Annotated in this window: 105 protein-coding genes, 2 pseudogenes and 1 riboswitch (2 of these 108 cut by a window edge); of the genes and pseudogenes, 50 read left to right on the top strand and 57 right to left on the bottom strand. The window is 75.1% G+C overall.

The features are described from left to right. The 3 genes and pseudogenes from O7600_RS04895 to O7600_RS04885 all read right to left on the bottom strand — a co-directional run. Positions 1-669: pseudogene (locus O7600_RS04895) on the bottom strand (methyltransferase domain-containing protein); its annotated part reaches 19 nt to the left of the window's first position; the annotation flags it as partial. A gap of 16 nt (positions 670-685) precedes the next feature. Continuing rightward, the gene (locus tag O7600_RS04890) at positions 686-1,372 is read right to left on the bottom strand and encodes a DUF2064 domain-containing protein (RefSeq protein WP_281592497.1); all 687 of its coding nucleotides are present in this window, start codon (positions 1,370-1,372) and stop codon (positions 686-688) included. Next, complete coding sequence (locus O7600_RS04885; RefSeq protein WP_281592496.1) at positions 1,369-2,043, bottom strand: glycosyltransferase family 2 protein; 675 nt, start codon at positions 2,041-2,043, stop codon at positions 1,369-1,371. The genes O7600_RS04890 and O7600_RS04885 overlap by 4 nt, the downstream gene beginning before the upstream one ends. Positions 2,044-2,188: 145 nt before the next feature. Between O7600_RS04885 and O7600_RS04880 the strand changes: the two genes are divergently transcribed. After that, positions 2,189-3,664 carry a hypothetical protein gene (locus tag O7600_RS04880; RefSeq protein WP_281592495.1) on the top strand — a complete coding sequence of 492 codons (1,476 nt, stop codon included), beginning with the start codon at positions 2,189-2,191 and terminating at the stop codon, positions 3,662-3,664. 26 nt (positions 3,665-3,690) lie between these two features. Here O7600_RS04880 and O7600_RS04875 read toward each other — a convergent pair whose 3' ends face one another. Then, complete coding sequence (locus O7600_RS04875) at positions 3,691-4,755, bottom strand: NAD-dependent epimerase/dehydratase family protein (protein WP_281592494.1); 1,065 nt, start codon at positions 4,753-4,755, stop codon at positions 3,691-3,693. A gap of 187 nt (positions 4,756-4,942) precedes the next feature. Here O7600_RS04875 and O7600_RS04870 point away from each other — a divergent pair, with 187 nt between their 5' ends. Both O7600_RS04870 and O7600_RS04865 read left to right on the top strand, forming a co-directional pair. Beyond that, positions 4,943-6,292 carry a molybdopterin-dependent oxidoreductase gene (locus O7600_RS04870; RefSeq protein WP_281592493.1) on the top strand — a complete coding sequence of 450 codons (1,350 nt, stop codon included), beginning with the start codon at positions 4,943-4,945 and terminating at the stop codon, positions 6,290-6,292. Next, complete coding sequence (locus O7600_RS04865) at positions 6,285-6,731, top strand: hypothetical protein (protein WP_281592492.1); 447 nt, start codon at positions 6,285-6,287, stop codon at positions 6,729-6,731. Before O7600_RS04870 ends, O7600_RS04865 begins: the two co-directional genes overlap by 8 nt. A gap of 953 nt (positions 6,732-7,684) precedes the next feature. On the opposite strand, the gene O7600_RS04860 is transcribed toward O7600_RS04865, so the two are convergent. After that, positions 7,685-8,914 carry an SLC13 family permease gene (locus O7600_RS04860; RefSeq protein ID WP_281592491.1) on the bottom strand — a complete coding sequence of 410 codons (1,230 nt, stop codon included), beginning with the start codon at positions 8,912-8,914 and terminating at the stop codon, positions 7,685-7,687. Positions 8,915-9,022: 108 nt separating this feature from the next. Between O7600_RS04860 and O7600_RS04855 the strand changes: the two genes are divergently transcribed. Continuing rightward, positions 9,023-14,803 (top strand): TIR domain-containing protein, encoded by a 5,781-nt coding sequence (locus tag O7600_RS04855; protein ID WP_281592490.1) that lies wholly within the window; start codon positions 9,023-9,025, stop codon positions 14,801-14,803. Positions 14,804-14,879: 76 nt separating this feature from the next. Here the strand turns inward: O7600_RS04855 and O7600_RS04850 are convergent, their stop codons facing one another. Genes O7600_RS04850 through O7600_RS04840 form a run of 3 tightly spaced genes read right to left on the bottom strand, consistent with a single transcriptional unit; the run spans position 14,880 to position 16,431 of the window. Further along, on the bottom strand, positions 14,880-15,476 hold the full coding sequence (locus O7600_RS04850; protein WP_281592489.1) for a GNAT family N-acetyltransferase: 597 nt from the start codon (positions 15,474-15,476) through the stop codon (positions 14,880-14,882). A 5-nt stretch (positions 15,477-15,481) separates the two neighbouring features. Beyond that, positions 15,482-15,673, bottom strand: a complete 192-nt coding sequence (locus tag O7600_RS04845) for a DUF397 domain-containing protein (RefSeq protein ID WP_281592488.1) — start codon at positions 15,671-15,673, stop codon at positions 15,482-15,484. Beyond that, a complete protein-coding gene (locus tag O7600_RS04840) occupies positions 15,664-16,431 on the bottom strand; it encodes a Scr1 family TA system antitoxin-like transcriptional regulator (protein ID WP_281592487.1) in 768 nt (255 codons plus the stop codon). Before O7600_RS04840 ends, O7600_RS04845 begins: the two co-directional genes overlap by 10 nt. A gap of 123 nt (positions 16,432-16,554) precedes the next feature. On the opposite strand from O7600_RS04840, the gene O7600_RS04835 reads away from it, so the two are divergent. Together O7600_RS04835 and O7600_RS04830 are read left to right on the top strand one after the other, a co-directional pair. Further along, entirely contained in the window at positions 16,555-16,884 is a 330-nt protein-coding gene (locus O7600_RS04835; protein ID WP_253866398.1) for a hypothetical protein, read from the top strand. A gap of 74 nt (positions 16,885-16,958) precedes the next feature. Continuing rightward, positions 16,959-17,138, top strand: a complete 180-nt coding sequence (locus O7600_RS04830) for a hypothetical protein (RefSeq protein ID WP_281592486.1) — start codon at positions 16,959-16,961, stop codon at positions 17,136-17,138. 28 nt (positions 17,139-17,166) lie between these two features. On the opposite strand, the gene O7600_RS04825 is transcribed toward O7600_RS04830, so the two are convergent. The 7 genes from O7600_RS04825 to O7600_RS04795 form a co-directional block, all read right to left on the bottom strand. After that, positions 17,167-18,402 carry a family 16 glycosylhydrolase gene (locus O7600_RS04825; RefSeq protein WP_281592485.1) on the bottom strand — a complete coding sequence of 412 codons (1,236 nt, stop codon included), beginning with the start codon at positions 18,400-18,402 and terminating at the stop codon, positions 17,167-17,169. 154 nt (positions 18,403-18,556) lie between these two features. Then, positions 18,557-19,819: an MFS transporter gene (locus O7600_RS04820; RefSeq protein WP_281592484.1), complete on the bottom strand. Its 1,263-nt coding sequence runs from the start codon at positions 19,817-19,819 to the stop codon at positions 18,557-18,559. Continuing rightward, a complete protein-coding gene (locus O7600_RS04815) occupies positions 19,816-20,391 on the bottom strand; it encodes a winged helix-turn-helix domain-containing protein (protein WP_281592483.1) in 576 nt (191 codons plus the stop codon). Before O7600_RS04815 ends, O7600_RS04820 begins: the two co-directional genes overlap by 4 nt. Positions 20,392-20,451: 60 nt before the next feature. Beyond that, positions 20,452-20,889, bottom strand: a complete 438-nt coding sequence (locus tag O7600_RS04810) for a VOC family protein (RefSeq protein ID WP_281592482.1) — start codon at positions 20,887-20,889, stop codon at positions 20,452-20,454. A 113-nt stretch (positions 20,890-21,002) separates the two neighbouring features. Next, entirely contained in the window at positions 21,003-21,494 is a 492-nt protein-coding gene (smpB, locus tag O7600_RS04805) for an SsrA-binding protein SmpB (protein WP_091574251.1), read from the bottom strand. Positions 21,495-21,555: 61 nt separating this feature from the next. Continuing rightward, positions 21,556-22,113 (bottom strand): hypothetical protein, encoded by a 558-nt coding sequence (locus O7600_RS04800; protein ID WP_281592481.1) that lies wholly within the window; start codon positions 22,111-22,113, stop codon positions 21,556-21,558. A gap of 50 nt (positions 22,114-22,163) precedes the next feature. Then, positions 22,164-23,867: a S8 family serine peptidase gene (locus tag O7600_RS04795; protein ID WP_281592480.1), complete on the bottom strand. Its 1,704-nt coding sequence runs from the start codon at positions 23,865-23,867 to the stop codon at positions 22,164-22,166. A gap of 203 nt (positions 23,868-24,070) precedes the next feature. On the opposite strand from O7600_RS04795, the gene O7600_RS04790 reads away from it, so the two are divergent. Further along, entirely contained in the window at positions 24,071-24,958 is an 888-nt protein-coding gene (locus tag O7600_RS04790) for an NAD(P)-dependent oxidoreductase (RefSeq protein ID WP_281592479.1), read from the top strand. A 96-nt stretch (positions 24,959-25,054) separates the two neighbouring features. Further along, entirely contained in the window at positions 25,055-26,119 is a 1,065-nt protein-coding gene (locus O7600_RS04785) for a PKD domain-containing protein (RefSeq protein ID WP_281592478.1), read from the top strand. Positions 26,120-26,168: 49 nt separating this feature from the next. Here O7600_RS04785 and O7600_RS04780 read toward each other — a convergent pair whose 3' ends face one another. The 3 genes from O7600_RS04780 to O7600_RS04770 are packed head-to-tail and all read right to left on the bottom strand — an operon-like array spanning position 26,169 to position 28,359. Continuing rightward, positions 26,169-26,810 carry a lysoplasmalogenase gene (locus O7600_RS04780; RefSeq protein ID WP_281592477.1) on the bottom strand — a complete coding sequence of 214 codons (642 nt, stop codon included), beginning with the start codon at positions 26,808-26,810 and terminating at the stop codon, positions 26,169-26,171. Then, a complete protein-coding gene (locus O7600_RS04775) occupies positions 26,807-27,634 on the bottom strand; it encodes a sterol desaturase family protein (RefSeq protein WP_098744685.1) in 828 nt (275 codons plus the stop codon). The genes O7600_RS04780 and O7600_RS04775 overlap by 4 nt, the downstream gene beginning before the upstream one ends. Next, positions 27,631-28,359, bottom strand: a complete 729-nt coding sequence (locus O7600_RS04770; protein WP_281592476.1) for a GntR family transcriptional regulator — start codon at positions 28,357-28,359, stop codon at positions 27,631-27,633. The genes O7600_RS04775 and O7600_RS04770 overlap by 4 nt, the downstream gene beginning before the upstream one ends. Before the next feature lie 143 nt (positions 28,360-28,502). Here O7600_RS04770 and htpG point away from each other — a divergent pair, with 143 nt between their 5' ends. Next, the gene (htpG, locus tag O7600_RS04765; RefSeq protein ID WP_281592475.1) at positions 28,503-30,395 is read left to right on the top strand and encodes a molecular chaperone HtpG; all 1,893 of its coding nucleotides are present in this window, start codon (positions 28,503-28,505) and stop codon (positions 30,393-30,395) included. Between the two features lie 66 nt (positions 30,396-30,461). Here the strand turns inward: htpG and O7600_RS04760 are convergent, their stop codons facing one another. The 3 genes from O7600_RS04760 to O7600_RS04750 form a co-directional block, all read right to left on the bottom strand. Further along, positions 30,462-31,160 carry an SDR family oxidoreductase gene (locus O7600_RS04760; RefSeq protein ID WP_281592474.1) on the bottom strand — a complete coding sequence of 233 codons (699 nt, stop codon included), beginning with the start codon at positions 31,158-31,160 and terminating at the stop codon, positions 30,462-30,464. Between the two features lie 32 nt (positions 31,161-31,192). Then, positions 31,193-31,669, bottom strand: coding sequence for a helix-turn-helix domain-containing protein (locus tag O7600_RS04755; RefSeq protein WP_281592473.1), 477 nt, complete (start codon positions 31,667-31,669; stop codon positions 31,193-31,195). A 76-nt stretch (positions 31,670-31,745) separates the two neighbouring features. Further along, positions 31,746-33,308, bottom strand: a complete 1,563-nt coding sequence (locus tag O7600_RS04750; RefSeq protein WP_281592472.1) for an LLM class flavin-dependent oxidoreductase — start codon at positions 33,306-33,308, stop codon at positions 31,746-31,748. Between the two features lie 216 nt (positions 33,309-33,524). Then, a riboswitch (cyclic di-AMP (ydaO/yuaA leader) is annotated at positions 33,525-33,690 on the top strand. Positions 33,691-33,693: 3 nt separating this feature from the next. Here O7600_RS04750 and O7600_RS04745 point away from each other — a divergent pair. Together O7600_RS04745 and O7600_RS04740 are read left to right on the top strand one after the other, a co-directional pair. Next, entirely contained in the window at positions 33,694-34,314 is a 621-nt protein-coding gene (locus O7600_RS04745; RefSeq protein WP_281592471.1) for a transglycosylase family protein, read from the top strand. Positions 34,315-34,485: 171 nt separating this feature from the next. Continuing rightward, positions 34,486-34,932 carry a YbaB/EbfC family nucleoid-associated protein gene (locus tag O7600_RS04740; RefSeq protein WP_281592470.1) on the top strand — a complete coding sequence of 149 codons (447 nt, stop codon included), beginning with the start codon at positions 34,486-34,488 and terminating at the stop codon, positions 34,930-34,932. Between the two features lie 66 nt (positions 34,933-34,998). On the opposite strand, the gene O7600_RS04735 is transcribed toward O7600_RS04740, so the two are convergent. Together O7600_RS04735 and O7600_RS04730 are read right to left on the bottom strand one after the other, a co-directional pair. Next, positions 34,999-37,062 carry a M4 family metallopeptidase gene (locus tag O7600_RS04735; protein ID WP_281592469.1) on the bottom strand — a complete coding sequence of 688 codons (2,064 nt, stop codon included), beginning with the start codon at positions 37,060-37,062 and terminating at the stop codon, positions 34,999-35,001. A 375-nt stretch (positions 37,063-37,437) separates the two neighbouring features. Next, entirely contained in the window at positions 37,438-39,678 is a 2,241-nt protein-coding gene (locus O7600_RS04730; RefSeq protein WP_281592468.1) for a transglycosylase domain-containing protein, read from the bottom strand. 229 nt (positions 39,679-39,907) lie between these two features. On the opposite strand from O7600_RS04730, the gene O7600_RS04725 reads away from it, so the two are divergent. The 8 genes from O7600_RS04725 to O7600_RS04690 all read left to right on the top strand — a co-directional run bounded on the left by O7600_RS04725 (position 39,908) and on the right by O7600_RS04690 (position 48,283). After that, positions 39,908-40,843 carry a diacylglycerol kinase family protein gene (locus O7600_RS04725; RefSeq protein ID WP_281592467.1) on the top strand — a complete coding sequence of 312 codons (936 nt, stop codon included), beginning with the start codon at positions 39,908-39,910 and terminating at the stop codon, positions 40,841-40,843. A gap of 42 nt (positions 40,844-40,885) precedes the next feature. Continuing rightward, positions 40,886-41,656: a nucleotidyltransferase domain-containing protein gene (locus O7600_RS04720; RefSeq protein WP_281592466.1), complete on the top strand. Its 771-nt coding sequence runs from the start codon at positions 40,886-40,888 to the stop codon at positions 41,654-41,656. Between the two features lie 65 nt (positions 41,657-41,721). Then, positions 41,722-44,511, top strand: coding sequence for an FAD-binding and (Fe-S)-binding domain-containing protein (locus tag O7600_RS04715; protein WP_281594069.1), 2,790 nt, complete (start codon positions 41,722-41,724; stop codon positions 44,509-44,511). Beyond that, the gene (locus O7600_RS04710; RefSeq protein WP_281592465.1) at positions 44,511-44,933 is read left to right on the top strand and encodes a glutaredoxin domain-containing protein; all 423 of its coding nucleotides are present in this window, start codon (positions 44,511-44,513) and stop codon (positions 44,931-44,933) included. Before O7600_RS04715 ends, O7600_RS04710 begins: the two co-directional genes overlap by 1 nt. Positions 44,934-45,069: 136 nt before the next feature. Continuing rightward, entirely contained in the window at positions 45,070-45,651 is a 582-nt protein-coding gene (locus tag O7600_RS04705; RefSeq protein WP_281592464.1) for a TetR/AcrR family transcriptional regulator, read from the top strand. Positions 45,652-45,730: 79 nt separating this feature from the next. Beyond that, a complete protein-coding gene (locus tag O7600_RS04700; protein WP_281592463.1) occupies positions 45,731-46,615 on the top strand; it encodes a zinc-binding dehydrogenase in 885 nt (294 codons plus the stop codon). A 416-nt stretch (positions 46,616-47,031) separates the two neighbouring features. Next, positions 47,032-47,745 (top strand): zinc-binding dehydrogenase, encoded by a 714-nt coding sequence (locus tag O7600_RS04695; RefSeq protein WP_281592462.1) that lies wholly within the window; start codon positions 47,032-47,034, stop codon positions 47,743-47,745. A 157-nt stretch (positions 47,746-47,902) separates the two neighbouring features. Next, complete coding sequence (locus O7600_RS04690; protein ID WP_281592461.1) at positions 47,903-48,283, top strand: VOC family protein; 381 nt, start codon at positions 47,903-47,905, stop codon at positions 48,281-48,283. Positions 48,284-48,325: 42 nt separating this feature from the next. On the opposite strand, the gene O7600_RS04685 is transcribed toward O7600_RS04690, so the two are convergent. After that, positions 48,326-51,835 carry a glycosyl hydrolase gene (locus O7600_RS04685; RefSeq protein ID WP_281592460.1) on the bottom strand — a complete coding sequence of 1,170 codons (3,510 nt, stop codon included), beginning with the start codon at positions 51,833-51,835 and terminating at the stop codon, positions 48,326-48,328. A gap of 267 nt (positions 51,836-52,102) precedes the next feature. Further along, on the bottom strand, positions 52,103-52,414 hold the full coding sequence (locus O7600_RS04680; RefSeq protein ID WP_281592459.1) for a hypothetical protein: 312 nt from the start codon (positions 52,412-52,414) through the stop codon (positions 52,103-52,105). Positions 52,415-52,509: 95 nt separating this feature from the next. On the opposite strand from O7600_RS04680, the gene O7600_RS04675 reads away from it, so the two are divergent. Together O7600_RS04675 and O7600_RS04670 are read left to right on the top strand one after the other, a co-directional pair. After that, positions 52,510-53,130, top strand: coding sequence for an L-threonylcarbamoyladenylate synthase (locus O7600_RS04675; RefSeq protein ID WP_281592458.1), 621 nt, complete (start codon positions 52,510-52,512; stop codon positions 53,128-53,130). 76 nt (positions 53,131-53,206) lie between these two features. Continuing rightward, complete coding sequence (locus tag O7600_RS04670) at positions 53,207-54,781, top strand: Na+/H+ antiporter (protein ID WP_281592457.1); 1,575 nt, start codon at positions 53,207-53,209, stop codon at positions 54,779-54,781. Between the two features lie 39 nt (positions 54,782-54,820). Here the strand turns inward: O7600_RS04670 and O7600_RS04665 are convergent, their stop codons facing one another. After that, positions 54,821-55,753 carry a superoxide dismutase gene (locus O7600_RS04665; protein ID WP_281592456.1) on the bottom strand — a complete coding sequence of 311 codons (933 nt, stop codon included), beginning with the start codon at positions 55,751-55,753 and terminating at the stop codon, positions 54,821-54,823. A 131-nt stretch (positions 55,754-55,884) separates the two neighbouring features. Here O7600_RS04665 and O7600_RS04660 point away from each other — a divergent pair, with 131 nt between their 5' ends. Beyond that, entirely contained in the window at positions 55,885-56,727 is an 843-nt protein-coding gene (locus O7600_RS04660; protein WP_281592455.1) for a S1 family peptidase, read from the top strand. A gap of 10 nt (positions 56,728-56,737) precedes the next feature. Here O7600_RS04660 and O7600_RS04655 read toward each other — a convergent pair whose 3' ends face one another. Together O7600_RS04655 and O7600_RS04650 are read right to left on the bottom strand one after the other, a co-directional pair. Then, the gene (locus tag O7600_RS04655; RefSeq protein ID WP_281592454.1) at positions 56,738-57,070 is read right to left on the bottom strand and encodes a putative quinol monooxygenase; all 333 of its coding nucleotides are present in this window, start codon (positions 57,068-57,070) and stop codon (positions 56,738-56,740) included. Positions 57,071-57,108: 38 nt separating this feature from the next. Further along, on the bottom strand, positions 57,109-58,077 hold the full coding sequence (locus O7600_RS04650) for a hypothetical protein (RefSeq protein ID WP_281592453.1): 969 nt from the start codon (positions 58,075-58,077) through the stop codon (positions 57,109-57,111). A 175-nt stretch (positions 58,078-58,252) separates the two neighbouring features. Between O7600_RS04650 and O7600_RS04645 the strand changes: the two genes are divergently transcribed. Further along, positions 58,253-58,558 (top strand): DUF1330 domain-containing protein, encoded by a 306-nt coding sequence (locus O7600_RS04645; RefSeq protein ID WP_098744709.1) that lies wholly within the window; start codon positions 58,253-58,255, stop codon positions 58,556-58,558. A gap of 21 nt (positions 58,559-58,579) precedes the next feature. Here O7600_RS04645 and O7600_RS04640 read toward each other — a convergent pair whose 3' ends face one another. Further along, the gene (locus tag O7600_RS04640; RefSeq protein WP_281592452.1) at positions 58,580-59,323 is read right to left on the bottom strand and encodes an N-acetyltransferase; all 744 of its coding nucleotides are present in this window, start codon (positions 59,321-59,323) and stop codon (positions 58,580-58,582) included. 242 nt (positions 59,324-59,565) lie between these two features. Between O7600_RS04640 and O7600_RS04635 the strand changes: the two genes are divergently transcribed. The 5 genes from O7600_RS04635 (at position 59,566) to O7600_RS04615 (ending at position 64,208) form a co-directional block, all read left to right on the top strand. After that, a complete protein-coding gene (locus O7600_RS04635; RefSeq protein WP_281592451.1) occupies positions 59,566-61,206 on the top strand; it encodes an ABC-F family ATP-binding cassette domain-containing protein in 1,641 nt (546 codons plus the stop codon). Between the two features lie 10 nt (positions 61,207-61,216). Next, entirely contained in the window at positions 61,217-61,639 is a 423-nt protein-coding gene (locus O7600_RS04630; RefSeq protein WP_281592450.1) for a thioesterase family protein, read from the top strand. Positions 61,640-61,791: 152 nt separating this feature from the next. Next, positions 61,792-62,079, top strand: coding sequence for a DUF1905 domain-containing protein (locus O7600_RS04625; protein ID WP_099160846.1), 288 nt, complete (start codon positions 61,792-61,794; stop codon positions 62,077-62,079). Next, positions 62,076-62,849: an NAD-dependent protein deacylase gene (locus O7600_RS04620; RefSeq protein ID WP_281592449.1), complete on the top strand. Its 774-nt coding sequence runs from the start codon at positions 62,076-62,078 to the stop codon at positions 62,847-62,849. Before O7600_RS04625 ends, O7600_RS04620 begins: the two co-directional genes overlap by 4 nt. 150 nt (positions 62,850-62,999) lie before the next feature. Next, the gene (locus O7600_RS04615) at positions 63,000-64,208 is read left to right on the top strand and encodes a low temperature requirement protein A (RefSeq protein WP_281592448.1); all 1,209 of its coding nucleotides are present in this window, start codon (positions 63,000-63,002) and stop codon (positions 64,206-64,208) included. A 3-nt stretch (positions 64,209-64,211) separates the two neighbouring features. On the opposite strand, the gene O7600_RS04610 is transcribed toward O7600_RS04615, so the two are convergent. Beyond that, a complete protein-coding gene (locus O7600_RS04610) occupies positions 64,212-64,757 on the bottom strand; it encodes a hypothetical protein (RefSeq protein ID WP_091574291.1) in 546 nt (181 codons plus the stop codon). 72 nt (positions 64,758-64,829) lie between these two features. Between O7600_RS04610 and O7600_RS04605 the strand changes: the two genes are divergently transcribed. Next, positions 64,830-65,417 carry a TetR family transcriptional regulator C-terminal domain-containing protein gene (locus tag O7600_RS04605; protein WP_281592447.1) on the top strand — a complete coding sequence of 196 codons (588 nt, stop codon included), beginning with the start codon at positions 64,830-64,832 and terminating at the stop codon, positions 65,415-65,417. 52 nt (positions 65,418-65,469) lie between these two features. Beyond that, positions 65,470-66,399, top strand: a complete 930-nt coding sequence (locus O7600_RS04600) for a YegS/Rv2252/BmrU family lipid kinase (protein ID WP_281592446.1) — start codon at positions 65,470-65,472, stop codon at positions 66,397-66,399. Between the two features lie 4 nt (positions 66,400-66,403). Here O7600_RS04600 and O7600_RS04595 read toward each other — a convergent pair whose 3' ends face one another. Both O7600_RS04595 and O7600_RS04590 read right to left on the bottom strand, forming a co-directional pair. Continuing rightward, positions 66,404-66,664 carry a hypothetical protein gene (locus tag O7600_RS04595; RefSeq protein ID WP_091574294.1) on the bottom strand — a complete coding sequence of 87 codons (261 nt, stop codon included), beginning with the start codon at positions 66,662-66,664 and terminating at the stop codon, positions 66,404-66,406. Positions 66,665-66,674: 10 nt separating this feature from the next. Continuing rightward, a complete protein-coding gene (locus O7600_RS04590) occupies positions 66,675-67,073 on the bottom strand; it encodes a DUF2267 domain-containing protein (protein ID WP_281592445.1) in 399 nt (132 codons plus the stop codon). Positions 67,074-67,277: 204 nt separating this feature from the next. Between O7600_RS04590 and O7600_RS04585 the strand changes: the two genes are divergently transcribed. The 4 genes from O7600_RS04585 to O7600_RS04570 all read left to right on the top strand — a co-directional run bounded on the left by O7600_RS04585 (position 67,278) and on the right by O7600_RS04570 (position 70,822). Next, positions 67,278-68,030, top strand: coding sequence for a dienelactone hydrolase family protein (locus O7600_RS04585; RefSeq protein WP_281592444.1), 753 nt, complete (start codon positions 67,278-67,280; stop codon positions 68,028-68,030). Between the two features lie 5 nt (positions 68,031-68,035). Then, complete coding sequence (locus O7600_RS04580; protein WP_281592443.1) at positions 68,036-68,680, top strand: maleylpyruvate isomerase family mycothiol-dependent enzyme; 645 nt, start codon at positions 68,036-68,038, stop codon at positions 68,678-68,680. Positions 68,681-68,737: 57 nt separating this feature from the next. Further along, entirely contained in the window at positions 68,738-70,027 is a 1,290-nt protein-coding gene (locus O7600_RS04575) for an FUSC family protein (RefSeq protein ID WP_281592442.1), read from the top strand. A gap of 81 nt (positions 70,028-70,108) precedes the next feature. Further along, entirely contained in the window at positions 70,109-70,822 is a 714-nt protein-coding gene (locus tag O7600_RS04570; RefSeq protein WP_281592441.1) for an RraA family protein, read from the top strand. A gap of 6 nt (positions 70,823-70,828) precedes the next feature. Here the strand turns inward: O7600_RS04570 and O7600_RS04565 are convergent, their stop codons facing one another. From O7600_RS04565 to O7600_RS04535, 7 genes are all read right to left on the bottom strand, one after another. Next, positions 70,829-71,455 carry a response regulator transcription factor gene (locus tag O7600_RS04565; RefSeq protein ID WP_098744727.1) on the bottom strand — a complete coding sequence of 209 codons (627 nt, stop codon included), beginning with the start codon at positions 71,453-71,455 and terminating at the stop codon, positions 70,829-70,831. Beyond that, complete coding sequence (locus O7600_RS04560; protein WP_281592440.1) at positions 71,452-72,678, bottom strand: histidine kinase; 1,227 nt, start codon at positions 72,676-72,678, stop codon at positions 71,452-71,454. Before O7600_RS04560 ends, O7600_RS04565 begins: the two co-directional genes overlap by 4 nt. 9 nt (positions 72,679-72,687) lie before the next feature. After that, on the bottom strand, positions 72,688-73,140 hold the full coding sequence (locus O7600_RS04555) for an ABA4-like family protein (RefSeq protein ID WP_281592439.1): 453 nt from the start codon (positions 73,138-73,140) through the stop codon (positions 72,688-72,690). After that, entirely contained in the window at positions 73,137-74,069 is a 933-nt protein-coding gene (locus O7600_RS04550) for a hypothetical protein (protein ID WP_281592438.1), read from the bottom strand. The genes O7600_RS04555 and O7600_RS04550 overlap by 4 nt, the downstream gene beginning before the upstream one ends. 101 nt (positions 74,070-74,170) lie before the next feature. After that, positions 74,171-75,358, bottom strand: a complete 1,188-nt coding sequence (gene dinB / locus O7600_RS04545) for a DNA polymerase IV (protein WP_281592437.1) — start codon at positions 75,356-75,358, stop codon at positions 74,171-74,173. A 90-nt stretch (positions 75,359-75,448) separates the two neighbouring features. After that, entirely contained in the window at positions 75,449-78,634 is a 3,186-nt protein-coding gene (locus O7600_RS04540; RefSeq protein ID WP_281592436.1) for a penicillin acylase family protein, read from the bottom strand. Positions 78,635-78,904: 270 nt separating this feature from the next. Further along, a complete protein-coding gene (locus O7600_RS04535) occupies positions 78,905-80,038 on the bottom strand; it encodes an N-acetylmuramoyl-L-alanine amidase (protein WP_281592435.1) in 1,134 nt (377 codons plus the stop codon). A 481-nt stretch (positions 80,039-80,519) separates the two neighbouring features. Here O7600_RS04535 and O7600_RS04530 point away from each other — a divergent pair, with 481 nt between their 5' ends. The 7 genes and pseudogenes from O7600_RS04530 (at position 80,520) to O7600_RS04500 (ending at position 90,143) form a co-directional block, all read left to right on the top strand. Then, positions 80,520-82,304, top strand: a complete 1,785-nt coding sequence (locus tag O7600_RS04530; protein WP_281592434.1) for a hypothetical protein — start codon at positions 80,520-80,522, stop codon at positions 82,302-82,304. Between the two features lie 228 nt (positions 82,305-82,532). Then, entirely contained in the window at positions 82,533-84,194 is a 1,662-nt protein-coding gene (locus tag O7600_RS04525) for a serine/threonine protein kinase (protein WP_281592433.1), read from the top strand. 53 nt (positions 84,195-84,247) lie between these two features. Continuing rightward, positions 84,248-85,183, top strand: a complete 936-nt coding sequence (locus O7600_RS04520; RefSeq protein WP_281592432.1) for a hypothetical protein — start codon at positions 84,248-84,250, stop codon at positions 85,181-85,183. A 54-nt stretch (positions 85,184-85,237) separates the two neighbouring features. Next, positions 85,238-85,978: pseudogene (locus O7600_RS04515) on the top strand (hypothetical protein); the annotation flags it as partial. A gap of 506 nt (positions 85,979-86,484) precedes the next feature. Further along, positions 86,485-87,756, top strand: a complete 1,272-nt coding sequence (locus tag O7600_RS04510) for an MFS transporter (RefSeq protein WP_281592431.1) — start codon at positions 86,485-86,487, stop codon at positions 87,754-87,756. Positions 87,757-87,835: 79 nt separating this feature from the next. Beyond that, a complete protein-coding gene (locus O7600_RS04505; RefSeq protein ID WP_281592430.1) occupies positions 87,836-89,698 on the top strand; it encodes a transketolase in 1,863 nt (620 codons plus the stop codon). Between the two features lie 58 nt (positions 89,699-89,756). Beyond that, positions 89,757-90,143 (top strand): DUF2267 domain-containing protein, encoded by a 387-nt coding sequence (locus O7600_RS04500; protein ID WP_281592429.1) that lies wholly within the window; start codon positions 89,757-89,759, stop codon positions 90,141-90,143. A gap of 66 nt (positions 90,144-90,209) precedes the next feature. Here the strand turns inward: O7600_RS04500 and O7600_RS04495 are convergent, their stop codons facing one another. From O7600_RS04495 to O7600_RS04485, 3 genes are all read right to left on the bottom strand, one after another. Continuing rightward, a complete protein-coding gene (locus O7600_RS04495) occupies positions 90,210-90,599 on the bottom strand; it encodes a VOC family protein (protein ID WP_281592427.1) in 390 nt (129 codons plus the stop codon). Continuing rightward, positions 90,596-91,294 carry a hypothetical protein gene (locus O7600_RS04490; RefSeq protein ID WP_281592426.1) on the bottom strand — a complete coding sequence of 233 codons (699 nt, stop codon included), beginning with the start codon at positions 91,292-91,294 and terminating at the stop codon, positions 90,596-90,598. Before O7600_RS04490 ends, O7600_RS04495 begins: the two co-directional genes overlap by 4 nt. Before the next feature lie 214 nt (positions 91,295-91,508). Then, the gene (locus tag O7600_RS04485) at positions 91,509-91,898 is read right to left on the bottom strand and encodes a YchJ family protein (protein WP_281592425.1); all 390 of its coding nucleotides are present in this window, start codon (positions 91,896-91,898) and stop codon (positions 91,509-91,511) included. A gap of 110 nt (positions 91,899-92,008) precedes the next feature. Between O7600_RS04485 and O7600_RS04480 the strand changes: the two genes are divergently transcribed. Beyond that, on the top strand, positions 92,009-93,070 hold the full coding sequence (locus O7600_RS04480; RefSeq protein ID WP_281592424.1) for an aminoglycoside phosphotransferase family protein: 1,062 nt from the start codon (positions 92,009-92,011) through the stop codon (positions 93,068-93,070). Here the strand turns inward: O7600_RS04480 and O7600_RS04475 are convergent. From O7600_RS04475 to O7600_RS04450, 6 genes are all read right to left on the bottom strand, one after another. Next, complete coding sequence (locus O7600_RS04475; RefSeq protein WP_281592423.1) at positions 93,012-94,109, bottom strand: magnesium and cobalt transport protein CorA; 1,098 nt, start codon at positions 94,107-94,109, stop codon at positions 93,012-93,014. The genes O7600_RS04480 and O7600_RS04475 overlap by 59 nt on opposite strands. A gap of 73 nt (positions 94,110-94,182) precedes the next feature. Then, entirely contained in the window at positions 94,183-94,833 is a 651-nt protein-coding gene (locus O7600_RS04470; RefSeq protein WP_281594068.1) for a class F sortase, read from the bottom strand. Positions 94,834-94,918: 85 nt separating this feature from the next. Further along, positions 94,919-95,404, bottom strand: coding sequence for a hypothetical protein (locus tag O7600_RS04465; RefSeq protein ID WP_091574324.1), 486 nt, complete (start codon positions 95,402-95,404; stop codon positions 94,919-94,921). 254 nt (positions 95,405-95,658) lie between these two features. Continuing rightward, positions 95,659-96,138, bottom strand: coding sequence for a hypothetical protein (locus tag O7600_RS04460; RefSeq protein ID WP_281592422.1), 480 nt, complete (start codon positions 96,136-96,138; stop codon positions 95,659-95,661). 29 nt (positions 96,139-96,167) lie between these two features. Further along, entirely contained in the window at positions 96,168-96,863 is a 696-nt protein-coding gene (locus O7600_RS04455) for a response regulator transcription factor (protein WP_281592421.1), read from the bottom strand. 232 nt (positions 96,864-97,095) lie between these two features. Further along, a complete protein-coding gene (locus tag O7600_RS04450; protein ID WP_281592420.1) occupies positions 97,096-98,202 on the bottom strand; it encodes a histidine kinase in 1,107 nt (368 codons plus the stop codon). Between the two features lie 175 nt (positions 98,203-98,377). Between O7600_RS04450 and O7600_RS04445 the strand changes: the two genes are divergently transcribed. Beyond that, the gene (locus tag O7600_RS04445) at positions 98,378-98,797 is read left to right on the top strand and encodes a DUF6069 family protein (protein ID WP_281592419.1); all 420 of its coding nucleotides are present in this window, start codon (positions 98,378-98,380) and stop codon (positions 98,795-98,797) included. Positions 98,798-98,857: 60 nt separating this feature from the next. Here the strand turns inward: O7600_RS04445 and O7600_RS04440 are convergent, their stop codons facing one another. Next, a complete protein-coding gene (locus O7600_RS04440; RefSeq protein WP_281592418.1) occupies positions 98,858-99,682 on the bottom strand; it encodes a metalloregulator ArsR/SmtB family transcription factor in 825 nt (274 codons plus the stop codon). Between the two features lie 221 nt (positions 99,683-99,903). On the opposite strand from O7600_RS04440, the gene O7600_RS04435 reads away from it, so the two are divergent. Genes O7600_RS04435 through O7600_RS04420 form a run of 4 tightly spaced genes read left to right on the top strand, consistent with a single transcriptional unit; the run spans position 99,904 to position 103,456 of the window. Continuing rightward, a complete protein-coding gene (locus O7600_RS04435) occupies positions 99,904-100,314 on the top strand; it encodes a YciI family protein (RefSeq protein WP_281592417.1) in 411 nt (136 codons plus the stop codon). Positions 100,315-100,322: 8 nt separating this feature from the next. Continuing rightward, a complete protein-coding gene (locus tag O7600_RS04430; protein WP_281594067.1) occupies positions 100,323-101,495 on the top strand; it encodes a DUF6596 domain-containing protein in 1,173 nt (390 codons plus the stop codon). After that, positions 101,492-102,163 carry a uridylate kinase gene (locus O7600_RS04425; RefSeq protein WP_281592416.1) on the top strand — a complete coding sequence of 224 codons (672 nt, stop codon included), beginning with the start codon at positions 101,492-101,494 and terminating at the stop codon, positions 102,161-102,163. The genes O7600_RS04430 and O7600_RS04425 overlap by 4 nt, the downstream gene beginning before the upstream one ends. A 42-nt stretch (positions 102,164-102,205) precedes the next feature. Further along, positions 102,206-103,456: an MFS transporter gene (locus O7600_RS04420; protein WP_281592415.1), complete on the top strand. Its 1,251-nt coding sequence runs from the start codon at positions 102,206-102,208 to the stop codon at positions 103,454-103,456. Positions 103,457-103,459: 3 nt separating this feature from the next. Here the strand turns inward: O7600_RS04420 and O7600_RS04415 are convergent, their stop codons facing one another. Then, positions 103,460-104,527: a Gfo/Idh/MocA family oxidoreductase gene (locus O7600_RS04415; RefSeq protein ID WP_281592414.1), complete on the bottom strand. Its 1,068-nt coding sequence runs from the start codon at positions 104,525-104,527 to the stop codon at positions 103,460-103,462. Positions 104,528-104,608: 81 nt separating this feature from the next. Here O7600_RS04415 and O7600_RS04410 point away from each other — a divergent pair, with 81 nt between their 5' ends. Continuing rightward, complete coding sequence (locus O7600_RS04410; RefSeq protein WP_281592413.1) at positions 104,609-105,796, top strand: lycopene cyclase family protein; 1,188 nt, start codon at positions 104,609-104,611, stop codon at positions 105,794-105,796. On the opposite strand, the gene O7600_RS04405 is transcribed toward O7600_RS04410, so the two are convergent. Further along, positions 105,793-106,908 (bottom strand): serine hydrolase domain-containing protein, encoded by a 1,116-nt coding sequence (locus O7600_RS04405; RefSeq protein WP_281592412.1) that lies wholly within the window; start codon positions 106,906-106,908, stop codon positions 105,793-105,795. The genes O7600_RS04410 and O7600_RS04405 overlap by 4 nt on opposite strands. A gap of 2 nt (positions 106,909-106,910) precedes the next feature. Beyond that, entirely contained in the window at positions 106,911-107,684 is a 774-nt protein-coding gene (locus O7600_RS04400) for a tyrosine-protein phosphatase (protein WP_281592411.1), read from the bottom strand. A gap of 70 nt (positions 107,685-107,754) precedes the next feature. On the opposite strand from O7600_RS04400, the gene rnhA reads away from it, so the two are divergent. Further along, on the top strand, positions 107,755-108,327 hold the full coding sequence (rnhA, locus tag O7600_RS04395) for a ribonuclease HI (protein ID WP_281592410.1): 573 nt from the start codon (positions 107,755-107,757) through the stop codon (positions 108,325-108,327). Here rnhA and O7600_RS04390 read toward each other — a convergent pair. The 5 genes from O7600_RS04390 to O7600_RS04370 all read right to left on the bottom strand — a co-directional run bounded on the left by O7600_RS04390 (position 108,246) and on the right by O7600_RS04370 (position 111,969). Continuing rightward, entirely contained in the window at positions 108,246-108,506 is a 261-nt protein-coding gene (locus O7600_RS04390) for a hypothetical protein (RefSeq protein ID WP_091574338.1), read from the bottom strand. The two genes, rnhA and O7600_RS04390, sit on opposite strands and share 82 nt — an antisense overlap. A 36-nt stretch (positions 108,507-108,542) precedes the next feature. Beyond that, the gene (locus tag O7600_RS04385; RefSeq protein WP_091574339.1) at positions 108,543-108,779 is read right to left on the bottom strand and encodes a preprotein translocase YidC; all 237 of its coding nucleotides are present in this window, start codon (positions 108,777-108,779) and stop codon (positions 108,543-108,545) included. 346 nt (positions 108,780-109,125) lie between these two features. Continuing rightward, positions 109,126-110,172 carry an IS30 family transposase gene (locus O7600_RS04380; RefSeq protein WP_281588100.1) on the bottom strand — a complete coding sequence of 349 codons (1,047 nt, stop codon included), beginning with the start codon at positions 110,170-110,172 and terminating at the stop codon, positions 109,126-109,128. 331 nt (positions 110,173-110,503) lie between these two features. Further along, complete coding sequence (locus tag O7600_RS04375; protein ID WP_281594066.1) at positions 110,504-111,376, bottom strand: pentapeptide repeat-containing protein; 873 nt, start codon at positions 111,374-111,376, stop codon at positions 110,504-110,506. A 182-nt stretch (positions 111,377-111,558) separates the two neighbouring features. Continuing rightward, the gene (locus tag O7600_RS04370) at positions 111,559-111,969 is read right to left on the bottom strand and encodes an SSI family serine proteinase inhibitor (RefSeq protein WP_281592409.1); all 411 of its coding nucleotides are present in this window, start codon (positions 111,967-111,969) and stop codon (positions 111,559-111,561) included. Between the two features lie 405 nt (positions 111,970-112,374). Between O7600_RS04370 and O7600_RS04365 the strand changes: the two genes are divergently transcribed. Next, positions 112,375-112,805: the 5' portion of an ABC transporter permease gene (locus tag O7600_RS04365; RefSeq protein ID WP_281592408.1), read on the top strand. It continues 601 nt past the right edge of the window; 431 of the gene's 1,032 nt are visible here — the first part of the coding sequence; it begins with the start codon at positions 112,375-112,377; its stop codon lies off the right edge, out of view.

The following is a 112,805-nucleotide window of genomic DNA, read 5'->3' as shown; positions in this document are numbered from 1 at the left end:
CCGCCGAAACCCTTTTCCGCGACGCCCGGCCCGGGGGCTCGTCCGGCGGCCAACTCCGCGAACCAGCGTCCGCCGGCCGGTCGCACGTCCCGCACGGCCAGGCCGGCCGCCGCGGCGGGAGCGTGCACCGCCCGGGTGTCCAGCCGCGCCCAGCCGAAGCTCGGCCCCCGGCGCCGACCGGAGAGCACGTACGCCTGCCCCTGCCAGGCACCGCTGCCCGGCGGCTCCAGCTCGACCAGGACCGTGCCGTCCGGGTGCAGCAGCTCCCGGCACCGGCGCAGCAGGCGGCCCGGATCGCCGCCGATGCCGATGTTGCCGTCCAGCAGCACCACGTGCCGCCACCGGCCCTCGGCGGGCAGCGGATCGAACAGGTCGGCCCGCACCGCGACCGCGCCCCGGGACCGGGCCAGCGCCACCGCCCGGGCGCACACGTCGACCCCGAGAGTGGTCACGCCGGAGCGCGTCAACGCCGCGGTGAGCCGGCCCGGCCCGCAGCCGAGGTCCAGCGTCGGCCCGTGGCAGCGGCCCACGACCGCGGCGATCGCCGGCTCCGCCCGGCCGTGCCACCGCTCCACCGGCAGCCGGCGCCGCACGCCGTCGGCCTGCACCAGCCAGTGCGCGCCGGCCCGTCGACGCAGCGCGGCCCCGAAGCCGTCCCGCGGCTCCACCGCGGTGCTGAGCCGGCTCACCGGTCGCCGCCGGGCACCAGGACCGGCCGCAGCGCGGCCACCTCGCGGGCGAACCGTCCGCCCGGCGCGGAGCGGGCCACCGCCCGCGCGTCGGCCCAGTCGTCCACGTCGCGCAGCGTCGGCAGCGCCGCGACCCGCAGGCCGTCGCCGACCAGCGCCACGTGGGTGAGCCGGCCGGTGTCGACGGTCGACATCGGCACGTCGCGTAACGCCGCCGCGCGCCTCGGGTCCCGCAGCCCCAGCGCCCACCAGCCGCCGTCCGCCGCCGGCCCGAGCACAGCGTCGGTCCCGGGCAGGGCCAACAGTCGTACGGCGGCGGCCAACCGCGCCGGGGTCAGCTGCGGGGTGTCCATGCCGATCTGGAGCACCGACCGGTCCGGGTACGCGTCGGCCACGTCGGCGTGCGCGTGCGCGAGCCGGTCGGCCAGGCCGTCACCGCGCTGCGGCAGCACCGGCCACCCGGCCACGGCGGCGGCCAGGTCCGCCCCGTCCTCGGCGTCGGCGAGACGCCCGGCCAGCGCCAGGACCGGCACGACACCCGGGGTGGCGGCCACCGCGTCCACCGTGTCGCGCAGCGCGGCGGCGGCGATCCGGGCCGCCCGCACCGGGGACGCCGGTGGGCAGAGGCGGGTCTTCACCGCGCCGGGCACCGGCGCCTTCGCCACCACCAGCAGGACGGTCACCGGCGGCCGTCCACGGTGCGCAGGACCGTCAGGAAGTCGCGGGTGGCCCGGACCGTGCCGCGTACCGAGCCGGACACCTTGGACCGGGTGCCGGCGGCGCGCGGGGCGTAGCGCACGTCGTGTTCGTGGATCCGCCAACCGGCCGCCGCCGCCCGGATCATCAGCTCCAGGGGGTAGCCGAACGCGCGATCGGTGACCCCGAGCGCGAGCAGCGCCTCCCGCCGCGCGACCCGGATCGGGCTGAGGTCGCGCAGCGGCACGCCCCGCTGCCGCAGCAGCGCGGCGACCACCGCGGTGCCGGCCCGGGCGTGCCACGGCCAGGCCGAGGTGGACACCGGCCGCCGACGGCCCACCGACAGGTCGGCCGCGCCGGCCGCCACCGGGGCGACCAGCGCCGGCAGTTCACCGGGATCGAACGAGCCGTCCGCGTCCAGCACGCAGACCAGCTCGGTCTCGGCGTGTTCCAGCCCGGTGTGCACGGCCGCGCCGTAACCGCGCCGGGGCTCGCGTACCACCCGGGCGCCGTGCCGGGCGGCCACCTCGGGGGAGCCGTCCCGGGAGCCGTTGTCCACCACGATCGCCCGGTAGCCGGGCGGCAGCGCGCCCAGCACCCCGGGCAGGGCGGCGGCCTCGTCCAGGCAGGGCAGCACCACGTCGATCAGTGTCCGCATGCCGCCGACGCTAGGCCGGGACCCGCCGCCCCGTACCCCGATCGGGCTTACGGAACCCTTACCGAGCAGGGATTTCTTACCATCCGGTGACACGCCTGCGGCGTGTGTCCCGCTCGGCGGCGGCGGGCCGTACCGTGCGGTCGTCATGAGATCCGCACCCACGCTGCGCCGCGCCCCCGCCGCGGACCGGACCGGAGCCCCGCACCGGGGCGACCTGGTCGTGGTCGCGGTCGAGGTGGCGCTGCTCGCCGCCGCCGTCGTGGTCGGCCTGGCGCTCAACCGGCGCGGCGTCGGGCTGCACGCCGACGCCGCGCCGCTCTACGCCACCTGGCGTCCGCACGTCGGCTGGGGTACGCCGCTGGCGGTCCTGGTCGCGCTGGGCGTGCTCGGGCCCGGGCTGCGCTGGGCGCGCACGGCACGCTGGGGCCCGCTGCTGGCCGCCGGCTGGCTGGCGGCGGTGGCCTGGACGCTGGCGCTGGCCCTCGTGGACGGCTGGTCGACCGGGTTGGCCCGGCGGCTCACCCCCCAGGCCGAGTATCTGCACGAGGTGCCCGGGGTGACCGACATTCCGGCGATGCTGGCCGGCTTCACCGACCGGATCCTGGACTTCCAACCCGACTCCTGGTCCACGCACACCGCCGGACACCCGCCGGGCGCGCTGCTGGTCTTCGTCTGGCTGGACCGGGTCGGCCTCGGCGGCGGCGCCGCCGCCGCGCTTTGCTGCGTGCTGGTCGGCGCGACCGTCGCGGTGTCCGTGCCGGTCACGCTGCGGGCGCTCGGCGCCGCCGACGCCGCCCGGGCGGTGCTGCCGTTCCTGGTGCTGCTGCCCGGGGCGGTGTGGCTCGGCGCCTCCGGCGACGCGGTGTTCACCGGCGTGGTCGCCGCCGGGCTGGCCCTGCTGGCGGTACGCGGACCGGCGGCCGCGCTGGCCGGCGGGCTGCTGCTCGGCTTCGCGCTGCACCTGTCGTACGGGTTCGTGCTGGTGGGCGCGCTGGCGGTGACCGTGCTGGCGCTGCGACCCGACCGGCGCCGGTCGGCGCTGCTCGCCGCGACCGCCGGTGTCGCCGCCGTCACCACGCTCTTCGTGCTGGCCGGCTTCCGCTGGTGGGAGGGGTACGACCGGGTGGTCGAACGCTACTACCAGGGCTGGGCGGCCGACCGCCCGTACGCGTACTGGGTGTGGGCGAACCTGGCGGCGTTGCTGATCTCCGCCGGGCCGGTGCTCGGGCCGGCCCTGCGTCGCGCCGCCGTGGCCGCCCGGGCCGGCTGGCGGACCGGCGTCGACCGTGTCGAGAGCACGCGGGCCACCGCTGTGGCGGACGCCGGCGGGACGGACCCGGGCGGCACCTCCTCGTCACCCGGTCGGTCGGCGGGTCGGCTCGTCCGGCGGGTCGTGGCGCCGGGGCCGACCGTGCTGCTGCCGGCCGCCGCCGCGCTGGTGGTGGCCGCCGCCGACCTGTCCGGGATGAGCAAGGCCGAGGTGGAGCGGATCTGGCTGCCGTTCGTGGTCTGGCTGCTGGTCGCCGTCGCGCACCTGCCGGCACCGACCCGCCGCCGATGGCTCGCCGCGCAGGCCCTGACCGCCCTCCTGGTCAACCACCTCCTCCTCACCGTCTCCTGACCCCCGCGCCGGCAGCGCGGGGGGAGTCAGGCGGGGGAGAGGGCGGCGGGGGCGCGGAGGGGATCGGTGGCGAAGGCGGTGACGCCCTCGACGAAGCCGACCCGCGCGGTGTAGCCGAGCAGCTCCCGGGCGCGGGCCGGATCGGCCACCACGTGCCGTACGTCGGCCGCCCGCGCCCCGCCGACCACCTCCGGCGCCGGGCCGTCCATCGCCCGGGCCAACGCCACCGCCAGGTCGCCGACCGTGTGCGGCTCGCCCGAGCAGACGTTCACCGCGACCAGACCGTCCGGCGGCGGCGCGGTCAGCGCCAGCAGGTTCGCCCGCGCCACGTCGGTCACGTGCACGAAGTCCCGCCGCTGGCGTCCGTCCTCCAGCACGACCGGCGCCCGCCCGGCGGCCAGCGCCGAGCGGAACAGCGAGGCCACCCCGGCGTACGGGGTGTCGCGGGGCATCCGCGGCCCGTACACGTTGTGGTAGCGCAGCGCCCACACGCCGCCGCCGGTCTGCCGGGCCCACGCCGCGGCGTAGTGCTCCTGGGCCAGCTTGCTGGCCGCGTACGTGCTGCGCGGCTCCAGCGGCGCGTCCTCGGGCACCAGGGCCGGGGTGAGCGTGTCGCCGCAGGCGGGGCAGGTCGGGTCGTAGCGGCCGGCGGCCAGGTCGGCGGTGCGGCGCGGGGCCGGACGGACCACGCCGTGCCGGGCGCAGGTGTAGCGCCCCTCGCCGTAGACCACCATGGAGCTGGCCAGCACCAGCCGCCGCACCCCGGCCCGGTGCATCGCGGCCAGCAGCACCGCCGTGCCGAGGTCGTTGTGCCCCGCGTAGTCGGGCGCGTCGGACGGGTCCAGCCCGTGGCCGACCATCGCCGCCTGGTGGCAGACCGCGTCCACGCCCGGCAACAGGCGGTCCAGCAGCGCGGCGTCGCGCACGTCGCCGACCACCGGGTCGTGCCGGCGCGCCCACTCCGGCAGCGTCCCGCCGTGCGCCTGCGGCAGCAGGGCGTCCAGGCAGACCGGCTGGTGGCCCTCGGCGGCCAGCAGGTCGGCGATCTGCGATCCGATGAAGCCGGCCGCGCCGGTGACCAGTACCCGCATACCGGCCCACGCTAGGGCACCCGGGAGCGGCCGGGGGCCGGTTCGCCGGGGACGTCAGCGGTCCGTAAGGACGGCGGCGGTAAGGCTTCGGTAATGCGGCAAATGCCGTCGTGACGCGGCGCCGGCGTCTAGCGTCCGAATCCGGGAGCGCCGGCCGTCCGGCCGGCGCCGTCGCCCGGGAGGTGCCGTGCCCACCGATGCTGCGACCGCGGGAGGCGGCGGGTCCGAGGCCCCGCCGCCGCCCGGACCCGGGTACGCCGCCCCGGCCCGGCTCTGGCGCGCGCTGGACCGGCGCCGTCCACCCGGCGTCGACGCGGTGGACCGGTCCTGGCGCAGTCCGGTACGCGGCCCGTGGCTGACCTCGGTGCTGGGTGCCGCGTTGCTGGTCACGCTACCGCTGGTGATCGTCACCGGGCTGCTCGACTGGATCGCCTACGGCCCCCGCCTCGATCAGGCCTTTCCCGGGGACGTGGGCTGGCTGCACCCGCCGGTGTTCGACTGGCCGACCCGCCCGGTGTGGCTGTTCCGCCTCACCCAGGGGCTGCACGTCACGCTCGGCATCGTGCTGGTGCCGGTGGTGCTGACCAAGCTCTGGTCGGTGGTGCCGAAGCTGTTCGCCTGGCCGCCGGCCCGCTCGCTCGCGCAGGTGCTGGAACGGCTGTCGCTGCTGCTGCTGGTCGGCGGCATCCTGTTCCAGAGCGTCACCGGCCTGCTCAACGTGCAGTACGCGTACCTGTTCGGCTTCGACTTCTACACCGCACACTGGTACGGCGCCTGGGTGTTCACCGTCGCGCTGGTGGTCCACGTGGCGATCAAGCTGCCCCGGCTGGTGACCGCGCTGCGCGGGCCGGGCTTCGCGCGTACCCCGGTGGCGCGGACCCGGGCGGAGCCGCCCGATCCGGACGGCCTGGTGGCCCGCCGCCCCGGCCCGGCGACGATGAGCCGCCGTGGCGTGCTGGCGCTGGCCGGCGGCGGCGCGCTGCTGCTCGCCGCACTGACCGTCGGGCAGAGCGTGGACGCGCTGCGGCGCACCGCGCTGCTGCTGCCCCGGAGCCGGCGGGTCGACGACGGGCCGACCGGGTTCCCGGTCAACCGCACCGCCGCCGCGGCCGGCGTCACCCCCGACCGCACCGGTCCGGGCTGGCGGCTGACGCTGCGCGCCGGCGACCGGACGCGGACGCTGGACCGGTCCGGGTTGCTCGCGCTGCCCCAGCACACCGCCACCCTGCCGATAGCCTGCGTGGAGGGCTGGTCCACCTCGCAGACCTGGACCGGGGTACGCCTGCGGGACCTGGCCGGGCTGGTCGACGCCGGCGCGCCCGCCGTGGCCCGGGTCCGGTCGTTGGAGCGCGGCGGGCAGTTCAACCGCGCCAGCCTGCACGGTGGTCAGGTCACCGACCCGGACGCGCTGCTCGCGCTGCGGGTCAACGGCGTCGACCTCAGCCTTGACCACGGTTTCCCGGCGCGGGTGGTGGTGCCCGCGCTGCCCGGCGTGCACTGCACCAAGTGGGTCGAGGAGATCGAGTTCGATGGCTGAGTTCCGGCGGGCGTACGGCGCCGCGCCCTGGCACCTGCTGCTCCTGGTCGGCTGCTTCGCGGTGACCGGGTGGATCGCGCTACGGCTGGCCGGCGAGCCGACCGCGGGCCGGATGCTGCTCTGGTTCCTCGGCGCGGTGGTCGCGCACGACCTGGTGCTCTTCCCGGTGTACGCCTCGGCCGACCGGCTGCTGGGGCGGGCCGGCCGGTCGCTGCGCAACCACGTCCGCGTGCCGGCGCTCGGGTCGGCGCTGCTGTTCCTGGTCTACCTGCCCGGGATCCTCGGGCTGGGCGACGGCACGTACACGGCGGCCACCGGCCTGGCGCCCCGGCCCCTGCTGGGCCGCTGGCTGGCGGTCACCGCCGTGCTCTTCGCCGCCAGCGCGCTGCTCTACGCGTTCCGCCGGGCCCGACACCGTCCGCCCGCACCACCGCCGTGACCCCGCCCTCCGGCGTGCGTGCGGTGGTCTGGCGTGCGACGTCTCGGCGGGTGGCGCTCGGGCCTCCGACGGCCTGCCGTGCGACGTTCCGGCGCGCGACGCACGGCCCATGCCCGCGGCGGGCCGCCCACGGCGCACGCCCACGCCCGCGGCGCGCGGCGCGCGGCCCACGCCCGCGGCGCGCGGCGCGCGGCCCACGCCCGCGGCGCGCGGCGCGCGGCCCACGCCCGCGGCGCGCGGCGCGCGGCCCACGCCCGCGGCGCGCGGCGCGCGGCCCACGCCCGTGGTGCGCGGCCCACGGCCCACGCCCGTGGCGGGTGGCCCACGGCGCGACCAGCGGGCAGATGCGTCGTCGTCCGCCGCCCCGGGGTGTGGCGGTGTTCGGCGGTTCCGACGGCCTCTCGTTGGTCCGCCCGTCGCCGCCAGGACGGTTGACCTCCTGAGCCCGATATACCGGATAGGCATAATTATGACTCTCCGGTATATCGGTAAAAGCGAGGGCCTTCCTGCCCCGAGTCACGCTCCGTGACCTCCTCGGGGAGGGTCGAAGTCGGAGGTCCGCAGCCCACCACCGGCCACGGCCACCGGGCACCGGCCACCGGCCACCGGCCACCGGCCACCGGCCACCGGCCACCGGCCACCGGCCATGTCCACCGCCACCGGCCATGGCCACCGGGCAGCGGCGCCGGCCACCGGCCATGGCCACCGGCCACGGCCACGGGTGCCGGCCACCGGCCACGGGCCACGACCACGGCCACGGGCCACGACCACGGCCACGGCCACGACCACGGCCACGAGCGCCGGCCACGGGCAGCGGGCGCCGGCCGCGGGCAGCGGGCGCCGGCCGCGGGCTGCCGGTGGTCCGGAGTTGCCGGCGACGGCTGGCGGGCCGGGCGGGGCAGGGGAGAGCGTCACGATGGAAACGGGACCGGGCCGGGCAGGAACGGGACCGGTCAGGCGCCGGGGCCGACCAGCAGGGCCGCGACCGTGGCCGCCGTGGCGAGCGCGGCCAACGCGGCGCTGGTCGCCACGAACCGGCCGAGCGGCACCGCCACGCCCGCGGCGCGGCAGCGTTCGTACCAGATCAGCGTGGCCAGCGACGCCCACGGCGTGGCCAGCGGACCCACATTGGTGCCGACCAGCAACGCCAGCAACTGGGTGTGGCTGTCGACGGCGATGACCGCCTCACCGGCCAGATAGGCCGGCAGGTTGTTGACCACGTTGCTGAACAGCGCCCCGACGGCGCCGGCCCGCAGCGCCCCCTCCGCCCCCGGGTCGGTGCCGATCAACGCGCCCATCACCGTGTCCAGGCCGTGCCGGCCGATGGTCTGCACCACCAGGAACAGCCCGGTCACGAAGACCAGCAGCCGCCACGGCACCAGCGCCGGCCGCAGCCGGTGTCGGGCCCGCACCGCGAAGCCGGCGACCAGGATCGCGGCGGCCACCCCGGAGGCGATCCCGATCTCGATCCCGGCCAGGACGGCGGCGACGAACAGCAGGCAGGCGGCGAGCGCGGTCCGGTAGAGCGTCCGGTCCGGCGGCACGTACGGCGGCGGCGGGACGAACGGATCAGCGCCGGCGCGGGCCGGTCGCCAGTACCACCACCAGAGCAGCAGCATGGTGATCGCGATGGCGACCAGCTGCGGCCACCACATCCGGGCCGCCCAGGGCAGCGGGTCCAGACCGATCCGGTCGCTGGCCAGGATGTTCGTCAGGTTGGACACCGGCAGCAGCAGGCTCGCCGTGTTGGCCAGCCACACCGTGGTCATCGCCAGCGGGGTCGGCGGCACGTTCAGGGTGCGGGCCAGCGCGATCATCACCGGGGTGAGCAGCACCGCCGTGGTGTCCAGGTTGAGCGCGATCGTGGTGAGCGAGGCGACCGCCACGCAGAGCCAGAACAGCGCCCGGAAGCTGCCCCGGGCGGTGATCGCCACCCGCGCGGCGAGCGCGTCGAAGACGCCGGCCACCGCGGTCAGCTCGGCCAGCACCACCACCGTGCCGAGGAAGATCAGGATGGGCACGATGCGCCGCACCGTGGCCTCGGCGTCGGTGCGGGGGAGCAGCCCGGTGAGCACGCAGCCCACACCCACCACGGCCAGCCCGATCGCGATCCAGTCCAGCGTGTGCAGACGCCGACGGGGCCGGTCCGGCGCGGCGGACGGCGGATCGCCGACGGTCTCCACGAGGGATGATCCTCGCACACCCGGCCGCGCCCGGTCCGACCCGACGCGATCACGACCCGGGCAGCCGAGGGTGTCGATCTGTTGACCGTCGGTGGCCATAATGACCACGTGGCTGTAGGCGCGCACCCGACCCGGTCCGACCGCCCCATCGACTTCTTCATCAGCTACTCGCCCGCCGACGAACGCTGGGCGACGTGGCTGGCCTGGGAGTTCGAGGCCGCCGGTTACCGCACCCTGCTCCAGGCGTGGGACTTCGTCGCCGGCACCAACTTCATCGACTTCATGGATCGCGGGGTCCGCGAGGCCGAGGTGGTGGTGGCGGTGCTGTCCGAACGCTACCTGCACTCGACGTACGGCAAGCTGGAGTGGCAGGCGGCGCTGCGCGCCGACCCGGACGGCACCGGCAACAAGCTGGTCACCGTGCGGGTGGAGGACTGCCCGATCGACGGCCTGCTCGCCACCATCACCTACGTCGACCTGGTCGGGGTGGACGACCCGGCGCAGGCGCGCGCCCGGGTGCTGGACCGGATCCGGGAGGCGCTCGACGGTCGGGCCAAGCCGATGCGGCAGCCGGCCTTCCCGCACCACCCCGACGACCCGCACGGCGTGCTCGCCGCCCCCGCCGGCGGCGCGCCCGCCCAGCGCCGCGCCCGGCGTACACCGATCAACCCGCCGCCGTTCCCGCCGGCCTCGGTCGCCCCGCCGACCGCCCGCGACACTGTCACCGTGCTCCAGGTCGCCGGCCCCCGCTTCGGCCGGGGGGTGATCTCCCCGGGTGACCCGGTCACCCCGGGGGAACGCCAGGAGCATCTGATGGGTGACCTGACGCTGCTGATGAACGACGGGGTGCCCCGGCCCGACCTGCTCGTGGTGGCCGGCAACCTGACCGAGTCCGGCAGCCCGCGGGAGTTCTCCGACGCGTTGAGCTTCCTCACCGGGCTGCGCGTGCTGCTCGGGCTGGAGCCGCACCGCCTCGTCGTGGTGCCCGGCCCACGGGACGTGACGATGGCCGCCTGCCGGGCCTACTTCGCCACCTGCGAGGCCGACGACGTCGACCCGCAGCCGCCGTACTGGCCCAAGTGGCGGCACTACGCGCGCCTCTTCGACGAGCTCTACCAGGGCCTCGACGACCGGATCTTCGACAGCGAACAGCCGTGGACGCTGTTCGGCGTGCCCGACCTGCGGGTGGTGGTGGCCGGGCTCAACTCCACCATCGCCATCACCCACCGCGAGGAGGACCGGTACGGCTTCCTCGGCGAGGCGCAGTCCAGCTGGTTCGCCCAGCGGCTGCGCCACTACCAGCAGTCGGGGTGGCTGCGGCTGGGCGCGATGGCGCACGCCCCGGGCCCGCGCAGCCCGTACGCCGACGAGGCCCCGCCGGACGGGGTGTCGCTGCGCGACCGGGGCTCGGTCAACCGGCTCGTCGGCCCGATGCTCAACCTGCTGCTCTCCGACGCCGCGCCGGCCGCCCGGGTCGACCCGGTGGTGCCCCTGGCCACCGCGCCCCGCGACGCCCGGGCGCAGGTGCTGCGGCTCGGCGCGGACGGGATGACCCGGTGGGTGCTCGGCCGCGACGATCGGCTGGAGGTCGGCGAGTCGACGGCGGTGAGCTGGCCGCGCGCCGACGCCACCTTCGGCGCGGCCGGGCCGGCCCAGGTGCCCGACCCGCGCCGGCCGGCCGCCGTGGAGGGGCCCACCCAGAGCGAGCCCGCCGCCCCGGTGGCGGCGCCGCGCTCGCCGGTGGACCGGCTGCTCGACCGCCTCGGTGAGGTCTGCGAGGCCCGCTACGACCGGGTGGTGGTGCGCCGGGTCGACGCCGACCCGCCACACCTGTACGTCAGCTACCGCTCCGACGGGGTGGTCCGGCAGCAGCGGGTCGGCGCGCACGTGGGCACCCCCGGGCCGGCCGACGTGGACCGGTTCGCCCGCCGGGTCCACGCCACCGACCCGGACCTCGGCTCCGAGCTGGTCTACGACGGCGACCGGGCGCCGCGCGGGCTGGCCGAGGAGGCGCAGCGGCGCGGCGTACGGCTGCTGCACCTGACCGAGTTCCAGGGTCTGCTCGACCTGCGCGACTACGTCGCCGCGCAGACCGCCCGGCTGCAGGCCGACCGGCTCTACCCGCCCGGGCAGTACGTGCCGCAGCGTTACCGCCACCTGGTCGGCGCCGACCAGCGGGTCCGCGACGACGTGGTGGACGAGCTGCTGGAGACCGTGTCCGCCCCGGACGGCCGGTTCGTGCTGGTGCTCGGCGACTTCGGGCGCGGGAAGACGTTCGCGTTGCGTGAGGTGGCCCGCCGGCTGCCCACCGCCGCGCCGGATCTGATCCCGATCCTGGTCGAGCTGCGCGCGCTGGACAAGGCGCACTCCGTCGACGGGCTGGTCGCCGCGCACCTGGCCAACCACGGCGAGCAGGTGATCGACCTCAAGGCGTTCCGCTACATGCTGCGGCAGGGCCGGATCGTGCTGCTCTTCGACGGGTTCGACGAGCTGGTGGCCCGGGTGACCTACGACCGGGCGGCCGACCACCTGGAGACGCTGCTCCAGGCGGCCGAGGGCAACGCGAAGATCGTGGTGAGCAGCCGTACCCAGCACTTCAAGACCAACTCGCAGGTGCTGACCGCGTTGGGCGAGCGGGTCGGCCTGCTGCCGCACCGCCGGGTGCTGGCCGTGGAGGACTTCACGCCCGGCCAGATCGAGGCGTTCCTGCGCAACCGCTACGGCGGCGACGAGCAGGCCGCCCGGGAGCGACTGAACCTGCTCGCCGGCGTGAAGGACCTGCTCGGCCTCTCCCGTAACCCTCGCATGCTCGGCTTCATCGCCAACCTCGACGAGGGCCGGCTGGCCGCCGTCGCGGGGGCCGGTGGCACGTTCAGCGCCGCCGCCCTCTACCGGGAGATCCTGGAGTCCTGGCTGGACTTCGAGGAACGGCGCACCCAGGGCATCCCGGGTGCGCCGGTGAACCTGCGCCGGCCCGAGCTGTGGCAGGCGGTGAGCCGGCTGGCGTTCCAGCTCTGGGAGAGCGGCGAGTCCTATCTGCGGCTGTCCGAGCTGACCGAGGCCACCTGCCAGCTCGCCGGGCGGGCCGAGTCCCGGCTGTCCGGGCCGCAGGCCGCGCACGCGGTCGGCGCCGGCAGCCTGCTGGTCCGCACCGACGACGGCCTGTTCGGGTTCATCCACACGTCGGTGATGGAGTGGCTGGTCGCCGAGGGCGTCGCCGAGCAGCTCAACCGGGGTGAGGAGCCGGCCGCGCTGGCGGTCCGGTCGTTGTCCGCGCTGGCCGTGGAGTTCCTCGGCGACCTCGCCGATCCGGCCCGGTGCACCGCGTGGACCGCCCGGGTGCTCGGCGACGAGACGGCCGGCGAAACGCTGCGTGCCAACGCGCTGCGGCTCAGCGCGCGGCTGCGCCTGCCCGACCGGGCCGACCTGCGCGGCGCGGTGCTGCGCGGCGAGGACCTGTCCCACCGGGAGCTGGCCGGGGCCGACCTGACCGGCGCCGACCTGACCGACACCCGGCTGGTCGCCACCAACCTGACCGAGGCGCGGCTGGAGCACGCCCGGCTGCGCGGCGCCCGCCTGGACCAGACCCGCCTCGCCGGGGCGGACCTGCGCGACGCGGAGCTGGCCGGCGCCCGCCTGTTCCGCGCCGACCTGCGCGGGGCCCGGATCGCCGGCAGCAGGTGGCACCGGACGGCGCTGATCGACGTCAGCGCGGACGCGACGCTGCTGCGGGCCCCGGAACTGCGGGGCGCCGTCGTCGCGCCGGGCCGTGCGGTGGCGCCGGGTCTGGCCCCGCCCGCGGTGGGCGTCGGGTACGGCTTCGAGGTGGGCCGGCTGCCGGTGCCGGTGGCGTACAGCCCGGACGGCGCGGTGCTCGCCGTGGGCAGCGACGACGGTGGTGTGCTGCTGTGCGACACGGCCACCGGGCTGCCGGTGCGCACGTTGCCGGGGCACCGGTCCCGGGTCTACGCGGTGCGCTACGACGCCGCCTCGCACCAGCTCGTCACCGGCGCGGCGGACCTCACCGTCCGGCTGTGGGACGCCGACCACGGCGACGTGCGGCACGTCATCGAGGACGTCTTCGCCGGCTGGGTGTGGCCGCTGCTCACCGACGGCCGCCGGGGCCGGCTGGTGGTCGGCGACGCGGCCGGCGTGGTCCGGCTCTTCGACACCCGTACCGCACGGATGCGCCACGAGTGGCCCGGGCACGCCGCGCCGATCTGGGGCACCTCGTTCAGCCCGGACGGCCGCCGGGTGGTGGTCGCCGACAGCGCCGGCGCGGTGCGCGGCTGGGACATCCACACCGGCAAGCTGGCGTTCGAGGTGCGCGAGCCGGAGGTGGTCTACCGGGTGGTGCACTCACCGGACGGCCGCCTGCTGGTCGCCGTGGGGCAGCACGGCCGGGTGTGGGTCCGGCGGGCCACCGACGGCGCGACGGTGCGCCAGCCGCGCGGCCACGAGGCCGACGTGTACGCCCTGGACGTCCACCCCGACGGCACGCTGATGGCCACCGGCGACACGCACGGCGCGCTGCGCCTGTGGGAGACCGAGACCGGCCGGCCGGTCCGGGTGCTCGGCCGGCAGCGCGGCGCGATCTACAGCGTCCGCTTCAACGGTGACGGCAGCCTGCTCGCCACCGCCGCCAGCGACGGCGCGATCCAGATCTGGGACACCGACGACGGTCAGGTGCGGCACGAGTTGACCCGGCACCGTGGCTCGGTCTGGCCGGTGGTCTGGCGGCCCGACCAGGCGCAGGTGGCGACCAGCAGCAACGACGGCACCACCCGGCTGTGGGACGTCCGCAGCGGGCAGCTCCAGCACACGTTGCGCGGGCACGGGCGGCGGGTCACCGCGCTGTCGTTCCGGGAGGACGGCGAGGTCCTGGCCGCCTGCGGCAACGACGGGGTGATCCGGCTCTGGGAGCCGCGGACCGGCCGGTTGCTGCGGCAGCTCGCCAGCCCGGCCGACCGCCTGCTGTCGGTGGTGTTCTGTCCGGAGGAGCCGCTGGTGGCGACGCCCAGCGGCGACGGCGGCGTGCACCTGTGGAACACCGACACCGGCGCGGACGAGCGGGAACTCAACGTCGACACCGACCACGTGTGGGCGGTCGCGTTCAGCCCCGACGGCGACGCCCTGGCCACCGCGAACGACGACGACACCGTCCGCCTCTGGTACCGCCGCACCGGCCGGCACTTCGCCACGCTCACCCCGCACCGGGGCCGCGTGCGCACCGTGGCGTTCAGCCCGGACGGCGAGACCATCGCCACCGGCTGCGACGACCAGACCGTACGCCTCTGGGACGCGGCCACCGCCACCTGCCGGATGACGCTGGAGCACCACACCGACCGGGTCTACTCGGTGGGCTTCAACAGCGAGGGCACGTTGCTGGCCAGCGCCGGCAACGACGGCACCGCGGTGGTGTGGGACGTGGCCACCGGGGAGGCGCGCACCGTGCTCACCGAGCACACCGGTCGGCTCTGGTCCTGCGCGTTCAGCCCGGACGGCAACCTGCTCGCCACCGCCGGCGACGACCTGGTGATCCGGCTGTGGGACCCGGGCACCGGGCGGCTGCACGGCACCCTCGCGGCGCACACCCGGCGGGTCTGGTCGGTGCACTTCAGTCCGGACAGCAGCCTCCTGGCCAGCGCCGGCGACGACGGCACGATCCGACTGTGGGACGTGGCCGACCCGGAGCACGCCCAGTTGCGGACCACGCTGATCGGCCTGCCGGACGGTTGGGCGGCGGTCAGCCCGGACGGCCGGTACAAGCTGGACGGCGACCCGGGCGGCCAGTTCTGGCACGTCATCGGCACCTGCCGGTTCGAGGTCGGCGAACTCGACCCCTACCTCACCCAGGTCCGCCGCCTGGCCGTCGACGCCCCCTTCTGACCTCCCGCGCCCGTCGGTGCGTTAATCAAGGAGTTTGTGTCCGGGATCGGCGTGGTTCTGGACGCGAACTCCTTGGTCACCGTCCGGCGGTGCCGACCCAGCGGACCTCGCCGTCGTGCCACACGTCGGTGGGGGCCAGGCCGCAGGCCGTGGCCACCGCCGCCGACGCGCGGTGGTCGGGGTGGATGTGGGCTACGAGGGTACGCACACCGCGCCGCCCCAGCCAGCCGGCCATCGCGCGGGCGGCCTCGGTGGCGATTCCGCGCCCCTGCCAGGGTGTGCCCACCACCCAGGCGATCTCCGCGACCGGCCCGGTCGCGGCCGGGTCCGCGTCGGTGAGGTGCCGGTGTCCGACCGCCCGCGCGCCGCCCGTCGCGCCGTCCGGCGCCGACCCGGGGGGCTCGGTGACGGTGGCCTGCACGGTGCCGGCGAGGTGGCCTGAGTCGCGTACCTGGATCACCCAGTTGCACCACGACTCGGCCGGGTCGGGCGAGCCGGCGACCAACCGCTCGTAGCGGGCCCGCAGCGCCGTCGCCGCGGCGGGCGCGCCGCCGATGAAGGTGTGCAGTGCCGGGTCGGCGAGCACGCCGGCCATCTTTTCGGCGTGGTCGGCGCGCAACGGCAGCAGGAGCAGGCGCGCGGTGTGGATCGTCCCGGGGGCGAACCCGCTCATCGGCGTCAGCGCCGGTGCGCGAGGTGGGCGACGAACGCCCGCCAGGCCGGCGGCGCGAAGACGAGGACCGGCCCGCCCGGATCCTTCGAGTCGCGCACGCCGACCACCCCGGCCACGCCGTCGGCCACCTCGACGCAGTCGCCGCCGTTGTTTCCGCTCTTCGTGCTCGTGCGCCACCGCGCACCGGTCAGGTCCATGAACGTGCCGCTTCCCTTATGACGTCGAGGGAGTGTGCTCTGGACAGAGCCTCGCCGCGCAGCCGCTCCCAGCGCCGCTCCAGGGTAGCAACGTCCTCGGCCTTGTCGATGATGTGCGCCTGGGCCTGACTGTCCACGTGCGCGACACGTCCGCCGTCGGGCAGCTCCGCCAGGGTGAAGGGTCCGCCGAGCCCCGGATACATGCCGGCCGACAGCGGCACGACGTAGACCTGGACCGCGGGCGGTGTGGCGCACTCGGCCAGGTGAGCGAGCTGCTCGGCCATCATCGCCCGATCGTCGCCGGCGGTGCGCCGGAGAACGGACTCGTCGATGACGGCGATCAGGAGCGGAGGGCGGTCACGGCGCAGGATCGCGTGCCGGGCGATGCGCGCGGCGGTCAGCCCGGCGATCTCGGCTTCGGACAGCGCCTCTCCCGCGAGGGTCGCCCGCGCGTAGGCCTCGGTCTGCAACAGACCGGGAATCCAGGCGAGCTGGAAGCTTCGCAGCGACATCGCTTCTCGTTCGATGTCGGCCCAGGGGCGGAACCAGGCCGGTTCCTTGCGCTTGAGCGCGTCCGGCCACAGCTCCGCCGCGTCCCGGCCGAGCAGTTCGGCGACCTGGGCCCGGTGCCTGGTCTGCGGGATGCGGCCCTGGCTGGCCCACCGGGCCGCGGTCTTCGGGTCGACGCCGACCCGCTCGGCGAGGCTCTCGGCGGTGTGGCCCGCCTCGGCCATCGCGGCCGCCACGGCGCGGTTCATCCTGACGTCCTCCTCGAACATCCCGGGCATCCCGCAGCCATCCTGCAACGCAGTGTGATTGTCCCGCAACGCTCGGCAGGGTTCTGGTCGACGGCATGTCGCCGCGACGAGAGGGGACGGTCGATGCCGGAGGAGCGGGCCCGCGTGGTGGGGCCGGACGTACCCGAGGGGGAGCGGGACGGATCGCCGGGCCGGCACCGGGCGACCGGCCCGGCCTGGGTGTGCGACGCCTGCGGCGCGGACTGGCCGTGTCCGGCGTGGACGGCGACGCCCACGGACGCGGCGCGGCGGGCGGAGCTGCTGCCGGAGTTCGTCCGGCTGGCCCGGCGGGCGATCCGTGACCTGCGCGGCCGTCCCGGTGGGCCGCAACCGCCGCAGATCGTGCGACGGTTCCTGTGGTTCCTGCCGTTGACCGACGAGGAGGCGCGCGCGGTCGCGCTGAGGCTGCGGTGAGCCGGGGCCGCCGGGAGCACGTCCCGTCGCGGCCGACGTGGCGGTGTCGGGCGTGCGGGATCGCCTGGCCGTGCTTGTCGGCGAAGCTGCGGCTGCTCGCGGCCTACCGGGAGGCCCGTCCCGCGCTGTTGGTCCACCTGGCCACGCTGTACGCGCAGGCCGAGGCGGATCTGCCCGCCCCGGCGCGGGGCGGGCAGGCGGTCGACCGCTACCGGCGTTTCGTCGGTTGGGTGGGACGCCGGGGCGGGCGGTGAGCGCCGCGCGTCCCGGCCCGGGAACCGGTCAGCGCCGCCACTTCTGGTTGGCGGTGCCGCCGCACTCCCAGATCTGCAGCCGGGTGCCGTCGGCCGAGCTGGGGCCGGTGGCGTCCAGGCACTTGTTGGCCTGCGGGTTGACGATGTCGCCGGCGGAGCTGAACACCCACTTCTGTGCTCCGGTGCCGTTGCAGTCCCACAGTTGCACCTTGGCGCCGTTGGCGGTCGACCCGGAGGCGACGTCGAGGCACTTGCCGAGCGCGCGCACCGAGCCGTCGGCGTTCCAGGTCCAGCGCTGGGCGGCGGTGCCGTTGCAGGTCCACAGTTGCACGGCGGTGCCGTTGGCGGTGTTGGCGCCGGCCACGTCGACGCACTTGTCGCCGTATCCGACGATCTGGCCGCCGGTGCCTCCGCCGCCGTTGTCCCAGGCCTGCACCCGGACGTAGTCGATCGTCATGGTCTGCGGGAACGTGGTGGAGCCGTCCGGCGAGCCGGGCCAGTTGCCGCCGACCGCCACATTCATGATCATGAAGAACGGGTGGTCGAAGACCCAGCGGTTGCCGCCCGCGTCGGCCGGGGTCTTGCGGGAGTACGCGACGCCGTCGAGATACCAGGTGATCGAGTCGGGCGCCCAGTCCACGGCGAACGTGTGGAACGCGTCGGCGAGGGCCTGGCCGCCGGGCAGCGAGGTGGACGCGCCGATGCCGTTGCCGCCGGAGTAGCCGGGGCCGTGCAGCGTGCCCCACACGGTGGACGGCGCGTAGCCGACGTTCTCCATGATGTCGATCTCGCCGCTGTTGGGCCACGGGTTGGTGCCGATGTCGTTGCCGAGCATCCAGAACGCCGGCCACAGGCCCTGCCCGCGCGGGACCTTGATGCGGGCCTCGAACCGCCCGTACGCCTGGGCGAACGTGCCGTTGGTGAGCAGGCGGGCCGAGGTGTACTGGCAGCTGCCGTACCAGCAGTTGTAGCCGGCCGGGTTCTCCTTGCGAGCGGTGATGACCAGGTTGCCGTTGCCGTCGAGCGCGGCGTTGCGGGTGCTGGTGGTGTAGTACTGCAACTCGTTGTTGCCCCACCCGCTCCCGCCGACGTCGTAGCGCCACTTGCTCGCGTCGGGTGCGGCGCCGGCCGGGCCGTTGAAGTCGTCGGACCAGGTGACCGCGCCGGGGGCGGCCACCGCGGGGGTGCTCGGAACGGTGGTGAGGGCGGCGGTGAGGCCGACCGCCGCCATCGCCAGTGCGGCGACGGTACGGATGCTGCGCACGGGGTGCCTCCTGCGGTGGTGGGGGTGGGTCGTTCCCGTGCCGGCGGCCGGGCCCGCCGAACGGTAAACAAACCATAAAGATAGGCTTCGATGAAGGTATGAACGAAGCCGTCCCCTGTCAAGAGAGCGCTCCCCGTCGATGGGCACCTCGCGGTCAGGCGGTGGCGGCCGGCTCCGGCTGCCGGGCCGGCGCGGCCGGCGGGCGGCGCATCCCCCGCCACGGCCCGCCGAGCAGCGGCGTGAGCACCACCAGCAGGTAACAGGCGCCGATGGTGACGAGCGTGGCCGCGGGGCCGAACCGGTCGGCGGCCAGGCCCGCGCCGAACGCGCCGACCGGCATGGCCGCCCACGCGCCGGCGCCGATCACCCCGAACACCCGCGCCCGCATGGCCGCCGGCACCCGCTCCACCTCCACCGCGCCCATGAGCGGATTGAGCGCGCCGGCGGCCAGCCCGGCCATCGCCACCACCGCGACCACCACCGGCAGCGGTGGCGCGGCGGCGAGCGCCCACATCGGCGGCGCGCCACACAGCGCGTACGCGGTGACGAACGTGGCCCGGCGGGGCAGCCGGTGGCCGATCGCGCTGAACACCAGCGAGCCGACCAGCGCGCCCCCGCCCATGGTGCCCACCAGCAGGCCGAACGCGGCCGGCCCGCCGAGTTCCCGGTCGGCGACCACCGGCAGCAGCACCTGGCTCTTGGCCGCGTCGAAGAGGTTGGTCACCAGCACCAGCAGGACCATGGCCCGCAGCAGCGGCTCGCGGACCAGGAACCGCAGACCGGCCGCGAACTCCGGCCAGTAGCCGCGTCGGTCGGGCTCCGGCTCCTCGGCGGCCGGGCGCAGGCCGCGCGGTACCAGCAGCGCCACGACCAGCGCTGACACGGCGAACGTCACCGCGTCGATGGCCAGCACCGGCACCGCGCCCAGCACGCCGACCAGCAGGCCGGCGACCGGCGCGCCGATCATGCGGGCGCCACGCGAGGTCGCCTCCTCCCAGCCGATCGCCCGCTCGATCGGCACCCCGGCCGCGGCCGCCGCCTCGGGCATCAGCGCGGTGCGGGCGGTCTGGCCCGGGGTGTCCAGCAGCCCGCTGACGAAGACCAGCGCCAGCAACGCCGGGAACGGCAGGCCGACGGTGGCGTGCAGCAGGGGTACGGCGGCGATCGTCACGCCGGAGACCACGTCGGCGAGCACGCTGGACCGGCGGTAGCCGATCCGGTCGACGAGCACGCCGCCGAACGCGCCGCCGAGCACCACCGGCGCGGTGGCGAACGCGCCGGCGAGCCCGGTCGCCGCCGGCGAGCCGGTCTCGGCCAGCACGTAGAGCGGCAGCGCGATCAACGTCAGCACGTTGCCGGTCAACGAGACGGCGTGCCCGATCAGCAGCCCGGCCAGCGGCCGGCGGTCGCGCGTCACCGCGGGCCCCGGTAGGCCTGCCAGATCAGCGTGACCGTCTCCGCGCCGGGCCGCCCGGGCGCGCCGCGCGCCCGCCACCGGGCGCCCAGCTCCGACAGCTCCCGGCGCAGCTCCACCAGCTCGTCCGGGGTCAGGTGCAGCGTCGTGTCGCTGCTGGTGGTGCCGCGCACCCAGGCCCGGTCGAGGTCGGCCTCGGAGTCCAGGTACGCCAGGTAGCGGTCCACGTAGCGCTGCATGGCGGCCCGGCGCAACAGGTCGGAGGCGAGCCGGCGCTCCGCGTCGTCGAGCAGGTCGACCGGTTCCCACTCGGTGCGGTCGTGCGCCGCCCGCCACCACCGCTCGCGGCGGTCGCGGGCCAGGTCGGGGGCCTCCGTCACGAAGCCGTGCTCGGCCAGCTTGCCCAGGTGGTAGCTGACCGAGCCGACCGCCTCGCCGGTGTGTTCGCTCAGCAGGCCGACGGTCTGCGGACCGCGCCGGCGCAGCTCGCCGAGCAGACGCAGCCGGGTGGGGTGGGCCAGCGCCCGCATGGCCCGCGCGTCGGTCAGGTGCACGGTGCTCGGATCGTCCGCCATGCCGTCACGCTAGACCAACAAGAAGTGATGTACAAGGAGTGTTGTATGTTGTCGCCTCGATCAGTCGAGGCAGAACTCGTTGCCCTCCGGGTCGGTCATGACGATGTGGCCGGCGGCCAGCGGGGGAGCGGGCTCGTGCCGGTCCCCGCGGGTCGCGCCGAGCGCGACCAGCCGCTCGGCCGCCGCCTCCAGCGCCGCCATCCGGGCCTCCCCGGTCAGGCCCGGCGCGGCCCGCACGTCCAGGTGCACCCGGTTCTTGGCCCGCTTCGGCTCCGGCACCCGCTGGAAGAACAGCCGCGGACCGGTGCCCTCGGGGTCGACCACCGCCGACGCGTCGTTGTGCCGCTCCGGCGGCACGCCCATCGCGGTCAGCGCCTGCTCCCACGAGTCGAAGCCCTCGGGCGGGCCCTGGACCCGGTAGCCGAGGGCCTCGGCCCAGAACGCCGCCAGCTTCGCCGGGTCGGCGCAGTCGAAGGTGATTTGCACGTCGCGGGCCATCTCAGCTCGCCTTCCGTCCGGTCCGCCGGCGGGGCGGCGGCGCGTGTGATCAGTCGCCGTCCAGCTTGCCGGAGCCAGCGGACAGGAACTGTCCGCAACACCTGGCGGATCGGTCAGGCGCGGCGGCCGACCGTACGGCCCTTGAGGCGGCGGCCCATCTCCCGGGCGATCTCCCGGTTGGCGTCGCGCTCGGCGAGCGCCTGGCGCTTGTCGTACGAGCGGCGGCCCCGGGCCAGCCCCAGCTCGACCTTGGCCCAGCCGTCCGCGAAGTACATCGACAGCGGCACCAGCGTGATCCCGCCGTCGCGCAGCCGCTCCAGGATCCGGGCGATCTCCACCCGGTGCAGCAGCAGCTTGCGGGTGCGTCGGGGCGCGTGGTTGGTCCAGGTGCCGAAACCGTACTCGGCGATGTGCAGGCCGTGCAGCATGATCTCGCCGTCGTGCTCCTGGGCGAACGCGTCGACCAGCGACACCCGACCCTCGCGCAACGACTTCACCTCGGTGCCGGCCAGTACGATGCCCGCCTCGTAGGTCTTGAGCACGTCGTAGTCGTGCCGCGCCTTCTTGTTCGAGGCGATCAGCTTGCGCCCGTTCTCCCTGGCCACGCCGGCAGGATACCCGCCGGCGCCGGCACGGAGCCGACGCCGGCGGGCGTGGTGGGGAAGATCAGAGGCGGCACTGCCAGGAGTACGGGTCGTCGAAGCGGACGAAGCGCTCCACGGTCGCGTACCCGAGGGTGGTCTCCCGGCAGGCGGCCAGCACGTCGATGTCGGAGTAGGTCACCCCGGCCCGGCTGTAGCGCACGCAGCGCCAGTCGTAGACCGTGCCGCCGCGCAGCTCCGCGGTGGAGTTGCCGGTGACCTGGCACCAGCGGGTCAGGTCCGGCGTCACCACGTCGGCGCGAACCCGCCAGCAGCGCACCGAGGTCGGATCGTAGAAGTCGCCGATCCGGTCCGTCGCCGCGTCGGTCCGGTACGTCCACCGGCACGCCGCCTCGAAGGTCAGGTCGCCGAGGCGGCCGTCGCCGGCCCGGCAGTGCCAGTCGTACGCGGTCTGACCGGTCAGCACCGCGTCGGCCGCGCCGAGCGACCGGCAGTACGCGCCGAGGTCGAGGCCGCCCAGCTCCTGCGGCTGCGGCGGGGAGGCGTGCGCCGCGGCGGGCCTGCCGAGCGCGGCGGCGAGCAGGGCCAGCGTGGTGAGCAGTGCGCGCACTGTGCGTCGCATGGTCGTCCTTCCGGTCACGGGGTGAGGCGGTGGTGGTGGCGGTGCGGGGGTCAGCGGTCGCAGGGCGGGACGCCCCGGAACCCGGTGGTGAGGTCGGCGACGACCTGGACGGTGCCGGGCGCTCCGGCGGTGATCGTCCGGTCGGCGACGTCGGCGCAGCCGGCGTCGCTGTCGGTCCAGGTCTGCTCCACGTGCGCCCAGTCGCCGAGCGTGTACTTGTAGGCCAGCTCGGTCCCGGCCGGCACGGTGAGCACCGTGCGGTACGGGCCGGTCCGGTCGACCGGGCGCAGCGGCACGCCGGACGGATCCCAGTCCGGCAGGCCGGTGCCGAGCCGGCTCAGCGTGCCGGCCAGGCGTACCCCGGCGTTCTCGACCGTCGGCTCGCCGGGGCGCAGCCCGGCCCGCACCAGCAGGCGGGTGGTCGCGCCGGGTCGGCCGGTGGCGGCGCGCAGCGCCAGGTCGACGTCGAGCACCCCGGCGCCGCAGCGGCACTCGTCGGGTCGGGCGCTGGGCCGGGCGGTCGCGGCGAGCAGCGCCGCCGCCTCGGCGGGACGCAGGTCGGGGCGGCGGTCGAGCAGCAGCGCCACGGCGGCGCTGACGTGCGGCGCGGCCATGCTCGTGCCGGCGTACGCCGCCCAGCCGTCGCCCTCGGGCACGGTGCGGCCGGTGTCGACGGTGGACCGCACGCCGTGCTCCCGGTCGCCGCCGGGGGCGGCCAGCTCGACCGCCGTACCCCGGTTGGAGTAGCCGGCCCGTTCGCCGTCGACGGTGCTGGCCGCGACCGTGAGCACCCCGGCGCAGCTCGCCGGCGTCTGCTGGGCGGCGTCTCCGCCGGCGTTGCCGGCGGACACCACCACTGTCGCGCCCCGCGCCACGGCGTCGTCGATCGCGGCCTGCGTGGCCGGGTCGCACGGGCCGGGCGCACCGAGGCTGAGATTGAGCACCCGGGCCGGGGTGGGGTTGTCCGGCACCCCCGGCACGCGTCCGCCGGCGGCCCAGACGATCGCGTCGACCAGGTCGGCGGTGGTGCCGCCGCACCGGCCCAGGACGCGCACCGGCTGGACCCGCGCACCGGGCGCGAGCCCGGCCACCCCACCCTCGTCGCGCGCCACGACGGTGCCCGCGACGTGGGTGCCGTGCCAGCTGCTGGGGCGGAACTCCGGGCCGCAGTCGCCCGGCTCGGCCCAGTCGCCCTGGTCGGTGGCGTCCGGGTCGCGTCCGTCGCCGTCGCGGGCGTCGTCCGGCGCGCTGACGAAGTCGTAGCCGGGGAGCAGCCGCCCGGCCAGGTCGTGGTGCCGGGTGACGCCGGTGTCGAGCACCGCGACCGTCACGCCGGCGCCGTCCGCGCCGGTGGCCCAGGCCGCGTCCGCGTACACGCCGCCGACCGGGTCGTGCAGGTCCCACGCGACGGGCGGGACCGGGTCGGTGTCGGCGCGCAGTCGGGTCTCCGGGCCGGCCCAGGCCACGTCGGCGCGGGCGCGCAGCCGCTGGAGCAGCGCCGCCCCGCGGGCGGGCAGGGCATGGTCGGCGCGCACCAGCAGGTCACCGGTGGCGAGCGTGCGCCGGACGGTCAGCCGGACGCCGTCGGCCTGCCCCACCGCGGCGAGGTCGTCGGTGAGCGCGGCCGGCCCGGCGGCCGGTCGCACCAGGAACGCGGGCGCAGGGGTCGGCGGGGGCCCGGCGACCGCCGGGGCGGGCGCGGGGACGGCGGCGAGGACGACCACCGCGAGCGGGAGGGCGAGGCGACGAAGCACGTCATCACGCTAGGAGTGCTTGGAAGTCCTTTCAAGACTTGCAAGCGGACAGTCTTGATAAGAAAGGATTTCCAGAAACGTGCGAAAGTGAACGGTGGCCCGGTGAGCTGCGGACCAACCCGTCGGTCCGATCCGGAGTGTGGGATGCCGCCGCCCGGTCCCGGACCTAGGCTGGCCCGGACGGGCGACGACGGGAGCGGTGGATGACGCGGGTGGCGGTGCTCGGCCTCGGCGGCATGGGGACGCCGATGGCGGCGAACCTGCTCGGCGCCGGCCTGGACACGGTGGTGTGGAACCGGCACCCGGAGCCGGCCCGCGCGCTCGCGGGCCGGGGCGCCGAGGTGGCCGCCGACCCGGCCGACGCGGTCCGGCGGGCGGACGTGGCGGTGACCATGGTGACCGACGCCGCCGCGGTCCGCGCGATCGCCGTCGACCAGGGCATGCTCGCCGCGCTGCCGGCCGGGGCGGTCTGGGCGCAGATGAGCACCATCGGGGTCACCGAGACCGGACGGCTGGCCGAGCTGGTCGCCGCCGAGCGCCCCGACGTCACGCTGGTCGACGCGCCGGTGGCCGGCAGCCGGGGCCCGGCCGAGCAGGGCAGGCTCGTGGTGCTCGCCTCCGGCCCGGACCAGGCTCGCGAGCGGGTCGCGCCGGTCTTCGACGCGGTCGGGCAGCGGACGCTGTGGCTCGGGCCGACCGGCGCCGGCTCGCGGCTCAAACTCGTCAACAACCTGCTGCTCGCGTTCGTCAACGAGGGCGTCGCCGCGGCGGTAGCCCTCGGCGACACGCTCGGCCTCGACCGCGACACCGTGCGGGAGGCGCTGGGCGGCAGCCCGCTGGTGTCGCCGTGGGCGGCCGAGAAGCTGGGCCGGATCGTCCGCGACGAGCACGACGCGCAGTACGCGCTCGCGCTGGCGCTCAAGGACGTCGAGCTGGCGCTGCGGGAGGCGCCGCCGGGCAGCTTCCCGGCCGGCGAGGCGCTGGCGGCCGAGTGGCGGCACGCGGTGGACCGGGGCCTCGGCGGCGATGACCTGACCGTGGTGACCCGGGTGCTCGGATCCGGTGCGACCGACCGGCCCGGACGGCCTTAACCTCGGCGAGAGCTTCTCTTAGCCCGGTCCTGGGACGCGGGCTCCTACGGTGGCCCGGTCGCATCCACAAGGGATACGGGGCCCTCAGGAGGAGAAGTGGTCAACCGACAGCTCGCCCGGATCGCCGTCGCGGTTCCGGGCGTGGTCGCCCTGCTGGCCGTCAACGCGGCGGGCGCGTCCGCCGCGGCCGACGCGCCGGCCAACGACAACCTGACCGGCGCGGTGCCGGTCGGCGCGCTGCCGTTCGCCGACGGCCAGGATCTCAGCGCCGCCACCGTGCAGGAGGGCGAGCCGTCGTCCTGCTTCGGGACCGACCGGACGGTCTGGTACTCGTACACCCCGGCGGTGACCGGGATGGTCACCGCCAACGCCGGGCCGGACTACCTCGGCGTGGCCGTCTACACCGGTGACTCACTGGACACCCTCGCCGAGGTCACCTGTCGCCCCACCTACAGCGGCACGCCGGTGACCTTCGAGGCGCGGGCCGGCACGACGTACCTTCTCCGGATCGGCGCCAACTACGCCGAGCAGACGACGTTCCGGCTGGACGTGGCGCCGCCGCCGGAGGTCGACTTCGACGTGGCCGACGTGGAGTGGAGCGTCTTCGACGAGGTCGCGTTCTGGCCCCGGCTGTACGACCCGGTCGGCCTGGGCATCGACCTGGGTTCACTGGTCTGGGACTTCGGCGACGGCACCACGTCGACCGAGCAGTACCCACGGCACCGCTTCGCGTCCGACGGCGACCACCGCGTGCGGCTGACCGCGCGCACTGTCGACGGGCGGACCGCCTCGGCCACCCACACGTCAGTGGTCCGCACCCACGACGTGGCGGTGGTCAAGGTGAACACCCCCTCGACCGCCCGTGCCGGGCAGCGCGTCGGCGTCACCGTCGAGGTGCGCAACAACCGCTACGACGAGCACGTGGAGGTCCGCCTCGAACGCAGCCATCCGTGGGGGTTCGAGCAGGTGGACGCCGCTGCCAAGCCGGTCCCGGCGACGAACGGGGGCGGACGTACCTCGTTCTCGTTCACGTACACGGTGACGCCGGAGGACGCGGCGGTGGGCAAGGTGACCTTCCGCGCGGTGGCCGCGGTGCGGGACCACCGGGACGCGCTCCCGGCGGACAACGAGCTGCTCTCCGCCCCGGTCCGGGTGCGCTGACCGCTCCCGTGGGCGGCGGCGCGACCTCGCGCCGCCGCCCACGTCGGGGTCAGGCCGGGACCGGCGCCGGGTCGCGGGCCGGGCCGGCGGCGGCGCGGTCGGCCGCCCAGCCGGTGGTGATCAGCAGCAGCGCGGCGCTGTAGGTGCCCATCACCAGCAGGCCGGCGCCGGGCAGGTCGGTGCCGGCCGCGCCGACGCCGATCAGCAGGTCGGAGACGAGGAACAACGCGCCGCCGGCTCCGGTCCGCGCGGACACCCCGGTCGCGGCGGCGGCCATCAGGCACAGCGCCAGGCTGTAGCCGAGCACGGGCAGCCGCAGCGGCCCCAACGCGCTCCACAGCAGGGCGTTGCCGGCCGCCCAGGCGAGCAGGTAGCCCACCCACGCCAGGGCCGGCGGGCGTCCGCGCCGCAGGAATCCGGTGAGGAACGCCAGCTGCGCCACCAGGAAGAACCCCATGCCGAGCAGGAACGCGGGCCGGCCCGGCACGAGCAGGGCCACGTCCCCGGCGGTGGCGGCGACCAGACCGACCACCACCGCGTCCACCCGCCGTCGCCGCTGCCACAGGTACGCCAGCAGCACCGGCGCCAGCAGCGGCTTGGCCAGCCACTGGAGCGCCGTCGAGTCGAGCGCGACGCCGACCAGCTCGACCGCGGCGACCAGCCCGAACAGGGTCAGCCAGGAGCGCCTCACCGGGCCGGCTGCCAGCCGGGTCGGCCGAACAGGTAACCGAGGCGGTGCCGCCAGCACGTGGCCCGGCGCACGTCGGACCAGATCGCGGCGAACTCGTGGGTGGCCACCCGCAGCGGGTTGTAGGTGCCGATGTTCTTCGTGAGCCCGTAGCGCGCGGTGGCCCGCTCCGGCTCGAAGGTGCCGAACAGCCGGTCCCAGATGATCAGAATGCCGCCGTAGTTGCGGTCCAGGTATTCGGTGTTCGAGCCGTGGTGCACCCGGTGGTGCGACGGGGTGTTGAAGATCCACTCGATCGGCCGGGGTAGTACGTTGATCCGCTCGGTGTGCAGGAAGAACTGGTAGAGCAGGCTGACCGACTGCTGGAGGAAGATCATCCACGGCGGGATGCCGAGCAGCGCCAGCGCCAGCCAGAACGGCAGCGAGGTCATCGGCGTCCAGCTCTGCCGCAGCGCGGTGGAGAGGTTGTAGTACACGCTGGAGTGGTGCACCACGTGGCTCGCCCACAGCACGCGTACCTCGTGGTGGGAGCGGTGGAACCAGTAGTAGGCCAGGTCGTCGGCGAAGAACAGGATCACCCAGGTCCACCAGTCGCCGGGGGAGAGGTGGACCGGCGCGACCGTCCACAGGGCCGCGAAGACACCGACCGTGAGCAGCTTCCACGGAAAGCCGATGATCTGACTGCCCAGCCCCATCGACAGGCTGGTGGTGGTGTCGCGCAGCTCGTAGCCGCGTTCCTCGTCGTCGGGCAGGAAGCGGTAGGAGACCGCCTCGATGATGATCAGGAGCAGGAACGCCGGTACGGCGTACAGCACGGCGGGGATCATGCGCGCGCTTCCCTTCCGGTGGTGGGGGTGGTGGGGGTGGTGACCGGGGCGGTCAGTAGGGCCCGGGCCTGCCGGGCGGCCGCCGCGCCCTGACCGGACGCGATCGCGGCGGCGAGGCGGCGGTGACCGGTGACGTCGAGCAGTTCGGCGGTACGGGTGTCCGGGGGGACGTCGCCGACCGCGAACGTGCCGGCCACCAGGCTGTTGAACGCGAGCTGGTAGGCGGTGTTGCCGCTGCCGCGGACGACCAGACGCCAGATCGCGATGTTCGCCTCGGCCATCCGGTCCAGGTCGGGGGCGAGCACGCCGTAGTCCTCGGCGGCGCGGACCAGGTCGGCGACGACCGCCGGGTCGCCGCGCTCGGCGCAGAGCCGGGCCGCGTCGATGCCGACGCAGGCGCGCATCTCCAACATGTCGCGCACCAGCGTCGCGACCGGGAGCACGTCGACGGAGCGGGCCAGCGACAGCGCCAGGTCGAGCCCGGCGTGCACCCGCCAGTCCAGCACCCGGGTCGCGCCGCCCTGGCTCACCCGGACCAGGCCGAGCTGCTGCAGCCGGCGCAACGCCTCCCGGACCGCGTGCCGGTTCACCGCGAACGCCGCGGCCAGCTCGCGCTCGCCCGGCAGGGTCTCGTCCGGGCGGTAGCGACCGGACACGATCGCGTCGCGGAGCTGACCGAAGACGTGGTCGGAGACCGAGGCGCGGGGGGCGGGGGCGAAGGCCATGGCCAGCAGTGTGGCCCCGCACACATCAACCCGTCAACTGGTTGGACCAGTCAGGTTTCGGCGCCGGTCCGGCCGGTGGGTGCCGTCCCGGTCACCCCTCGTATCCTTTCCGCCGTAGCCACGCAACCGGGAAGGGAGTCGGTGTGAGCGACCGGGTCGAGACGCTGGAGTTCCAGGCCGAGGCGCGTCAGCTGCTGCAGCTGATGGTGCACTCGATCTACTCGAACAAGGACGTCTTCCTGCGCGAACTGATCTCGAACGCGTCCGACGCGCTGGACAAGCTGCGGCTGGCGTCGCTGGTCGACAAGGACCTGTCGGTCGACGCGTCCGACCTGCACATCGAGATCGAGGTGGACAGGGACGCCCGCACGCTGACCGTGCGGGACAACGGCATCGGCATGTCCCGCGACGAAGTGGTCGGCCTGATCGGCACGATCGCCAAGTCCGGCACCGCCGAGCTGCTGCGCACGCTGCGCGAGTCCAAGGATGCCGCCGCCGACCAGGACCTGATCGGCCAGTTCGGGGTCGGCTTCTACGCCACCTTCATGGTCGCCGACCGGGTGACGCTGCTGACCCGGCGGGCCGGGGAGACCGGCGGCACCCGCTGGGAGTCCACCGGCGAGGGCACCTACTCGGTGGAGGCGGTCGACGAGGCGCCGCAGGGCACCTCGGTCACCCTGCACCTCAAGCCGGTCGACGCCGACGACAACCTGCACGACTACACCGCCGAGCGGACCATCCGCGAGATCGTCAAGCGCTACTCCGACTTCATCGCCTGGCCGATCCGGATGAGCGTGGACGCCCCCGGCGAGGACGGCGCCGCCACCCGCGAGGTGCAGACGCTCAACTCGATGAAGGCGCTCTGGGCGCGGTCGCGGGACGAGGTGGACGAGGCCGAGTACAAGGAGTTCTACCGGCACGTCGCGCACGACTGGGCCGACCCCCTCGAAACCATCCACATGCGCGGCGAGGGCACGTTCGAGTACGAGGCGCTGCTCTTCCTGCCCTCGCACGCCCCGCTCGACCTGTTCGCCCCGCAGGGCCGTCGTGGCGTGCAGCTCTACGTCAAGCGCGTGTTCATCATGGACGACTGCGAGGCGCTGATCCCCAACTACCTGCGCTTCGTCAAAGGCGTGGTGGACGCGCACGACCTGTCGCTGAACATCTCCCGGGAGATCCTGCAGCAGGACCGGCAGATCCGCGCGGTGCGCCGGCGGCTGGTCAAGAAGGTGCTCGGCACGCTCAAGGACATGTCGGCCGAGTCGTACCGCACGTTCTGGACCGAGTTCGGGCCGGTGGTCAAGGAGGGTCTGCTGGAGGACCCGGACAACACCGAGGCGCTGCTGGACCTGGTCCGCGCGGCCAGCACCCACGACCCGGCCGAGCCGACCACGCTGCGCGCGTACGTGGAGCGGATGAAGGACGGCCAGACCGAGATCTACTACGCCACCGGCGAGAACCGGGCCACCATCGAGAACTCGCCGCACCTGGAGGCGTTCCGGGCCAAGGGTTACGAGGTGCTGATCCTCACCGACCCGGTGGACGAGGTGTGGGTCGAGCGGGTCGGTGCGTACGACGGGAAGACGTTGCGCTCGGTGGCCAAGGGTCAGGTCGACCTGGAGACCGAGGAGGAGAAGGAGAAGGCCGAGGCCGAGCGGCAGGAGTACGCCGACCTGCTCACCTTCCTCGGCGACGCGCTCACCGACAGCGTCAAGGAGGTGCGGCTGTCCACCCGGCTGACCACCTCGCCGGCCTGCGTGGTGGGCGACGCGCACGACATGACGCCGACGCTGGAGAAGATGTACCGGGCGATGGGCCAGGAGGTGCCCCGGGTCAAGCGGATCCTGGAGTTGAACCCGACCCACCCGCTGGTCACCGGCCTGCGCAAGGCGCACGGGGAGGGTGGCGACACCGCCGCGCTGACCGAGACCGCCGAGCTGCTGTACGGCATGGCGCTGCTGGCCGAGGGCGGCGACCTCGCCGACCCGGCCCGCTTCACCCGGATCCTCGCCGACCGCCTCGCCCGCGGCCTCTAGATGTAAGGAAGGGCCCCTTCTTATCGCCTAGGCGATAAGAAGGGGCCCTTCCTTACCAGCGGACGTTCAGGGGAGGGCGGGGTAGAGGGCGGCCACGCCGCCGGACAGTCCGGCCTGGACCCGGCGGGCGACGTCGTCGGCCAGGATCTCGTAGCTGTCGGACTCGATGCCGTCGGCCGCGAGCCGGGCGACCTCCGCCGGGTCGGCCTTCGGCCCGGCGACCCCGGCGGCCATCTCGGTGTCCATGTAGCCGACGTGCAGGCCGGCGACCCGGACGCCCCGGCCGGCCAGCTCGACGCGCAGCGCGTTGGTCATCGACCACTCGGCGGCCTTCGCCGCCCCGTACGCGCCGACGCCGGGGAACGTGAACCAGGACAGGGCCGACAGGACGTTCAGGATCGTCCCGCCGCCGTTCGCCGCGATCCGGGGCGCGAACGCCCGCACCACCGACAGCGTGCCGAGGTAGTGCGTCTCCAGCTCCAGCCGGATCTGGTCGAGGTCGCCGTCGAGCAGGTCGGCGCCGGTGCTCACGCCGGCGTTGTTGACCAGCAGCGTCACGTCGCCGGCGCGCTGCGCGGCGGCGGCCACCGAGGCGGGGTCGGTGACGTCCAGGCGTAGCGGGGTGACGCCGGGCAGGTCGACGCTGTCCGGGTTGCGCGCGCCGGCCCAGACCGTGGCGCTCCGCGCCACGAGTTCCGCGGCCAGGCGCCGGCCGAAGCCGCGGTTCGCGCCGGTGACCAGGGCGGTGCTTCCAGCGATCTTCATGTCTCGCTCCGAGGGTGCTGAGGGTGGGTGGATCAGGAGGTCCGCAGGCCCGGACCGGGCAGCACGGCCAGCTCGTCGGCCGGCACGTCGTGCCCGGCGTCGCAGCGCAGCCGGGCGTGCACGTCCGCCCCACAGTCGTGGTGGGTGACCAGGACGGACGGGCCGACCTCGTCGGCGGCGTACGCGTCGCCCCACTGGCGGAGGGCGACGAGCACGGGCAGCAGGTCGCGGCCCCTGGCGGTGAGCACGTACTCGTCGCGGGTGCGCTGCCCGGGCTCCCGGTAGGGCCGCCGGTCGAGCAGGCCGTCGGCGACGAGCTGCTTGAGGCGGGCGGCGGCGACCGGCTCGCTCACGCCGACCCGGCGGGCGAAGTCGTCGAAGCGCCGGGTGCCGAACGACGCCTCGCGCAGCAGGAGCAGCGTGGTGCGGTTGCCGACCACCTCGAGCGCCCGGGCGATCGAGCAGTTGGCGGTGGACCAGGAGTCGCGCTGCGCGAGGAAGTCCGTCATGGGACCGACGCTACCGGGCTGACTTAGGGAACCAAAAGCCAGCTATCTCACGTCGCGGTCCGGGAATATCCGCCGGTCAGAGCTGGCCGGGGTAGAAGCCGTGCCGGGCCAGCGGCTCGACGATCTGGTGCTCCTCGTACGACAGGTGGGACAGCAGTGTGTCGGTGAGCAGGTCCACCGCCTCCTGGAGCCCGCTGAAGTCACCCGGCCGGCCGATCAGCTCCACCAGCGCCCGGTCGACGCTCTCCACCACGCCGTGGATCACCACGTGCTCCTCCTCCAGCCGGTCCAGCACCGCCGCCAGCCCGGCGTCGGCGCGGCGCAGGTGCGGGAAGACCGAGGCGTCCTCCAGGCCGTGGTGCTGGGTCACCACGGTGCAGTACGCCGCGCAGTACGCGCCCAGCGTCCAGTTGTTCTGCCGCAGGGTCATCTCGTTCAGCGCGGCCCGCGCGCCGCCCGGCGAGACCGCGCCCCGCGTGACCTGTTCCAGCAGGTCCCGCACCTGGGCCAGCTCCCGGCGCAGGTGGTCGTGCACGTCCACCAGATGTTGCCCCGCGGCCTGCGCGTGGGCCGGGTAGACGTGCCCGGCCGGCGCCGGCGGGGCGGTCGGACGGGTCGACTCGTCCCAGAGGCGGCGCGCGCTCAGGCGTACCCCCGGGTCGGGCGTGGGGGTGACCGCGAGGGTGGTCGGAACGCCGCCGGCGGCCTGCTCCCGCGCGACGGCGCGGGCGCCGCTGCCCGGCGTGGTGCGCTCGGCCGCGACCAGCTCCCGGACCGCCGGCGCCACCTCCTGGGCGAAGAGCTGGATGGCGCGCGGCTCGTCGCTGCCCAGGACGAAGGTGGTGATGCCGTGCTCCAGGGTGAGCCCGGCCAGGTCCTCCACCCACCGCTGCGGCGGCCCGGCCAGGAACCCCGTGGACGAGCGGGTGAAACTGCCGGTCACGTTGAGCATCCGGCGGATCTCGCCGGGGTCCCGCCCGGCGGCCCGCGCGCCCTCGTCGACCAGCGCGTTGAGCGCGGGCAGCTCGTCGGGCCCCTTCGGCAGGTAGGCCAGTGACGGCAGCCAGCCGTCCGCGGCGCGACCGACCAGGCGCAGCATGCGCGGCTTGTACGCGCCCACCCAGATGCCCACCGGATGGGCCGGCGCCGGTCCGCGCTTCGCGCCGACCACCCGGTAGTGCTCTCCGGCGACGCGGATCATCCCGCGTCGGTCGGCGCCCCAGACCTCCCGGATGACCTGGATCGCCTCGTCGAGCGCGTCGACCGCCGCGCCCGGGGAGAGCCGCCGCCCGCCGGCCGCCTCGATCGCGTCCCAGAACGCGCCCGCGCCCAGCCCCAGCTCGACCCGGCCGCCGGTGAGCAGGTCCAGGCTGGCCACGCTGCGGGCGAGCACCACCGGTTGGCGCAGCGGCAGGTTGAGCACGTTGCCGGCGAGTCCGATCCGGTCGGTGGCGGCGGCCACGTACGACATCAGCGTCCAGGTGTCCAGGAAACCCGGCTGGTAGGGGTGGTCCTGGAAGGTGACCAGGTCCAGCCCGACCTGTTCGCAGAGCGAGGCGAGGGCCACCACCTGGTCGGGCCGTCCGGCGGTGGGGGTGAGGAAGCCGCCGAAGGCCAGCTCGTCTCCGTACTCGGTCATCCGTGCCGCTCCTCGTGCGATCTTGCCGGTCCCGCCCACGGTAGCCCGGGGCCGGGGCGGCCGGGCGGGGCGTCCGGATCCGGCCCGGACGTCCCGCTACCACGTCGTCGTGTGCCGCGTGTGCGGTCGCCCGCCTGGGTGATGAACATCCCAAGAAGTGGGCGATCGTCCGAAATCGTCCCTAGCGTCGGTGGCGTCCGCAGTCGTGGACGCCACGGGCCGGTAACGCCTAATCCCGCCGCCGGCCCGGCGGTAACCGAACCTCGGCGGGAGCGGGGGACCCAACGTTCCTCGGTGCACGTCACCTCGGGGTGAAGCCGCCAGCGGCGGCCGGGCTCCTCGGCCCGAACCCGACAGCTCACCTCGTCGGCGTGGAGGAATCCCCATGGCAACTGCATACGCAGCCCGTCGTACCGCCGTCGGTGTGGTTCTGGCCGGCGCCGCGGTCCTGTTCGCTCCGGCCGTCCCGGCGAACGCCTCCGGCGTCAACTGGGACGCCGTCGCGCGGTGCGAGTCCGGCGGCAACTGGCACATCAACACCGGCAACGGCTACTACGGCGGGCTCCAGTTCTCGCGCGGCACCTGGAACGGCCACGGCGGGAAGAGGTACGCCGCCCGGGCGGACCTGGCCAGCCGGTCGGAGCAGATCGCCGTCGCCGAGCGGGTCCTGGACGGGCAGGGCATCGGCGCCTGGCCGGTCTGTGGCCGCAAGGGCGGATCCGGCTCGTCCCCGAAGAAGGCGGCCGACCGTCCCGCGCCGCGGAAGGCGGATCGTCCCGCGCCGCGCAAGGCCACCGACCGGCCCACGACGAGGTCCACCGTGGACCGAGCGGCCGGGCGGGGCGGCGCCGGCACCTACCGGGTGCGCTCCGGCGACACGCTCTCCGGCATCGCCGTCGCGGCGCACGTTGCCGGGGGTTGGCGGGCGCTGCACGAGCGCAACCGCGCCGTCGTCGGCGAGGATCCGGGCCTGATCTTCCCGGGTCAGCGACTGCGACTGCGCTGAACCGACGAACGCCCGGCCGGGGCTCCGGCCGGGCGTTCGCGGTCGCGCGACACGCCGGACGCGCGGCACCCGACCTGCTCGCTTGCGGGCGGGGCCGGCCGGTGACCGTGCTCCGTCGGTGCCGGTTGCTATGGTCACGATGCTCGGCTAAGACGTGAAGAAAGCGCGGATATGACCATCGACCCGTTCTCGGCCGCCGCGAGCCTCGACGAGCTCCTGAGCCGGACGCAGCAGGCGCTCGCGGCGATGCGGTCCCGGGCCGGCGTGCACCCCGACGGCGAGCCGGGCGAGTTGCTCCGGGCCGAGGGCGCCGCGGCCGACGGCCGCGTGCGGGCAGTCGCCGTCCAGGGTGGCCGACTGGACTCGGTCGCCGTCGACCCGGACCTGGCCGGCGAGCCGCTGGAGGTCCTCTGCGGACACGTCGTCGCCGCCGTCAACGCCGCGCTGGCCGAGCTGGACGCCCGGGTCAGCGACTCGGCCCGGGCCGACGCCGACGCCCTGGCGGCCCGACTCGGCGGCCTGCCCGACCAGGCGGAGCTGTTCAGCCGCGCGATGCACGAGGTGGCCGCGCGGATCCCGCGCGACCGCGGCGCGTCCCGGGCCGGCCGCCCGGCCTGACCGACCTGCCGACGCGACGAAGCGGCCGGCCGCCCGGAGGACGACGACCGGCCGCTCGCCCTACGGTCAGCTCAGGGTGACCGCGGTGTCGTCGACGACGAAGGACGTCTGCAGGGAGCTGTCCTCCACGCCGCTGAACGAGATGGTCGCCGTGGTGCCGGCCAGCGACGAGACGTCGAAGGACCGCTGCACGTAGCCGGTGGCCTTGTTCAGGTTCGAGTAGGTCGCCAGCGTGGTGCTGCCGGCCTTGACGGTGAGCTTGTCGTACGCGGTGGTCGTGGTCGACTCCGCGCTGTCGATGTGCAGCCAGAAGCTCAGCGTCGCGCGGCATCCGGCCGGGATCGTCACCGACTGGCTCAGGGTGTCGGTGTGCGACGAGCCGTAACCGTCGAGCCACGCCTTGTACGAGCCGCCGTGCGCGGCCTGGCCGCTGTCCGTGGTGATGACGCCGGCGGAGGCGGTCCAGTTCACGGCGCCCGACTCGAAGCCGGGGTTGGCCAGCTTGTTGCCGGAGCAGCCGCCCGACGGCGGGGTGGTCGTGGTGGTCGGCGTCGGCGTCGGGGTGCCGCCGGCGCACGTCGGGTCACCGGACTGGGCGGGCACGCTGACCGCGTTCCAGGCCGCCTTGACCGCGTCGAACTCGGCGCAGCTGCCCGGGTAGAGGTTCTTCGCCGCCTGCAGCGTCCAGGTGCGGTACTTCAGGTACGACGAGGACGAGGTCTTCAGCAGCATCGCGTTGTACATGATCTTGATGGCCTTCTGGATCCCCAGGCCGGTCACGCTGCTGCCGTTGCAGGTCGAGCTGGACGGCTGCCCGTTGGTCGGGCTGCTGCCGTTGGCCAGCAGGTAGAACCAGTGGTTGCCGGGGCCGGCGGAGGCGTGCACCTCGCCGCCCGGGACGCTGCTGGAGTAGCAGTTCGGGTCGCCGAGCGCGGACGGGTTGTACATGTTGCGGATCGGGCCGGAGCCGACCAGGTTGATCTTCTCGCCGACCAGGAAGTCCGGCGCGTCGTAGCTGGACGGCTCGTTGGCGAACCACTCGGTGGCCGCGCCGAACGTGTCCGCCACGAACTCCTGGGTGCCGCCGCCGGAGATGCCGCCCGGGGTGTGGTCGTCGATGCCGTGGCCGATCTCGTGCGCCACCACGTCGAGCGAGCCGATCCACTGCCCGGCGGTGTTCTTGCCGATCTGCACCTGGGTGCCGTCGTAGTAGGCGTTCTGGTCGTTCAGGCCCACCCGGATCGGCCAGTAGCCGCCGTTGCCGTCGGCGCCGTTGCGGCCCAGCCACTGGCTGAGCATCTTGTGCTCGGTCTGCGCGGCGAACAGCGCGTCGACGCAGCCGGTTTCCTTGTTGGTGGCGGTGCCGTTGCCCCAGGCGTCGTCGGAGCCGCTGAACGTGGTGTTGTTCGCCGCGTCCTGGCAGCTCAGATTCGTGACGGTCGGGTCCTTCATGGAGTACGTGGTGCCCGACTTGGTGGTGTTGAGCGAGAGCGGGCTCGGGCCGTTCCAGGCGCCGGTGCCGGTGCCGTGCACGATGTGCTCCTGCGTGCGCAGCACCGCCCCGGTGCGGGCGTCGACGTCGACGGTCAGTCGGCTCGGGCCCTCGGCGTCCGTGCCGCGCACGGTGGTCTCCCAGGCCAGCGTGGGGCTGGCGCCGAGCGTGTAGACGACAAGTGTGGTGCCCTCGACCGAGCTGACGGTCCGGAGCTGGGCGCGCGCCTTCTTCGCGCCCGCGGCCGGGGTCAGCGTGGGGGTGGTGGCGAGGGCGCCGATGGGCCGCTGCTGGGCGACGGAGGCGTACTTCAGGTTGCCGGCGGCGTCGGTGGCCAGCACGAAGTCGCCGCCGACCACCGGCAGGCCCTTGTAGGTGCGCTCGTAGGGCACGTACTGGGTGCCCTCGGAGGAGATGACTGGCTGCTGGACGAACGCGTCGTCGGAACCAGCCTGGAGGTAGGCGGGGCGGTTCGCGACCAGTGCGCGGGCCGAGTCGGCGGCGGCCGCGCGGGCCTGCGCCGGGTTGGGGGCGGCGGGGCCCGGTGGGGCGGCCTGCACGGCCGCGGCGGTGCCGGCGGCGATCACGCCGGCCGCGACCGCGCCGGAGAGCGCGGCGAGGCGAGGTGAGAGCTTCACGAGGGTTCGCTCCTGTTCTGAGGCGCGCAGCACGGAGCCCGGTGGGGACGGGCGGCGCGGTGATGCGAGGCGGGGTGACGGTCGGTCACCGGAGCTGCCGGCGTGGCTCCGGGTCGACAGATCGACCGTCCGGGTCGCCGGGGGTCGACGACTCGTGGGTGCACGATCACACGCCGCCGGAGCCGGGATCAATGGGTGACCGAGGCAACCGACTTCCGCCGGACATCCGGCCGTCGGCCGAAATTCAGGAAGCCATGATCTTCAATAGCCCCTGATCAGGTCGAATATCGTCCGCAGTGGATGGATGCGGAGACGTCATGCGGCTTTTGCCGTGGTGTGCGGATGGCGCACATAGGTTCGATCGTCCCCGGCGGGTCAGCGCGGCCCCCGGCTGCGCGTCGGCGATCCGGTCGGCGACGGGGGCGGCGACGGCGACGGCGTGGGACGCGCGGTCGGTCGGCCGGTCGGGCGCGGGCTCGGACTCGACATCGTCGGGCGGGGCGTCGCCGGCGCCGACGGGCTCGGCGCGGAGGTGGTCGGGGCCGGGCTCGACGGGGAGGGCTCCGGAGCGTCCCCCGGGAAGCTCGGCTCCCGGAACCGGTACCGGTCCGGGTCGAGCTTCATCGCCTCGGTGGCCCGGGACATGAACTGCCGCCAGATCGGCGCGGCCCCGGTCGAGCCGTACACCTCGTAGCTGCCGCCCCGGGTCCGCAACGGCTTGCCGTCGGTGGTGCCCAGCCAGACGGCCGAGGCCAACGCGCCGGTCCAGCCGACCATCCAGGTGTGCACGTTCTGCGTGGTGCTCTGCCCCGCCTGCCAGGTGCCGGTCTTGCCGGCGGAGTCCCACCCGTTGTCCAGCCGGGCCGCCCGGACCCGACGTAACGTCCAGTCGAGCTGGTCGATCGCCTCCCGGTCCAGGCCGAGGTCGGTCTGGCGCAGCTGTTCGGTCCACACCTCCTCGTCGCCCTTGGTCACCGAGCGGACGAAGTGGGCGTCGGCCCGCTTGCCGCCGGCGGCGAACGTGGCCATCCCGTTGGCGTGGTCCTGCACCGTGATGCCGTACTGGCCGATGCCGACCTCGGTGGAGAACCGCTTCGCCACCTGGTCGGCCGGGTCGCCGCGCAGGTCGACGCGCTGCGGCTGCGGGTTGCCGCGTACGGTCTCCCACATCGACTCGACGCCGGCCCGCCGGGCCATGTCGATCACCCGGGCGGTGCCGAGCTTCTCGGTCAGCTCGAAGTAGGTGACGTTCAGCGAGGCGACGGTGGCCTCCCAGAGCGCGCAGTCCGGCTGGCAGGGCGCGTGCTCGGCGTTGCGGATCGGCCCGGCCGCGCTGCCCCGGGTGCGACCCGAGGCGGGGAACTCCTTGGTGTCCGGCGAGTCGAACCGCTGCTTCACCGAGATGCCGTCCCGCACCGCGGCGGCCAGGTCGTAGACCTTGAACGAGGAACCCGGCGGGTGCTGCCCGAAGCCGCGCGCCTGGCCCTTCTCGTCGTAGTACCAGCCCGCGTAGTCGGCGCCGGAGCCCCGGTCGCCGCCGTAGTAGCCGAGCACCCGTCCGGTGCCCGGCTCCACCGCCACCAGCGCCGCCTGCCAGTTCTTCGGCTGCCCCCGCACCGCCTCCGGCGCGCTGTCCCGGCGGATGTCCGCCGCCGCCTCGGCCGCGTCCTGCACCCGCTTGTCCACGGTGGTGACGATCCGGTAGCCGCCGTCGCGGATCACCTCGTCCGGCTTGCCCCGGAACGGCTCCGTCCGCCGCAGCTCGGCCAGCACGTGGTTGACCACCAGGCCGGTCGGTCGGTCCAGGTCGGACCGGCCGGCGTCCGGGTCGACCGGGCGGACCGTGTCCGGGTACGCGAGATCCGCCGCCTGCCGCGGCGTGAGGTAGCCGAGCTTGACCATGCCGTCCCGGATGTAGTTCCACCGGTCGATCGAGTTCTGCTTCGCGGTCGCGTTGCGGGCCGGGTCGTAGCCCGGCGCGCCCTGCGGATCGGCCGGGTCCGCCTCCGGCTGCTTCACCATCGCGCACAACACCATCGCCTCGGCCTGGGTGAGCTGCTGCGCCGCTGGCGCGTCCCGGCGCACGGTCTTGCCGAAGAACGTCTGCGCGGCCGCCTCGATCCCGTACGCGCCCCGCCCGAACGGCACCGTGTTCAGGTAGAAGCCGAGGATCTCCTCCTTGCTGTAGGTGTCGTCGAGCTTCCAGGCGATCACCGCCTCGCGCAGCTTCCGCGAGTAGGTCACCCCCCGCAGGTCCGCGGCGACCCGCGCGTACTGCTGGGTGAGCGTGGACGCGCCCTGCCGCTGCCCGCCGGTGACGTTGGCCCAGGCCGCCCGGAGCACGCCCTTGACGTCGATGCCCTGGTTGGTCCAGAACGTGCGGTCCTCGGCCGCCACGATGGCCTGCTTGGCCGAGTCGTTCATCTCGTCGTACGGGACGATGGTGCGGTTCTGCGCACCGAGCTTCGCCATCGGCGTGCGGCCGTCGGCGTAGAAGACGGTGGTCGACTCCGGCAGCTTCAGGTCGGTGGGCGTGGGGACGCTGTCGAAGTAGTAACCGCCGGCGACCAGGCCGCATCCGGCCAGCAACGTGCAGATCGCCAGGAAGACCGCCACCCGCCGTCGTCGGCGTCTCGGCCGGGCCGGTGTGGCGCCGCCAGGTCCCCGGACCTCTCCGTTGTGCCGCACGCGACGCCTCCGAACTGATCGGCCGAATCGTGTCCCTGCCCGGCTCGCAGGCTAACCGAGCTGCGCCGACGGCACCGGCCGACGGGCGTCGACCGGTGTGGCGGCGGCCCCTCGCGGGTAGGCGTGGCGCGCGCGCCGTCCGGGTACCACCGTCGGCATGAGTACGAGCACGGCGGACCGCGCCGACACCGACACCGTGGCCGCCCCCACCGGCGTGGTGGCGGTCGTCGCCCACCGGAAGAAGACGTTCGGCGGCGGCCTCGACGAGCTGCGCGCCCGGCTGGCCACCGCCGGCGTCGGCCGGCTGATCTGGCACGAGGTGCCGAAGAGCCGCAAGGCCCCGAAGCGGGTCCGCGCGGCGCTCGACGAGGGCGCCGACCTGGTGCTGGTCTGGGGCGGGGACGGCATGGTGCAGCGGTGCGCCGACACGCTGGCCGGCACCGGTGTGCCGATGGGCATCCTGCCCGCCGGCACCGCCAACCTCTTCGCCGCCAACCTCGGCATCCCCGCCGACCTGCCGGAGGCGGTGCGCATCGCGCTGCACGGCCGGCGGCGCCGGCTGGACCTGGGCCGGCTCAACGGGGAGCACTTCGCGGTGATGGCCGGCGCCGGCTTCGACGGCGACCTGATCCGCGACGCCGACCGCAAGCTCAAGGGCCGGTTCGGCCGGGTCGCGTACGTCTGGACCGCGTTGCGGCACGTGCGCGGCGAGTGCGTCCGCACCCGGATCCGGGTCGACGGCGCGGACTGGTTCGACGGCGAGGCGAGCTGCGTGCTGTTCGGTAACGTCGGCACCATCACCGGCGGCATCCCGGCCTTCGACGACGCCCGGCCCGACGACGGGGTGCTCGAGGTCGGCGTCGCCACCGCCAGCGGCGCGGTGGACTGGGCGCGCACGTTGGGCCGGATGGCCACCGGCCGCTCCGACGACTCACCGTTCGTGCGGATCACCCGGGGCCGCAAGATACGGGTCCGGTTCGCCGCGCCGAAGACGTACGAGCTGGACGGCGGCGCGCGGGGCACGGCGAAACGGCTGAAGGTCACGGTGGTCCCGGGCGGGTTGACGGTCTGCTGCCCCGATCCGGCGGACTGACCCGGCCGGCGCCGGGCCGGACCCGCCGGGCAGGATGCGGGCATGCGCGACGACGTACGCGACTACCTGGCCGACCTGGTGCGGCGCTCCCGGGACGTGCTCGGCGACGACCTGGTCGGGGCGTACGCGGCCGGTTCGGTCGGGTTGGGCGCCTACCAGCCGGGCCGCAGCGACGTGGACGTGGCGCTGCTGGTCGCCGCGTCGCCGGCCGGGGCCGCCCGGCGGGCGCTGGTGGACCGGCTGCGGCACGAGGCGCTGCCCTGCCCGGCGCGCGGCCTGGAGCTGGTCGTCTACCGCCGCGACGTGGCCGCGTCCGGCACCCCGGAGCCCGGCTTCGAGGTGGAGCTGAACACCGGCGCCACCATGCCGTTCCGGGCCACCTACGACCCGGCCGACCGGCCCGCCGCCGATGGGCGGTTCTGGTACGCGCTCGACCGCAGCATCCTGCGCCAGTCCGGCCTGGCCCTGCTCGGCCCGCCCGCCGCCGAGGTGTTCGCCGACCCGGCGCCGGCCACGCTGCGGGCGCTGCTGGTGGACGCGCTGCGCTGGTGGCTGGCGCTGCCCACGCCGCCCGGGGACGCGCCCGCGCCGGGTGCCGAGGACGCGGTGCTCGGGGCCTGCCGCGCGCTGGTGCGTTGCCGCGACGGCGTCTGGCTGGGCAAGGTCGACGCCGGCCTGCGGGTGGCGGTCGACGACCCGGACGCGGCGCTGATCCGGGCCTGCGTCGCCGCCCGCCGGGGCGGCCCACCCCCGTCCGGCGCGGCGGCCCGCGCGTTCCAGCGGCGGGTGCTGGCGCGGCTCGACGCCGGCTGAGCCCGGCCGTCCGGACCGGGCTGACGCCACCGGTGACTAGGGTGGGCGGGGGAGGTGCGGTGATCATGGAGCTGAGCGCGCAGGTCCGGGCCGGGCTGGAGTCGGTGGTGCCCGGCGGCGTGGCGACGCGGGCGGCGGACCGGCTGCGGCTGGCCCACGACGCGTCGCACTACCTGCTGCACCCCGGCGCGGTGGTCACTCCGACCGACGCCGGCCAGGTCGCCGCGCTGCTCACGCAGAGCCGTCGCGGTGGCGTCCCGCTGACCTTCCGCTCCGGCGGCACCAGCCTCAGCGGCCAGGCGGTCACCGACCGGCTGCTGGTCGACGTCCGCCGGCACTTCCGCGACCTGACCGTGCTCGACGACGGGCGGCGGGTCCGGGTGCAGCCCGGCGTGGTGCTGCGGCAGGTCAACGCGCGCCTCGCGCCGTACGGCCGCAAGCTCGGCCCGGACCCGGCCAGCGAGTCCGCGTGCACCGTCGGCGGCGTGGTCGCCAACAACTCCAGCGGCATGACCTGCGGCACCGAGTTCAACACCTACCGGACGCTGGAGTCGCTGGTGCTGGTGCTGCCCAGCGGCACCGTGCTGGACTCCGGCGCCCCGGACGCCGACGCCCGGCTGCGCGCCGCCGAGCCGGACCTGCACGCCGGGCTGCTGCGGCTGCGCGACCGGGTGCGCGGCAACCCCGACTCGGTGCGCCGGGTCCGCGCCCAGTACGCCATGAAGAACACCATGGGGTACGGCGTGAACGCGTTCCTCGACCACGACGACCCGGTCGACCTGCTCACCCGGCTGGTGGTCGGCAGCGAGGGCACGCTCGCGTTCGTCGCGTCGGCCACGTTCCGCACCGTGCCGGTGCACCGGCACGCCGCGACCGGCCTGCTGGTCTTCGACTCCCTCGGCGCGGCGACGGCCGCCATGCCGGAGCTGGTGGCCGCCGGGCCGGCGGCGGTCGAGCTGCTCGACGCCGCCGCCCTGCGGGTCGCCCAGCGGGACCCGAAGGCGGACGCCGCGCTGCGCGGCCTGGCCGTGCGCGGGCACGCCGCGCTGCTGGTCGAGTGGCAGGAGTCCGACCCGGACGCGCTGGCCGGCCGGGTCGCCGCCGCCGAGCCGGTGCTGGCCGGCCTGCCGCTGACCGCACCGGCCCGGCTCAGCGGCGAGCCGGCCGCCCGCGCCGCGCTCTGGCACATCCGCAAGGGTCTCTACGCCGCGGTGGCCGGCGCCCGCCCGTCCGGCACCACCGCGCTGCTGGAGGACGTCGCCGTGCCGGTCGAGGCCCTCGCGGGCACCTGCGCCGCGTTGGCCGAGCTGTTCGACCGGCACCGCTACGCCGACAGCGTGATCTTCGGCCACGCCAAGGACGGCAACCTGCACTTCATGCTCAACGAGCGGTTCGCCGACGGCGCGGCGCCCACCCGCTACGCCGACTTCACCGAGGAGATGGTCGACCTGGTGCTCGGCCACGGCGGCACGCTGAAGGCCGAGCACGGCACCGGCCGGGTGATGGCCCCCTACGTGCGCCGCCAGTTCGGCGACGAGCTGTACGACGTGATGCGGCAGGTGAAGACGCTCTGCGACCCGGACGGCGTGCTCAACCCCGGCGTGCTGCTCAGCGACGACCCGGAGATCCACCTGCGGCACCTGAAGACCGTGCCGACGGTGGAGGAGGAGGTGGACCGGTGCGTCGAGTGCGGCTACTGCGAGCCGGTCTGCCCCAGCCGCGACCTCACCACCACGCCCCGGCAGCGGATCGTGCTGCGCCGCGAGATCGCCGCCGCCGAGGCCGCCGGCGACCGGGCGCTGGCCCGGGAGCTGACCGACGCCTACGACTACGACGCGGTGCAGACCTGCGCCGTGGACGGCATGTGCGCCACCGCCTGCCCGGTCCTGATCAACACCGGTGACCTGGTCAAGCGGCTGCGCGCCGAGGAACACGGGCGGGCCACGCGCGCCGGCTGGCGGGGCGCGGCCCGACGCTGGGACGCCACCACCCGGGGCATGGCCCGAGGGCTGGATCTGGCCGGCGCGCTACCGCCCGCGCTGCCCGAGGCGGCCACCCGGGCGGCCCGCGCCGTGCTCGGCACCGACCGGGTGCCGCAGTGGCGGCGGGACCTGCCGCGCGGCGGTGCGCCCCGCCAGGCCCACCCGGCGGACGACCCGGACGCCGTCTTCGTGCCGTCCTGCCTCGGCACGCTGTTCGCCCCCGCCGAGGGCGGCGTCGGCGTGGCCGCCGCGCTGCTCACGCTCGCCGAGCGGGCCGGCGTCCGCCTGCTCGTGCCGGACGGCATCGGCGACCTCTGCTGCGGCACCCCCTGGTCGTCCAAGGGCCTCACCGACGGCTACCGCGCGGTGCGCGACCGGGTCCCGCCGGTGCTGCGCGCGGCCAGCCGCGACGGGGAGCTGCCGGTGGTCAGCGACGCCGCCTCCTGCACCGAGGGCTTCGAGCGGCTGCTCGCCGACGCCGGGGACCTGCGGGTCGTCGACGCCGTCGCCTACACCGCCGCCGCGCTGCTGCCGCGACTGACCGTGCGCCGGCGGCTCGGCTCGCTCGCGCTGCACCCGACCTGCTCGTCCACCCGGCTCGGCCTGGACGACGCACTGCTCACGGTGGCCCGCGCGGTCGCCGACGAGGTGGTGGTCCCGGACGGCTGGCAGTGCTGCGGCTTCGCCGGCGACCGAGGGCTGCTGCACCCCGAGCTGACCGCGTCGGCCACCCGCGCCGAGGCCGCCGCCGTCACCGCGCGCCCCTTCGACGGGTACGCCTCGGTGAACCGCACCTGCGAGATCGGCCTGGCCCGGGCCACCGGGCAGCCGTACCGGCACCTGCTGGAGCTGCTGGCCGAGGTGACCGCCTGATGGGGCGCAGTTGGTGGCTCGCCGGGCTGATGCTCGTCGTCGGCGTGCTGGTGGGCGTCGCCCAGGACGGCGCGGTGCCGTCCGTGCTGGGCTTCGCGGGCTTCGCCCTCCTGGCGGTGCTCTTCTCGCCGCTGGCCTTCCCCCGGTCGCTGAGCGCGGCCGAGGCGCGCCGGCGCAGCGCGCGCGACGGCCGCCCGATCGTCTACTGGCGTCCCGGCTGCACCTACTGCCTCCGGTTGCGCCTGCGACTGGGCCGGCACGCCGGGCGGGCGCACTGGGTGGACATCTGGCGCGATCCGGAGGCAGCGGCGGCGGTCCGGGCGGTCACCGGCGGTGACGAGACCGTCCCGACGGTGGTGCTGCCGGACCAGGTCGTGGTGAACCCCGACCCGGCCTGGCTGCGCGCGCGGCTCCCGGCCTGACGGCTTCCCGGCCCGGGCCTCGACGGGCGGTTCAGAGCGGGCGGGCCAGGTCTGCGAGCAGCGCGGCTACCGCTGCCAAGGGTGGGCGGAGCCACAATTCTTTGGCGATCGTTCCAGTTACCCGTACGGTGGGTGCATGGCTCGTACCCGGGAGTTCGACTTTGACGCAGCGGTGGCTGCGGCCATGGAGGCGTTTCGGCGCAAGGGCTACGAGGGCACCTCGATCCGCGACCTGACCGAGGCGACCGGCTTGGGCAGCGGCTCGATCTATGCCGCCTTCGGTAGCAAGGAAGGGTTGTACCTGGCTGCGCTCGACCTCTACCGGCAGCGGTACGCGACGCCGCTGATCGCCATGCTGCGTTCCGGCAGCGACGCGCGGGAGGTGATCCGCGAGGTCTTCGTCGGCGCGGTGGATGAGATCTCCCGGGACGGGAAACACCTGGCATGCCTGATTGTCGGCGCTACGGTCGAGCCGATCCGCGACGACCCGCGGGTCGCCGAGCGGCTCGGGTCGACGACCCGGTCGTTGGAGGCCGCCCTCTTCGATGTGCTCGCCGAGGGACAGTTGCGCGGTCAGATCCCCACCGGCCGCAGCGCCTCCGACCTTGCCACCTTTCTGGTGACGAGCCTGCAGGGGTTGCGGGTGATGGGCGGGATCAACCCCGACCGGGCCGCGCTGATGCGGTCCGCCGAGGTCGCGCTGAGTTGCCTGGATTGAGCGGGCCCCGGGCTGTTCCGGGTCCTTTGTCGTCATCAATTCTGGAACAGACAACCAAGATAGCTCTTCGAGGATAGGGATGAAACCGACAGGCGTAGGGATTATTGGGCCGGGCGCGTGGGCGTCGATCTCGCATATTCCGGTGATCGCGGCGTCGCCGGCGTTCGAACTGCGTGCGGTCAGCACGTCCCGTCGCAGCTCGGCGGAGGCTGCGGCGGCCAGGTACGGAGTGCCCGGATACGACGACCACCGCCGGCTGCTCGCCGACCCGCAGGTCGATGTGGTGGTCGTCGCGGTGCAGGTCACCCAGCACTTCGAGCTGATCTCGGCAGCGCTTGAGGTCGTCCCGGCGCCGGCCGGGGCGAGTCACGCCGAGGCCGCCACGCTCCCGACGAACGGGCTGACCGCCTCGCACGCCCTCGACCAGCTACGCCTGAGTCCGGACAGCACCGTCGCCGTCACCGGCGCGGCCGGGGCGGTCGGCGGCTACGCCGTACAACTGGCAAAGGCGGCCGGACACCGAGTGCTGGCCGACGCCGCCCGGCAGGACGCCGACCTCGTCGCGTCGTTGGGCGCCGACCACATCGTCGACCGCGGGCCGGGGGTCGCCGATCGCTTCCGCGCGCTCACCGCCGACGGCGTCGACGCCGTCGTCGACGCCGCTGTCATCGGCGCCCCGTTGCTGTCGGCCATCCGCCGTGGCGGCACCCTGGCATACGTACGCGGCGGGCCGGACCAGGCGGCGTTCGAACGGGCGGCCGCGACGCGCGGCGTGACCCTCGTCTACGCCTACGTGCACGATTACGACGGGCGACTCGACAAGCTCGACCTGCTGCGCCGGCTCGCCGACGAAGGACGGCTCAGCCTCCGGGTCGCGGACACTTTCCCGCCTCAGCACGCGGCGCAGGCCCATCGGCTCCTGGCGGCCGGCGGCGTCCGGGGCCGGCTGGTCATCGAGTGGTGAGTTCGCCGGCAAGCTGGTCGGCACGGCGCCGGACCGGGATCGCACTCCGGTGGCAGACGTCCCGGGCAAGTCGGTGCTGGTCGTGCGTACCCGGCTCGGCCTGTCGGCGGAACCCCATCAGGGAGCAACTGAAGGAGAGGTGACAACATGCGCGCGGTAGTGCTCAAGGAGTTCGGCGCCCCGCTGGTCCTCATGGAGATCGAGAAGCCGGTACCGGTCCCGGACAGGTACTGGTCCGGGTCGCGGCGAGTGGTGTCAACCCGCTGGACACCAAGATCCGAGCGGGAAAGGCCGCCCACGCCCGGATACAGCCGCCGGCCGTACTCGGCCTGGACCTGGCCGGTGTCGTGGCGGGGGTCGGCCCGGGGGTCACCGGCTTCGACCCCGGCGACGAAGTGTACGGGCTGACCGGTGGCGTGGGTGATCTTCAAGGGTCGCTCGCCGAGTACGTCGCCGTGGACGCTCGGTTGCTCGCCCGAAAACCGGAGTCGCTGAGCTTGCGCGAGGCGGCGGCTCTGCCGCTGGCCGTCATCACCGCCTGGGAAGGGCTGGTGGACCGGGCGCGGGTGACGGCGGGCCAGCAGGTACTGGTGCACGGCGGCGCCGGCGGCGTCGGGCGGATCGCCGTCCAGCTCGCCCGCGCCCGCGGCGCTGAGGTCTTCGCCACCGGATCGCCCCGAAGCGTGGAGACCATCGCTCGGCTCGGGGCGACTCCGATCGACTACACGAGCACGGCGGTCGAGGACTATGTCACCGAGTACACCGGCGGCGAGGGCTTCGACGTGGTCCTCGACACCGTCGGCGGCGCTGGCCTGGACCAGTCCTTCACCGCGGTACGCACCTACACCGGCCATGTCGTCAGCGTTCTGGGGTGGGGTACGCACAGCCTCGCGCCGCTGTCGTTCCGTGGGGCCAGCTACTCCGGAGTCTTCGCCCTGCTTCCGATGCTGACCGGCCAGGGACGGGAGCACCACGGCGAGATTCTGCGCGACGCGGCCGTCCTGGTCGACCGGGGAGCGTTGCGGCCGCTCGTCGATCCACGGCGGTTCACCCTCGCCACGGTGACCGACGCCCATGCCATCGTGGAGAGCGGCACCGGTACCGGCAAAATCGTGATCGACGTCGAGTGACGAGACACCTTCGACCCTTTCCCGCGACCGGGATCGCGACCGCACGGGCGTTGGCCAGTGCGGGCGGCAGAGGTGGTGTCGGCCGTGCGCGGCGGCCGACACAGCCCGCTGATCCGCCGCGACACCCGAACGGCGGCTGCCGTACTAGTCTCGGGCGATGCATCGATCCCGGCTGTACGCCCTGATCATCGACGCGCCCCAGGAGTCCGCGGGGGAGGTCACCGCGTTCTGGTCCGCCGCGCTCGGCGCCGACGTCCGCACCGACCCGAGCGAGCCCGAGTTCACCGGCCTGGCCGACGTGGTGCCGGGTCTGGTCACCGCCGTGCAGGCGGTGGACGACGCGCCCCGCCACCACCTCGACATCGAGACCGACGACGTGCCGGCCGAGGTCGAGCGGTTGCGAGGGTTGGGCGCCGTCCCGGTCTCCCGGTGGCAGGACTGCCACGTGCTGCGGGCGCCGGGCGGTCACCTGGTCTGCGTGATCCCGGTGGCCAGCGACCCGGAGCTGTTCGCGGCGACCGCCACCCGCTGGCCGTGAGGCCGGCGCCCCGGCCGGTGAGGGCCGGGGCGCCGGAGCCGGTCAGGCGGTGTAGGGCAGGGTGACCGTCGAGCGGTCCCCGGTGCCGAGTGTGGTGGCGCCGGCGCCGATGGCGTTCCACACCTCCACGGTCACCGTGCCGCCGGCCAGGTCGCCGAGCGTCCCGACGCCGGAGTACAGCCCCCGCTCCTGGGTGTAGTGCTCCCACCCGGGCACCGGGTCGGTGGCGAAGTACTGGTACGTCTCCACCCGGTCGGCGGTGCCGTCGCCGGTCAGGTCGTAGGAGACCCGCACGTGGGTGCCGTTGCCGACCGTCGTGCCCGCGTCCAGCAGCAGGTCGAACCGGGTCGCCCCGCCGGTGTAGCGGGCGGTCAGACCGGAGGCGGTGAACCGCAGCGGTTCCCCGCCCGTCGCCGGGACGGTCACCGTGGCCGACGCGCCGGCCGCGCCGGCCAGGGCGGCCGGTCCGACCAGGTGACGTTCCGCGGTGAACCCGCCCGACGCCGGCGGCGTCGTGGTGGCGGTGCTTCCGGCGTACGGCAGCACCAGGCGGGACGCGTCACCGATGCCGAGCGTGGTGGGCCCGGCGCCGATGGCGTTCCACACCTCGATCCGGACCGTGCCGTCGGACAGGTCGCCCAGCGTGCCGGTGGCCGAGGTGAGGCCCTGCGTCTGCCGGTAGTGCTCCACACCGGTGACCGGGTCGGTGGCGTAGTACCGGTAGGTCTCCACCCGGTCGAAGCTGCCGTCGCCGGTGAGGTCGTACGAGACCCGGGCCTGGACCCCGTTGCCGACCGCGGTGCCCGCGTCGACGGCCAGGTCGAACGCGGTGTTCCCGCCGGTGTACGTGCCGGTCAGCCCGGTGGCGGTGAAGACCTGCGGGTTGGCCGGCGCGCCGTCGTGGTTGCCGTTGGCCGCCGCCACGGTGACCGTGCCGGCCGGTCCGGCGGCGGAGCCCAGCGCCCCGCCGGAGCCCAGGTAGCGGGTCGGCTCCAGCGCCGGCGGCGGGGTGGTCGGGCTCGGGCTGGTCGGCGTCGGGCTCGGCGTGGTCGGCGTCGGGGTGGGCGTGGTCGGCGTCGGCGTGGGGGTGCTGGGCGTCGGGGTCGGCGTCGACGTCGTCGGCGGACCGGTGGGCACCGTCACGCCGCCGGTGGCGCTGCCCCCGCTCCAGGTGTACGCCCCGGAGGTGACGGTCTTTCCGGCCGGCACCGCCAGTGTGGTGCCGTCGGAGAACGTGACGGTCAGCGGCGTCGCGGTGATGTTCGACGCCACGTACGTGCGCTCGGTGCCCGTGCGGAACACCTTCGCCAGCGGGTGGTTCGCGGTGACCGAGGTGTCCACCGTGCCGAGCGCGGCGAGGTTGCGGATCCAGTGGAACGTGTGCGCCTTGCTCTCGCCCTCCTCGCTGGCGAAGGTGCTGTTGGCCCGGAAGTTGCGCAACGCCTGCTCGCCGTCGCCGAGGGCCAGGAACTCCCAGATGATGTCCTGCCACACCGTCGGCGGGCCGTTCTTGTTGGCGAGCAGCTCCGCGTAGTTGGCCTTGACGTACTCCGGGTGGTCGCCGAGGTAGAGGTGACCGCCGGTGATCGGCAGCATGTTGATGCCCTGGATCATCTCCGGGGCCGAGGAGAACCAGGTGGCGTACGCGCCGCCGTCGCCCCACACCATGCCGACGGTCTTGTGGCCGAAGGCGGCCGGGAAGTTCTCGTCGTGCACGTCGAACCAGTACTCGGCGATGGCCGCCGACTGGGTGGTCCACAGGTAGACGCCGGCGTCGCGGACGGCGGTGTTCCCGGTGGCCTGGCCCCACTGGATGAGCGCGTTGGCGAAGTTCATGCCCTCCGAGGAGGACTCCTGGTTGTTGCCGGCGAAGAACGGCGCCAGGCCGGAGGCCCAGTCGTGGCCGGCGTAGATGTCGAAGTCCCGCAGGTAGGGGAAGCGGTTGTCGGCGCGGTCGTAGTTGTTGGCGTCGCGGATGAGCAGGTCCACCATGCCGCCGTAGCGGGTGTCGTCGGCCCAGCCGGGGTCGAACTTGGCGACGGTGGCCGCGGCGGCGACGAAGTAGCCGTAGTGGAAGTGGTGGTCGTTGAGGTCCTCGTCGGAGCCGTACGAGGCGGGGTAGCCGATGAGCGTGCCCCAGTTGCGGTCGTAGTAGAACAGCTGGCCGGTCTCGCCGGAGCTCGCGGTGAGCCAGTTGGTCAGCCGCGCCTTCATGGCGGTCACCGCCGCGTCGCGCACGGCGGTGAGGCCGAGCTGGTCGGCGATCTCGGCGATCCGGGCGGCCCGGCCGAGGCCCTTGCCGGCCCAGTAGGTGTCCCGCCCGCTGATCCCCTCCGGGTTGGCCAGTTCGGCGTTGAGGTAGTTGGTGACGGTGGTCAGGTCCGCGCCCGTCGCGTCACCCACCGCCGGCACCTCCGGCAGCACGCCGGTGTAGCGCATCGAGGTGGTGAAGGACGGCACCCCGACCAGCACCCGCATGGCGCCGCGGGCGGAGACGTACGTGCCGGTGATCGGGGTGGCGCCGGTGAGGCTGCGCCACTGGTGCGGGTAGAGCGCCACCACCGTCTTCGTCTCGGTGCCCTCGCGGGGCGTGGTGGTGAACGCGTACGTGGTGCGCACCGTGCCGGCGGACTGGTCGTACGCGTAGCTCATCCGGGTGCCGGTGACGTGCGCGTGGGCGTACCTGCCGTACTCGTCGGCGAGGGCGGCCTTGTCCGCGCCGCCGGGCAGCACGGCCACGGAGAAGTAGCCCTTGCCGGCGAGCGTGGAGCTGATGCCGGCGCCGTTGACGGTCCAGGTCGCGCCGGTCGGCGCGTACGCGACGTAGTCGTGGCCGTTGACGGTGAAGCCGATGGTGGCGCCTGAGTTGCGCCAGACCGTCGGCGTCGCGGTGGCGGTGAGTTGCGCGGCGCCGCCGCCGGTGACGGAGTAGTAGCTGAACGGCAGCCCGTGGCCGATGGTGGCCCGCATGCTCCGGTTGCCGTCGCTCCAGTCGGCGGTGACCGTCCAGTCGGTCCAGTCGGCGGCCTTGACCACCGGCGCGGCGAGGCCGGCCACCCCGACCCGGACGTCCTCGGTGTACGGGTAGTGGAATTCGCCGACCCCGGTGGCGGTGCCGCTGATCGCCGGCGTGGTGGTGTACGACAGCCCGAGCCCGTTGTTCTCGGCCTTGAACGCCAGCGGGTGGGCCTGGAGGTTCTCGCTGCCGCCGCAGTTGTTGCGCTTCCAGATCAGCGACGACCACCAGTCGTTGGTGGGGATCGCGCCGGCCGGGGCGTCCGCGGTGGCGAAGATCCGCGGGTTGGTGCTGACGGTGCCGCAGCCCTTGGGCAGCACGGCGCCGGGCGGCAGCGTCTCGGTGTAGCTGCCCGCGCCGACGGTGCCGGCGGCGGCGGTGCCGCCGCCGCCGACCACGACGCCGAGCAGTCCGGCCGCGAGCACGGACACGGCGGCGAGGGCGACCACACGACGGGGGCGTCGGCGGGCGGGGGACGGAACCGGTTCCGGCAGCGGTGCGGCGCCGGGGGAGAAGTCCCGCAGGGGGAGTGTCATGGAGGTCCCCTTCAGAGGAGAAGGCGGGGTACGGGTGGTGGTCCGATGGTCGAGAGAGCGCTCTCTTGAGAAGCGAGATTAGGTTCCGGTTACGCGTCCGTCAATGTCTCGTTACCGAAGAGAGCGCTCTCTCGACCGCGCCCGGCACCCCTCGGTCGACCTCCGGAACGCCCCTGACCAGGGTGGAAGGGAACAGCACGGCACCGCCCTCCGCCGTACCCGATGCGGCGGCGGAGGGCGGTGAGCGGCTTTTGCGAGTTGCGACGCTCAGGCGGCGGTCGCGGCGAGCCGGTCCATACCGGACACCGGCGCCGGGGCGACGCCCGGCTGCTCGCCGCCGCCGGTGCGGCGCGGCCCGGGCGCGACGGCCGACCGCGGCGTACGGGCGGCGGCCAGGCCGAGCTGCGCGGCCTCCCAGGCGGCGCAGGGCCACGCGGCGCCGGCGCAGCTCGGGCTGGCGCACACCCGCTCCGCGTCGGGCTGGTGCGCGTCGGCCACCGCGGCGGCTAGATCCCACAGCAACGGATCGGTCACCTCGTCGGGACGGTCGGTGACGCGGTCTGTGCTGGCTTCGGACATGATCGGTCCCCCTGTCGTGAACGGCCCCCACCTGTTTCCGGAACCGGCCCCCGGCAAACCTGCGCCCGGCCCGCCGCGGGCATAGGCTGGCCGGCGTGGCGAGGTACTACGACCTGCATCCGGACAATCCCCAACCCCGGGTGATCCGGCAGGTGGTGAGCCTGCTGCGCGACGACGGGGTGATCGTCTACCCGACCGACTCCTGCTACGCGTTGGGCTGCCGGCTCGACAACCGGGCCGGCGTGGAGCGGATCCGGGAGATCCGGCGGCTCGACGACCGGCACCCGTTCACGCTGGTCTGCGCCGACTTCGCCCAGCTCGGCCAGTTCGTCAAGCTCAGCAACGCCGTCTTCCGGCAGGTCAAGTCCGTCATCCCGGGCAGCTACACGTTCATCCTCCCGGCGACCGCGGAGGTGCCCCGGCGGTTGCAGGACCCGCGCCGACGGGTGGTCGGGGCCCGTGTGCCGAGGCACACGGTGACCCAGGCGCTGCTCGCCGAACTGGGTGAGCCGCTGCTCTCCAGCACCCTGCTGCTGCCCGGTGAACAGGAGCCGATGACCCAGGGCTGGGAGATCAAGGAGCGGCTCGACCACCTGGTCGACGCCGTGGTCGACGCCGGCGACTGCGGGCTCGAACCCACCACCGTGGTCGACCTGTCCGGCCCGGAGCCGGAGATCCTGCGCCGCGGCGCCGGCGACCCCGCCCGCTTCGAGTAGCGATCGGCCCGTTCCGCCCCGCCGGACCCGCCTCGTGCGGCACGGTGGACCCGGCGGACGGTGACGGGGGTACGGCGTGGACGCACTCGTGCTGATCGCGGTGCTCGGCGTCACCGTGCTCGTCGGCACGACCATCGGCGGCCGGTACAGCGTCGCGCCGCCCGTGCTGCTCATCTCGATGGGCGCGCTGCTCGGGCTGCTGCCGCCGTTCGACAACGTGATCCTCGAACCCGAGGTCGTGCTGGTGCTGTTCCTCCCGGCGATCCTCTACCGGGAGAGCCTGGTGCTCAGCCTCCGGGAGATCCGGGCCAACCTCGCGGTGATCGTGGGACTGGCCGTCGCGCTGGTGATCATCACACTGGTCGCGGTCGCGTACGTGGCGCAGGCCCTCGGCGTCGAGCCGGCCGCCGCCTGGGTGCTCGGCGCGGTGCTGGCGCCCACCGACGCCGCGGCCGTCGCCGGCCTGGCCAAGCGGATGCCGCGCGGCATCCTCACCACGCTGCGCGCGGAGAGCCTGGTCAACGACGGAACGGCGCTGGTCCTGTTCGCGGTGACGGTCGGGGTGATCGCGGGCGGGACGGTGCCCGGCCCGCTCGTGCTCACCGGCGAGTTCGTCGGCAAGTCGCTCGGCGGGGTGGCTGCCGGGCTGCTGGTCGGCGGGGCGGTGGTGCTGATCCGCAAGCGCGTCGACGATCCGATGCGCGAGGGCGGCCTGAGCATCCTCACCCCGTTCGTCGCGTTCCTGCTCGCCGACGCGGTACGCGCCAGCGGGGTGCTCGCGGTGGTCGTCTCCGGGCTGCTGCTGGCCTACGCCGGTCCCCGGGTGATCCGGGCGCGTTCCCGGGTCACCGCGTACGCGTTCTGGGACCTCTCCACCTTCATGATCAACGGCAGTCTGTTCGTGCTGCTCGGCATGCAGGTGCCGCGCTCGTTGCGCAGCATCACCAGCCACTCGCCGATGGCGTCGCTGGGCATCGCGGTGCTGGTCGCCCTGGTCGTGGTGGTCACCCGGCTGGCCTGGGTGCACCTGTCGGTGAGCGCGTTGCAGCGCGTCGACCGGCGGGAGTCGCGGCGGTCGCGTCACTTCGACGCCCGGATGCGGACCGCCGTGGGCTGGTCCGGCTTCCGCGGCGCGGTCTCCCTCGCCGCGGCGCTGGCCGTGCCGGTCACCATGCACGACGGGACCTCGGTGCGCGAGCGCGACCTGATCATCTTCGTCACCGTGGTGGTGATCGTGCTGATCATGGTGGTGCAGGGCACCACGCTGCCGGCGGTCGTCACCTGGGCCGGGCTGATCGGCGACCGGGAACGCGACCACGAGGTGCGGTGGGCCCGGATCCGGGCCACCGAGGCGGCCCTGGAGGCGCTGCCCGAGGTCGCGGCCGAGCTGGGCGCCTCGTCGGACACGGTGGACCGGCTCCGGTCGGACTACGAGGACCACCTCGCCGACGTGCGGAGGCCGCCCGACGAGGCGACGGGGGAGGAGCGGGAGGCGACCCGCAGGTTGAAGCTGGAGTTGCTGGACCGCAAGCGGCGCGAGGTCACCCGGCTGCGCAACAGCAACCAGATCGACGACGCGGTGCTGCGGCAGCTCCAGGCCGGCGTCGACATCGAGGAGATCCGGCTGCTCGGCCCCGAGGTGGAGGACTGAGCCGGACGGCCGCGCCGGACCGGCGCGGCCGTCGGTGGCTCAGCGCCCGTCGATCGCGACCACCGTGTACGGCGTGGTCGGCGTCGGCGGCGTGGTGAAGCGGGCGTTGGGCAGGTAGAGCCGGCCCAGGGCGGCGGCGACCGTGGTCGGCACGTCGAAGTCCGGATCGGTCAGGGTCCGGCGCAGCGTGCCGGCGGTGCCGGCGCGGTTCAGCTCGACCAGCGCGACCTGGTTGAGCCGGTTCTGCACCACGACCAGCGTGCGGCCGAGCAGCAGCAGGCCGTCGCCGTTGGCGAAGCTGTGCCCCGGCACGTCGACGGCGGTGGTGACGCCGGTTTCCGGGTCGACCCGGAACAGGGTGCCGGTGTTCGACTGCACCACGATCAGGGCCCGCCCGTCCGGGGTGGGCGCGATGCCGTTCAGGTTGACGCCGGTGCCGCTCTGCTGGAAGTCGCCGGTGAGCCCGAGCGTGGTGAACCCGTCGGCCGGAGGCAGCGCGCCGCCGCGCCCCAACGGCAGCCGGTAGAGCACCGGTCGGTTCGAGTCGGTGAACCAGGCGGCGTCCCGGGTGAGCACCACGTCGTTGACGAACGTGGGGGCGCTCGCGAACTGGTAGCGGGCGAGGACGGCGCCGGTGCGGGCGTCGACCACCCGGGCGTCCCCGGCGGTGCCGCCGGCCACGAAGAGCCGGCCCCGCGGGTCGACCTTCAGGCCCAGCGACGGGGTGCCGGTGGGTGGGCTGAGTCGGGCGCCGGCACCGGTGACCAGGTCGGCGCGGTAGATCTCGCCGGTGGCCCGCGAGCCGAGGTAGGCGTACCGGCCGGCGGTCGCGATGCCCTCCGGCTGGAAGCCGTCCGGCAGCGCGAGGACGGTCGGCCGGCGGTCGTGGGCGGCGGCGGGGGTGGGGGCGACGGTGCTGACGAGCGCGGCGGTCAGGGCGACGCCGAGGGCGGCGCGGATGCGTCGGTTCACTGTGCACCTTCCGGGTCGACGGTGGGGCCGGAACCCGCCCCACTGTACGTTCGCCGACCGGCGCTTGAACGGATGCGGCCGGAGGTCGATGCTTTATGGCATCGACCGACAGCAATGAAAGGGGTGCCCGGATGCGCCGACCCACGCTCCTCGCCCTCGTCCTGACCGCCCTGCTCGGCGTCACCCCGGCCGCCGCCCGGGCCGGCGCGGTCCCGCACCCCGACCCGGGGGCGCTCGCCGCGATCCGGACCGCCGGAACCGCCTGGGGGCACGACCCCGCCACCGGCCGCCCGGCCGTCACCGTCGACGACACGGTACGCGGGCCCGCGCTGGCCGCCGTGCGCCGCGACGCCGCGCGGGCCGGTGCGGTGCTGCGTCACGAGCCCGGGCGGCTGCGCCCGCTCATTGCTGGCGGTCAGGCGATCTACGGCGGCGGCGGACGCTGCTCGCTGGGCGCGAACGTGCGCCGCGGCAGCACCTGGTACCTCGTCACCGCCGGGCACTGCACGAACCTCGCCGGCACCTGGTACGCCGACAGCGCCCGCACCACGGTGCTGGGCAGCCGCGCCGGCAGCAGCTTCCCCGGCAACGACTACGGCGTGGTGCGCTACACCGGCACGGTCGCGCACCCGAGCGCCGTGTACACCCACCCGGGCCAGGTCACCGTCTACGGCGCCGGCTCCGCGTACGTCGGGCAGGCGGTCTGCCGCAGCGGCGCCACCACCGGCGTGCGCTGCGGCACGGTGACCGGGCTGAACCAGACGGTCAACTACGCCGAGGGCAGCGTCAGCGGGCTGATCCGCACGAACATCTGCGCCGAGCCCGGCGACAGCGGCGGCCCGCTCTACGTGGCCGCCACCGGCACGGTCCTCGGGATCCTCTCCGGCGGCAGCGGCAACTGCACCAGCGGCGGGACCAGCTACTACCAGCCGATCCTGGAGATCCTCGCCGCGTACGGCCTGAGCATCCCCTGACCGGCGCGGCTCACTCGTCGCCGGGTACGGCCATCTCGCCCAGGCGGGACCAGTCCTGCTGCGGCACGCTCGCGTTGACGATCCGCGGCGTCTCGGCCAGGTGCGGCGGCAGCGTGCGTTGCGCCTCGCGGAAGTGCGCCGACTGCACGTGCGCCGCACCGGCCGCGTCGTCGCGGAACGCCTCGACCAGCACGTACTCCGCCGGGTCGTCGAGACTGCGGGACCAGTCGAACCACAGGCAGCCGGGCTCGGCCCGGGTCGCCTCGGTGAAGTCGGCAGCGATCCGCGGCCAGGTGTCGGCGTCCTCCGGGCGGACCCGGAACTTGGCGGTGATGAAGATCATGGCTTCAGGCTACCCAGGTCGGGTGGCCGTCGCGCGGGTCAACCCTTCGTCGCCGGCCCCAGCAACTCGGCCGCCCGGCGGTCCGCGAAGGCGGTGACCGCCTGCTGCCCGGCGCCGAACACGATGGCCACCCCGAGCAGCGCGGCGGTGCTGTTCACGGTCGTCTCGACCAGGCCGCCGATCACCAGCATGATGCCGACGACCGCCACCAGCGGGCCGATAGCGAGCTTCAACAGGCCCTGCTGGAACGGCAGTTTGTAGGGCAGCCCGCCGGACCGGGACGTGATCATCGAGGGCAGGGCGCTGAGGAACGCGCCGAGCGCCCCGGCGATCAGCACGAAGAACAGCAACCGCCAGGCCGGCACGCCGGCGGCGTCCACCGGCGCCTTGAGCAGCCGCACGTCGTGGCTGCGCCACTGCACCAGCACCACCAGGACCTCGGCGACCAGCGCGAACACGGACAGCCCGAGCATCCGGTTGCGCAGCCGGCGCACCGACTCGTGGAACTCGTCCGACACCGAGTGGTAGCGCAGCAGCAACGCCTGCGCCTTCGCCCGGATCAGGGCGGGCGTCGCCGCGTCGGCCACCGGGTCGAGGTCGGTGAGCACCTTGTCGTCGGCGGCGAGGAACTGCGCCGCCGCGCCCCGGTACGCGCCCAGCAGGCCGACCAGTTCCTCCGGGGTCCGCAGCTCCAGCATGGCCCGCTCGACCGAGTGGACGGTCTGCCAGGCGTACTCCAGGTTGCCGCCGCGCAGCCACTCGACCACGCCGCTGCGGCCGAGCACCGCCTCCACCCCGGACAGTTGGGCGCGCAGCGCGGCGGCCCGGTCGGGGTCGCGTTCCGCCAGCGCGGTGAGCTGCTGGTACAGGTCGTCGAGCTTGGTGCGGACCCGGACCTGCCACACCGCGGTGGGCACCCCGGCCCCGGGCGGGAGCGCCGGCCGGCTCGCCGGCACCGTCCCAGGCTGCTCGGGTACGGCCTCGGGTTGGGTCTCCTGGTCGATCATCGCGTCCACCTTCCCCCACGCCGCGCGGCTGCACGCGCGACCCCTGCGACCAGTATCCGCAGGTCAGGGCCATCGTGGCCAGAGCACTTCGGACATCCGACGCCGGTGCGCGCGGACCTCGACCCGGTCCCCACGGAGGACACCGTCGACGTCTACCGATCGGTAGCCTGACCCGGTGACCGTCTACGCCCTCGCGCAGCTCACCGTTCACGACCGGGCGCGCTACGACCGGTACGTCGCCGCCTTCCTGCCGGTGCTGGCCCGCCACGGCGGCCGCCTGCTCGCCGCCGACACCGCCCCCCGGGTGGTGGAGGGCGAGTGGCCGCACGACAAGGTGGTCCTCATGTCGTTCGACAACCGTGAGGACTTCGAGCGCTGGTCCACCTCGCCGGAGTACCGCGCGATCTCCCGCGACCGGGAGGCCGCCACCGAGGGGGTGGTTCTCCTGCTCGACGGCATCGGCCACGCCTGGCCGGCCTGAGCCCGCACCGGTCGGCCGGTCTCAGAGCCGGTGCCGCACCCACACGTTGGCCTCCACGTAGGCCGCGTGGTCGTGCGCGACGTCGACCAGCACCGGCGCCAGCGCGCCGGGCACGTGCACCGGGCCGCTGGTGTCGAACGGCAGGCCGGTCCAGCGCCGCCAGTCGGCCAGCGTGCCGGTGACAGCCATCGACCTCGGCGCGACCCGCTCGACGACGCCGCCGGCCCGCACGTGCACCCGCAGCCACGGGTCCTCGGGCAGCCCGTCCGGGCGCCGGCGCGCCGCGTACTCGGCCATCGGCACGTCCGGGACGGCCGCCTTGCCGCTGGGTCGCACCGGCGCGACGAGGGTGTCGAAGCCGTGCCGCGCGACGGCGGCCCGCATGGCCGCGAGCATCAGCGCGGACACGCCGCCGCCGCGCCGGTCCGGGCGGACGCAGATCTCCAACGCCGAGACCAGGTTGGGGGTGGACCCGGTGAGCCGGCCGAGCGTGGCCCGCTGGATCATCCGGTCCCAACCGCCGTCGGGCAGCTCGTCCTCGGTCCAGCGCAGCGGCACCGCGTAGGCCCGGGCGACGACGCGGTCCGGCTCGGCCGGGTCCACGGCGGCGAAGACGAACTCGGGATAGAGGTCGTCGGCGACGCTGTAGTAGACCGAGCCCATCGGGTCCCAGAGCATGAACGGCGGCCACGCGCCGTCGAAGCCGTCGTCGAGCAGCGGCGCCAGGTCGGGACGCTCGGCCAGGGTCATGATCGTCAGGGTCACGCCGGGCAGGTTAGGCGGCCTCGGCCGAACCCGCACGCCGATTTACCGCTGGTGAGCTATGGTGGTCGGGTCCCGCCGAGGAGTGGAGTGATCATGGCAGGTGACGACGACATCTCCGGGTGAGAGCCCCGGACGGCCGCCGACGCGCATCCCGCGCCGTCGCCGCGGCCCCCTTCGTCGTCCCCCTGTCTCCCGCCGAGCGCCGCGTCGCGCTCCGGCGTTCCTTCCCTCCGAGGTCGATCATGTCCGACGCCTACGTCGTCAGCTCCGCGCTCTCCTTCTCCTGGCCGGACCAGACTCCGGTCTTCACCGACCTGTCCTTCTCCGTGCCCGCCGGTCGGACCGGCCTGGTGGCGCCCAACGGCACCGGCAAGACCACGCTGCTGCGGCTGATCGCTGGCGAGCTGCGCCCGAGCGCCGGCACGGTCACCGTGCGGGGCGTGCTCGGCTACCTGCCCCAGCACCTGCCCTTCGCCGTCGAACAGACCGTCGCCCAGGTCCTCGGCGTCGACCGGGCCATCGCCGCGCTGCACGCCATCGAGGGCGGCGACGCCCGGGAGGAGCACTTCACCGCCGTCGGTGACGACTGGGACGTGGAGGAACGCACCCACGCCGAGCTGGACCGGCTGGGCCTGGGCGAGATCGCGCTGGACCGCCGCCTGGGCACGCTCAGCGGCGGCCAGGTGATCTCCCTCGGCCTGGCCGCGCAACTGCTGCGCCGCCCGGACGTGCTGCTGCTCGACGAGCCGACGAACAACCTCGACCAGGACGCCCGGGACCGGCTGACCGCCGTGCTGCGCGGCTGGTCCGGCTGCCTGCTGGTGGTCAGCCACGACCGGGCGCTGCTCGACGAGATGGACCGGGTCGCCGCGCTCGAACCCGACGAGATCCGCTGGTACGGCGGCAACTACACCGCCTACGAGCAGGCCGTACGCGCCGAGCGGGAGGTCGCCGAGCGGCAGGTCCGCAGCGCCGAGCAGGACCTGAAACGGCAGAAGCGGGAGCTGCAACAGGCCCGGGAACGGGCCGCCCGGCGCGCCTCCACCGCGGCGCGGAACCTGCCCGACGCCGGGCTGGCCCGGATCGTCGCCGGCGGCCTGAAACGGGACGCCCAGGTGTCGGCCGGCCGCGCCGCCGAGACGCACGCGGCGCGCGTCGGCGACGCCCAGAGCCGGCTGGACCAGGCCAGCCGGGCCGCCCGCCAGGACGACCGGATCGTCATCGACCTGCCCGACACCACCGTCCCCGCCGGCCGGACCGTCTTCCACGGCGAGCGGCTGCGCGCCGAGTACGACGGACGCCCGGTGTTCGGCGGTGACGGGATCGACCTGAGCATCCGTGGGCCGGAGCGGATCGCGCTCACCGGCGGAAACGGCGCCGGCAAGTCCACCCTGCTGCGCCTGGTCCACGGCGACCAGCCGCCGGTCTCCGGCACCGCGACCCGGGTCGAGGGCCGGGTGGCCTACCTGTCACAGCGGCTGGACCTGCTCGACCCGGAGCGGACGGTCGCCGAGAACCTGGCCGTGTTCGCGCCCGGGCTCGCCGACGCCGAGCGGATGAACCTGCTGGCCCGGTTCCTGTTCCGCGGCGACCGGGCGCACCTGCCGGTGCGGGTGCTCTCCGGCGGCGAACTGCTGCGCGCCACGTTGGCCTGCGTGCTGAACGCCTCGCCCGCGCCGCAACTGCTGCTGCTCGACGAGCCCACCAACAACCTTGACCTGGACAGCGTCGCGCAACTGGAGAGCGCGCTCGGCGCGTACCGGGGGGCCCTGCTCGTGGTCAGCCACGACCCGCGCTTCCTCGCCGCCATCGGCGTGGACCGCTGGCTGCGGCTGGCCGACGGCACGCTCGTCGAGACCGCCGCTCCGGAGGTCGCTGACTAGGCTGCCGACCATGGCAGATCCGTTCCGGGTCCGCGTCACCGTGCGCGGCTACGAACTCGACACCCAGGGGCACCTCAACCAGGCGGTCTACCTGCAATACGCCGAGCACGCCCGCTGGGAGTGCCTGCGCGCCGCCGGCATCGCCCAGGACCGGCTGATCGCCGGCGGCGTCGGGCCGGTCGCCCTGGAGGTCACCGTGCGCTTCGGCCGGGAGCTGCGCGGCGGCGACGAGGTCGACGTGACCTGCGAGTTCCGCTGGGGCGACGGGAAGACGTTCCAGATCGTGCAGGACTTCACCCGCCCCGACGGGACGCCGGTCGCCTCGGTGACCGGGGTCGGCGGGCTGCTCGACCTGACCGCCCGGCGGCTGGTGCCCGACCCGCGCGAGCGGTTCCGGGCGCTGGCCACCGACCCGACCCCGATGGGTCTGTAGCCGCTCGGCTGTTGAGCGGCGAGCCCGGGTGGACGTCGGCATCGGGGTGGGCGCATGGAGCGGGGTCGCCGTCCTCCCGCTGTTGGCCTGGGTGACGCTGGCCGGCCTGCGGCTGCTCCGGTTCCGTCGGGGTCGGCCCCTATCCTGACCGGATGGAGCTGGCGTTCAGCGGAGAGGTCTGGTTCTGGCGCGGCCCGGCGCCCTACCACTTCGTCACCGTGCCCGACGAGCAGAGCGCGGCCATCGAGGCCGCCTCGGCGTCGGTCACCTACGGCTGGGGGATGATCCCGGTGGCCGTCCGGATCGGGGACACCGACTGGCGGACCTCGCTGTGGCCGAAGGACGGGCGGTACGTGGTGCCGCTGCGGGTCGCGGCGCGCCGGGCCGAGGGCATCGAGGTGGGCGACCGGGTGGACGTGCGGTTGACGGTGGACGTGTGACCGGCGAGGGGCTGGCGGAGGCGGCCCGGCTGCTGGCCGCCGCGACCCGTCCGGTGGTCTTCACCGGTGCCGGCATGTCCGCGGAGAGCGGCGTGCCGACGTTCCGCGACGCGCAGACCGGCCTCTGGCAGCGGTACGACCCGGCGGAGCTGGCCACACCGGCCGCGTTCCGCGCCGACCCGGCCCTGGTCTGGGGCTGGTACGAGGGCCGGCGGCACGGGGTGCGCCGGGCCGGGCCGAACGCCGGCCACCGGGCGGTGGCCGCGATCCAGGCCCGGCTGCCGGAGACCGTGGTGATCACGCAGAACGTCGACGACCTGCACGAGCGCGGTGGCGCCACCGCCCCGGTCCGCCTGCACGGCAGCCTGTTCGCACCCCGCTGCTCCGCCTGCGACCACCCCGCGACGCCGCCCGACGACGCCCCGGAACCGCCGGCCGGGCGGCTGGAGCCGCCCGCCTGTGCCCGCTGCGCCGCCCCGGTCCGTCCGGGCGTGGTGTGGTTCGGTGAGGCGTTGCCGGAGGCGGCCCTGGCCGCGGCGGTCGAGGCGGCCTCCCGGTGCGACCTGCTGCTCACCGTGGGCACCTCGGCGCTGGTCCACCCCGCCGCCGAGATCCCGCTGGTGGCGGCCCGCCTCGGCGCCCCGGTGGTGCAGGTGAACCCGGTCGAGACGCCACTGGACGCGGTCTGCGCGGTCAACCTGCGCGGGCCGGCGGGCCAGGTGCTGCCCGCGCTGGTCCGCGCCGCCTGGCCGGACGTCGTCGGGCGCTGAACGGTCCGCGTCGCCCGGATCGGGGCACCCGGGCACGGCGACCCGATGCCGCGCCGTGTCGGCGCCCGGCGCGATCGGCGGAATCCCGTCGTCGCCCGGGCCGGGCCGCCTACCGTCGGCGGGGACGGCGCGGCGGCGAGGAGGCGGACGGTGGGACCGGACGGGACGCGACGGCGCCCCGGCCGACCGCGTCCGCCCCGGCCGGCGGCGAGCGAGCGGCGGGTCACCCCGTTCGAGATCTTCTTCGACCTGGTCTTCGTCTTCGCGCTCACCCGGATCATGGCGCTGGTCGGGCCGCACCCGGAACCGGCCGGCATGGCGCAGGGGCTGCTCCTGCTCGTGCTGCTCTGGTTGGCCTGGTCGTCGTACACCTGGTTGGGCAACCACACCCGGGCCGACGTCGGCGTGGTGCGCGGCGGCTTCCTGGTCGCGATGGCCGCGCTGTTCCTGGCCGCGTTGGTCATGCCGCAGGCGTGGACGTCCGGCCCGGGTCTGGACGGGCCGCTGCTCGTCGCGCTCGCCTACGTGCTGCTGCGGGCGGTGCACCTGGCGCTGTTCCACTGGGCGGCGGCCGGCGACCCGGCACTGCGGGCGCGGATCCGGTTCTTCGCGTTGTCCAGCGTCGCCGGGTGGGTGCCGCTGCTGCTCGGCGCGCTGCTGGGGGGCGCCGCGCACGCGGCGCTGTGGGTGCTGGGGTTCGTCGTCGAGGTGGCCGGGCAGCGCCTGTCCTACGCCCGCCGGGGCAGTTGGCCGCTGCGCAGCCCGACACACTTCGCCGAGCGGCACGGCCTGGTGCTGATCATCGCGCTGGGGGAGTCGGTGGCCGCCGCCGGGGTGGGCGCCGCCTCGGCGGTGACCGCCCTGCCGGTGCTGGGCGCGGCGCTGGTCGGCTTCGTGATCACCGTTGCCCTCTGGTGGCTCTACTTCCACCGGACCGCGCCGGCGGCGGCCCGCGCACTCGCCGTGGCGCCGGCGGACCGGCGGGACCGGATCGCCGCCGACGCCTACAGCCAGACCCACCTGCTGCTGGTGGCCGGCGTCATCTATCTGGCGCTCGGTGCCGAGCAGGTGCTGGCGCACGTCGCCGGGGCCGAGCACGGGTCGCGGCCGAACCGGTCCGCCGCCGTGGCCCTGTACGGCGGCGCGGCGCTCTATCTGGCCGGGCGGCTGCTCTTCCGCCGCCTCACCGGGCAGGCGGTCGGGCCGGCGCGCCTCGTCGTCACCGTGGCGACCGCGCTCCTGTCACCGCTCGGGGTGGTGCTGCCGCCGGCCGCGGCGCTGCTGGTGCTGGCCGCGCTGCTGGTGACCGCCGTCGGCCTGGACCGGCTCGGCGGCGCGCCCGCCGGCCGCACGGCGTGAGGCTCAGGCGCCGCGCGGCGCCCGCTTGGGGAACACCGTGTACGCCACCGGCCAGAACACCAGCCAGGCGGCCATGGCCAGGGTGAGCCGCCCGGCCCAGGCCCACAGTTCCTCGGTCCGCTCGGCGTCGCCGACCAGCGCGATGCCGCCGAGCAGCACGGCGCAGGCGACCGCCCAGCCGAGCATGCCCTTGCCCCACTCCCGCCACTCGTGCCGGGCCCGGGCCATCCCGTAGCGGGGGGCCCGGCGCGGTGGCGGGCCGCCGGCGAACCGGTGGGCGAAGCGCTCGTCGGCCCAGCGCACCATGCTGTGCCCGAACGCGACCGAGAAGCCGAGGTACGCGGCGGCGAGGCCGTGCGCGAACGTGGCGGTGCCCCCGCGCCGCAGGTCGATCATCGTGGCGGCCAGCAGCACGAGGTCGACGGCGGGCACCGCGAGGAGCAGGGCGGCGCCCAGGCGGGGCCGGCGCAGCGGGTAGCGGGCGACCAGCCCGGCGGCCAGGACCACCCAGAACGCCACCTCACAGGCGACGATCACTCCGACCAGCATGGGCCCTCCCCGTTTTAGTACGCTGTGCGACAACCGTAGCAACCGCCGTCCACCGATCCGCCGGAGGGGCCCGTGCCCAAGATCGTCGACCACCACACCCGCCGGGCCGAACTGGCCGCAGCGATGTGGCGGGTCGTCTACCGCGACGGCGTCGGCGCGGCCACCGTCCGCAGCATCGCCGCCGAGGCCGGCTGGTCGCCCAGCGCCCTGCGGCACTACTTCGCCACCCAGACCGAGCTGCTGGTCTTCGCCATGGAACACGTGATGGCCGAGGCCGCCGGACGGTTCACCGCCGAGACCCGCACCGGCCCGCCCCGGGAGGTCGCCCAGCGGATGCTGGAGGAGCTGCTGCCGCTGGACCGGCAGCGGGTGCGGGAGGCGGAGGTGTGGCTCCTGCTCGCCGCGCGGGCCCAGGTCGACCCCGCCGCCCGGGAGCGGATGACCGAGGCCGACGAGGGCGTACGGCGCGCCGCCGAACTGGCCGTCGCGCTGCTCAGCGGCGTGCAGCCGGCCGACGACGCGGCCACCGCCCGGCTGCACGCCCTGCTCGACGGCCTGACGCTGCACGCGCTGCTGCACCCCGACCGGATGCCGCCGCACCGGATCCGCGACCTGCTCGCCGCGCACCTCGACCAGCTCGCCGCGGGCGCACCGTCCTGAGTCGCCGATCCGGGTCGGTCACCGGCACCGACGGCCGGATAGGGTCGCAACCGTGCGGACCAAGCAGGAGCTGTCCACGGCGATCCGGGAACGACGGCGGGCGGCGCTGGTCGTCAACGCCCACTCCCGCCGGGGCCGCCGGCTCTACGCCGGCGTCCACGCGCGGCTGCGCGCGGCCGGCTTCGAGCTGCTCGGGGCGTACCCCGTGGACCGGCCGGGCGACCTGGACCGGGTGCTCGCCGAGGCGGCCGACCTCGGCCCGGACCTGCTCGTCACCGGCGGCGGCGACGGCACGGTCGGTGCGGCGGCCCGGCTGCTCGCCCACCGCGACATCGCGCTGGGCCTGCTGCCACTGGGCACCACCAACAACTTCGCCCGCACCGTCGGCGTCCCACTCGACCTGGACGCGGCGATCGGCGTGCTCACCGGCGGCAAGGTGATCGACGTCGACCTGGGCCTGATCGGTGACACCCGGTTCACCAACCATGTCGGGATCGGACTGTCGGCCGACATCATGCTGACCGCGCCGCCCCGGCTCAAGCGCGCCGTGGGCCGGCTCGCCTACCCGCTGACCGCGCTCGGGCTGCTGGCCCGGCACCGGCCGCTGCGCGTGACCGTCCGCGCCGAGGGGCGCGACCACACGTTCCGCACCCACCAGGTGTACGTGGCCAACGGCGGGTTCCACGCCGGCCGGCCGATCACCGCCGACGCCACCGCCGACGACCGGCTCCTGGTCGCGTACCCGGTCGGCGGGCCGAGCCGGCGCGGGCTGCTGCGCGAGACGGCGCGCAACGCGGCCGCCGGCCACCGCCGCACGCTCGGCGACGAGCCGTTCCTGGCCGTCCGCCAGCTCTGGCTGGAGACCGACCGGCCGGCCCGGATCGAGGTGGACGGCGAGCCGTACGGGCAGACGCCGGTCCGCATCGGGCTGGACCCGAACGCGCTGCGGCTGATGGCCGCGGCGGACAGCCCGGACCACTGACCGGTCAGGCCCAGCGCTCCTCGTCGGGCAGCGGGATCTCCTGGTTCTGCTCCACGGCGTCGGCCGCGGTGAGGTCGTCGCGCACCGACTCGCCCAGGCCGGCGCGGTCGCTCGGCGGGCGCAGGACGCCCTGCTCGGCCAGGTCCGCCTCGGTCGCCTCGGGCACCGCGTCCCCGACCCGGTCGGGCGGGCCGACCAGCGTCTCGTCCTGCCGCTGTTCCTGCGCGTCGGCCTCGGGCGGGCGGCGCAGCGCGTCCTCGCTCATCGCGCCCCCATCACGCCGTGCGCCGCACGTACGGGGCGCTCTGGTCGGCCACCTCACCGAACTCGGCGGGCAGCTGGGCCACGGCCTGGGCGTAGGCGGCCGGGTCGACGGCGTCGCGCAGCACGTCGAAGACGGCGGTCACGCCGTCGCGGGCCGCGTCCACCTCGACGTCCGCGCGCTCGCTCACCCGCTCCACGAACACGTCCAGCCCGAACCGCTCCGCCGCCTCGCCCGGCCCGAACGCGTACGCCCGCAGCGCCTCCGGGAGCCGGTCGGCCAGGTCGCGGGCCTCCCCGCCGTCGATCCGTTCGGCCAGCGTGGTCAACGTGGCCCGGGTGACCGCGGTGGCCTGCTCCGCGGACGTCCCGCAGCGCTCCGCCACCGCGCCGATGAACTGGTCCTGGTCCATCTCGCCGCCTCCCTCTGCCGGGACAGCGGGATTCCCGCGCTCGGCCGCCGCAAACGGCGGGCGCGCTCAGGCGACCCGGGGCACGGGCAGGATCGGCAGGGCCTCCCGCCGGGCGGTGCCGGTGATCTCACCGGTGCGGAGGTGCCACGCTCCGCGGCCGGGAGTAGCGTGCGTCGCGGAACCCGCAGCGAGGAGGTCCGGCCAGTGCAGCCGACGAACGTGGACGTGCCCACCGCCGACGGGACGGCGGACGCCTACCTGGCCCGACCGGACTCCGGCGGCCCCTTCCCGGGCGTCCTGCTCTTCATGGACGCATTCGGGTTGCGGCCCCGGGTGGCCGAGATGGCCGCCACGATCGCCGCCCGCGGCTACGTCGTGCTGGCGCCCAACCTGTTCCACCGCTCCGGCCGCTCCCCGCTGGTCGACCTCTCCGCCCTCGCCGACGACAGCCGCCGCGGCGAGCTGTTCGAGCGGCTCGGCCCGATGATGGCCGCGCTGACGCCGGACGCCGTGGCCCGGGACACGGGCGCCTACCTCGACTTCCTCGCCGCGCAGCCGGACGTCGCGCCCGGCCCGGCGGCGATCACCGGTTACTGCATGGGCGGCACGAACGCGCTGCGCGCGATCGAGGCCCACCCGGACCGGATCGCCGCGGTGGCCGCCTTCCACGCCGGCCGGGTGGTCACCGACGCCCCGGACAGTCCGCACCTGGGCGTCGGCGCGGTGACCGGTGAGCTGTACTTCGGCCACGCCGACCAGGACGCCTCGATGACCGCCGAGCAGATCGAGACGCTGGAGAAGGCCCTGGACGCGGCCGGCGTCACCTACCGCTCCGAGGTCTACCCGGGCGCCCGGCACGGCTACACCCAGGCGGACACCCCGATGTACGACGCGCGGGCCACCGACCGGCACTGGGCCGCGCTGTTCGACCTGCTCGACCGCACGTTCCGCGGCTGACCGCGGTGACCGGCCACGGTGGCGCCGACCCGCGCCTGCTGCCGATGATCGCCGCCGAGCGACGCCGCACGGCCGACCTGGTCGACGCGCTCACCCCGGCCCAGCTGGACACGCCGAGTCTCTGCGGCGCGTGGACCGTACGCGAGGTCGTCGGGCACCTGGTGTCGCCGCTGGTCGAGAAGCCGTGGCGGCTGGTGCCGGTGCTGGTCGGCGCCGGCTTCCGGCCGCACGTGGCCAACGCCCGGCTGGCCCGGCGGGTGGCGCGTCGGCCGCCCGCCGAACTGGCCGCCGCGTTGCGCGAACACGCCGGGCACCGGTTCCGTCCGCCCGTGGTCGGCTGGCTCGGCCAGCTCACCGACCTCCAGGTGCACGGGCAGGACATCCGCCACCCGCTCGGCCTCCCCGCCGACCTGGACCCGGACCGCCTGCGGGTCTCGCTGGACTTCCTCACCGGCGGCCGGGCGGTCGGCTTCGTCGACCGTCGCCGGGTCGCCGGGCTGCGCTTCGAGGCGACCGACCTCGGCTGGTCGGCGGGGCAGGGACCGGTGGTCCGCGGCACCGGCGCGGCGCTCCTGCTGGCGCTGACCGGCCGGCGGGCGGCGCTGGCCGACCTCACCGGCGACGGGGCGGCCACGCTCGGCGCCCGCTGATCCGCGCCGGCCCGCCCGCGCGACGGTTCGGGGGGCCGGCGGCGGGTAACCGCCGCCATGACCGACCGCCGTGCGGACACCGTGCGCTCGCCCGTGGACCGGGCCGTCGAGCGGAGCGCTCACGCCCTGGCCCGGGCCCGCGCCGAGGGTGGCAGCGCCGGCCGGGTCCGGCTGCGCCAGCTGGAGGTCACCACGGTGATCGCCGTGCAGGCCGGGCTGGCCGCCGCGCTCGCCGCGCTGCTCGCCCAGTGGCTGCTCGGTCCCGGCGCGCACGTCTTCGCGCCGGCCGCCGCGGTCGGCACCATCGCCACCGCCATCGGCCAGCGCGCCCGCCGCACGTTCGAGCTGTTGGTCGGCGTCGGCCTCGGCATCGTGGTCGGCGACCTGCTGCGTTACCTGCTCGGTTCCGGTTCCTGGCAGACCGGCCTGGTCGTCGCCCTGGCCATCGCGACCGCGTTGCTGGTGGCCGGGCGCGGTGGCGCGCTGGTCGGTCAGGCCGGCGGTACGGCCGTGCTGATCGCCACGCTCGCCCCGGTCCAGCCCGGTCTGGAACTACCTCGGATCTTCGACGCCCTGGTCGGCGGTCTGGTCGGCCTGTTCGTGGTGGCGCTGCTGCTGCCGGTCAACCCGATCCGGGTGCTGGACCGGGCCACCGGACCGGTGATCGCCCGGCTGACCGCCCAGCTCGACGCCGTGGCCCGGGCCCTGACCCGGCGGGACGCCGACGCCGCGCAGCGCGCCCTGGAGGACCTGCGCGGGTTGGAACCCGACGTCGGGCGGCTCAACGAGGCGCTCAGCGGGGCCGAGGAGGTGGTCACCATCGCGCCGGTCCGGTGGCACCGCCGGGCCCAGTACCACCGCTACGCCGACGCCGTCGCGCATCTGGAACGGCTGATCCTGTACGCGCGGTCGGTGGCCCGCCGCTCGGCCACCGCCCTGCAGTACGACGAGCCGGTCCCGCCGGCGCTGCCGGACGCCGTGGGCCGTCTCGGCGACGCGGTTCGCGAGCTGCACCGGGCGTGCCGGGTGGGCGCCGACTTCACCGGCACCCGCCGGCTGGTGGAGGAGGGCGCCGAGCTGGCCGGGCGCGCGTGGGGGCAGGGCGTGCGCGCGTTCGGCGAGGCGATGATCAGCGACCTGCGCACGGCCGACAGCGAGCTGTTGCGCGCCACCGGTTGCGGCGCGGAGGAGGCGAACCGGACCGTGCGCCGGGCGGCCGGCGCCGGGGAGGCCGAGGTACGCCCACCGGCGCGGGCGCGGATGCGCCGGACCGTGCGGCGGCCGGGCGTCCCGGGCCGGAGCGTCCTGGCGGGTCGGCCGCCGACCCGGGCCGCCCGCTCCGGGTGACGCCCGTCCCGTCGGGGCGGGCAGGCCACCGGGCGGCGACTGGCACCTGCCGGCGCCGGTCCGGCTGGCTAGCGTCGGGCCATGGACACCGATCACCGTCCCCCGGTCGACCGTCTCACCGGCCTGACCACCGCCCACGTCGCCGACGCGTGTCTGCGGGCGGGGGTGGCCGTGCGCTGCGCACCGGCCGCGCTCCGGCCGGTTCTGCCCGGGCGGCGGCTGGCCGGCCCGGTACGCCCGGCCCGGCACGCCGGCAGCGTCGACGTGTTCCTGGAGGCGATCGACCGGGCGTCGCCGGGGGACGTGTTGGTGGTGGACGACGGCGGGCGCACCGACCGGGCCTGCGTCGGGGACCTGGTGGTGCGGGAGGCGCGGGCCGCCGGCCTCGCCGGCCTGGTGGTCTGGGGGCTGCACCGGGACACCGGCGACCTGGCTGCCGTCGGGCTGCCCGTGTTCAGTCTGGGCGCCGTTCCGACCGGGCCGCTGGAGCTGGACCCGCGACCGGCCGGGGCGCTGGACGCGGCCCGGGTCGGTGCGTGGACGGTGGACGCGGGCGACGTGGTGCTGGCCGACGACGACGGCGTGCTCTTCGTGCCGGCGGACCGCGTCGACGAGCTGGCCGGCCTGGCCGGGGCCATCCGGGACACCGAGCGGCGGCAGGCCGACCGGATCCGGGGCGGTGAGACGCTGCGGACGCAGCTCCGGTTCGACGGCTACCTGAGCGCCCGGGCGGCCGACCCGACGGTGACGTTCCGGGCGCACCTGCGGGCGGTGGGCGGCGCGATCGAGGAGTGAGCCGGCTCAGCCGCCGCGCGCCCACAGCGCGAGGCGTACCCGGTTGGGGCTGCCGGTCTTCGTCATCAGGCTGGTGATGTGGGTCTTCACCGTGGTCACGCCGATGTGCAGCCGGTCGGCGATCTCGGTGTTGGACAGCCCCTCGGCGACCAGGTCCAGCACGTCCCGCTCCCGGCCGGTCAGGTCGGCCGCGTGCCGGGGCGCGCCGGCCCGGGCGTGCACCGCGCGCCGGACCAGTCGCCGCAGCACCTCGGGGCTGAACGGGCTGTCTCCGGCGGCGGCCCGGCGGACCCCGTCGAGCAGGTCGGCCGGGGGCGCGTCCTTGAGCAGGAAGCCGCAGGCGCCGGCGGTCAGCGCCGGATAGAGGTGGTCGTCGTCACCGAACGTGGTGAGCACCATTATCCGGGTGGCCGGCCGGTCGGCCAGGATCCGGCTGGTCGCGGTGATCCCGTCGACGCCGGGCATCCGCAGGTCCATCACCACCACGTCCGGTCGCAGCCGGGCGGCGAGGGTGACCGCCTCCCGGCCGTTGTCGGCCTCGCCGACCACCTCGAGGTCGGGCTGGGCGTCGCAGAGCATCCGCAGGCCGGCCCGGATGAGGTGCTGGTCGTCGACCAGCAGCACCCGGATCACGCCGGCTCCGGCGTGACCGGACGCGGCCGGGGCGCCGCGCCGGGCGTCCGGTCCGGCGCGGCCGGCGGCAGCACCGTGCGGACCCGCCAGCCCTCGCCGGTCGGCCCGGCCTCCAGCCGCCCGCCCAGCACCTCGACCCGCTCCCGCATGCCGACGATGCCGTGGCCGCCGCCGGCCGGCACCACGGCCGACGCCGCGCCGCGCCCGTCGTCGGAGACCGCCCAGTGCACCGCCCCGTCGACCACGGTGACGGTGAACCGCGCCCGGGCCGCCGCGCCCGCGTGTTTGGCCACGTTGGTCAACGCCTCCTGGGTCAGTCGCAGCACCGCCTGGCCCCGGACCGCGTCCAGGGTGCCGACGGCCGGGTCCACGTCGGCCTCCACGGTGACGCCGGCCTGACGGGCCCGGTCCACCGCCGCGCCGAGCGCGGCGGGCAGCGCGGCCGGCTCGATCGCGGTCAGTGCCGCGTCGCCGCGTACGCCGTCGGGGTCACGGAGCACCGCCACCAGCCGCCGCAGGTCGGTCAGGGCCGCCGTGCCGGTGCGGTGCACGTCGTCGAAGACCTCGCCCACCCGGGGGTCGAGGTCGGTCAGCACGTGCCGGGCCACGCCGACCCGCAGCACCATCGACGCGACGTGGTGGGCGAGCACGTCGTGCAGTTCCCGGGCGATGGCGGCACGTTCGTCGGCGCGCGCGGCGCGGCTCTCCGACTCGTGTCGGCGCTGCTCCGCCGCGGCCCGCTCCTCGGCCTGCCGCGCCAGCTCCCGGGTGGTCCGCACGACCAGGCCGAGCAGCAGCGGCAGGCCGACGGTGACGGCGAGCCCGAACAGGCCGGTGAGTGCCTGCCGCAGCGGGTCGCCGACCAGGTCGGTCAGGTCGACGGCGACCAGCAGGCCGGCGGCGAGTCCGACGGTGCGCAGCCGGCGCGCCCGCATGGTCAGCTCCAGCAGCGCCCAGCTCGCCCCGACCTGGTTGATCATCACGTCGTCGACCAGTTGGAACGCCGCGACCAGCAGGGCCGCCTGGAGCAGCAGGTTCAGCAGCGGCCGACGGTGGCACAGCAGCGCCACCGTGAACGCCGCGAGCGCGAGCAGCCACTGCATCGCGGTCGGCCCGGGCCGGCCGTGCGCGCCGACGACCAGGTAGCCGACGCCGCTGAGATCCAGCAGCAGCATCCGCGCGAGCGTGTCCCGCGCGTCGAACAGCCGACCGACCCAGCCCACGACGCCAGCCTAGGCAACAGGTGCGGCCGGGGCCACCACGCCCACCGGCGGTCGCCACCGGGCGCGCAGTCCGAGGTGGACGGCCAGGCCGAGCGGGCCCAGCAGGATGGTCAGCAGCAGCACCGGCGCGAGCGCGAGCGCCGGCACGCCGCGCTCGCGGGCGTCCTGCCAGATCCACCGCCCCACGAACAGGTCGAAGCCGATCATGTGGGCCCAGGCCGCCGCCGCTCCGTCGGCGGTGCCGAGCAGGGCCCGCAGACCGTCCAGCGTGGGTGCGGTGACCACCGGCAGCACCGCGCCGAGCGCCGGCAGTACCAGGACCGCGTAGACCAGCAGGACCGGCGCCACGATCAGCGGCGAGCCGACGATCCGCGCGGTCCACGACCACCGGGGCGCCAGGATCATCAGCGCCCAGAACGGCGCGGCGAGGGCGAAGGTCAGGCCGAACAGCGTGGCGCTCATCCGACCAGCACCACCCCGGCGCGGCGGGACCGGCGGCCCAGGACCGCCCCGGCCGCCGTCGCGGTGGCGAGCGCCAGCACCGCCGCCGCGGTCAGGGTGAGCGCGTCCGGGCGCAGCAGCGGCTGCCCGCGCAACGCCTGCCCGGTGAGCAGCAGCGTGACCCCGGCGTACGCGACGCCGCCGACGAGCACCAGCCGCGCCCGGGTCGCCTCGTCCAGCCGCGCGCCGAGGAACCGGTCCAGCACGATCGCCAGCAGGGGCAGCGCCTGCAACGCGTGCAGCCCGACGAAGTGACCGACGCGCAGGTCGCCGCCGGTGGTGCTCCAGCCGACCAGGGGCAGCCCGGGGCCGCCGTCGGGCACGCCGACGCTGTGCGCGCCGGTGATCCCGGCCGGCGCCCCGGTCGGGCGCTGCGCCACCATCGGGAACGCCACGAGCATGCCGAGCAGGGACACGCCGAGGCCGAGGCGGACGGCGTACCCGCCGGCCCGGTGCGGCGTGGGTCGGCGCAGCAGCACCACCGCGAGCACCACCTGGGCCAGGAACAGCACCATGATCGCCGCGCCCATGACGTCGAACAGCGCCGTGTTCAGCGGCGTCGTGCCGTTGAAGTGACTGGTCGTGCCGCGCAGCACCTGGCCGACGATGACCACCATCTCCAGCACCGACATGGCCACGATCACCGTGGCCGCCCGCTCGGCCAGGCGGCTGCGTCGCGGCAGCAGCGAGAGCATCCAGGCGAGGGTGAGGCTGTAGACAACGAACGAGATCGCGAACTTCAGCGGCTTGAGCCAGGCGGGCGCGCCGGTGAGCACCCGGGGATCGACCACCAGGCCGACCGCGGCGACGACGGTGAGCACCGCCATCGCGGACACGAAGAGCAGGAGGGGGCGGTGCCATCGGACCGCCCGGTTCACCACGGTAGTCATGCCGGTAGATGCTGGTGGCCGGCGACGCCGGTCGCGCCCGACCGGCGGTCGAGGTCGCGACCGCGGGTCCGACCCGCGCCTCCTACCGGGGTAGGAGACGCTCAGTCGGGCAACCGGGGCATCTCGACGCCGGGGTCGCGGCCGAGCAGCACCCCGCGGGTCAGCGCCCGGGAGCCGAAGCGGTCCCGGACGGCGTCGACCGCGGCGTCCAGGGCGGGCCCCGGCTCGGCGGTGAACGGCAGCGTGAGCTGCGTGTGCCCGCCGTCCAGGTTGCCCACCGAGACGCCGAGCAGGGTGACGCCCCGTAGCTCGATCAGCGGCAGCGCGGCCCGCAGCAACGCGCGGGCGGCGGCCCGCAGCGGCGCGGTCTGCGCGGTCGGCTTGTCCAGGGTGTGCGAGCGGGTGGCCCGGGTGTAGTCGGCGAAGCGCAGCCGCAGCGTCACCGTGCGGCCGGTGCGCCGGGCGTCGCGCATCCGCCCGGTCACCCGGTCGACCAGGCCGGCCAGCACGGCGTCGAGCTCGGCGGGGGAGTGCGGCTGGCGGCCCAGCGCGTGCTGCGCGCCCATCGAGGAGCGGCGGCGGCCCACCTGCACCGCGCGCGGGTCGCGGTTGTGCGCGAGGGCGTGCAGGTGCCGGCCGGCGCTCCCGCCGAGCAGCGACACCAGCGCCGGCTCGTCGAGCCGGGCCACCTGCCCGACGGTGTGCAGGCCGCGCTCGCGCAGCCGGGCGGCGGTGACCGGGCCGACGCCCCACAGCCGCTCGACCGGCAGCGGGTGCAGGAAGGCCAGCTCCCGCCCCGGCTCGACGACCAGCAGACCGTCCGGCTTGGCCACGCCGCTGGCCACCTTGGCCAGGAACTTCGTGCGGGCCACCCCGACCGTGATCGGCAGGCCGACCTCCCGGCGGACCCGGGCGCGCAGCGCGGCGGCGATGTCGGCCGGCGGGCCGGCCAGGCGCCGCAGGCCGCCCACGTCGAGGAACGCCTCGTCGATGCTGAGGCCCTCGACCAGCGGGGTGGTGTCGCGGAAGATCTCGAACACCGCCCGGCTGGCCGTCGTGTACGCGGCCATTCGGGGTGGGACCACGACCGCGTCCGGGCAGAGCCGCCGCGCCTGCCGGCCACCCATGGCGCTGCGTACGCCCCGGGCCTTCGCCTCGTAGCTGCAGGCGAGCACCACCCCGCCGCCGACGATCACCGGCCGGCCGCGCAGCGCGGGGTCGTCGCGCTGCTCGACCGAGGCGTAGAACGCGTCCAGGTCGGCGTGCAGGATGGTGGCCTCGCTCGACACCCGCCCATCTTCGCACACCTGTTCGACCGATGGTGGCTGACCTGCCCGGACAGCGGCCGGCCGGCGGGGGAACCCCGCCGGCCGGCGGGGTCACCGCCCGTAGACCTCGAACTCGTAGAGCGAGAATCCGTACGAGGTGGCCCGCTTGACCCCGTACACCCGCACGTAGCGGGCGCTGACCGGGGCGAAGGTGGCGTTGTCGACGCCGCCGTTGCCGGTGGTGGTGGCGAACACCGGCGTCCAGGAGCTGCCGTCGCCGGAGACCTCGATCCGGTACGAGGTGGCGTAGGCGGCCTCCCAACGCAGCACCGCCCGGCTGACGGTGCGGGCCGACCCGAGGTCCACCCGCAGCCACTGGTTGTCGTTGTAGCTGCTGGCCCACCGGCTGCTCAGGCTGCCGTCGACCGCCTTGGCCGGGGTGTAGCTGGTCAGGAACTGGGTGCTCGACGCGCTGGCCGGACGGCCCTGGGCCAGGTTGGCGACGTCGTCGCCCCGGCGCGCCGGGAACGAGACGACCTGCTGGTAGGTGGGACGGTTCTGCCAGGCGATCACCGGGTGGGTGATGCCGCCGAGGCCGGACTGGGCGATCGAGTCGGCGCACCACTGGTCGCCGGCGCCGCAGGACTTGTCGCCGGGATAGACCGTGGTGGCCGGCACCGAGGCGGCCTGGCCCAGCGTGTCGAGCAGTGCCTGCCGGCACGCGCCGAGGTTGCCGTTGCCGCAGTACGCGCGGCCCAGCCCGCCGGCCACCGGGTCGCCGAGCACGGCGCGCACGTCCTTGTCGACGTAGCCCCACCAGCCGTACTGGAACGACGAGCCCTTGTGTGCCTGGCCCTGCAGGCCCCAGCTCGCCGCGCCGTCGCGCCCGCCGTTCTGGCCGCCCGAGGGCGCCTCGTTCACCTCGATGGCGTCGACCAGCGCCGCGTACAGGTCGGGCCCGAGGCCGGGACGGAACTCGGCCGAGGCGAGCAGCGGCCACCAGGCGTCGAAGATCCGGATCGCCTCGGCGTGCTGGTAGACCTTCGAGCCGGGGGAGGTCTCCACCCGGCGGGCGCCGGCCTGCTGCCAGGCCCGCAGCTTGCCCACCGCGTCGGCCAACGCCGGGTCGGTGACCGGCGTGCTGTCGAGTACCCGCAGCAGGTCGCCGAGGACCTGCTGGCCGCGCAGGTCGGTCACCGCCGCGTCCGCCATGATCTTGACGACGTCGGCGCGGCCGAGCTTGCGCTGGGCGATCGCGGCGCGCACCGGGCCGTCGAGCAGCTGACCCCGGTGCACCGAGCCGAAGCTGAAGTTGCCGTCGGCCGCGCCGAAGTCCCGCGCCTGCTTGTTGTTCCAGCTGACGTAGTAGTCCTGGTTGACCGACTGGGGGTGGGCCGACGCCGGGGTGTACGTGGCGTCGTTGGTGTCCGGGTTCCAGCCGGCCCACTCGTACGCCGGCTCCGCCTTCGCCGGCAGGTTCGGGTCGGTGACCGACGACCGGACCGGGTTCGCGCCGGAGTTGTAGTACGCCGCCTCGGTGGAGTTGACGTAGAACCAGTTGAACGCGTAGCCGACGCTCGCCGCGGACGCCTGGAACGCCGCCGCGCTGCCCATCGCCGTCGGGTCGTTGAACGCCTGGAAGCCGATCGCGGAGTCGGCCTCGTGCCGGTAGGTGGAGCGCAGCTTGGTGAAGGCGGTCGGCTGCCCGTTCACCAGCCCCCGGTAGGCCACCAGTCCGTACTTCGTGCGCAGCGCGCGCAGCGTGTACGAGCCGGCCGGGGTGGAGTCGGCCAGCGTGGGCGACCAGGAGTTGCGCTGCTCCAGCGCCTCCATGGCGAGGCACTGCCCGTGGTAGAGGTAGCGGTTGGACCGCAGCGTCGGGGCGGTGCCGTCGGTGGTGCACAGCGGCACCGCGTACGTGTCGGTGAGGTCCTGGGAGGCGGAGGTGGCGCTCCACGCGTAGTCCTGGCCGCGGCCGAGCAGCACGTAGAGGTTGAGCCCGGCGAACGCGGCGCCGCGCGCGCTGATGCCGGGGCCCTGCAACTCCTGGAGCATGAGCAGTTGCGGCGCGAAGTAGCCGGTCTGCGGGCCGAACACGGCGACCGGGCTGCCGGTGGTGGTGTGCCGACCGGAGACCACGACCGCGTTGGACATGCCGTGCGCGCGCAGGTTGGCCAGGCCGCCGAGCAGGTCCTTGGTGGCGGTGCTGGCGCCGGTGCGCGCGGCGGCCCCGCCGGTGGCGTCGTAGGCGAGCGGCTCGCCGACCACCGTGCCGGCGTCGGGGAGCACCGCGCTGGTCGCGCCGGGTGGCGTCGCGCCGTACGGGAAGCTCTGCCCGTCGTGCAGGGTGAGCACGGTCTCCGGGTCGTTCTGCGACCGGAACGCCGCCCACACCTTGTCGCCCTCGGTGGCGCCGTACTTGGCCCGGGCGGCCACCCGGACCAGCGCGGACTGGATCTCGCTGCCACCGCCGCCGCCGAACAGTCCGCCGATCACGCCGGCGGTGGCGATCAGGTCGGTCATGGTGAAGTGCTTCGGCTTGCCGGCGCCGGCGAGCACGTACTCACCCGGGTAGTTGTCGTCGGCGATCGACTTGTCGATGTAGGCGTTGATGCCGGCGATGTAGTCGACCACGTCGGTGTAGAGCTGCTGGCCCCGGGTGCCCTTGGTGCGCAGCGCGTCCACCTGGGCCTGCAGGTCCGCCTCGGTGTAGGGCGAGTTGGCCCAGACGCTCTGCTCCAGCTCCCGGTTGCCGGGGGCGCCGCCGGCGAACGAGGTGACGTTGCCGCGACCGACGTGCCGCAGCAGGTCCATCACCCACAGCCGGTCCTGGGCCCCGGCGTAGCCGGCGCCGAACATGGTGCCGGCGCGGGTGGTGCCGGTGATGTGCGGGACGCCGGTGGCCCTGTCCCGCACGATGGTGACGTCCGCGCGCGGTGAGACGGTGCTCTCGACCTGCGCGGCCGGTACGCCGAACGAGGCGTCGTTGTAGAAGTGGGCGATCTGCTCGTCGGTCAGCCCGGCGTAGTTGTAGACCAGGTTCGCGTACTCGTCGAGCTGGTCGCTGGAGTGCGCCGGGCGGGTGCCGAGCGCCTGGTGCGCCAGGATGGCGACCAGCGTGGCGTTGCCGTTCTGCCCGGGGGGCAGGATGTCGGCGCACTGGCCGAGGCAGTAGTCGTTGGGGGCGAACGTGCTGGCGGCCAGCGCCGGTGACGGCGGGGTGACGGTCAGGACGCTCGCGGTCAGGGCGGCGGCGGTGAACGCCGCGAGGCGGGCACGGAGAGCGGGACGGGGCATGGCGATCCTCCGGGGACGCGGAGTCGGGCCGTACGGTGCGCCCGGCTTCCGGTGCCGACGTCTCGCCCTCCGCGCCCGGGCGTTCCACCCGGAGGTGAGAATGACTCATATCTATCTCCGGGCAATGATCGGCGGAGGACCGCCGCCCGGGATACCCGTCGTTCACCACCCGCCAATGCCGACGTTTCGCCCGTCGGCTGTCCACACGGGACACGACGGTGGGGGATGGCGCCGTTGCCACCCCCCACCGCTCTCCCCGCCGGTGCGCCGTCAGTGCTTGTGGAACGACTGGCGCACCACACCCCCCACCAGGGCGCACCAGGTGGTGGTGCTGAGCTTGCCGGTGGGCGGCAGCCCGTGCAGGCGCTGCAGGTCCTTGACCGCGGTGCGGGTCGTGTGGTCGTACTCGCCGGTCGGGAGGACCTCCGCGTAGCCCTTGGAGTTCAGCATGAACTGCGCCGCGGTCACCGGGACGCCGCTGTCGCGCTGGTCCAGCTCCGGCGCGAGCGTCTCCCAGGTCGGCGCGGTGAGCGTGGCGTCGACGTCGACCGGGATGCCGTTGCGCGCCTGCCAGTCCTGCACCGCCGCCACGGTGGCGGCGTCGAACACGCCGGTCACCGGCACGGCGTAGCCCCGGAACGTGAGCAGGTACTGCGCGACCTGGACCACCGGGCCGCCGACGAAACGCCAGATGTCCGGCCAGCGTCGTGCCGGCTCGTCGCCCAGGCGGGTGCCGAGCTTGCGGAAGACCTGGCGGCGCAGCGCGGGGAACTCGCGGTAGAACATCGCGCCCGGGCACTGGGTGGCGCGGAAGTCCCAGTGGCCGAAGATGTCGTGCGCGTGCAGGCCGTACTGCCGGCAGATCGCGGTGCACAGCCGCACCAGCCCGGCGATCAGCTCCTCGGGCGGCGTCTCGGTGACGTAGGTGCCCTCGTTCTCGATGCCGATGGCCCGGCCGTTCTCACCCGGGCAGTGCGCGGCGATCATCTGCCGGTCGCCGGCCTGGAGCCGCTCCAGGCTGCCGTGCCGTCCCTCCAGGACGTGGCCGCCCCGGCTCACCGTGAAGTGCTGCCCGGTGTCGGACCAGCCGTTGCCGTCCATGTGCAGGTCCTGGCAGTCGCGGGCGAGCTGCTTGGCGTGTTCCTCGGAGTAGTCGGTGACGTTCGGGAACGCCATGTGGTGCACGATGATCTTGTTGGTCGGGATGGCGCTGACCGACAGCGGGTCCGCCGGCGGTCGGGCCGCCCACTCGTCGCAGCTGATGATCCAGTCGAGGTCCGCGCCCGGCGCGGCCTGCGCGGCGTTCGGGAGCGCGAGCTCGGTCCCGACGACCGCGACCGCGGCGGCGCCGAGGCCGGCCCGCAGCAGCGTACGGCGGTCCAACTCGGGGTGGTCGAAGTGCATGGCATCTCCTCGATGGCCCGGCCGGACCGGGCGATGTAAAGGAACTCCAAATGCTGCGCGCGAGTTGGAGAATATTGCCACGGACGGGCGGCGCGCCAGAGGACAAATGCCACCCCGCCGGTCGGCTCCTACCGCCGCAGTAGGCGATGTCACGTCCGCTGACCGGGACGGACCATGTCGCGCACCGGCCCGGCGTGGCAGCCCGCCCACCCAGCCTGACCGGAGCCCTCGTGCTCGTCGCCGTGCTCGCGGTCGCCGGCGCGTTCGGCTGGTGGCGCCGCCGCCACGACGGTCGGCTGCGGGCTGTCCGCGAACGCCCGCCGGCCGCACCGGGTCGGCCGCCGCCGGCGACCCGCCCCACCGGGTCACCCTCGCCGCCCTCGGGGTACGCCCCGCCCGAACACCGGCACGATCGCCGGATGCCGGCCCGGCCCGGGCCGCCCGTACGCTGGCCCGGCCGGCACGGGGACGGGGGAGCGACATGGGTGGTCGGGCGCGACTGGATCGACGCAGCGTGCTCGCCGCCGCCGGCGGGCTGGCGCTCGCCGGCATCGGCGTACCGGTCGGGCTGGCCGCCACCGCGGACCGGCCGCCGGCGTCGCGCGGACGGCGGCCGATCAGCATGGCGATGCACCTGCACGCCTCGTTCAGCGAGGGCATCGCCAGCTACGCCGCCCACCTCGACCAGGCCCGCCGCAACGCCGTCGACGTGCTCTGGTGGACCGACCACGACTTCCGTGTGGCCGCCCACGACCACCGCCGGGTCGTCCACTTCGACGGCCCGCAGGAGCTGGAGGGCGGGCTGGCCTGGACCTGGACGGCCGCCACCGAGGGGCGGCTCACCGGGTCGGCCGCCGAGTTCGTGGCCGCGCCGGACGCCGCCGACGGTCCCGGCCGCGCGCTGCGCCTCAGCGCCGCCGGCACGGGCACCCACTGGTACGCCGGCAAGGCCTGGAACTGGACCCACACCGGGAACATCTCCGACACCACACTGCACCTCGACGTGCGGCCCGAGGCAGCCGGGCCGGACGCCACGCTGACCGTCGAGATCGCGTTGTCCCACCACCCGGCCGGTCCGGGACGGCCCGCCGGCCAACTGGTGCTGCGCTACCGGCTGGGCGCGACGGACACGGTCCGGCACACCGCTGACGGCCGGCACGGCACCGTCGACCTGCCCGCGCCCGTCGGCGTCTGGCGGCGGCACACGCTGGACCTGCTCGCGGACGCGCGGCGGCTCTGGCCCGACCTGGTGGCCGGCGACAACTCGCTGCGCGGGCTGCGCCTCGGCGTGGCGGTGACCGGCGGCGCGCGCGGCGCGTACCTGGTCGACCAGCTGGTCTTCGACCGGGCCCGCCGCGCGGGGCAGGCCGGCGAGGAGTTGCGCGCCGAGGTGCTGGCCGGCTACGCCGACGCCTACCCGGGCGTGACCCACCACCGGGCCTACGAGGTGTCGATGGTCCGGCACCTCAACTGGTTCGGCGGCGACGGCACGCTGCCCCGCTTCCCGTCCCCGCCCTACCGCGACGACGACGTCGCGGCGACCGAGCGGATGGTGGAGTTCCTGCACGGCCACGGCGGCGTGGTCTGCTGGAACCACCCGCTGGACGTGGAACGCCCTGACTCCCTGGCCCGGCTGCTGGTGACCAGGAACGCGCTCGGCGTCGACCTGATCGAGATCGGACGGGCCCCGGTCGCTGACTACCTCTGGGCGTACGACGTGGCGGCCCGCAACGCGATCCCGCTGACCGCCGTTGGCGTCACCGACGACCACAACGGCACCGACTGGCGGAACGGCCGGGACCGGTACGTCACCTCCGTCTGGGCGCCCTCGACCGACCGGGAGGACCTCGTCGCCGCGCTGCGCGCCGGGCAGGCGTGGTTCGCCGACCTCGCCGTCTACCGGGGCGCCCTGGACCTGGAACTCGGCGGGCGCAGCGCCATGGGCGCGCTGCCGACGGTCACCGAGGACACCGTGACGGTGCGGCTGCGGGCCACCGACCTGCCGGCCGGGTCCACCCTGGAGGTGGTCACCGGCGACGTCGACCGGGCCGGCGCGGCGGACCCGACCCCCGCGATCCGGACCGGTCAGGTGCCGTGGCGGGAGCTGCGACAGGGCTGGCACGACCTGCCGGTGCGGGTGGGCGCCGGGGCGTACGTGCGCACCCAGGTCCGGGACCGCGACGGCGCGATCGTCGGGGCGAGCAACCCGGTCTGGCTGCTCCGCGAGCCTCCACCCGGAGGCGTCCCCCCGGCCCGCCGCTTCTGACCCCCCGCGCGGCCGGCTGAGGGTTGCGCGGGTCTGCTGCAGTGGCGGTGTGTCCGTTACCGACCATCCGCCGCCCGGCCCCGGACCGGCGGGACACCTCCGGTCCGGGGCCGCCGTCCGGCGTACGGAAGCGTCCGTTGCGCCGATGGCCGGCGGCGCCGGCGCGACCAGAATGACCAGCGAGGCTGCAACCGGCAGCCGTCCCTGGAACGCGGTGGGGTTCGTCGCATGAGCGGCTGGCAGCTGTCCGGCTACACGCCGGTTCGTACGCTCGGCTCCGGGGCGTCGGGCAGTGTCGTGCTCGCCACCCACGACGACACCGGCACCCCGGTCGCGATCAAGTATCTGGTCCGCGACCTCGGGGCAGACTCCTCGTTCCGCACCGCCTTCCGCGACGAGGCCCGGTTGCTCGGCGAGATCGACGACCGGCACGTCAGCCGGCTCTACGAGTACGTCGAGTCACCGCACGGCGCGGCCATCGTGATGGAGCTGGTCGACGGTGTCTCGCTGCGGCAGATGCTGCGCGCGCACGGCCCGACCACCCCCGAGGCGGCGCTCTGCGTGTTGAAGGGCTCGCTCGCCGGGCTCGCCGCCGCGCACGCGCACGGGGTCGTGCACCGTGACTACAAGCCGGAGAACGTGCTGGTCACCGGTGCCGGGTCGAGCAAGCTCGCCGACTTCGGCATCGCCATGCCGATCGGCCGGGGCTCGGACACCACCGTCTCCGGCACGCCCCGCTACATGGCCCCCGAGCAGTGGACCGGCGCCCCGGCCAGCCCCGCCTGCGACATCTACGCCGCCACCGCCACGTTCTTCGAGTGCCTCACCGGGCGGCCCCCGTACCAGGGCCCGGATCTGCTCTCCCTGCGCGAGCAGCACGCCACCGCGCCGATCCCCACCGACCCGGCGCCCGCCCCGGTGCACGAGCTGCTGCGGCACGGGATGGCCAAGAGCCCCGACGACCGGCCGCAACCGGCCCAGGTCTTCCTGGAACTGCTCGACCGGGTGGCCGGCGCCGGGTACGGGCCCGAGTGGGAGGAACGCGGGTTGCGCGAGCTGGCCCGCCGGGCCGCGCTGCTCGCCGCGCTGTGGCCGTTCCCCGACCGGGCGGAGGGCGCGACCGCGGTGGCCAGCACCGCGCTCGGCGCCTCGACCGGCCGGGGCGACGGCCTGTTCCGGCGGGGACGCAAGCGCACCATGCTGGCGGCCAGCGCCGTGGTCGCCGCCGTGCTGGCCGGCGGCGCCGGCTACAGCTACGCCGCCCGCGAGAGCCCGGCCGCCGTCGAGGCTCCCGCCGGCCCGACGCCCGCCGGTCCCACCCCGACCGACCCGCCCACACCCGACCCGACGGCCGTCACGCCCCCGGACGTCACCCCGACCGCGTCGCCGCCGGCGACGCCGTCCGTCCTGCCCACCCCGCCGGCCGGCACGCCGTCCGCCACGCCGGACGGAACCCGGGCGCCGACCCGCCCGCCGGTCCGCACCAGCGCACCGCCCCCCGCCCCGTCGCGCAGCACCACGCCGCCGCCCCCGCCGGACGTCACCGCGCCGGTCCTCGGCGGCGTCAGCGCCGACCCGGGTCAGCTCGAACCGAGGGGCTGCCCGTTCGGGATCCAGAGCAGCACCGTCTCCGTCTCCGTCACCGACGACCGCAGCGGTCCGGCTGCCCTGAAGGTCACGTTCCGCTACACCCTGGAGGGCGCCACCGGAACGGTCCGGATGGCCGCCGCCGGGCGCGGCGTGTTCACCGGCACGCTCGGTCCGTTCGCGGCGCCGAAACAGAGCAGCCGCATCCCGGTCCAGGTCACCGCCGTCGACGCCGCCGGCAACGCGACCACCTCGGCGAAATCGGTGTACGTGACGCTCTACAACTACTGCACCCCCGGCTAGGAGTACGACGTGCCCGTTGCCCAGCACCGCAGTCCGGACCGGGGACGGCCGGCGTGACGCGGCCGGAGGAGCCCACCGAGGCGCTGCCCACCCGCGCCCTGCCCGCCGACCCGGCCCGCGACGCGCAGGCCGCCGCGCCCACCGTCCACCTCGTCCCGCCCCGACCACCGGCCGACGCGGACGCCACCGCACCCCTGACCCTGGACCCCGCGGGCGCGGCGGAGCCGACCGTGCGGCTCGGGGGCCAGGGAGCGACGCCGCCCGCCGACGCCGATCCGACGGTGTACCTCGCCGGTCGGGGAGCGACGCCGCCCGCCGACAGCGATGCGACCGTGCACCTCGCCCCGCCGCAGCAGGTCACCGGGCCGCCGACCGTCGCGTACCGGCCGACGTCCACCGGGCCGGCCGCCCCGACGGCGGGGGCGACCGCCGGGGCGTACCGGTATCCGACCGCGCCGGCGGTGAGCGGCGTGCCCGCGCCGGCGTCCGGCGGCGAGCTGCGGTTCGGCCCGGGCGTGCCGGCGACCCCGCCACCGCCGCCGGCCTGGCCGGTCGCGCCGCCGATCCGGCCGCCGCGGCCGCTCTGGCGTCGCGTCGTCTCGGTGCTGTCCACCCTGCTGACCGCCGCGCTGCTGGTGACGGTCGGTCTCTACCTGTGGCAGCGACTGCGGCCGTTGGAGGTCGAGCAGGTCGCGGTGGCGGTGCCCCGGCCGCCCGGCGTCGCGTGCGACGTGACCGTCGACGTGGTGGCCACGGTCCGCACCAACGGGCGCGCCGGCACGATCCGCTACCAGTGGTTCCGCTCCGACGCGCCGCCCGGCGCGCTGCTCAGCGAGCGGGTCGGCAGCGGGCAGCGGACCGCCACGCTCACTCTCAGGTGGACGTTCAGCGGGGTCGGCGCGACCACCGGGACGGCCACCGTGAACATCATCGAGCCCGCGCCGGTGCAGGCCGGCACGCGGGTCAGCTACCGCTGCCCCGGCGGCTGACCGCGTTTCCGCGCGCGTGGGCCCGGGTAGGCCATCCGGAACGATCCTGACCACATGCGTGGAGGCCCTTCGATGAGAGACAACTTCGGCGACGCGGTGGGCGACGCGTTCCGTTCGGTGATGCTGTTCCTGCCCAAGGCGGTCGCGTTCGTCGCCATCCTGGTCGTCGGCTGGCTGATCGCCAAGGCCGTGCTCAAGCTGGTGGACAAGGTCCTCGAGCGGGTGCACTTCGACCGGGCGGTCGAGCGCGGCGGCATCAAGACCGCGCTGGCCCGCTCGAAGTACGACGCCAGCGACATCGTCGCCAAGCTGGCCTACTACGGCGTGCTGCTGGTCACGCTGCAGCTCGCGTTCGGCATCTGGGGTCCCAACCCGATCTCCGACCTGATCGCCGGCGTCGTCGCCTGGCTGCCCCGGGCGTTCGTCGCCATCGTCATCGTGGTGGTGGCCGCGGCCATCGCCCGCGCGGTGAAGGACATCATCTCCAGCGCGCTCGGCGGTCTCTCCTACGGCCGGGTGCTGGCCAACCTCGCCTCGGTGTTCATCCTGGGCCTGGGCGTGATCGCCGCGCTCAACCAGATCGGCGTCGCCACCGCGGTGACCACCCCGGTGCTGATCGCGGTGCTCGCCACCGTCGGCGGCATCCTGGTCGTCGGCGTCGGCGGCGGGCTGGTCCGGCCGATGCAGAGCCGCTGGGAGACCTGGCTGACCCGGGCCGAGGAGGAGTCCCGGACCATCGCCACCCACGCCCGCGCCTACCAGGCCGGTCGACGTGACGTGGCGGCCCGTCTGGCCACGTCGGACCCGCACGGCGAGGCGGAGCTGACCCAGCCGGTGGCCCGCGACACCGAGGCCGACCGCACCCAGCCGGTGTCGGGGTACGCGGGTTCCGAGCCGACCCAGCCGGTGCCGGCCCGGACCGGCGCGGAGGCCAGCCCGACGGCGTCCACGGACGTCACCCAGGCGATCCCGGCGTTCTCCGACTCCGAGCGCACCCAGCCGACCGCACCCCGCCAGCCCACGGCCGAGCAGGCCGCGGACAGCGAGGCCACCATGGTCATCCCGTCGGCGGACGTGGACAAGTTCCGCCGCTGACCCCTCGTGGCGCGACACCGGGGCGGGATCCGACGTCGGGTCCCGCCCCGGTCGCGTGTCGCACGGGACCACCCGCCGGCGCGGGTCCGGCTACGATCGTCGGCATGACCTGGCGATGTTGATGCCTTCCTGAGCGACGAGGCCGCGGGCCACCGCGGACGCCGTGCACTGCGATCGGTGTCCGTCACGTCCCGTGGGAAGGCCTCATGCTCGTCGCACCTGCCCGCGTGCCCGCGACCCGCCGCCTGGCGGCGACGCTCTACGGCTACGCGTTCCTCACCGACCTCGTCCTGCTCTACCCGCTCTACGTGCTGCTGTTCGCCGACACCGGGCTGTCGGTCGGGCAGATCTCGACGCTGTTCGTCCTCTGGGCGGTCGCCGGCATCCTGTTGGAGGTGCCGTCGGGTGCCCTGGCCGACGCGCTCTCCCGCCGGCTGCTGCTCTGCCTGGCGCCGCTGCTCACGGCCGCCGGTTTCGCGCTCTGGGTGCTGCTGCCGTCCTACCCGGCGTTCGCCGTCGGGTTCCTGCTCTGGGGCGCCGGCGGCGCGTTGCGCTCCGGCGCGCTGGAGGCGCTGGTCTTCACCGAGCTGGACCGTCTCGGCGCGGCCGACCGCTACGCCCGGCTGATCGGCCGCACCCGCACCGCCGAGGTGCTCGGCGCGGTCGGCTCGGGGGTGCTCGCCGGGCCGGTGTTCGCGGTCGGCGGCTATCTCGCCGTCGGCGCGGCCAGCGTGGCGACCTGCCTGCTCGCCGCCGTCGTCGCGGCCCGCTTCCCGGAACACCGCCCACCACCGGCCGCCGTCCCGCCGGCGCCCGTCCCGCCAGCCGGTGCACCGTCGGTCGCCGTCCCGCCGGTCACCGTCCCGCCGTCGGGCCCGGGGGAGGCCCCGGAGGACGACGAGCCCGGTTTCCTGGACAGCCTGCGCGGAGGGCTCGCCGAGGTGCGGGCCGACCGCGCCGTCCGCGCGGCCGTGCTGCTGGTCGCCGCGGTGGCCGCGATCTGGGGCGGCCTGGACGAGTACACCGGGCTGCTGGCCCGGGACACCGGGGTGGCCGAGGTGACCGTGCCGCTGCTGCTCCTGCTGGTGTGGGCCGGGATGTCCGTGGGCGGACTGCTCGCCCCGTGGGGCGAGCGGCTGTCCCGTCGCGGGTACGCCGGCCTGCTGGTGTTCGCGGCGGGGGCGCTGGCGGCCGGGGCGCTGCTGCGGCACCCGGGGGGTTTCCTGCTGCTGGCGGTGGCGTTCGCCGCGTTCCAGCTCGCCACCGTGCTGGCCGACGTCCGGCTCCAGGCCCGGATCAGCGGTTCCGCGCGGGCCACGGTCACCTCGCTGGCCGGGATGGCCACCGACCTGACCATCGTCGCCTTCTACGGCGCGTACGGGCTGCTCGCCGGCGCGGTAGGTAATCCGGCCGCCTTCGCGGTGGCCGTGCTGCCCTACCTGCTGGTGGCGCTCTGGCTGTTCGCCGGACGGGGGTGAGTTGTCAGAAAAGGGATGAATCATCGCATTCAGGATTACGGTGGGTCCGGACACGACCGACCGCGGGGAGACGATAGCGGTGACGTTGGAAGCAGAGCGCACGCTGCGCGACGAGGACCTGACCGGGCTGGCGGAGCTGGCCGCCCAACTGCGGGTGGACGCGATCCGGTGCACGACGATGGCCGGCTCCGGGCACCCCACCTCCAGCCTCTCCGCCGCCGACCTGCTCGCGGTGCTGGTCGCCCGGCACCTGCGCTACGACTGGTCCTACCCGGGCAACCCCGGCAACGACCACCTGATCTTCTCCAAGGGGCACGCCTCGCCGCTGCTGTACGCGGTGTTCCGGGCCACCGGCGCGATCAGCGAGCAGGAGCTGCTGGAGACCTACCGCCGGTCCGGCTCGCGCCTGCAGGGCCACCCCACCCCGGTCCTGCCCTGGGTGGACGTGGCCACCGGCTCGCTCGGCCAGGGCCTGCCGGTGGGCGTCGGCGTGGCCCTGGGCGCCCAGTACCTCGACCGCTCGCCGGCCCACGTCTGGGTGCTGTGCGGCGACAGCGAGATGGCCGAGGGCTCGATCTGGGAGGCCCTGGACAAGGCGGGCCACTACGGGCTGCGCGCCCTGACCGCGATCGTCGACGTCAACCGGCTGGGGCAGCGCGGCCCGACCGAGCTGGAGTGGGACCTGGACAGCTACCGGCGGCGGGTCGAGGCGTTCGGCTGCCGGGCGATCGTCGTCGACGGGCACGACCTCGGTGCGATCGACGAGGCGTACGGGCAGGCGCGGGAGGCCACCGGACCGACAGTGGTGCTGGCCCGCACGGTCAAGGGCCGCGGGGTGCCCGAGATCGAGAACGACCCGTCCTGGCACGGCAAGGCGCTCGACCCCGAGCTGGCCGACCGGGCCGTGCGGGCGCTCGGTGGACCCCGGCGGATCCGGGTCGCCGGGCCGAAGCCGCCCGCCGCGCCGCGCGCTGACCCGGTCGAGCACCGGCGACCCGAGCTGCCCCGCTGGTCGCGCGGCGCGAAGGTCGCCACCCGGGACGCGTACGGGGACGCGTTGCGCGCGCTCGGCGCGGTCCGGCCGGACGTGGTCGCCCTCGACGGCGAGGTCAGCGACTCCACCCGGGCCGACCGCTTCGCCGACGCGTACCCGGACCGGTTCTTCCAGATGTTCATCGCCGAGCAGCAGCTCGCCGCCGCGGCCGTGGGCCTGGCGGTACGCGGCCGGCGGCCGTTCGCGGCGACGTTCGCCGCGTTCTGGTCCCGCGCCTACGACTTCATCCGGATGGCCGGCGTCTCCCGCGCCGACATCACGCTGGTCGGCTCGCACGCCGGGGTGGAGATCGGCCCGGACGGCCCGTCCCAGATGGGGCTGGAGGACATCGCCGCGCTGCGCGCGGTGCCCGGCTCGACGGTGCTCTGCCCCGCCGACGCGGTCTCCTGCGCGGCCCTGGTCGCCCAGCTGCCCGACCGCCCCGGCGTCAACTACCTGCGCACCACCCGCGGCGCCTATCCGGTGCTCTACGACGACGGCGAGGCGTTCCCGGTGGGCGGCAGCCGGGTGGTCCGCGACGGCGGTGACGTCGCGCTGCTCGCCGCCGGCGTGACCGTGCACGTCTGCCTCGCCGCCGCCGACGAGCTGACCCGGGAGGGGATCGACGCCCGGGTGGTCGACCTCTACTCGATCAAGCCGGTGGACCGGGAGCGCCTGCTGGAGGCGGTCCGGGACACCGGGGGACGACTGGTGGTGGTGGAGGACCACTACCCGCAGGGCGGCCTCGGCTCCGCGGTGCTGGAGGAACTGGCCGACCTGGGCGCGCCGGCGCGGGTCCGCCACCTCGCGGTGCGCGGGCTGCCCGGCTCCGGCACGCCCACCCAGCAGCTCGACCGCGCCGGGATCGGCGTGCACGCGGTCGTCTCGGCGGCCCGCGCCCTGGCCTGACCGGGTTTGCCCGGGCCCCCGGCGGGTAGCCACGCTGCCGCCGACGGGAGGACCGACCATGGCCGAACCGGAGTTCTACGCGCGGGTGTCCGCCCGCGCGGGCGTGTCGGAGGCGTCCGCGCGGGCGCTGACCGAGGCGACGCTGCGCACGCTCGCCGAGCGGATCAGCGGCGGCGAGGCCGCCGACCTCAGCGAGCACGTGGCGCACGAGCTGCGCCCGCTGCTGGCCCGGGCGCGGGTCGAGGACCCGCAGGCCTTCGGGTACGACGAGTTCCTGCGCCGGATCGCCGAGCGGGCCGGCGCGACCCCGGCCGACGCCGAGCGCGGCGCGCGTGCGGTGCTGCAGGCGCTGCACCGGGTGGTCGGACCCGCCGAGTTCAACCGGGCGATGGCCCAGCTGCCCCGGGAGATCGGCGAACTGGCCCAGCCTGCCCCACGGGTGTAAGGAGGGGGCCCCGCCTAGCGCCTCCGGTAGAGGCGGGGCCCCCTCTCAACGCACCTGCCCGGGGCGTCAGCCGGCCATGTGCAGGAACGACCACTGGTGGCCGTCGGGATCCCGGAAGCCGCGCATGGCGAGGTGCCCGAGGTCCTGGATCGGCCCGAGCGCGGTGCCGCCCGCGGCGACCGCGCGTTCGACCAGCGCGTCGACCTGCTCGGGCCGGTCCACGCCGAGGCCCACGATCACCTCCCGGGCGGTCGCGGTGTCGCAGACGTCGGCGCCGGCGAACGCGGCGAAGGCGTCGGGGAGGTGCAGAACCAGGTGCGTGGTCGCGCCGAAGCTGAGCTGGGCGCTCGGCGCGCCCGGTGGCCGAGGCGCCGCGACGAAGCCGAGGGCGGTGAAGAACGCCACCGCGGCGTCGAGGTGGCGCACCGGAAGGTTGACGAACGTCGCACCGGTCATCGGGCCGCCTCCCGCTCCAGCAGCGCCTTCAGCGCGCCCAACCGGTCCCGCCAGTACGCCCTGAGCCGTTCCGCCTCGCCGGCGTCGGCCAGCTTCTCGTGCAGCACGGCCACCCGCGCCTTGGACGCGCCGACCGCGGTCAGGCCGACCACGATCCGGCTCGGGCCACCGGCCCAGTCCGCCCGGAACGTCTTCGGCGCCGTCGCGGTGTGCACCCGCACCTCGACGTCGGGCAGCCAGCGCCGGCGGGTCGCCTCGTCGGCGAACGCGTGGAACAGCGTCTCCACCGGCACGGCGACGGTCCGGCTGCCGCCGGCCTCGACCCCGCCGCCCCGCCGCTGACCCGGTGCGCGCAGGCCGCGCGCCTGCTCGTAGCCGACGGTGACGGTCTGCGCCCACCAGCCCGGCACCCCGTGCGTGTCGACCAGCCACCGGGCGGTCTCGGTGTGGGTCCGCTCGACCGCGCCCCACGCGTCGAGCCGGTCGAACCAGCCGGCCCAGTCCTGCCCGGTCCGCTCGCGCAGCAGCGCGTCGGAGATGCGGTCCTGTTGGGTCCGTCCCCGGGCCGGGGCCACCGGCGGGGTGGGGGCGGGTTGGGCCTTGTCGAGCATCTGCCGGCGGGCGGTGGTGTAGCTCTCGCCGGTCTTGTCCATCCGGGTGCGTACCCGGGACTTGAAGGACTTCTGACGGGTCATCGCGCGCTCCCTGTCACGACCCGGTCGGGAACCCACGCTTCCGGCGACCGTGCCGTGCGGCTGCCGCGCGGTGGTCAGGTGTCGCGTCCCGAGGGCTCGAAGCCCCCTTTGCCTCCGCGTGCCGGTGGCGTGGGCACCGGAAAGGAGGTGGGGCGCGGGACCGCGCCGAGCCTCAGTGTAGGCGGGAACGCCCGGCGGCGGGAGCCGACACGCATCACTCCGGCAGCGCGTCGAGGTAGACCCAGCGGCCGTCCTCCCGCGCGAAGCGGCTGTGCTCGGCGAGCACGCCGGCCCGGCCGGCCTCGACGTAGTGGGCCCGGAAGCGGACCGTCCCGGTGCTGTCGAACAGACCGCCCTGTGCGGTCTCCAGCACCTCCAGGCGGGTCCACCGGGTGCCCGGGTCCAGCTCCAGCCGGGCCGGCCGGGTGCGTGAGTGCCAGCTGTGCCGCAGGTAGTCGGCGTCTCCGCGGGCGAACGCGCTGAACCGCGAGCGCATCAGCGCCTCCGCGGTGGCCGCCGTCGCGACGCCCCGGTGGACCGGCGCGCAGCAGTCCTCGTACGGCCGGCCCGACCCGCACGGGCAGGCGGTGGTCTGCTTCCCCATCCGACGATTCTCACCCGCCGCCCGGCCGCGCACGCGACGGGTCCCGCCGGGCGCCGCCATCCGTGCGCGGGGCAGCGCCGGCGGGGAAGCCGCACTAGTCTCCACGGACCATGAGCGCGAGCCCGACCCAACGCGACCTCGACCCGCAACGGGTGGGCCGCTACCTGACGGCCTCCCTCGGCCCGGCCGGCGAGGTGGTCGACTGCGGGCCGTTGAGCGGTGGCGGCTTCGCCGCGGTGTGGTGGGTGCGCCTGGCCGACGGCCGTGACGTGGTGCTCAAGGTCGGGCCACCGCCGCACGTGCCGCTGCTGCGCTACGAGACGGACATGATCGGCGCGGAGGCGCGCTACCTGCGCCTGGTGGCCGCCCGCGCGCCAGCGGTGCCGGTGCCGGCGCTGCTGCACCACGGCCGCCACCCCGAGCTGGGCGACTGGCTGCTCACCGCGCGGCTGCCCGGCCGTACCCTGGCGGACCTGACCCGGGCCGGCGCGGACGTCGGGCCGCTGCGCGCCGAGTTCGGCCGGGCGCTGGCCGCGCTGCACGCCGTCACCGGCGACCGCTACGGCTACGACGGCGGCCGCGCCACCGCCGGCACCTGGCCGGGCGCCTACACGGCGATGGTGGACGACCTGCTCGCCGACGCGGCCGACTGGGCGGTGCCGCTGCCGGTGCCCGCGTCCCGGATCCGCGCGCTGGTCGCCCGGCACGCGGCCGTCCTCGACGTGGTGCGCCGCCCGGCGCTGCTGCACTTCGACGGCTGGGCCGGCAACGTGCTGGCGGTGGACGGGCCCGACGGCACGCCCCGGCTCAGCGGCCTGGTCGACGGCGAACGGCACCTGTGCGGCGACCCGCTGCTGGACCTGGTGTCGCCGTTGCTGTTCCGCCGGGCCGAGGACGAGCCGGACGACCCGCTGGTCCGAGCCTACCGGGCGGCCGCGCCGTTCGCGCTGGACGAGGGTGCCCGGCGACGCCTCGGGCTCTACCGCCTGCACCTCTACCTGCTGATGACGGTGGAGATGCCCAGCCGGGGCATCACCGCCGAGTCCGACCCGGGCCGGGTGGCGCTGCTGGCCGAGCTGCTCGACGCCGAGCTGGCCGACCTGGCCGGGCCGGTCAGAGCCAGCCGGAGCGGCGGAACAACCGGTGCAGCGTCACCGCCGACGTCGCCATGAGCAGCAGCGCGCCGGCGTAGCCGTACCGCCAGTGCAGCTCGGGCATGTGCGCGAAGTTCATCCCGTAGACGCCGGCCACCGCGGTCTGCGAGGCGGCGATCGCCGCCCACGACGCGATCTTGCGCATGTCGTGGTTCTGCTCCACCGCGAGCTGCGCCAGCCGCGACTGGACCAGCGACGTGAGCAGCTCGTCGTAGGCGCCGATCCGCTCGACCGCCCGGCCCAGCCCGTCGGACACGGCGGTGAACCGCCGGCGCAGCACGGCCGGCGGGCCGCCGTCGGGGGAGTCCCACAGCGCGCGCAGCGCCGCCGGCAGCGGCAGCACCGCCCGCTTGAACTCCACCACCTCGCGCTTGAGCTGGTAGAGGTGCTGGATGTCGGCGCCGCGCTCGCGGGCGAACACGCTCTCCTCCACCCGCTCCAGGTCCCGTTCCAGGTGCTCGGCCACCTCCAGGTAGAGGTCCACCATCCGGGCGCAGACCGCGTACGCCACCGCCCACGGCCCCTCGGCCAGCACCTCCGGCCGGCGTTGCACCTCCTCGCGTACGGGCGCGAGCGCGCCGGTGGCGCCGTGCCGGACGGTCACCGCGAACCGGTCGCCGACGAACACCAGCACGTCGCCGGTGTCCACCACCTCGGAGGTGGCGGTCAGCTCGGTGTGCTCGACGTAGCCGGCGCTGCGCAGCACCAGCAGCGTCACGTCGCCGTAGCGCCGCAGGGTCGGCCGGTGCCCGTCGGCGAGCGCCTGCTCCACCGCCGGCTCGTCCAGCCCGAACGTCCGTCCGACCGCGGCCATCACCGCCGCGCCCGGCTCGTGCAGGCCGAGCCAGACGAAGGTACGCCGGCCGTGGCGGGCCCGGGCGTACGCGTCGGCGTAGTGCGGCCGGCCCGGTTCCCGCCGCCCGCCGACGTAGACCGCGCAGTCGACCACCGCGTCCGGGTTGACCCGCCGCGGCCGGCGCGCGCCGGTCGGGTCGACGCGCCCGAGCAGCCGTCCGACCACACCGGGCAGTCGCTGCCGCCACCGGATCCGGTCCACCCCACACCTCCGCCGCCCGGGAACCGACGGCCTACCGTACGGCCCGCGGCGCGACGGTGGTGTCCGGCCCGCGTCAGCGGGCGGCGGTGGCGAAGACGACGATGTTGTCGGGATAGTTGCCGGTACGCGGGTCGAAGCGCCCGCCGCAGGTGATCAGGCGCAGCCGGGACGCCGCGCCGCCGCCGTACACCCGCTCGGTGGGGAACCGCTCCTTCGGGTACGCCCCGACCCCGTCCACCGTGAACACCGCGGCGCGACCGTCGGCGCGGACCACCCGGACCGTGTCGCCGGGGCGCAGCCGGCCGAGGTCGAAGAAGACCGCTGGGCCGTGCTGCGAGTCGACGTGCCCGACCAGCACGGCGTTGCCGGCCTCGCCGGGCGCGGGGCCGGGGCGGTACCAGCCGGCGACCTCCGGGCGCTCCAGCGGCGGCACCTCCAGCGCGCCGTCGTCGTCGGTGGCGACCGGGACGATGTCGGCGTCCACCCCGATGCGGGGGATGACCACCCGCACCGGTGTCGACCGGGGGAGCGCCGGGCCGGCCGTGCCCGGGCGTTCGGTGGTCGGCGCGGCGGAGGCGCCGGGTTGGGGCGGTGACGCCGAGGTGCTGCCGAGACCGGCCGAGACCAGCCCGGCGCCGGTGGCGCCGGCGAGGGTGACGGCGGTGACGACGGCGACGGTGCGGACCCGTGACGGGCCGCCCGTCCGGCGGTCTGACGAGGACAGATCCCACCTCCGTGCGACGGGGACGGGGCGCCCGCGCCGGCCGTGCCGGCGCGGGCGCCCCCGTTCGACGATGCCGCGGCGGCCGTCAGGCGGTGGCGCCCGCCCGCCGCCGGCGACGGAACACCACGTACGCCCCGCCGGCGAGCGCCCCGGCGGCCAGCGCGCCGCCGGCGACCAGGACGCCGGTGTCGCCGTCCCGGCCGCCGGCGCCGGCCTGCGCGCCACCGATCGGGGTGACGGTGAACGTGGCGCTGCCGCCGTCGCTGCCGTCGCCGCAGGTCGAGGCGACCGTGTACGTGCCGAGCGTGAAGCCGGCGGTGAACAGCTCGGCGCTCAGCCCGCCACCCGCGGCCGCCGTGGTGGACCGGACGTTCTGGTCCCGGTCGGGCCCGGTGACCCGGAAGATCGCGTCACCGGCGTTCGGGTTGCACGTCGTGGTGAGCACCACGGTGCCACCGACCGGGGTGGTGGCGGGTGAGACTCTGGTGTCCGCCAGCGCGGCGGCCGGGAGCAGCAGTGCGCCGAGGCCCACGCCGACCGCCGCCGGTCCGAGAAATGACTGTGCCTTCATCCGCGTCTTCCCTCACTTTTCGTCCGCTGTCTGCGTGGGACGTCGTTCGGGTGGCCAACTCCGTGACTAGCACCGGTGTGGCCAACACTAGGAGGGTTGCGGCGGTCACTGGGGGTAATTGAGAAATCTTCGTTGCCGTCCGGTGTCCACCCTCCCGCCTCCCCGACGAGGACGGCCCGCACCTGCGTACGGCGTGCCAGTTCGTCACCGTCCGTCCGTTTCCCGCCGGCCTCCGGCGGAGTTCGGGGGCCGGGTCAGGTGGGTCCGTGCGAGGTCATCGCGGCGACCCACAGTGCCCTCGCCCGGTCCCGCCGGCGCCTCGCCAGCAGCGCGAAGCACACCGTGAGCACGACGAGATCGGGGTGCCGTCCGATCAGGTCGACGTCGACCGGCGCGCCGGCACGGGTCGAGGTGCGGGCGGCGACCCGGCCGCCGGGACGGGTCAGGACGCCCTCGTACCGCCGGAAGCCGCGCGGCGTGCTCCACCCGGCCGGGGCGTCCGTGCCGGCCCACCGGGCGAGCGGCGGCTCCAGGACGAGTACCGGCGCATCCGGCGGCCCGGCGGTGATCCGGAGCCGCCGCCGGCCCAGCGCCCGCAACGACCAGGTGCCCTCGGCGGTGGTCGCGTCGGCGCAGAGCAGGCCCCGACCGGCGCGCAGTGTGCCGCGCGGTGTGCCCGCCGTGGTCAGTGTCCAGAGTCGACGCCCGGTGCGGTGCAGTGTCATGTCGCTCATGTCGTCCCCCGTGGTCGTGTCCGTGCGGCTCACCCGGCCGGCGGCTCCGGTCGGACCAGTCCGGTGTCGTAGGCGAGGACCACCGCCTGGATCCGGTCCCGCAGGCCGAGCTTGGTGAGGATCGCGGAGACGTGGGTCTTCACCGTGGCGGTGCTCAGGTGCAGCCGGGCGGCGATCTCCGCGTTGGACAGCGCCCGGGCGGTCAGCGTGAGCACCTCCACCTCACGGGCGGTCAACGCCGCGAGCGCGCGGTCGGCGGTGGGCGCCGGGCCGGGCAGCCGGCCGGCGAACCGGTCCAGCAGCCGCCGCGTCACGGTCGGCGCCAGCAGGGCGTCGCCCCGCGCCACCACCCGCACCGCCTCGGCCAGGTCGGCCGGTCGGGTGTCCTTGAGCAGGAAGGCGCTCGCCCCGGCGCGCAGCGCGGCGTAGACGTGCTCGTCGACGTCGAACGTGGTGAGCATGACGACCCGGGCGGGACTGCCGGCGGCCACCAGCTCTCGGGTGGCGGCGATGCCGTCCTGGCGGGGCATCCGGACGTCCATCAGCACCACGTCCGGGCGGGTACGGGTCGCCACCGCGACCGCGTCGACGCCGTCCGCGGCCTCGCCGACCACGGTCAGGTCCGGCCGGGCGTCGAGGACCATCCGTAACCCGGCGCGGATCAGCTCCTGGTCGTCGGCCACCACCACGCGGATGCGCGCCCGCCCGCCGTCCGGCTCGCTCATCGGCCACCTTCCGTTCGCGACTGCGGGGCTCGCAACACCGGCTCACTCCTCGCGCTCACCGGCCACCTTCCGTTCGCGACTGCGGGGCTCGCAACACCGGCTCACTCCTCGCGCTCACCGGCCACCTTCCGTTCGCGACTGCGGGGCTCGCAACACCGGCTCACTCCTCGCGCTCACCGGCCACCTTCCGTTCGCGACTGCGGGGCTCGCAACACCGGCTCACTCCTCGCGCTCACCGGGCCGCCCCCACCGGTAGCTGCGCCCGTACCCGGAAGCCGCCGGCGGGCAGCGGGCCGGCGTCGAGCGTGCCGCCGAGCAGCCGGGCCCGCTCCCGCATGCCGACGATGCCGCGCCCCTCGCTCGTCCCGGACCGGCGGGCCGACGCCGAGCCGTCGTTGACCACCTCCAGGCGGAGCACGCCGCCGTCGTAGCGGACGTCGACGTCGGCGCGGGTGGCGTGCCCGTGCCGCAGCGCGTTGGTCAGCGACTCCTGCACGATCCGGTACGCCGACAGCTGCACCCCGCCGGGCAGCGCCTCGCCGTTTCCCTCGCGGCGCAACGTCACCGGCAGGCCCACCGCCCGGACGGCGTCGACGAGCGCGTCGAGCTGGGCCAGCCCCGGCTGCGGCGCGTCCGGATCGGACCCGTCGTCGGCGGTCAGCGCGTGCAGCATGGCCCGCAGCTCGGTCAGCGCCGACCGGGCCGCCACGTGGATCGACCCGAGCGCCGCGCGGGCCTGCTCCGGCTGCTGGTCGAAGACGTCCTCGGCGGCGACGGCCTGCACCGCGATCACCGCCACGTGGTGGGCGACCACGTCGTGCAGCTCCCGGGAGATCCGTTCCCGCTCGACCGCGCGTACCTGCCGCTCCCACGCGCAGCGGCGCTGCTCCTGGGCGCGCAGCAGCTCGCCGACCGACCAGCCGAGGCCCAGCCCGGTCGCGGCGAGCAGCATGTCCCGCCAGTCGCCGGTCACCAGCTTCCACGGCGTGGGCGCCACCAGCAGGCCGAGCGCGACCAGCGAGAACCGGGGTCGCCGCAGCCGGGCGACGTAGGACAGCGGCGCCGCCACCAACCCGAGCCAGCCGAGCTGCGGGCAGAGCGCCTCCAGGCCGACGCCGGCCAGCGCGGCGACCGCGAGGGCGTACCCGGGTCGGCGCCGGATCCACAGCAGACAGCTGGCCTGCAGCACGGCGAGGCCGACCGCGACGGCGGTCCCGCCGGCCGTGGCCGGGCCGGCGTCGGACGTCAGCAGCACGAGCAGGGACACGCCGAGGCAGGCGGCGGCGATGCCGCCGTCGAGCAGCAGCAGGAACCGGGGCCGGGAAGACGCACACCTCATGTCCCGGATGCTAGGCCGCCGGCCGGCCGGCCCTCATCGGCCGCGAGACGGAGATCCCGGCCGTCAGTGGTCCCCGGGACGGAGTCGGGAACCGGTCGCCGGCGCGATCCGCCCGACCCGTCGCCGGCCCTAGCGTCGTCGCCAGTCGATCCCACCGCACCGGAGGTACGCGCCGATGGAGACCACGATTCCGAGCACCGCCGTCCGCCCGGCCCGCCGCCGCGACCGGCTGCTCACCGTGCTGGCCGCCACCGCCGCCACGCTGCTGGGCTGGGTGGTCGCGGTGCCGCTCGCCGGGGTGGAGCTCACCGCGCGTGGTGGTGGCGCCGCCGCGCAGCGGGTCACGCCGGTGGCCGTCGCCGTCAGCACGCTGCTCGCCGGGCTGGCCGGTTGGGCGTTGCTGGCCCTGCTGGAGCGGCTCACCGGCCGGGCCCGGCCGGTCTGGACGGTGGTCGCCGTGCTGGTGCTGGCGCTGTCGCTGCTCGGGCCGGTGGGCGCGGGGGTCGGGTCGGCGGCGACGGTCACGCTGGTGGCCCTGCACCTGGTGGCCGCCGCCGTGCTGGTGCCCGGGCTGCGGCGTACCGCCGGCCGTTGACCGGCCGGGCCCGGGACCGCCGCGACGGGGGCGGGCGGCTCCGGGCCCGGGCCGCGCGGGTCAGCCGGCCGCGACCGGCTCCGGCAGCGGCTCGCCGGTCTCCAGCAGGCTCTTGAGGCTGGCCAGCAGTTCCGGCCAGCCTCCGCTGCCGTCGAGTTGGCCGCTGATCGCCCGGTACATCTCGCTGTCCGGCGAGAAGTCGTCGTGGATCACGGTCAGCCGGACGGTCCCGCCCTGCGGTACGAGGTCGAATGTGACCGTGGACCGGCGCTCGCCGAGCCGGGCGGCCAGTTCCTCGTCGGACCACCCGAAGTGCGCGGCGTGCTCGGGTTGGAAGCCGTGCCAGGTGTACGCGAGCCGCCGGTACGGTTCGGCGACGAGCACCCGCTGACCGAGGTCGCGCGGCTCGTCGTCCGGCGTGTCCTGCCAGAGCAGCGGCGAGCCGGCCCGCCAGTCGGAGACGAGCGTGACGCCGCCCCAGTAGCGGCGGGTGAACGCGGGCTCGGTCAGGGCCTGCCAGAGCCGCTCGGGCGTGGTCCGGACGTAGGTGGTGTAGACGAACGTGGGGCTCTCCATGGGCTGCCGCTCCAATGCTGTCCGCAGGTCGGCGAGGGCGCGGGCGCGCTCCCGGTGGTAGCGGCCGATCCAGCGGTCGGCCACCGCGTTGATGGGGGCGGCGTCGAGGTGGTGCAGCTTCTCCCGCCCCCGCCTGATGGTGGTGACCAGGCCGGCGGCCTCCAGCACCGCGAGGTGCTTGCTCACCGACTGCCGGCTCATGTCCAGCCCGGCGCACAGCTCGCGCAGGCTCTGGCCGTTGCGGGCGTTCAGGCGGTCGAGCAGGCGCCGCCGGCTGGGGTCGGCCAGCGCCCGGAAAACGTCGTCCACCCGTCACTCCACTCACCGGAAAGAGGCAACCCTATGGTTGCTCGTTCGAGCATATGCACCTCGAAGGCTGCCTGTCCATCCGAAGCTAGCCTCCTAGGACGCCTCAGGCGGAGTGAGGCCGGCGACGATTTCCGCGCCGCGGATGTCGAGAACGGGTGGTCGGCTCCGTCCCCGGGGTGAACACGGTCAGAATGGCCGCACCCGATCCGAGGAGAGTCACCATGGCGAAGTACCTGCTGCTGAAGCACTACCGCGGCGGCCCGACCCCGGTCGTCGACATGCCACAGTTCGACCGGTGGACGCCGGAGGAGTTCTCGGCGCACGTGCAGTACATGAAGGACTTCGCGGCCCGGCTGGAGGAGACCGGCGAGTTCGTCGACTCCGAGGCGCTCGCCCCGGAGGGCACGTTCGTGCGCTACGACGGCGAGGGACGCCCGCCGGTGACCGACGGCCCGTTCGCCGAGACGAAGGACCTGATCGCCGGCTGGATGGTGATCGACGTGGACAGCTACGAGCGGGCCCTCGAACTCGCCGCCGAGCTGTCGGCCGCGCCGGGACAGGGCGGCCGGCCCATCCACGAGTGGCTGGAGATCCGGCCGTTCATGACCGCGCCGCCCACCATCACGGAGTGACCGCTCCGATGGACGAGGTTCTGCTCCGGAACCTCACCCCGGTCGTCCTCGGGGTCCTCGTCCGCCGCGGGGTCGACTTCGCGGCGGCCGAGGACGCCGTGCAGGACGCGCTGGTCGAGGCGTGGCGCGTCTGGCCGGCCGATCCGCCGCGCGACCCGAGGGCGTGGCTGGTCACCGTGGCCTGGCGTCGGTTCCTCGACACCGCCCGCGCCGACGCCGCCCGGCGGCGGCGGGAGGACGCGGTGGACGAGGAGCCGCCGCCGGGCGCGGTGTCCGACGTGGACGACACACTGCAGCTCTACTTCCTCTGCGCCCACCCGTCGCTGACGCCGTCGGCGGCGGTCGCGCTCACGTTGCGCGCCGTCGGCGGCCTCACCACCCGCCAGATCGCCCGGGCGTACCTGGTGCCGGAGGCGACCATGGCGCAGCGGATCAGCCGGGCCAAGCGCACCGTCGCCGGCGTACGGTTCGACCAGCCCGGTGACGTCGCCACCGTGCTGCGCGTGCTCTACCTGGTCTTCAACGAGGGCTACTCCGGCGACGTCGACCTGGCCGCCGAGGCGATCCGGCTGACCCGGCAGCTCGCCGCCGCCGTCGACCACCCGGAGGTGGCCGGGCTGCTCGCGCTGATGCTGCTGCACCACGCCCGCCGGTCCAGCCGGACCGCGCCCGACGGCAGCCTGGTGCCGCTGGCCGAGCAGGACCGCAGTCGCTGGGACACCGGCCTGATCACCGAGGGGGTGGCGATCCTGCAGACCGCCCTGTCCCGCGACCGGTTGGGCGAGTTCCAGGCCCAGGCCGCCGTCGCGGCCCTGCACGCCGACGCGCCCACCGCGGCGGAGACCGACTGGGTGCAGATCGTCGAGTGGTACGACGAACTGGTCCGCCTCACCGACAGCCCGGTCGTCCGGCTGAACCGGACGGTGGCGGTCGGCGAGGCGGACGGCCCCCGGGCCGGGCTGGCCGCCCTGGCCACGCTCGACGACACGGTGCCCCGGCACACCGCGGTCGCCGCGTACCTGCACGAACGCGACGGCGACCGGTCCACGGCCGCGCGGCTCTACGCCGAGGCGGCCCGGAAGGCCCTCAACCTTGCCGAACGCGACCACCTGACCCGCCAGGCCGCCCGCCTCAACACCGATGCTCACCTCCGGGCCGGGGGGACGGGAGTCGCCGAATGAGTACCGGACGCCACGCGCTGCTCGACCGGCTCGCCGACCACCTCGCCGGGTGCCGGCCGCCGCACCCGCTGCGGGTGGCGATCGACGGACCCGACGCGGCCGGCAAGACCTGGCTGGCCGACGACCTGGCGCGTGTGCTGGGATTGCGGCGGCCGGTGGCGCGGGTGAGCGTGGACGGGTTCCACCGGCCCGCCGCGGTGCGCACGGCCCGGGGCCGACTGTCGCCGGATGGCTACTACCTCGACTCCTTCGACTACGAGACGCTCGTGGACCGGGTGCTGCGCCCGCTCGGCCCCGGCGGCAACCGGCGCTACCTGCCGGTCGCGTACGACGTGCGCGCGGATGCGCCGGTGACGGCCGAGCCGGTGACCGCGCCGACCGACGCGGCGCTGCTGGTCGACGGCGTGTTCCTGCTCCGGCCGGAGCTGCGGGAGCACTGGGACGTGACGGTCCACCTGCACGTCGGACCGGAGGAGACGCTGCGCCGGGCGCTGGTCCGGGACCTCGACGTGTTCGGCTCGGCCGACGAGGTGCGCCGTCGCTACCGGGAGCGGTACCTGCCGGGGCAGGAGCTGTACCGGGCGCGAGCGCGCCCCGGGGAGCGGGCCGACGTGGTGCTCGACCTGACCGATCCGCTGGCCCCGGCGGTACTGGCCTGGCGGCGGTAATCCGCTCGGCTCGGCGCGTCGCCGCTGGTAGCTTGCCTCGTCGTGACGGGGGAACGGCTCGGCGGGCGCTTCGCCCGCCTGTGGACCGCGAGCACGCTGTCCGCCCTGGGCAGCGGCACGGCCACCGTGGCCGCCCCGCTGTACGTGGCGTCGCGCACCGACGACCCGCTGGTGGTCTCCGCCGGCGCGGCGGTGTCGTGGCTGCCGTGGCTGCTGTTCGCGCTGCCCGGCGGCGTGCTGGCCGACCGGGTGGACCGGCGTCGGCTGATGGTGCTCATCGACTGGGTGCGGGTCGTCGCGCTGGTCGTGCTGGCCGCCGCGATGCTCACCGACCGGGCCGGGGTGGCGCTGCTCTACGTGGTGCTGTTCGTGGTCAACACCGGCGAGGTGGTGTTCCGCACCGCCGCCCAGGCGGTCCTGCCGGCGGTGGTGCCCCGGTCCCGGCTGGAGCGGGCCAACGGCTGGCTCAACGGCGGCACCCAGGTCACGCAGAACATGGTCGCCGGTCCGCTGGGCGGCTTCCTGTTCGTGCTCGCGGCGGCGGCGCCGTTCGCGCTCAACGCCGGCACGTACGCGCTCAGCGCCGTGCTCGTCGGTCTGCTCGCCGGCACGTACCGGGGGGAGGGGAAGCCGGCCGGGCCGCGCTCGGCGCGGGCGGAGATCGCCGAGGGGTTCCGGTGGCTGCTGTCGCAGCGGCTGCTGCGCACCATGACGATGCTGATCGGGCTGCTCAACGTCACGCTGACCGCCGCGCTCGCGGTGCTGGTGCTGCTGGCCAAGGAACGGCTGGGCCTCGGCTCGGTCGGCTACGGTGCGTTGTTCACCTGCATGGCGGTGGGCGGGCTGCTCGGCTCGGTGGTCGGCGACCGGTTGGTCGCCGCGATCACCGCCACCTGGACGGTCCGGGTGGGTCTGCTGATCGAGGCCGTCCTGCACCTGGCGCTGGCCGCCTCCCGCAGCGCGGTGGTGGTCGGGCTGGCGTTGTTCGCGTTCGGGGTGCACAGCGCGCTGTGGAACATCGTGGCGAACTCGTTGCGCCAGCGCCTCACCCCGACGGCTCTGATGGGCCGGGTGGGCAGCACGAACCTGTTCATCGCGGCCGGCGGCAACTGCGTCGGCGCGCTGCTCGGCGGGGTGGTGGCCGCCCGCTACGGCATCACCGCGCCGTACTGGGTGGGGTTCGTGGTGGCGGTCGCGGTGACGGCCGCGACGTGGCGGGTGTTCGACCGGGCGGTCGTGGCCGCCGCGTACGCCGATCCGGCGCCGGAGCCGACGCTGCCGGCGGCCAGGTGACGCTCAGGGAAGCGGTGGCACCGGCAGCGTGACGCCCTGCGCGGCGGCCCGGTGGGCCAGCTCGATCAGCTCGACCACGGCGACGGAGTCCGCCGGGTCCACCGGCAGCGGCCCGCCGTCGCGCAGCGCCGCCGCCACGTCGGCGTAGAAGTCCTGGTAGCGGCCGGCCTCGGTGGGCACGGCCCGCAGGTCGCCGTCGGCGCCGAGCCGGCCGTACCGCTCCGGGTCGACCTCGCCCCACCCGGGCTCGCCGGGCCGCCGGCCGTCGCGCAGCGCGGCCTCCTGCGGGTCCAGTCCCCAGGTGGTCCAGGCGGCCCGGTCGCCGAGCACCCGGAAGCGCGGGCCGAGCTGGGCGGTCACCGCGCCCATCCACAGGTGCGAGCGCACGCCGCCGCGGTGGGTGAGCGCGACGAACGCGTCGTCGTCGACCTCGGCGCCCGGCCGTCGCCGGTCCACCTCGGCGTAGACGCGTTCCACCGGGCCGAACAGCTGCACCGCCTGGTCGACCAGGTGGGCGCCGAGGTCGAACAGCGCGCCGCCGGCCTCGTCGGGCGCGGCGCTCTCCCGCCAGCCCGGCTTGATCGCCGGGCGCCAGCGTTCGAACCGTGACTCGAACCGGGTGACCCGGCCCAACTCACCGGCCTCGACGAGGCGGCGTACGGTGCGGAAGTCGCCGTCCCAGCGCCGGTTCTGGAACACCGTCAGCGGCACCCCGGCGGCCGCGGCCTCGGTCACCAGCGAGCGGCCCTGCGCGGCGGTGGGCGCGATCGGCTTGTCCACCACCACCGGCAGCCCGGCCGCGACCGCGGCGCGGGCCAGCGGCACGTGCTGCCGGTTCGGCGTGGCCACCACCACCAGGTCGAGCGTGGCGGCGGACCGCCACAGCGTCTCGGCGTCGTCGACCACGCGGGCGTCGGGGTGCTCGGCGTGGGCCTGCGCGCGTCGCTGCGGGTCGCGGGTCACCACCGTGTCCAGCCGCAGCCCGTCGGTGGCGGCGATCAGCGGGGCGTGGAACACCCGTCCGGCGATGCCGTACCCCAGCAACCCCACCCGCAGCGGCGCCCGTGTCATGCGGCCGAATCTACGCGGCGCGCCGGCGGCGGGCGGCGGGGTCCCCGGCGGCGCTCACCGGCCGTGTGACAGCGTGGGCGGGTGCACGCATCCTCCCCGGCCGACGTCGACCTCGCGCTGGTCGGCGGCGGTGGCGCCGCCTCCCTGGTCCTGGCCGCCCTGGACCGGCACGGGGTGAGCGGCCTGCGGGTCGCCGTGGTCGACCCGGTGCGCAAACGTGGTCAGGACCGCACCTGGGCGTTCTGGGGCACGCCCGGCGACGACCTCGACCCGCTGCTGAGCGCGAGCTGGTCGCAGGTCGACGTGGTCACGGCGGCCGGCCGCCGCGTCCTGTCGCTGGACCCGCTGCGGTACGCCATGCTCCGCTCCGCCCCGGTCTACGACCGGGCTGCCGAGGCGGAGCGGCGGCTGGACGCGGTCCGGATCGGCGCACCGGCGGGGGAGTTGCGCGACGACGGGCACCGGGTCACCGTGTGCGATCCGGAGGGACGCCCGCTGGTGCGGGCCGGCTGGGTGCTCGACTCCCGTCCGCGCCCGCCGTCCCGGCCGGGGCGGACCAGCTGGTTGCAGCACTTCCGGGGCTGGTGGCTGGCGGCCGACCGGCCCACGTTCGACCCGGGCCGGGCGGTGCTGATGGACTTCCGGACCCCGCAGCCGCGGCGCGGGGTCTCCTTCGGCTACGTGCTGCCGGTCGACGACCGGTTCGCGCTGGTCGAGTACACCGAGTTCGGGCCGGCGCTGCTCGACGACGCCGGCTACGACGCGGCGCTGCGCGGCTACGCCGCCCTGACCGGCCTGGACCTGACCGCGCTGCGGGTGCGGGAGGTGGAGAACGGCGTCATCCCGATGACCGACGGCCCGTTCGTCGCCCGCCCGAGCCCGCGCGTGGTGCGGCTGGGCACCGCCGGCGGGGCCACCCGCCCGTCCACCGGTTTCACGTTCTCCGCGATGCTCCGCCAGGCCGACCAGGTGGCCCGGGCGTTGGCCGTCGGCCGGCCGCCGGTGCCCGCGCCGGCATACCCGGGACGGCACCGGTGGATGGACGCGGTGGCGCTGCGCGCCCTGGACCGGGGGCACGTGGACGGGGTGGGGTTCTTCGACCGGCTGTTCGACCGGAACCCGCCGGAGCGGGTGTTGCGCTTCCTCGACGGCGCCACCACCCCCGCCGAGGACCTGGCGGTGATGCGGTCCAGCCCGCTGCTGCCGATGACCGGCGCGGTGGTCGGCGACGCCGTCGGGCGGCTGCGCGCACGGCTGCGCCGCGACTAGCCCCGGCCCAGTTCGGCGGCCACCCGGTCGCGTACCAGCAGCCGCAGCCGTTCCATCGGGTCGCCGTCGCCCGCGCCGAGCCGGTTGCGCACCGCCGCCACGGACAACCCCAGCTCCGGGTACGCGAACGCGAGGCTGCCGCCGCTGCCGGCGGTGCCGAACGACCCGTCGTCGTCGACGGCGTAGCCCAGCCCGAACGTGCTCTCCTGCCCGAACACCCACTCCGGCGCGCGGACCGCCGGGGCGGACATCGCGCGCAGCCGGTCGGGGGAGACGAGCCGGACGCCGTCGACCGGGCCGAGCAGCGCCGCGTACATCCGGGCCGCCGCGCGGGCGCTCATCGTGCCCACCGACGGCACCTCGGCACGCAGCACGTCGGGACGGCCGCCGATTACCGTGTCCGGGCGGACCCCCGGCGGGGCCACCGCGTCGAAGTGCGGCAGGTTCGCCCCGGCCCAGGTCATCAGCGCGGACAGGCCGGCGTCCTCCAGCCGCGCCAGCCGGGGCAACTCCGCCTCCGGTACGGCGAGGAACAGCTCCCGGGTCACGCCGAGCGGCCCGGCCACCTCCTCGGCGAGCACCTGCGACACCGACCGGCCGGTGACCCGGCGGACCACCTCGCCGACCAGCCACCCCCAGGTCCAGGCGTGGTACGCCAGTCGTTCGCCGGGCGCCCACAGCGGCTCCGCGTCGGCGAGCAGCGCGGACATCCGGGACCAGTCGGTGAAGTCGTCCGGGGTGACGTCGGCGGGCAGGGCGGGCAGGCCGGCGGTGTGGGTGAGCACGTGCCGCAGCGTGATGCCGTCCTTGCCGTGCCGGGCGAACTCCGGCCACACCCGGGCCAGCGGCAGGTCGACGTCGAGCCGGCCCTGCTCGGCCAGCACGTGCACGACGGTGGCGGTCAGGCCCTTGCCGGTGGAGACCGCGTGCACCGGGGTGTCGGCGGTCATCGGTCGCCCGGTGCCGGTGTCGGCGAGCCCGGCCTGCTCCTCGACGATCGACGTGCCGTCGAGGTAGGCGGCCACCTGGACGCCGGCCTCCCGTCCGGAGGTGACCAGGTCGTCGAGCGCGGCGCGTACCTCGGCCCGCAGGCCGTCCCACCTGTTGTCCATGATCAGGGAGCCTGCCAGAGCGCGGTGTCGTCGTCGTCCGGTTTTCCGTGGTCGGCGAGCAGCCGGGCGCGCAGCGCCGCGATCGTGTCCTCGCCGACGCCCAGCCGCCCGGTGACGTAGCCGCGCACCGAGCCGTGTGCCGCCACCAGGTCGGCCAGCACCAGCCGGATGATCTCGGCCGGCGCCCGCCCGTACGCGGGCCAGCGCGGCGACGCGCCCCCGTTGCGCTCCCGCCACTCGGCGACCAGCCGCCCGGTCGCCTGCTCGGTCACCGCGAAGTCGGCCGCGATCTGGTCCTCGTCCACCCCGAGCAGGGCGAGCACCAACGCGGCGAGCAGCCCGGTGCGGTCCTTGCCGGAGGCACAGTGGAACACCAGCGGGTGCTCGCCGTGGGCGATCACCTCCAGCGCCTCGCGCAGCTCGACCACGCCGTCCTCGGCCACCTCGGCGTACCGGTCGGCCAGGTGGCGCCACGGGTCGACGTCCGGGTCGATGTCGGCCTGGACGTAGGGGCGGTGCTCGATGCTCAGGTTGTGCCAGGTCACGCCGAGGCTCTCCGGGGCCCGGCCGCGCTCGGCGATCTCCCACGGGTAGCGCAGGTCGATCACGGTGCGGACACCGAGCGCCGCGAACCGGGTCAGGTCGACTCCGGCGAGCTTGGCCAGGGAGTCGGAGCGGTAGAGCCGGCCCCGGGCGACGACACGGCCGTCGACGGTGCGCCGGCCACCGAGGTCACGGAAGTTGCACAGGGTGTCGAACCGCGGCGGTACGGGCATGTCGGCACGCTAGCCGCCGGCGGCGGGTCGGGTGGTCCCGCCGGACGGCGTACCCGGTAGGTTGCCGGGCATGGCGGAGGCGGATTCCGGCCGGGTCGTGGAGATCTGGACCGACGGCGCGTGCAGCGGCAATCCCGGTCCTGGCGGCTGGGGCGCGGTGCTGCGCTGGGGCGGGCACGAGCGGGAGCTGTGCGGCGGCGAGGCGACCCCCACCACCAACAACCGGATGGAGCTGACCGCCGCCATCCGGGCGCTGGAGAGCCTGACCCGCCCGGTCACCGTACGGCTGCACACCGACAGCACCTACGTGCGCAACGGCATCACCGGCTGGCTGAACGCGTGGAAGCGCAACGGCTGGCTGACCGCGGCCAAGCAGCCGGTGAAGAACGCCGACCTGTGGCAGCAGCTGGAGGCCGCCTGCGCCCGGCACGACGTCACCTGGCTGTGGGTCAAGGGGCACAACGGGCACCCGGAGAACGAACGCGCCGACGCGCTGGCCAACCGGGGCATGACGGAGGCGCGGGGCGGCGGCGCACCGGCCACCCCGCGCGCGGCGTCCGCTCAGCGCAGCGGGCGGCCCTCCTCGATCTCCTCCGGCCCGTCGGCCGGGTCGGCGGTGCCGGAGACCGCGTCCACGTCGTAGCCGGCCCGGCTGGTGTCCCGCGCCGAGCGCCGGTCCTCGGCCGGCAGATCGGCGAAATCGTCGCCCGTGTCGTCGGTGCTGTGCAGGGACTCACCCGGCGGCCGCAGGGACGCCTCGTACGCGGTGGCGCCGTCCGGTTCGTCGGTGGTGGCGCGGCCGAAGGACTCTTCACTGGTCATGTCGCACTCCTGCCCGAAGCGGGTGGCGGCAAACGTTCAGCGGGCCGCGTCGGGGTGGGTCGGCATCGAGGAGCCGCCGGAACTGCTGCCGGAGGCCCCGCCGGCCATCCCGGACCCGTCGTCCTCGGTCACCTCGTCCGGTGGCGGCGCGTCCGGTGCGGGGGCCGGCACGTCGGTGTCCGCCGCCACCTGGACCAGGGGGACCTGCCCCGCCTCGTCCTCGGCGTGCGCCGGGTCGACCGGTTCCTCACCGTCGCGTGCCCGATATCCCACCGGTCCGCCTCCCGTCGGTCGAGCGCCGTCCCCGCCGCCTACCCGCCCCCACCCCAGAAAAACCCCACCCCCTGCGCGCCCCCGCCCCCTCCCGCCCTCGCCCTCCCACCCTCCCGGCGTCGCGCTTCCGCCCTCGCCGCCCTCGCACTTCCGCCCTCGCCGCCCTCACGCTTCCGCCCTCGCCGCCCTCGCGCACCCGCCCTCCCGCCTTCGTGCTCCCGGCTTCGCCCTCCCGGCATCGCCTTCCGCCCCGGCCCGCCTCCGCCCCTTCCCGCAGCACGGGACCAGCGTCCCGACCTCCGGAACGCGCTGGAGATCTTGGTACGTAAGTGCCCCCATGGCGGACTCAATCGGTGGTTGCAACACCTAGTAGCTGGGTCATCTTCTCACCGGGGGTGGCCCAGCCCAGGGTCATGCGGGGGCGGTCGTTGAGTTCGTCGGCGATGGCGTTGAGGCCGGTTTGGTCGATGGTGGTGAAGTCGAACTGGCCTTTGGGGAAGTACTGGCGTAGTAAGCCGTTGGTGTTCTCGTTGCTGCCGCGTTGCCAGGGGCTGTGTGGGTCGCAGAAGTAGACCGGGCAGTCGGTGGCGATGGTGAAGTCGCGGTGCCGGGCCATCTCTGTGCCCTGGTCCCAGGTCAACGAGGCCCGCAACCGCTGCGGTAGCCAGGTCATCGCCGCAGCCAGCTGAGACACGACGTGTTCGGACACCTTGCCCTCGGGCAGCCCGACCAGGATCACGAACCGGGTAGCACGTTCCACCAGGGTCGCGATCGCGGAACCACCGCGTCCACCCCGACGTACTCCCTCGAGCAGGTCGCCCTCCCAATGCCCGGGCACCGCCCGATCGGCGACCTCAGCGGGTCGGGCGCTGATGTTCAACCCGAGCCACGGCCGCACGGAGCGAACCGCCGCCGCGGCCACCGGCCGGCGCCGACGCGCCGCCCGCCCAGACCGCAGGGCCACCTGACGGGACAACTCGGCACGCAGATTCCCCCGCGCCTGCAGGTAGATCGCCTGATAGATCGTCTCGTGCGACACATGCATCTCCGGCCGCAGCGGGTACTCCAGCCGCAGCCGAGCGGCGATCTGCTGCGGCGAACGACGTCGACGCAGCATATCCAGCACCGTCTGACGCAACAGCCCGTCAACAGCTAGCCGCGGCACACGCTTGGCGCGGTTATGCCGCAGAAACGACGCCCACTGCGCCATCGACGGCTGATACCGCTGCCCGTAACGCTCGAACCGGCCCACCTCCCGCGAGACAGTCGACACCGCCCGCCCCAACCGACGCGCGATCGACCGCAACGACTCACCAGCCGCCCGACCCAACCCAATCTGCTCCCGCTCCAGCGGGCTCAACCTCGACGCCACAACCACCCCAACGAAGATCATCCGAAGGGTGTTGCAACCACCGGTTGAACCCGCCCATGAGGGCCGTTCGGTACCAAGATCTCGAACCAGGTGGGTCGCGGGGAGCGAGCATCGGTTGACGGGCGCACGACCGGGGCGTCGCTGTGTCCCGCTCGTCGATAAGACTCCGCCTCATAGATGTGCCCCTGAGGTATCCGGGTGAGCGGATACCGTCCGGCTCCCGGCCTCGCGCTCGCGTTGATCAAGGAGTTTGCGTCATGGATCACCGTCGAACCGACACAAACTCCTTGATCAACGCGAGCCCGGTGCCCGGTCGGGTGGGGTGGCCGGGTGGGTGGGCCGCTTGGGGGGGTCAGCGGGGTCGTCGGCGGGTGCGGGGTGGGCGCGTCGGGGTGACGGTCAGGGACCAGTGCGCGGGGCGGCGCAGTCCGCGCGGGAGGACCGTGCGGTGGTCGCCACGCGCGGCGTCGAGCTGGGACTGGTGCGTGAACAGGCACTCGCCCAGGTCGGCGCCGCGCAGGTCGGCCCCGCGCAGGTCCGCGCCGGTCAGGTCGGCGGCGCCGAGCCGCACGCCGCGCAGGTCCGCCCCGATCAGACAGGCGCCCCGCAGGTTCGCCCCGGTCAACGCGGCGCGGCGCAGGTCGACGCCGATCAGCATCGCGCCCCGCCGGTCGGCCCCGGCCCGGCCGGCGCGGGCCTGCTCGCCGGCGCGCGACAACAGCCGGTTGACCGTGTTCCGGTGGGCGTCGACGTCGAGGGCGAGCAGTTCCTCCGGGGTCCCGTCGGTGAGTCGGCCGGTCTCGTCCAGCGCGGTGGTCAGCTCGTCGCGCAGCGGGCCGGGCGGGGCGAGGCGGACCGCCTCGGTCAGGTACCAGAGCAGCTCGTGCAGCGGTCGCAGCACCGCGAACGTGTCGAACATCCGCCGTGCGGTGGCCGGGTCGGTCCGCCAGGCGCGGCCGGCGAAGGTGCCCTGGGTGAGGTGCTGGCCGGCGCCGAAGCAGTCGAAGACGGTGCACCCCGGGAAGCCTCGTTGCCGCAGCTCGCCGTGGATGCCGCAGCGCGAGTCGGCGCGCAGGTTCGGGCACGGCTGCCCGGCCGGCTTGTCGACGGCGAAGTCGGCCGACGCGGCGAACGCCGGCGCGACGCAGCAGACGCCCGCGCACCGCGCGCAGTCCGCCCGCAGCTCCCGCGTTCCCGCGACCCCACCGCTCGCCACCACCCGCATCTCCTCCCGAACCGACGCCCCGCCCAGCTCCCGCCCATTCTCCGCCCGCCGATCCCACACCCCCACCCACCCCCACCCACCCCGCCGTCGATCATGAAGTTGACCGGGGATAAATCGGTCAGCGGATGCCGCCAACTTCATGATCGACGGAGTCGGGTCGGTCCCGGGGTGGGGTGGGTGGGTCAGAAGGTGAAGAGGGTGGCGGTGGCGCGGCGCAGCAGGCAGGTGTTGGCGAAGGTGCGGGTGTAGGTGACCGGGCGGTCCTGCCAGAAGCCCACCGCCCGGGCGACCACCGGGGCGTACTGGGAGGTGCAGGGGTCGGCGTCCACGTCGAGCGCGTCGAGGTGGCCGTCGACGCGGGCGACCAGCCGGCAGGCGGCGACCGGGTCGGGGTGCAGGCCGCCGGCAGGCCCGCAGACGAGCACGGTGGCGCGGACGTCGGCGTCGCCGGCGTCGACGGTGAGCAGCAGCACCGAGGGCGTCTCCAGGCCGGGGCGCGGCGCCGCGGCGGCCGGACCGGCGGCGGTCACCGCGGCGAGGGCGCCGAGCGCGGCGGCCAGGGCCAGGGCGGCGGTACGTCGGGCGAAGGGCATGGGTCGTCCTTCCGTCGGGGCCCGGGTGTGGGCCGATGGACGGCCCGGACGTCGGGTGAACCGGGCCGCCGAGAACCCTAGGTGGACGGTGTGAACGCGAAGCGTCACGAAGTGTTACACCGTCCGGCCAGAGTGGGCGTCGGCTGTGACACCGGTGCGCGGGAATGCCCGATCGGCTGACAACCGTGTCCACGCTCCGGCGCACCGCATTCCGAAAACGGGAAACGGATACCTGAACGGCTGACAACCGAATAGCGCCGTTATTGCGCCGATGCTTTCCGTAGGCCGGATCGTTGTCAATGCACGACAACCGGAACGGCCGTTACCGGAACGATTCCTTTCGGTGTCGGCGCGCGCATTACCGTCGGGTGGCAGGGCGTTTTCGACCCGTCGGGAGGACTCCCCATGAGCGACCTTTCCCACCCGCCTTCCTTGACCGAACCCGGCCGTCCGGGTGCGGGGGAACCGGCGGTCGAGGCCGGAAACACGCCGCCCGCCGGCCGCCGCGAATTCGTCGGCCGTTCGCCGAACCAGCTGGCCTGGCTGCGCCTCAAGCGGGACCGCACGGCCCGGGCCAGCGCCGTCACGCTGGTCGTGGCGGCCCTGGTCGCCCTCGGTGCGCCGCTGCTGAGCCGTCTCACCGGAATCGATCCGACCGACAAGTTCGTCGACCGGCTCAACGATTTCGGAATGCCGATCGGCTATGCCGGTGGAATCAGCGCCGACCACTGGCTCGGGCTCGAACCCGGAAGTGGTCGGGACATCCTGCTCCAGTTGGTCTACGGCCTGCGTACGTCCCTGTTCATCGCATTCGCCTCGGCGGCCGTGGCGTCGTG

The organism is Micromonospora sp. WMMA1998 (genome assembly GCF_027497375.1).
Classification (GTDB): domain Bacteria; phylum Actinomycetota; class Actinomycetes; order Mycobacteriales; family Micromonosporaceae; genus Micromonospora; species Micromonospora sediminicola.
This window is presented reverse-complemented; position numbering and strand designations above follow the sequence as displayed.

Excerpts from the sequence above, each read along its gene's own strand:
- O7600_RS04885 (WP_281592496.1), bottom strand. The coding sequence starts at position 2,043 with ATGCGGACACTGATCGACGTGGTGCTGCCCTGCCTGGACGAGGCCGCC.
- O7600_RS04880 (WP_281592495.1), top strand. The coding sequence starts at position 2,189 with ATGAGATCCGCACCCACGCTGCGCCGCGCCCCCGCCGCGGACCGGACC.
- O7600_RS04875 (WP_281592494.1), bottom strand. The coding sequence starts at position 4,755 with ATGCGGGTACTGGTCACCGGCGCGGCCGGCTTCATCGGATCGCAGATC.
- O7600_RS04865 (WP_281592492.1), top strand. The coding sequence starts at position 6,285 with ATGGCTGAGTTCCGGCGGGCGTACGGCGCCGCGCCCTGGCACCTGCTG.
- O7600_RS04850 (WP_281592489.1), bottom strand. The coding sequence starts at position 15,476 with ATGAGCGGGTTCGCCCCCGGGACGATCCACACCGCGCGCCTGCTCCTG.
- O7600_RS04845 (WP_281592488.1), bottom strand. The coding sequence starts at position 15,673 with ATGGACCTGACCGGTGCGCGGTGGCGCACGAGCACGAAGAGCGGAAAC.
- O7600_RS04840 (WP_281592487.1), bottom strand. The coding sequence starts at position 16,431 with ATGAACCGCGCCGTGGCGGCCGCGATGGCCGAGGCGGGCCACACCGCC.
- O7600_RS04835 (WP_253866398.1), top strand. The coding sequence starts at position 16,555 with ATGCCGGAGGAGCGGGCCCGCGTGGTGGGGCCGGACGTACCCGAGGGG.
- O7600_RS04815 (WP_281592483.1), bottom strand. The coding sequence starts at position 20,391 with ATGGCGGACGATCCGAGCACCGTGCACCTGACCGACGCGCGGGCCATG.
- O7600_RS04810 (WP_281592482.1), bottom strand. The coding sequence starts at position 20,889 with ATGGCCCGCGACGTGCAAATCACCTTCGACTGCGCCGACCCGGCGAAG.
- O7600_RS04800 (WP_281592481.1), bottom strand. The coding sequence starts at position 22,113 with ATGCGACGCACAGTGCGCGCACTGCTCACCACGCTGGCCCTGCTCGCC.
- O7600_RS04790 (WP_281592479.1), top strand. The coding sequence starts at position 24,071 with ATGACGCGGGTGGCGGTGCTCGGCCTCGGCGGCATGGGGACGCCGATG.
- O7600_RS04775 (WP_098744685.1), bottom strand. The coding sequence starts at position 27,634 with ATGATCCCCGCCGTGCTGTACGCCGTACCGGCGTTCCTGCTCCTGATC.
- O7600_RS04770 (WP_281592476.1), bottom strand. The coding sequence starts at position 28,359 with ATGGCCTTCGCCCCCGCCCCCCGCGCCTCGGTCTCCGACCACGTCTTC.
- O7600_RS04760 (WP_281592474.1), bottom strand. The coding sequence starts at position 31,160 with ATGAAGATCGCTGGAAGCACCGCCCTGGTCACCGGCGCGAACCGCGGC.
- O7600_RS04755 (WP_281592473.1), bottom strand. The coding sequence starts at position 31,669 with ATGACGGACTTCCTCGCGCAGCGCGACTCCTGGTCCACCGCCAACTGC.
- O7600_RS04750 (WP_281592472.1), bottom strand. The coding sequence starts at position 33,308 with ATGACCGAGTACGGAGACGAGCTGGCCTTCGGCGGCTTCCTCACCCCC.
- O7600_RS04745 (WP_281592471.1), top strand. The coding sequence starts at position 33,694 with ATGGCAACTGCATACGCAGCCCGTCGTACCGCCGTCGGTGTGGTTCTG.
- O7600_RS04740 (WP_281592470.1), top strand. The coding sequence starts at position 34,486 with ATGACCATCGACCCGTTCTCGGCCGCCGCGAGCCTCGACGAGCTCCTG.
- O7600_RS04725 (WP_281592467.1), top strand. The coding sequence starts at position 39,908 with ATGAGTACGAGCACGGCGGACCGCGCCGACACCGACACCGTGGCCGCC.
- O7600_RS04720 (WP_281592466.1), top strand. The coding sequence starts at position 40,886 with ATGCGCGACGACGTACGCGACTACCTGGCCGACCTGGTGCGGCGCTCC.
- O7600_RS04715 (WP_281594069.1), top strand. The coding sequence starts at position 41,722 with ATGGAGCTGAGCGCGCAGGTCCGGGCCGGGCTGGAGTCGGTGGTGCCC.
- O7600_RS04710 (WP_281592465.1), top strand. The coding sequence starts at position 44,511 with ATGGGGCGCAGTTGGTGGCTCGCCGGGCTGATGCTCGTCGTCGGCGTG.
- O7600_RS04705 (WP_281592464.1), top strand. The coding sequence starts at position 45,070 with ATGGCTCGTACCCGGGAGTTCGACTTTGACGCAGCGGTGGCTGCGGCC.
- O7600_RS04700 (WP_281592463.1), top strand. The coding sequence starts at position 45,731 with ATGAAACCGACAGGCGTAGGGATTATTGGGCCGGGCGCGTGGGCGTCG.
- O7600_RS04690 (WP_281592461.1), top strand. The coding sequence starts at position 47,903 with ATGCATCGATCCCGGCTGTACGCCCTGATCATCGACGCGCCCCAGGAG.
- O7600_RS04685 (WP_281592460.1), bottom strand. The coding sequence starts at position 51,835 with ATGACACTCCCCCTGCGGGACTTCTCCCCCGGCGCCGCACCGCTGCCG.
- O7600_RS04680 (WP_281592459.1), bottom strand. The coding sequence starts at position 52,414 with ATGTCCGAAGCCAGCACAGACCGCGTCACCGACCGTCCCGACGAGGTG.
- O7600_RS04660 (WP_281592455.1), top strand. The coding sequence starts at position 55,885 with ATGCGCCGACCCACGCTCCTCGCCCTCGTCCTGACCGCCCTGCTCGGC.
- O7600_RS04655 (WP_281592454.1), bottom strand. The coding sequence starts at position 57,070 with ATGATCTTCATCACCGCCAAGTTCCGGGTCCGCCCGGAGGACGCCGAC.
- O7600_RS04650 (WP_281592453.1), bottom strand. The coding sequence starts at position 58,077 with ATGATCGACCAGGAGACCCAACCCGAGGCCGTACCCGAGCAGCCTGGG.
- O7600_RS04635 (WP_281592451.1), top strand. The coding sequence starts at position 59,566 with ATGTCCGACGCCTACGTCGTCAGCTCCGCGCTCTCCTTCTCCTGGCCG.
- O7600_RS04630 (WP_281592450.1), top strand. The coding sequence starts at position 61,217 with ATGGCAGATCCGTTCCGGGTCCGCGTCACCGTGCGCGGCTACGAACTC.
- O7600_RS04625 (WP_099160846.1), top strand. The coding sequence starts at position 61,792 with ATGGAGCTGGCGTTCAGCGGAGAGGTCTGGTTCTGGCGCGGCCCGGCG.
- O7600_RS04610 (WP_091574291.1), bottom strand. The coding sequence starts at position 64,757 with ATGCTGGTCGGAGTGATCGTCGCCTGTGAGGTGGCGTTCTGGGTGGTC.
- O7600_RS04595 (WP_091574294.1), bottom strand. The coding sequence starts at position 66,664 with ATGAGCGAGGACGCGCTGCGCCGCCCGCCCGAGGCCGACGCGCAGGAA.
- O7600_RS04590 (WP_281592445.1), bottom strand. The coding sequence starts at position 67,073 with ATGGACCAGGACCAGTTCATCGGCGCGGTGGCGGAGCGCTGCGGGACG.
- O7600_RS04575 (WP_281592442.1), top strand. The coding sequence starts at position 68,738 with ATGACCGACCGCCGTGCGGACACCGTGCGCTCGCCCGTGGACCGGGCC.
- O7600_RS04570 (WP_281592441.1), top strand. The coding sequence starts at position 70,109 with ATGGACACCGATCACCGTCCCCCGGTCGACCGTCTCACCGGCCTGACC.
- O7600_RS04555 (WP_281592439.1), bottom strand. The coding sequence starts at position 73,140 with ATGAGCGCCACGCTGTTCGGCCTGACCTTCGCCCTCGCCGCGCCGTTC.
- O7600_RS04550 (WP_281592438.1), bottom strand. The coding sequence starts at position 74,069 with ATGACTACCGTGGTGAACCGGGCGGTCCGATGGCACCGCCCCCTCCTG.
- O7600_RS04540 (WP_281592436.1), bottom strand. The coding sequence starts at position 78,634 with ATGCCCCGTCCCGCTCTCCGTGCCCGCCTCGCGGCGTTCACCGCCGCC.
- O7600_RS04535 (WP_281592435.1), bottom strand. The coding sequence starts at position 80,038 with ATGCACTTCGACCACCCCGAGTTGGACCGCCGTACGCTGCTGCGGGCC.
- O7600_RS04530 (WP_281592434.1), top strand. The coding sequence starts at position 80,520 with ATGGGTGGTCGGGCGCGACTGGATCGACGCAGCGTGCTCGCCGCCGCC.
- O7600_RS04525 (WP_281592433.1), top strand. The coding sequence starts at position 82,533 with ATGAGCGGCTGGCAGCTGTCCGGCTACACGCCGGTTCGTACGCTCGGC.
- O7600_RS04510 (WP_281592431.1), top strand. The coding sequence starts at position 86,485 with ATGCTCGTCGCACCTGCCCGCGTGCCCGCGACCCGCCGCCTGGCGGCG.
- O7600_RS04500 (WP_281592429.1), top strand. The coding sequence starts at position 89,757 with ATGGCCGAACCGGAGTTCTACGCGCGGGTGTCCGCCCGCGCGGGCGTG.
- O7600_RS04495 (WP_281592427.1), bottom strand. The coding sequence starts at position 90,599 with ATGACCGGTGCGACGTTCGTCAACCTTCCGGTGCGCCACCTCGACGCC.
- O7600_RS04490 (WP_281592426.1), bottom strand. The coding sequence starts at position 91,294 with ATGACCCGTCAGAAGTCCTTCAAGTCCCGGGTACGCACCCGGATGGAC.
- O7600_RS04485 (WP_281592425.1), bottom strand. The coding sequence starts at position 91,898 with ATGGGGAAGCAGACCACCGCCTGCCCGTGCGGGTCGGGCCGGCCGTAC.
- O7600_RS04480 (WP_281592424.1), top strand. The coding sequence starts at position 92,009 with ATGAGCGCGAGCCCGACCCAACGCGACCTCGACCCGCAACGGGTGGGC.
- O7600_RS04465 (WP_091574324.1), bottom strand. The coding sequence starts at position 95,404 with ATGAAGGCACAGTCATTTCTCGGACCGGCGGCGGTCGGCGTGGGCCTC.
- O7600_RS04460 (WP_281592422.1), bottom strand. The coding sequence starts at position 96,138 with ATGAGCGACATGACACTGCACCGCACCGGGCGTCGACTCTGGACACTG.
- O7600_RS04455 (WP_281592421.1), bottom strand. The coding sequence starts at position 96,863 with ATGAGCGAGCCGGACGGCGGGCGGGCGCGCATCCGCGTGGTGGTGGCC.
- O7600_RS04450 (WP_281592420.1), bottom strand. The coding sequence starts at position 98,202 with ATGAGGTGTGCGTCTTCCCGGCCCCGGTTCCTGCTGCTGCTCGACGGC.
- O7600_RS04445 (WP_281592419.1), top strand. The coding sequence starts at position 98,378 with ATGGAGACCACGATTCCGAGCACCGCCGTCCGCCCGGCCCGCCGCCGC.
- O7600_RS04435 (WP_281592417.1), top strand. The coding sequence starts at position 99,904 with ATGGCGAAGTACCTGCTGCTGAAGCACTACCGCGGCGGCCCGACCCCG.
- O7600_RS04430 (WP_281594067.1), top strand. The coding sequence starts at position 100,323 with ATGGACGAGGTTCTGCTCCGGAACCTCACCCCGGTCGTCCTCGGGGTC.
- O7600_RS04425 (WP_281592416.1), top strand. The coding sequence starts at position 101,492 with ATGAGTACCGGACGCCACGCGCTGCTCGACCGGCTCGCCGACCACCTC.
- O7600_RS04415 (WP_281592414.1), bottom strand. The coding sequence starts at position 104,527 with ATGACACGGGCGCCGCTGCGGGTGGGGTTGCTGGGGTACGGCATCGCC.
- O7600_RS04405 (WP_281592412.1), bottom strand. The coding sequence starts at position 106,908 with ATGGACAACAGGTGGGACGGCCTGCGGGCCGAGGTACGCGCCGCGCTC.
- O7600_RS04400 (WP_281592411.1), bottom strand. The coding sequence starts at position 107,684 with ATGCCCGTACCGCCGCGGTTCGACACCCTGTGCAACTTCCGTGACCTC.
- rnhA (WP_281592410.1), top strand. The coding sequence starts at position 107,755 with ATGGCGGAGGCGGATTCCGGCCGGGTCGTGGAGATCTGGACCGACGGC.
- O7600_RS04390 (WP_091574338.1), bottom strand. The coding sequence starts at position 108,506 with ATGACCAGTGAAGAGTCCTTCGGCCGCGCCACCACCGACGAACCGGAC.
- O7600_RS04380 (WP_281588100.1), bottom strand. The coding sequence starts at position 110,172 with ATGATCTTCGTTGGGGTGGTTGTGGCGTCGAGGTTGAGCCCGCTGGAG.
- O7600_RS04375 (WP_281594066.1), bottom strand. The coding sequence starts at position 111,376 with ATGCGGGTGGTGGCGAGCGGTGGGGTCGCGGGAACGCGGGAGCTGCGG.
- O7600_RS04370 (WP_281592409.1), bottom strand. The coding sequence starts at position 111,969 with ATGCCCTTCGCCCGACGTACCGCCGCCCTGGCCCTGGCCGCCGCGCTC.